106 protein-coding genes and 7 pseudogenes are annotated in these 114696 nt (G+C 53.7%); 42 read left to right on the forward strand and 71 right to left on the reverse strand.

Translation table 11 applies throughout. From position 1 onward, the window contains the following. Positions 1 to 553, reverse strand: a pseudogene (locus tag ACR0J4_RS09465) (hypothetical protein); the annotation flags it as partial. Between the two features lie 130 nt (positions 554 to 683). Here ACR0J4_RS09465 and ACR0J4_RS09470 point away from each other — a divergent pair. Together ACR0J4_RS09470 and ACR0J4_RS09475 are read left to right on the forward strand one after the other, a co-directional pair. Continuing rightward, positions 684 to 1481, forward strand: a complete 798-nt coding sequence (locus tag ACR0J4_RS09470) for a DUF6502 family protein (protein WP_170747323.1) — start codon at positions 684 to 686, stop codon at positions 1479 to 1481. A 43-nt stretch (positions 1482 to 1524) separates the two neighbouring features. Further along, positions 1525 to 2406, forward strand: a complete 882-nt coding sequence (locus ACR0J4_RS09475) for a DUF5666 domain-containing protein (RefSeq protein WP_170642876.1) — start codon at positions 1525 to 1527, stop codon at positions 2404 to 2406. 144 nt (positions 2407 to 2550) lie between these two features. On the opposite strand, the gene ACR0J4_RS09480 is transcribed toward ACR0J4_RS09475, so the two are convergent. After that, positions 2551 to 3258, reverse strand: a complete 708-nt coding sequence (locus tag ACR0J4_RS09480) for an IS6 family transposase (RefSeq protein ID WP_170642877.1) — start codon at positions 3256 to 3258, stop codon at positions 2551 to 2553. A gap of 58 nt (positions 3259 to 3316) precedes the next feature. Here ACR0J4_RS09480 and ACR0J4_RS09485 point away from each other — a divergent pair. Continuing rightward, a pseudogene (locus ACR0J4_RS09485) lies at positions 3317 to 3538 on the forward strand (IS3 family transposase); the annotation flags it as partial. Positions 3539 to 3670: 132 nt separating this feature from the next. On the opposite strand, the gene ACR0J4_RS09490 reads toward ACR0J4_RS09485, so the two are convergent. The 4 genes from ACR0J4_RS09490 to ACR0J4_RS09505 all read right to left on the reverse strand — a co-directional run bounded on the left by ACR0J4_RS09490 (position 3671) and on the right by ACR0J4_RS09505 (position 7807). Further along, positions 3671 to 4648: a 2-dehydropantoate 2-reductase gene (locus tag ACR0J4_RS09490; RefSeq protein WP_170747322.1), complete on the reverse strand. Its 978-nt coding sequence runs from the start codon at positions 4646 to 4648 to the stop codon at positions 3671 to 3673. Between the two features lie 4 nt (positions 4649 to 4652). Continuing rightward, complete coding sequence (locus ACR0J4_RS09495; protein ID WP_170642880.1) at positions 4653 to 6188, reverse strand: acyl--CoA ligase; 1536 nt, start codon at positions 6186 to 6188, stop codon at positions 4653 to 4655. A 60-nt stretch (positions 6189 to 6248) separates the two neighbouring features. After that, positions 6249 to 6932 (reverse strand): fumarylacetoacetate hydrolase family protein, encoded by a 684-nt coding sequence (locus tag ACR0J4_RS09500; RefSeq protein ID WP_170642881.1) that lies wholly within the window; start codon positions 6930 to 6932, stop codon positions 6249 to 6251. Positions 6933 to 7126: 194 nt separating this feature from the next. Beyond that, positions 7127 to 7807 carry a FadR/GntR family transcriptional regulator gene (locus tag ACR0J4_RS09505; RefSeq protein WP_170642882.1) on the reverse strand — a complete coding sequence of 227 codons (681 nt, stop codon included), beginning with the start codon at positions 7805 to 7807 and terminating at the stop codon, positions 7127 to 7129. A gap of 141 nt (positions 7808 to 7948) precedes the next feature. Here ACR0J4_RS09505 and ACR0J4_RS09510 point away from each other — a divergent pair, with 141 nt between their 5' ends. The 5 genes from ACR0J4_RS09510 (at position 7949) to ACR0J4_RS09530 (ending at position 12691) form a co-directional block, all read left to right on the forward strand. Further along, positions 7949 to 8863 carry a fumarylacetoacetate hydrolase family protein gene (locus ACR0J4_RS09510; RefSeq protein WP_170642883.1) on the forward strand — a complete coding sequence of 305 codons (915 nt, stop codon included), beginning with the start codon at positions 7949 to 7951 and terminating at the stop codon, positions 8861 to 8863. 145 nt (positions 8864 to 9008) lie between these two features. Next, positions 9009 to 9950: an ABC transporter substrate-binding protein gene (locus ACR0J4_RS09515; protein WP_480555586.1), complete on the forward strand. Its 942-nt coding sequence runs from the start codon at positions 9009 to 9011 to the stop codon at positions 9948 to 9950. Continuing rightward, a complete protein-coding gene (locus ACR0J4_RS09520; RefSeq protein ID WP_170467807.1) occupies positions 9947 to 10756 on the forward strand; it encodes an ABC transporter ATP-binding protein in 810 nt (269 codons plus the stop codon). The genes ACR0J4_RS09515 and ACR0J4_RS09520 overlap by 4 nt, the downstream gene beginning before the upstream one ends. Continuing rightward, the gene (locus ACR0J4_RS09525) at positions 10753 to 11625 is read left to right on the forward strand and encodes an ABC transporter permease (protein WP_170375895.1); all 873 of its coding nucleotides are present in this window, start codon (positions 10753 to 10755) and stop codon (positions 11623 to 11625) included. Before ACR0J4_RS09520 ends, ACR0J4_RS09525 begins: the two co-directional genes overlap by 4 nt. After that, a complete protein-coding gene (locus ACR0J4_RS09530; protein ID WP_170642884.1) occupies positions 11615 to 12691 on the forward strand; it encodes an Ldh family oxidoreductase in 1077 nt (358 codons plus the stop codon). Before ACR0J4_RS09525 ends, ACR0J4_RS09530 begins: the two co-directional genes overlap by 11 nt. Before the next feature lie 42 nt (positions 12692 to 12733). On the opposite strand, the gene ACR0J4_RS09535 is transcribed toward ACR0J4_RS09530, so the two are convergent. Both ACR0J4_RS09535 and ACR0J4_RS09540 read right to left on the reverse strand, forming a co-directional pair. Next, the gene (locus ACR0J4_RS09535; RefSeq protein WP_170467812.1) at positions 12734 to 13411 is read right to left on the reverse strand and encodes a GntR family transcriptional regulator; all 678 of its coding nucleotides are present in this window, start codon (positions 13409 to 13411) and stop codon (positions 12734 to 12736) included. Positions 13412 to 13420: 9 nt separating this feature from the next. Then, entirely contained in the window at positions 13421 to 16297 is a 2877-nt protein-coding gene (locus ACR0J4_RS09540; RefSeq protein WP_170642885.1) for an FAD-binding and (Fe-S)-binding domain-containing protein, read from the reverse strand. A gap of 134 nt (positions 16298 to 16431) precedes the next feature. On the opposite strand from ACR0J4_RS09540, the gene ACR0J4_RS09545 reads away from it, so the two are divergent. Next, positions 16432 to 17595: an aminotransferase class V-fold PLP-dependent enzyme gene (locus ACR0J4_RS09545; RefSeq protein ID WP_170642886.1), complete on the forward strand. Its 1164-nt coding sequence runs from the start codon at positions 16432 to 16434 to the stop codon at positions 17593 to 17595. 90 nt (positions 17596 to 17685) lie between these two features. Continuing rightward, positions 17686 to 18573 carry a YghX family hydrolase gene (yghX, locus tag ACR0J4_RS09550; RefSeq protein WP_170642887.1) on the forward strand — a complete coding sequence of 296 codons (888 nt, stop codon included), beginning with the start codon at positions 17686 to 17688 and terminating at the stop codon, positions 18571 to 18573. Positions 18574 to 18841: 268 nt separating this feature from the next. Here the strand turns inward: yghX and ACR0J4_RS09555 are convergent, their stop codons facing one another. Further along, positions 18842 to 19753, reverse strand: coding sequence for a LysR family transcriptional regulator (locus ACR0J4_RS09555; protein WP_170375906.1), 912 nt, complete (start codon positions 19751 to 19753; stop codon positions 18842 to 18844). A gap of 131 nt (positions 19754 to 19884) precedes the next feature. On the opposite strand from ACR0J4_RS09555, the gene ACR0J4_RS09560 reads away from it, so the two are divergent. From ACR0J4_RS09560 to ACR0J4_RS09570, 3 genes are all read left to right on the forward strand, one after another. Beyond that, positions 19885 to 20109 (forward strand): DUF1127 domain-containing protein, encoded by a 225-nt coding sequence (locus ACR0J4_RS09560; RefSeq protein ID WP_170375908.1) that lies wholly within the window; start codon positions 19885 to 19887, stop codon positions 20107 to 20109. Next, entirely contained in the window at positions 20099 to 20326 is a 228-nt protein-coding gene (locus tag ACR0J4_RS09565; RefSeq protein WP_170642888.1) for a DUF1127 domain-containing protein, read from the forward strand. The genes ACR0J4_RS09560 and ACR0J4_RS09565 overlap by 11 nt, the downstream gene beginning before the upstream one ends. A gap of 324 nt (positions 20327 to 20650) precedes the next feature. Next, entirely contained in the window at positions 20651 to 21058 is a 408-nt protein-coding gene (locus ACR0J4_RS09570) for a GNAT family N-acetyltransferase (protein ID WP_170642889.1), read from the forward strand. A 159-nt stretch (positions 21059 to 21217) separates the two neighbouring features. On the opposite strand, the gene ACR0J4_RS09575 is transcribed toward ACR0J4_RS09570, so the two are convergent. The 8 genes from ACR0J4_RS09575 to ACR0J4_RS09610 all read right to left on the reverse strand — a co-directional run bounded on the left by ACR0J4_RS09575 (position 21218) and on the right by ACR0J4_RS09610 (position 27549). Further along, entirely contained in the window at positions 21218 to 22129 is a 912-nt protein-coding gene (locus ACR0J4_RS09575) for a sugar kinase (protein ID WP_170642890.1), read from the reverse strand. A 5-nt stretch (positions 22130 to 22134) separates the two neighbouring features. After that, positions 22135 to 22446, reverse strand: coding sequence for a cupin domain-containing protein (locus ACR0J4_RS09580; RefSeq protein ID WP_170642891.1), 312 nt, complete (start codon positions 22444 to 22446; stop codon positions 22135 to 22137). Between the two features lie 17 nt (positions 22447 to 22463). Then, positions 22464 to 23207, reverse strand: a complete 744-nt coding sequence (locus ACR0J4_RS09585; RefSeq protein ID WP_170642892.1) for a glucose 1-dehydrogenase — start codon at positions 23205 to 23207, stop codon at positions 22464 to 22466. A 56-nt stretch (positions 23208 to 23263) separates the two neighbouring features. Then, on the reverse strand, positions 23264 to 24145 hold the full coding sequence (locus ACR0J4_RS09590; protein ID WP_170474675.1) for an NAD(P)-dependent oxidoreductase: 882 nt from the start codon (positions 24143 to 24145) through the stop codon (positions 23264 to 23266). A 9-nt stretch (positions 24146 to 24154) separates the two neighbouring features. After that, positions 24155 to 24589 carry a heme-binding protein gene (locus tag ACR0J4_RS09595; protein ID WP_170474677.1) on the reverse strand — a complete coding sequence of 145 codons (435 nt, stop codon included), beginning with the start codon at positions 24587 to 24589 and terminating at the stop codon, positions 24155 to 24157. An 18-nt stretch (positions 24590 to 24607) separates the two neighbouring features. Continuing rightward, positions 24608 to 25894, reverse strand: a complete 1287-nt coding sequence (locus ACR0J4_RS09600; RefSeq protein ID WP_170375920.1) for a TRAP transporter large permease — start codon at positions 25892 to 25894, stop codon at positions 24608 to 24610. Positions 25895 to 25896: 2 nt separating this feature from the next. Continuing rightward, the gene (locus ACR0J4_RS09605) at positions 25897 to 26391 is read right to left on the reverse strand and encodes a TRAP transporter small permease (protein WP_480668438.1); all 495 of its coding nucleotides are present in this window, start codon (positions 26389 to 26391) and stop codon (positions 25897 to 25899) included. A 120-nt stretch (positions 26392 to 26511) separates the two neighbouring features. Then, positions 26512 to 27549 (reverse strand): TRAP transporter substrate-binding protein, encoded by a 1038-nt coding sequence (locus ACR0J4_RS09610; RefSeq protein ID WP_425083723.1) that lies wholly within the window; start codon positions 27547 to 27549, stop codon positions 26512 to 26514. A 237-nt stretch (positions 27550 to 27786) separates the two neighbouring features. Between ACR0J4_RS09610 and ACR0J4_RS09615 the strand changes: the two genes are divergently transcribed. Next, positions 27787 to 28470: a GntR family transcriptional regulator gene (locus ACR0J4_RS09615; RefSeq protein ID WP_170642894.1), complete on the forward strand. Its 684-nt coding sequence runs from the start codon at positions 27787 to 27789 to the stop codon at positions 28468 to 28470. A gap of 333 nt (positions 28471 to 28803) precedes the next feature. On the opposite strand, the gene ACR0J4_RS09620 is transcribed toward ACR0J4_RS09615, so the two are convergent. After that, positions 28804 to 29511 (reverse strand): IS6 family transposase, encoded by a 708-nt coding sequence (locus tag ACR0J4_RS09620; RefSeq protein WP_170642895.1) that lies wholly within the window; start codon positions 29509 to 29511, stop codon positions 28804 to 28806. A gap of 57 nt (positions 29512 to 29568) precedes the next feature. Then, positions 29569 to 29781, reverse strand: a pseudogene (locus ACR0J4_RS09625) (IS6 family transposase); the annotation flags it as partial. 318 nt (positions 29782 to 30099) lie between these two features. On the opposite strand from ACR0J4_RS09625, the gene ACR0J4_RS09630 reads away from it, so the two are divergent. Beyond that, positions 30100 to 31473 (forward strand): S8 family serine peptidase, encoded by a 1374-nt coding sequence (locus tag ACR0J4_RS09630; protein ID WP_480668441.1) that lies wholly within the window; start codon positions 30100 to 30102, stop codon positions 31471 to 31473. 8 nt (positions 31474 to 31481) lie between these two features. Here the strand turns inward: ACR0J4_RS09630 and ACR0J4_RS09635 are convergent, their stop codons facing one another. Further along, a complete protein-coding gene (locus ACR0J4_RS09635) occupies positions 31482 to 32225 on the reverse strand; it encodes a zf-HC2 domain-containing protein (protein ID WP_170642897.1) in 744 nt (247 codons plus the stop codon). Further along, a complete protein-coding gene (locus ACR0J4_RS09640; RefSeq protein WP_170642898.1) occupies positions 32222 to 32728 on the reverse strand; it encodes an RNA polymerase sigma factor in 507 nt (168 codons plus the stop codon). The genes ACR0J4_RS09635 and ACR0J4_RS09640 overlap by 4 nt, the downstream gene beginning before the upstream one ends. A 210-nt stretch (positions 32729 to 32938) precedes the next feature. On the opposite strand from ACR0J4_RS09640, the gene ACR0J4_RS09645 reads away from it, so the two are divergent. From ACR0J4_RS09645 to ACR0J4_RS09660, 4 genes and pseudogenes are all read left to right on the forward strand, one after another. Further along, the gene (locus tag ACR0J4_RS09645) at positions 32939 to 33754 is read left to right on the forward strand and encodes an alpha/beta fold hydrolase (protein ID WP_170642899.1); all 816 of its coding nucleotides are present in this window, start codon (positions 32939 to 32941) and stop codon (positions 33752 to 33754) included. Positions 33755 to 33779: 25 nt separating this feature from the next. After that, positions 33780 to 34826 (forward strand): P-loop NTPase family protein, encoded by a 1047-nt coding sequence (locus ACR0J4_RS09650; RefSeq protein WP_170642900.1) that lies wholly within the window; start codon positions 33780 to 33782, stop codon positions 34824 to 34826. After that, entirely contained in the window at positions 34823 to 36343 is a 1521-nt protein-coding gene (locus ACR0J4_RS09655) for an ABC transporter ATP-binding protein (RefSeq protein ID WP_170642901.1), read from the forward strand. The genes ACR0J4_RS09650 and ACR0J4_RS09655 overlap by 4 nt, the downstream gene beginning before the upstream one ends. Before the next feature lie 161 nt (positions 36344 to 36504). Beyond that, positions 36505 to 36876, forward strand: a pseudogene (locus ACR0J4_RS09660) (IS6 family transposase); the annotation flags it as partial. Positions 36877 to 37128: 252 nt separating this feature from the next. Here ACR0J4_RS09660 and ACR0J4_RS09665 read toward each other — a convergent pair. From ACR0J4_RS09665 to ACR0J4_RS09695, 7 genes are read right to left on the reverse strand one after another with little or no spacing between them, the layout of a single operon-like run. Next, positions 37129 to 37872 carry an amino acid ABC transporter ATP-binding protein gene (locus ACR0J4_RS09665; protein ID WP_170380804.1) on the reverse strand — a complete coding sequence of 248 codons (744 nt, stop codon included), beginning with the start codon at positions 37870 to 37872 and terminating at the stop codon, positions 37129 to 37131. Positions 37873 to 37885: 13 nt separating this feature from the next. Continuing rightward, entirely contained in the window at positions 37886 to 38230 is a 345-nt protein-coding gene (locus tag ACR0J4_RS09670) for a RidA family protein (protein ID WP_170642902.1), read from the reverse strand. Next, positions 38227 to 40128, reverse strand: coding sequence for a propionyl-CoA synthetase (locus ACR0J4_RS09675; RefSeq protein WP_170642903.1), 1902 nt, complete (start codon positions 40126 to 40128; stop codon positions 38227 to 38229). Before ACR0J4_RS09675 ends, ACR0J4_RS09670 begins: the two co-directional genes overlap by 4 nt. Further along, the gene (locus ACR0J4_RS09680) at positions 40125 to 40871 is read right to left on the reverse strand and encodes an SDR family oxidoreductase (protein WP_170380811.1); all 747 of its coding nucleotides are present in this window, start codon (positions 40869 to 40871) and stop codon (positions 40125 to 40127) included. Before ACR0J4_RS09680 ends, ACR0J4_RS09675 begins: the two co-directional genes overlap by 4 nt. Before the next feature lie 6 nt (positions 40872 to 40877). Next, on the reverse strand, positions 40878 to 42524 hold the full coding sequence (locus ACR0J4_RS09685) for a hydantoinase B/oxoprolinase family protein (RefSeq protein ID WP_170642904.1): 1647 nt from the start codon (positions 42522 to 42524) through the stop codon (positions 40878 to 40880). A gap of 3 nt (positions 42525 to 42527) precedes the next feature. Beyond that, the gene (locus tag ACR0J4_RS09690) at positions 42528 to 44594 is read right to left on the reverse strand and encodes a hydantoinase/oxoprolinase family protein (protein WP_170642905.1); all 2067 of its coding nucleotides are present in this window, start codon (positions 44592 to 44594) and stop codon (positions 42528 to 42530) included. Between the two features lie 6 nt (positions 44595 to 44600). After that, positions 44601 to 45875 (reverse strand): NAD(P)/FAD-dependent oxidoreductase, encoded by a 1275-nt coding sequence (locus tag ACR0J4_RS09695; protein ID WP_170642906.1) that lies wholly within the window; start codon positions 45873 to 45875, stop codon positions 44601 to 44603. Between the two features lie 129 nt (positions 45876 to 46004). Here ACR0J4_RS09695 and ACR0J4_RS09700 point away from each other — a divergent pair, with 129 nt between their 5' ends. Then, entirely contained in the window at positions 46005 to 46400 is a 396-nt protein-coding gene (locus tag ACR0J4_RS09700; protein ID WP_170380819.1) for a rhodanese-like domain-containing protein, read from the forward strand. 20 nt (positions 46401 to 46420) lie between these two features. Here ACR0J4_RS09700 and ACR0J4_RS09705 read toward each other — a convergent pair whose 3' ends face one another. Further along, entirely contained in the window at positions 46421 to 47188 is a 768-nt protein-coding gene (locus ACR0J4_RS09705; protein WP_170380821.1) for an IclR family transcriptional regulator, read from the reverse strand. Continuing rightward, on the reverse strand, positions 47185 to 49518 hold the full coding sequence (locus tag ACR0J4_RS09710) for a molybdopterin-dependent oxidoreductase (protein ID WP_480668447.1): 2334 nt from the start codon (positions 49516 to 49518) through the stop codon (positions 47185 to 47187). The genes ACR0J4_RS09705 and ACR0J4_RS09710 overlap by 4 nt, the downstream gene beginning before the upstream one ends. Positions 49519 to 49646: 128 nt before the next feature. On the opposite strand from ACR0J4_RS09710, the gene metC reads away from it, so the two are divergent. From metC to ACR0J4_RS09725, 3 genes are read left to right on the forward strand one after another with little or no spacing between them, the layout of a single operon-like run. Then, on the forward strand, positions 49647 to 50786 hold the full coding sequence (gene metC, locus ACR0J4_RS09715; RefSeq protein WP_170642908.1) for a cystathionine beta-lyase: 1140 nt from the start codon (positions 49647 to 49649) through the stop codon (positions 50784 to 50786). A 10-nt stretch (positions 50787 to 50796) separates the two neighbouring features. Continuing rightward, positions 50797 to 51432 carry a VOC family protein gene (locus tag ACR0J4_RS09720; RefSeq protein ID WP_170380825.1) on the forward strand — a complete coding sequence of 212 codons (636 nt, stop codon included), beginning with the start codon at positions 50797 to 50799 and terminating at the stop codon, positions 51430 to 51432. A gap of 15 nt (positions 51433 to 51447) precedes the next feature. Beyond that, positions 51448 to 52332, forward strand: a complete 885-nt coding sequence (locus ACR0J4_RS09725) for an MBL fold metallo-hydrolase (protein ID WP_170642909.1) — start codon at positions 51448 to 51450, stop codon at positions 52330 to 52332. A gap of 96 nt (positions 52333 to 52428) precedes the next feature. On the opposite strand, the gene ACR0J4_RS09730 is transcribed toward ACR0J4_RS09725, so the two are convergent. The 3 genes from ACR0J4_RS09730 to ACR0J4_RS09740 form a co-directional block, all read right to left on the reverse strand. Then, positions 52429 to 53496, reverse strand: coding sequence for an amino acid ABC transporter permease (locus ACR0J4_RS09730; RefSeq protein WP_170642910.1), 1068 nt, complete (start codon positions 53494 to 53496; stop codon positions 52429 to 52431). A 1-nt stretch (position 53497) separates the two neighbouring features. Then, positions 53498 to 54631: an ABC transporter permease subunit gene (locus tag ACR0J4_RS09735; protein ID WP_170642911.1), complete on the reverse strand. Its 1134-nt coding sequence runs from the start codon at positions 54629 to 54631 to the stop codon at positions 53498 to 53500. 72 nt (positions 54632 to 54703) lie between these two features. Further along, positions 54704 to 55738, reverse strand: a complete 1035-nt coding sequence (locus ACR0J4_RS09740; protein WP_170642912.1) for an amino acid ABC transporter substrate-binding protein — start codon at positions 55736 to 55738, stop codon at positions 54704 to 54706. A 971-nt stretch (positions 55739 to 56709) separates the two neighbouring features. Here ACR0J4_RS09740 and ACR0J4_RS09745 point away from each other — a divergent pair. Further along, entirely contained in the window at positions 56710 to 57333 is a 624-nt protein-coding gene (locus tag ACR0J4_RS09745) for an alpha/beta hydrolase (RefSeq protein ID WP_170642913.1), read from the forward strand. A gap of 81 nt (positions 57334 to 57414) precedes the next feature. Here ACR0J4_RS09745 and ACR0J4_RS09750 read toward each other — a convergent pair whose 3' ends face one another. Beyond that, positions 57415 to 57930, reverse strand: a complete 516-nt coding sequence (locus ACR0J4_RS09750; protein ID WP_170642914.1) for a MarR family transcriptional regulator — start codon at positions 57928 to 57930, stop codon at positions 57415 to 57417. A gap of 106 nt (positions 57931 to 58036) precedes the next feature. Here ACR0J4_RS09750 and ACR0J4_RS09755 point away from each other — a divergent pair, with 106 nt between their 5' ends. Continuing rightward, positions 58037 to 58996 (forward strand): MBL fold metallo-hydrolase, encoded by a 960-nt coding sequence (locus ACR0J4_RS09755; RefSeq protein ID WP_170642915.1) that lies wholly within the window; start codon positions 58037 to 58039, stop codon positions 58994 to 58996. A gap of 369 nt (positions 58997 to 59365) precedes the next feature. Here the strand turns inward: ACR0J4_RS09755 and ACR0J4_RS09760 are convergent, their stop codons facing one another. Then, positions 59366 to 60259, reverse strand: coding sequence for a LysR family transcriptional regulator (locus ACR0J4_RS09760; RefSeq protein WP_170642916.1), 894 nt, complete (start codon positions 60257 to 60259; stop codon positions 59366 to 59368). Positions 60260 to 60367: 108 nt separating this feature from the next. Here ACR0J4_RS09760 and gstA point away from each other — a divergent pair, with 108 nt between their 5' ends. From gstA to ACR0J4_RS09785, 5 genes are all read left to right on the forward strand, one after another. Then, positions 60368 to 60976, forward strand: coding sequence for a glutathione transferase GstA (gstA, locus tag ACR0J4_RS09765; RefSeq protein WP_170642917.1), 609 nt, complete (start codon positions 60368 to 60370; stop codon positions 60974 to 60976). Then, the gene (locus tag ACR0J4_RS09770) at positions 60976 to 61356 is read left to right on the forward strand and encodes a nuclear transport factor 2 family protein (protein ID WP_170380846.1); all 381 of its coding nucleotides are present in this window, start codon (positions 60976 to 60978) and stop codon (positions 61354 to 61356) included. Before gstA ends, ACR0J4_RS09770 begins: the two co-directional genes overlap by 1 nt. 4 nt (positions 61357 to 61360) lie before the next feature. Beyond that, entirely contained in the window at positions 61361 to 61582 is a 222-nt protein-coding gene (locus ACR0J4_RS09775; RefSeq protein ID WP_170642918.1) for a tautomerase family protein, read from the forward strand. A gap of 185 nt (positions 61583 to 61767) precedes the next feature. Further along, positions 61768 to 62370, forward strand: a complete 603-nt coding sequence (locus tag ACR0J4_RS09780) for a DMT family transporter (RefSeq protein ID WP_170642919.1) — start codon at positions 61768 to 61770, stop codon at positions 62368 to 62370. Positions 62371 to 62386: 16 nt separating this feature from the next. Further along, complete coding sequence (locus ACR0J4_RS09785) at positions 62387 to 62746, forward strand: GMC oxidoreductase (protein WP_480668526.1); 360 nt, start codon at positions 62387 to 62389, stop codon at positions 62744 to 62746. A gap of 33 nt (positions 62747 to 62779) precedes the next feature. Here ACR0J4_RS09785 and ACR0J4_RS09790 read toward each other — a convergent pair whose 3' ends face one another. Together ACR0J4_RS09790 and ACR0J4_RS09795 are read right to left on the reverse strand one after the other, a co-directional pair. Then, the gene (locus ACR0J4_RS09790) at positions 62780 to 62932 is read right to left on the reverse strand and encodes a hypothetical protein (protein ID WP_480668453.1); all 153 of its coding nucleotides are present in this window, start codon (positions 62930 to 62932) and stop codon (positions 62780 to 62782) included. A gap of 104 nt (positions 62933 to 63036) precedes the next feature. Next, positions 63037 to 63960 carry a LysR family transcriptional regulator gene (locus tag ACR0J4_RS09795; RefSeq protein ID WP_170642921.1) on the reverse strand — a complete coding sequence of 308 codons (924 nt, stop codon included), beginning with the start codon at positions 63958 to 63960 and terminating at the stop codon, positions 63037 to 63039. A 115-nt stretch (positions 63961 to 64075) separates the two neighbouring features. Here ACR0J4_RS09795 and ACR0J4_RS09800 point away from each other — a divergent pair, with 115 nt between their 5' ends. Next, positions 64076 to 64327 (forward strand): hypothetical protein, encoded by a 252-nt coding sequence (locus ACR0J4_RS09800; protein WP_170642922.1) that lies wholly within the window; start codon positions 64076 to 64078, stop codon positions 64325 to 64327. A gap of 257 nt (positions 64328 to 64584) precedes the next feature. On the opposite strand, the gene ACR0J4_RS09805 is transcribed toward ACR0J4_RS09800, so the two are convergent. Further along, positions 64585 to 65292 (reverse strand): IS6 family transposase, encoded by a 708-nt coding sequence (locus ACR0J4_RS09805; protein ID WP_170642923.1) that lies wholly within the window; start codon positions 65290 to 65292, stop codon positions 64585 to 64587. Between the two features lie 56 nt (positions 65293 to 65348). Further along, entirely contained in the window at positions 65349 to 66137 is a 789-nt protein-coding gene (locus ACR0J4_RS09810; RefSeq protein WP_170642924.1) for a hypothetical protein, read from the reverse strand. 430 nt (positions 66138 to 66567) lie between these two features. On the opposite strand from ACR0J4_RS09810, the gene ACR0J4_RS09815 reads away from it, so the two are divergent. Beyond that, complete coding sequence (locus ACR0J4_RS09815; RefSeq protein ID WP_170375263.1) at positions 66568 to 67944, forward strand: ammonium transporter family protein; 1377 nt, start codon at positions 66568 to 66570, stop codon at positions 67942 to 67944. A 252-nt stretch (positions 67945 to 68196) separates the two neighbouring features. After that, positions 68197 to 69363: a cytochrome P450 gene (locus ACR0J4_RS09820; protein WP_170642925.1), complete on the forward strand. Its 1167-nt coding sequence runs from the start codon at positions 68197 to 68199 to the stop codon at positions 69361 to 69363. Here the strand turns inward: ACR0J4_RS09820 and ACR0J4_RS09825 are convergent. The 15 genes from ACR0J4_RS09825 to ACR0J4_RS09895 form a co-directional block, all read right to left on the reverse strand. Beyond that, positions 69360 to 70673, reverse strand: coding sequence for an NAD(P)/FAD-dependent oxidoreductase (locus tag ACR0J4_RS09825; RefSeq protein WP_170642926.1), 1314 nt, complete (start codon positions 70671 to 70673; stop codon positions 69360 to 69362). The two genes, ACR0J4_RS09820 and ACR0J4_RS09825, sit on opposite strands and share 4 nt — an antisense overlap. Beyond that, entirely contained in the window at positions 70670 to 73042 is a 2373-nt protein-coding gene (locus tag ACR0J4_RS09830) for a trimethylamine N-oxide demethylase (RefSeq protein ID WP_170642927.1), read from the reverse strand. The genes ACR0J4_RS09825 and ACR0J4_RS09830 overlap by 4 nt, the downstream gene beginning before the upstream one ends. Before the next feature lie 4 nt (positions 73043 to 73046). Further along, on the reverse strand, positions 73047 to 75032 hold the full coding sequence (locus ACR0J4_RS09835; RefSeq protein ID WP_170642928.1) for an ABC transporter permease subunit: 1986 nt from the start codon (positions 75030 to 75032) through the stop codon (positions 73047 to 73049). After that, positions 75032 to 76051, reverse strand: coding sequence for a betaine/proline/choline family ABC transporter ATP-binding protein (locus ACR0J4_RS09840; RefSeq protein WP_170642929.1), 1020 nt, complete (start codon positions 76049 to 76051; stop codon positions 75032 to 75034). Before ACR0J4_RS09840 ends, ACR0J4_RS09835 begins: the two co-directional genes overlap by 1 nt. 75 nt (positions 76052 to 76126) lie before the next feature. Continuing rightward, positions 76127 to 77080, reverse strand: coding sequence for an ABC transporter substrate-binding protein (locus tag ACR0J4_RS09845; protein WP_170642930.1), 954 nt, complete (start codon positions 77078 to 77080; stop codon positions 76127 to 76129). 67 nt (positions 77081 to 77147) lie between these two features. Then, positions 77148 to 78482: a flavin-containing monooxygenase gene (locus ACR0J4_RS09850; protein ID WP_170642931.1), complete on the reverse strand. Its 1335-nt coding sequence runs from the start codon at positions 78480 to 78482 to the stop codon at positions 77148 to 77150. Further along, positions 78479 to 78772: a DUF1330 domain-containing protein gene (locus ACR0J4_RS09855; protein WP_170642932.1), complete on the reverse strand. Its 294-nt coding sequence runs from the start codon at positions 78770 to 78772 to the stop codon at positions 78479 to 78481. Before ACR0J4_RS09855 ends, ACR0J4_RS09850 begins: the two co-directional genes overlap by 4 nt. Before the next feature lies 1 nt (position 78773). Then, positions 78774 to 79364, reverse strand: coding sequence for a hypothetical protein (locus ACR0J4_RS09860; protein WP_170642933.1), 591 nt, complete (start codon positions 79362 to 79364; stop codon positions 78774 to 78776). Next, on the reverse strand, positions 79361 to 80209 hold the full coding sequence (locus ACR0J4_RS09865; protein ID WP_170375244.1) for a carbon-nitrogen hydrolase family protein: 849 nt from the start codon (positions 80207 to 80209) through the stop codon (positions 79361 to 79363). Before ACR0J4_RS09865 ends, ACR0J4_RS09860 begins: the two co-directional genes overlap by 4 nt. A gap of 3 nt (positions 80210 to 80212) precedes the next feature. After that, entirely contained in the window at positions 80213 to 80626 is a 414-nt protein-coding gene (locus ACR0J4_RS09870; protein ID WP_170375242.1) for a hypothetical protein, read from the reverse strand. 13 nt (positions 80627 to 80639) lie between these two features. Next, on the reverse strand, positions 80640 to 82004 hold the full coding sequence (locus tag ACR0J4_RS09875) for an FMN-binding glutamate synthase family protein (RefSeq protein WP_170555555.1): 1365 nt from the start codon (positions 82002 to 82004) through the stop codon (positions 80640 to 80642). 53 nt (positions 82005 to 82057) lie between these two features. Further along, a complete protein-coding gene (locus tag ACR0J4_RS09880; protein ID WP_170642934.1) occupies positions 82058 to 82927 on the reverse strand; it encodes a GltB/FmdC/FwdC-like GXGXG domain-containing protein in 870 nt (289 codons plus the stop codon). Next, positions 82915 to 83847: a class II glutamine amidotransferase domain-containing protein gene (locus tag ACR0J4_RS09885; RefSeq protein WP_170642935.1), complete on the reverse strand. Its 933-nt coding sequence runs from the start codon at positions 83845 to 83847 to the stop codon at positions 82915 to 82917. Before ACR0J4_RS09885 ends, ACR0J4_RS09880 begins: the two co-directional genes overlap by 13 nt. Before the next feature lie 87 nt (positions 83848 to 83934). Continuing rightward, positions 83935 to 85410, reverse strand: coding sequence for a glutamine synthetase family protein (locus ACR0J4_RS09890; protein ID WP_170375234.1), 1476 nt, complete (start codon positions 85408 to 85410; stop codon positions 83935 to 83937). 68 nt (positions 85411 to 85478) lie between these two features. Beyond that, the gene (locus ACR0J4_RS09895; protein WP_170642936.1) at positions 85479 to 86822 is read right to left on the reverse strand and encodes an NAD(P)/FAD-dependent oxidoreductase; all 1344 of its coding nucleotides are present in this window, start codon (positions 86820 to 86822) and stop codon (positions 85479 to 85481) included. Between the two features lie 84 nt (positions 86823 to 86906). On the opposite strand from ACR0J4_RS09895, the gene ACR0J4_RS09900 reads away from it, so the two are divergent. Both ACR0J4_RS09900 and ACR0J4_RS09905 read left to right on the forward strand, forming a co-directional pair. Beyond that, positions 86907 to 87635, forward strand: a complete 729-nt coding sequence (locus ACR0J4_RS09900; RefSeq protein ID WP_480668460.1) for a FadR/GntR family transcriptional regulator — start codon at positions 86907 to 86909, stop codon at positions 87633 to 87635. Positions 87636 to 87742: 107 nt separating this feature from the next. Next, positions 87743 to 88084, forward strand: a complete 342-nt coding sequence (locus tag ACR0J4_RS09905; RefSeq protein WP_170642937.1) for a hypothetical protein — start codon at positions 87743 to 87745, stop codon at positions 88082 to 88084. Here ACR0J4_RS09905 and ACR0J4_RS09910 read toward each other — a convergent pair whose 3' ends face one another. Beyond that, on the reverse strand, positions 88085 to 88807 hold the full coding sequence (locus ACR0J4_RS09910) for a type 1 glutamine amidotransferase (RefSeq protein WP_170642938.1): 723 nt from the start codon (positions 88805 to 88807) through the stop codon (positions 88085 to 88087). A 245-nt stretch (positions 88808 to 89052) separates the two neighbouring features. Here ACR0J4_RS09910 and ACR0J4_RS09915 point away from each other — a divergent pair, with 245 nt between their 5' ends. Next, a complete protein-coding gene (locus tag ACR0J4_RS09915) occupies positions 89053 to 89790 on the forward strand; it encodes a DUF1194 domain-containing protein (RefSeq protein WP_170375226.1) in 738 nt (245 codons plus the stop codon). Between the two features lie 328 nt (positions 89791 to 90118). On the opposite strand, the gene ACR0J4_RS09920 is transcribed toward ACR0J4_RS09915, so the two are convergent. Next, entirely contained in the window at positions 90119 to 90493 is a 375-nt protein-coding gene (locus ACR0J4_RS09920) for a cupin domain-containing protein (RefSeq protein WP_170375224.1), read from the reverse strand. A 211-nt stretch (positions 90494 to 90704) separates the two neighbouring features. On the opposite strand from ACR0J4_RS09920, the gene ACR0J4_RS09925 reads away from it, so the two are divergent. Further along, complete coding sequence (locus tag ACR0J4_RS09925) at positions 90705 to 91889, forward strand: amidohydrolase (protein WP_170642939.1); 1185 nt, start codon at positions 90705 to 90707, stop codon at positions 91887 to 91889. A 273-nt stretch (positions 91890 to 92162) separates the two neighbouring features. Here the strand turns inward: ACR0J4_RS09925 and ACR0J4_RS09930 are convergent, their stop codons facing one another. Then, on the reverse strand, positions 92163 to 92588 hold the full coding sequence (locus ACR0J4_RS09930; protein ID WP_170474643.1) for a GFA family protein: 426 nt from the start codon (positions 92586 to 92588) through the stop codon (positions 92163 to 92165). 473 nt (positions 92589 to 93061) lie between these two features. On the opposite strand from ACR0J4_RS09930, the gene ACR0J4_RS09935 reads away from it, so the two are divergent. Next, a complete protein-coding gene (locus tag ACR0J4_RS09935) occupies positions 93062 to 93745 on the forward strand; it encodes an outer membrane beta-barrel protein (RefSeq protein ID WP_480555611.1) in 684 nt (227 codons plus the stop codon). A gap of 763 nt (positions 93746 to 94508) precedes the next feature. On the opposite strand, the pseudogene ACR0J4_RS09940 reads toward ACR0J4_RS09935, so the two are convergent. The 5 genes and pseudogenes from ACR0J4_RS09940 to ACR0J4_RS09960 all read right to left on the reverse strand — a co-directional run. After that, positions 94509 to 94628 (reverse strand): annotated as a pseudogene (locus ACR0J4_RS09940) (IS6 family transposase); the annotation flags it as partial. A 57-nt stretch (positions 94629 to 94685) separates the two neighbouring features. Next, positions 94686 to 94964, reverse strand: a complete 279-nt coding sequence (locus tag ACR0J4_RS09945) for a hypothetical protein (RefSeq protein ID WP_170642941.1) — start codon at positions 94962 to 94964, stop codon at positions 94686 to 94688. 496 nt (positions 94965 to 95460) lie between these two features. Continuing rightward, positions 95461 to 96573 (reverse strand): cytochrome c peroxidase, encoded by a 1113-nt coding sequence (locus tag ACR0J4_RS09950; protein WP_170642942.1) that lies wholly within the window; start codon positions 96571 to 96573, stop codon positions 95461 to 95463. 8 nt (positions 96574 to 96581) lie between these two features. Further along, the gene (locus tag ACR0J4_RS09955) at positions 96582 to 96959 is read right to left on the reverse strand and encodes a hypothetical protein (RefSeq protein ID WP_170642943.1); all 378 of its coding nucleotides are present in this window, start codon (positions 96957 to 96959) and stop codon (positions 96582 to 96584) included. After that, complete coding sequence (locus tag ACR0J4_RS09960) at positions 96956 to 97762, reverse strand: amidohydrolase family protein (RefSeq protein ID WP_170643052.1); 807 nt, start codon at positions 97760 to 97762, stop codon at positions 96956 to 96958. The genes ACR0J4_RS09955 and ACR0J4_RS09960 overlap by 4 nt, the downstream gene beginning before the upstream one ends. A gap of 488 nt (positions 97763 to 98250) precedes the next feature. Between ACR0J4_RS09960 and ACR0J4_RS09965 the strand changes: the two genes are divergently transcribed. Both ACR0J4_RS09965 and ACR0J4_RS09970 read left to right on the forward strand, forming a co-directional pair. Then, on the forward strand, positions 98251 to 100260 hold the full coding sequence (locus ACR0J4_RS09965; RefSeq protein ID WP_170642944.1) for a peroxidase family protein: 2010 nt from the start codon (positions 98251 to 98253) through the stop codon (positions 100258 to 100260). Between the two features lie 208 nt (positions 100261 to 100468). Continuing rightward, positions 100469 to 100699: pseudogene (locus ACR0J4_RS09970) on the forward strand (alpha/beta fold hydrolase); the annotation flags it as partial. A gap of 102 nt (positions 100700 to 100801) precedes the next feature. Here ACR0J4_RS09970 and ACR0J4_RS09975 read toward each other — a convergent pair. Continuing rightward, a pseudogene (locus tag ACR0J4_RS09975) lies at positions 100802 to 101508 on the reverse strand (IS6 family transposase). 163 nt (positions 101509 to 101671) lie between these two features. On the opposite strand from ACR0J4_RS09975, the gene ACR0J4_RS09980 reads away from it, so the two are divergent. Beyond that, positions 101672 to 103483, forward strand: a complete 1812-nt coding sequence (locus ACR0J4_RS09980; RefSeq protein ID WP_170642945.1) for a BCCT family transporter — start codon at positions 101672 to 101674, stop codon at positions 103481 to 103483. Between the two features lie 21 nt (positions 103484 to 103504). Here the strand turns inward: ACR0J4_RS09980 and ACR0J4_RS09985 are convergent, their stop codons facing one another. Further along, a complete protein-coding gene (locus tag ACR0J4_RS09985; protein WP_170642946.1) occupies positions 103505 to 104113 on the reverse strand; it encodes a TetR/AcrR family transcriptional regulator in 609 nt (202 codons plus the stop codon). 171 nt (positions 104114 to 104284) lie between these two features. On the opposite strand from ACR0J4_RS09985, the gene ACR0J4_RS09990 reads away from it, so the two are divergent. Further along, a complete protein-coding gene (locus tag ACR0J4_RS09990; RefSeq protein WP_170642947.1) occupies positions 104285 to 105679 on the forward strand; it encodes an aminotransferase in 1395 nt (464 codons plus the stop codon). 64 nt (positions 105680 to 105743) lie between these two features. On the opposite strand, the gene ACR0J4_RS09995 is transcribed toward ACR0J4_RS09990, so the two are convergent. The 7 genes from ACR0J4_RS09995 to ACR0J4_RS10025 form a co-directional block, all read right to left on the reverse strand. Next, on the reverse strand, positions 105744 to 107312 hold the full coding sequence (locus ACR0J4_RS09995) for a trimethylamine methyltransferase family protein (protein WP_170642948.1): 1569 nt from the start codon (positions 107310 to 107312) through the stop codon (positions 105744 to 105746). 25 nt (positions 107313 to 107337) lie between these two features. Continuing rightward, positions 107338 to 108537 carry an aromatic ring-hydroxylating oxygenase subunit alpha gene (locus ACR0J4_RS10000; protein WP_170642949.1) on the reverse strand — a complete coding sequence of 400 codons (1200 nt, stop codon included), beginning with the start codon at positions 108535 to 108537 and terminating at the stop codon, positions 107338 to 107340. Positions 108538 to 108545: 8 nt separating this feature from the next. After that, positions 108546 to 110612 (reverse strand): oxidoreductase, encoded by a 2067-nt coding sequence (locus tag ACR0J4_RS10005; RefSeq protein ID WP_170642950.1) that lies wholly within the window; start codon positions 110610 to 110612, stop codon positions 108546 to 108548. A 94-nt stretch (positions 110613 to 110706) separates the two neighbouring features. Then, entirely contained in the window at positions 110707 to 111762 is a 1056-nt protein-coding gene (locus ACR0J4_RS10010; protein ID WP_170565520.1) for an ABC transporter substrate-binding protein, read from the reverse strand. Continuing rightward, the gene (locus ACR0J4_RS10015; protein WP_170642951.1) at positions 111759 to 112874 is read right to left on the reverse strand and encodes an ABC transporter ATP-binding protein; all 1116 of its coding nucleotides are present in this window, start codon (positions 112872 to 112874) and stop codon (positions 111759 to 111761) included. The genes ACR0J4_RS10010 and ACR0J4_RS10015 overlap by 4 nt, the downstream gene beginning before the upstream one ends. Before the next feature lie 20 nt (positions 112875 to 112894). Further along, entirely contained in the window at positions 112895 to 113689 is a 795-nt protein-coding gene (locus tag ACR0J4_RS10020) for an ABC transporter permease (protein ID WP_170642952.1), read from the reverse strand. Then, positions 113686 to 114549: an ABC transporter permease gene (locus ACR0J4_RS10025; RefSeq protein WP_170642953.1), complete on the reverse strand. Its 864-nt coding sequence runs from the start codon at positions 114547 to 114549 to the stop codon at positions 113686 to 113688. Before ACR0J4_RS10025 ends, ACR0J4_RS10020 begins: the two co-directional genes overlap by 4 nt. Positions 114550 to 114696 lie beyond the last annotated feature (147 nt).

Genomic DNA, 114696 nt, shown 5'->3' on the forward strand with positions numbered 1-114696 from the left:
CGGTGATGTCGTCGGCATCCCGCACAAGGCCGTCCAGACCAGCTGTTTGCAGGGCCATCACAAGGATGTTGAAGTCATCCGAACCGGCCGCTATGTCAACGATGTTGGGGGGAATATCGCCTGCTCCAAGATCGTCATACGCCAAACCGGCCCCTTTAACGTTCGACGCGCTCACAACTGTCAAAGATGTGCCCGCAGGAGGAACATTGCCGAGAAAGGTGAAATTGTCAGGTAAAAATCCGGGTTGTTCGACTTCCACCAGCTTGTAGATCTCACCATCGTCGCCCGAAAGCTCCCACACGTTCTCGGCGTAGATCCGGCCGTAGTAGCCGACGGTCTCGTCGCTATCGGCCCTGGTCAGTGTTGCGGTTTGCCCAGACAAGTCATCCCCGAATTCATTGAACCTCGCATCGCCTGAAAGGTTCTCGTCATTGTCCGAGACAGAAACTTCCACCGTCGGGCTGAGTGGCAACGTGAATTCCGCGTTCAGTTCGATGCGTCCTGACCCAAAAAGGTCTGCATTCTCAAAAGCGGTAAATTTGTAAGTCGCCATCACGTGTTCCTCCGGATGTGTCCAAATTGCGTGTGTAATTTTCACACAGTTGACGGACGAAATGTCGCGATGCTGAAAAATGACAAGGGGAGGCGTGGAATTTTTTCACACGAAGCCATAGTGTTTCATCATGAGCGGCAAGCATTCTCTTACCAAGTCGGTTCTGTTCGAACATGCGATCAAGGCGCTATTGCGCCCTTTGACGCGTGCGCTGATTGCGCAGGGGATGACCGCGCCACAGCTCTATCGCTTTGTAAAACAAAGCTATGTAGACACTGCGATAGAAGAACTCGGCCCCGAGGCAACGGACAGTCGGGTCAGCGTCATGACGGGTGTTCATCGTCGCGACGTCAAGGCGATGCGGGCCCATGATACGTCCGACATCAAACCGGTTCAGCGGCGCGTTTCTACACTCGCGACTGTTGTTGGACGCTGGATAACCGATCCGAAACTCACGAATGAATCGGGCCATCCAAGGCCGATGACGCGGGCCGAGTTTGATCAGCTGGCGGCCCAAACCAACCGCGACATTCGCCCCAGAACTATTCTAGACGAACTTCAGCGTCAGGGTCTTGTAACCGATGACGACGCTTTGCTTACGCTTGATCCCAAGGCCGTTTTCGGCCCCGAAGATCTGGATCAGAAGCTCGATTTTTTTGCCCGTAACCTTGGTGACCACATGGAGGCAGCTGTCGACAACCTTTTGGCTGAGACCCCGCCTCATTTTGAAAGGGCCGCATTCTTCAACTGCCTTGCAGAAACATCATTGGACGCGCTTGAGGCTGAGGCCCGCAAGACCGGTGCAGAGGCGCTGCGCAAAGTGGCGCAAGAGGCCGCCTCATATCAACAGGTCGACCACGAAGAAAAGTCGGCCACACACCGTTTTCGATTTGGTATCTATTTTTATCGAGAAGACGAAGAAGAGTGAGTTTACTACGATGACCAGTTGTCGCCCCAATCGCAGAACATTCATGTCTTCCGGGTTGTGTGCAACTCTGTTGCCGGGCGCGGGGTGGACGCAGTCGACAAAACGCGATGTCGAAGGTGGTCTTGGGGGCACTGGGATTGTTGGTGTTCTGGTGGATTTTGGAAGTTTGATCCTAGCCGGTCAGACCGTTCAAACAGACGAACAGACCCGCGTCGAGACGCGATTTGGACCTTTGCCCGTTGATCAGTTACGTGCGGGGGACAGCCTGACAGTCGAGGCCGAGCGTTTCGCCTCGGGCACGGTGATCGCGCGGCGGGTAGAGCTGACTTACCCGCTTGTCGGGGTGGTGACCGCGCTTGACACCAGCGAGGGCACGCTAACGGTCAACGGTGTCGCTGTTTTCTTAGAAACGCGGATCACGGGGTTTAGCATTGGAGACCGAGTGGCTGTTTCTGGTTTGTGGCGCGGGGATACAGTTGTTGCCAGTCGCATTTCTAAGGCTCCGGGCCCATTGGATTTGGTGGCGGGAACGGTAGGTCGTGGCTATGTCTCGGGTGTGCAGCTTTCCAGCGGGGCAACCACACTGGGGCAAAGCGGGCGGTTTGCGACGGTTCTTGGACGCTTTGACACGACGAAGGGCGCGATGGACGTGCAGAAAATTGAATTTGACCGCTTTACCGGCGCTGCGGAGCCGCTCAAATCACTGTCCGTCGAAGGCTGGTTGGAACCAACCAGTGCGGCTCCCGGTTATCGGATCGCCGGATTAGGACACAGTTTTGCAAGAAACCTGAACCTTGCGCCGTTTCAAGACCAGCGGGTTTTGTTTAGTGGTCCCTATACGGGCCGTTTCGCAGCAAATTTGGCGTTATTACTTCCCGATAACCCCGGCGCGCGGAGGCGGCTGCTTTTGGAAACAAACCTGTGAAACAGACAGGGCGACTTACTCTGCCTGCTTCTCTGGTTTCGCCATCGATCAGATGCACCGTGATCTGCAGTTGTTCTCCATCATAATATTGGGTGCTGTCAGGCAAATTCGAACCAGTTTCAGCTAGGCCAGTAGTGCTGCCCTTTAAGCCGCACCGAGTTCGCGCCAATCGGCAAGAGCGGCGGTGCGTTTCAACTTGAAGGTGTACCGGCTGGTGAACGATCTTTCCTGGTTGAAGTGGTTGAAGACAGAGGAGTGGACGGAGGCGAATTTCTGCAAACTTCGCATGCGCCTGAAACGCTGCATCGCGCGTTCGCGTCGTCGAAACGGCAGGTGCGAATTCTCCACGCGGTTGTTGAGCCACCTGCCCGTCTGTTGTTTATCGAGTGCGCCCATTTCTCTGAGCGCTGGCGTGTAGGAAGCGAAGCGATCTGTGACGATCTCTTCGGCGCAACCGTGTCGCTTCATCAATTTCTTGAGGAATTTCAGTGCTGCAGCTTTGTTTCGGCGTTTGGTGACAACGGCTTCTAACACCTCACCTTCGTGATCAACAGCCCGCCAAAGATAATGCCGCTTGCCATTCACCTTCACGAAAACCTCGTCAACGTGCCACTTCCATTTGGAGAAGGCGCGCAGTTGCTGCACACGCTTTCTTCGGATCTCCGCAGCAAACACCGGCCCGAACCTGTTCCACCAATATCGGACAGTTTCGTGGCTCACGTCGATGCCTCGCTCGTGCAACAGATCTTCGACATTCCGAAGCGAGAGCGGGAAACGGATGTACAGCATAACCGCCAAGCGGATGATCTCGGGACTGGTTTTAAAGTATTTGAAAGACGTGGGTCTGGTCATGGGCAAAAGCTACGCAACCACCCTGCCCGCCTCAAGCAAAGTTCTTCTGACAAGACCCCGTGTCCTGCTGGAAAACTACTATCCGCCAGGAGCGCTCGAACATGCCATCGGCAACTTCATCGATCACTACAACCACAACCGATACCACGAGAGCATCAGCAATCTGACACCCGCCGATGTCTATTTCGGTCGAGCCGAAACAATCCTCAGACGAAGAAAGGAAATCAAACACCAGACAATCCAGAAACGCCGCTTGCTGCATCATCAGAACGCGGCGTAGATAGAAACTACAGCGAGCCTGATCCACCAAAACCAATCAAACGCTCGTGTTCCAAATCATTCGATGACGGACACCCCCTGCCCTGCTCAACCAAAGTTCTTCTGACAAGGCCAGATGATCGCTGGCAGAAGCTTAATAAAGACCCTCGACTTTTGCCCGCAGTTTTATCAGTGATGCAACAGTGTCGATTGTAGGTGTTGCGATCCCGATCAGTTGTCCCAATTCCTGCACCGAAGTGACCAGTGCATCAATTTCCATTGGTCGGCTCAACTCCAAGTCCTGCCACATAGAGGTCTTGTGGGCGCCAACTGCCGCCCCGCCGTCAATACGTTTTTCAACATCTACCGGAAACCTGATCCCAAGTTTCTCGGCGATTTCCTGAGCCTCAAGCATCATTCCGCGCGCCACAGACCGTGTACCTGGATCAGTACACAATACATCAAGTGTTGAGTGGGTAAGAGCGGAAATCGGGTTGAACGACAGATTGCCCCATAGCTTTAGCCAAATTTCGTCCCTAATTCTTGGTCTCACGGGCGCACGTAACCCAGCAGCGGATAGTGCCGCCGAAAACTTGGCAGCGCGGTCTGATTTGGAACCATCAGGCTCGCCCAAAGAAAAACGATTGCCTTCGACATGATTGATAGTTCCCGGAGTAGCGACTTCTGCGGCTGGGTAGACGACACATCCTAGAACCCGATCTGGCCCGAAACCATTCCATTGCAAGTTACCCGGGTCCACAGACCGCAACCTCTTCCCTTCGTAGGGACCTTCCAGTTTGTGGAAGTACCACCAAGGCACCCCGTTCACACCACTTACTAGTGTTGTCGCGGATCCAATCAGGGGCTGCATTGTATCTACAACCGCTGGAACAGAGTGCGCTTTTAGCGTGATGAAGACATAATCTTGTGGGCCAAGATCGGCGGCATTGCCGGAGGCGCGTACCCGCACGTTGATCGGGTCCCGCCCACCCTCAAGGAGAGTCAGCCCATTTTCCTGCATTGCAGTCAGATGGGCGCCACGCGCAATGACACTGACGTCGACGTCAGTCTGCGCAAGCTTCGCGGCAACGTAACCTCCGATAGCTCCGGCACCAAAGATGCAAACTTTCATGTGTCTAAGCCCTTGTCAGCCCCAGTTTAGCGGCCAGCCCAATCCGTTGTATCTTACCAGTCGCGCCTTTTGGAATCTCTTCGAGAATGACCACTGATGTCGGCACCTTGAATTTTGCGAGCCGTTCGCCGACAAAATCCCGGACCTCTGTACCCGCGATCGCCGCGCCCTCGGACAGTACCACCGCCGCCGCGATATCCTCGCCCAGTTTTTCGTGTGGGACAGCAAAACAAACTGCCTGAGCAACGTCCGGGTGGCTCAGAAGCACGGCATCGACTTCGAGCGGGCTGATTTTTTCTCCACCGCGATTTATCAGCTCTTTAAGGCGTCCGGTCAGCCGCAGGTAATTCTCTTCGTCGAACGACCCTTGATCACCGGTACGAAACCAAAGCTTTCCATCCGCTTCAAAGAAATTGTCTGCATTTGCCTGCGGGTTGCTTTCGTATCCCGGTGTCACGTTTGGACCGCTGATAACGATTTCTCCGACATCCCGCGAAGCGATCAACACATCTTCCGTTTCGTGTGCAATCCTGACTTCGGGTCCTGCAGCTATTCCAACAGATCCGGGCTTTTGCTTTTGCGGAGGAAGCGGGTTGCAACACATTTGGTGCGCGGCCTCTGTCATGCCGTAGGCTTCGATGACGGGCGCACTAAATGTTGCAACCAACTCTTCCATAACTGGTGCGGGCAACGAAGCAGAGGAAGATCGAAGAAAGCGTAACTGCGATTGATCAATGATTGATTGGTTTCGTGCAGCTCGGGTCAGAATAGCTTGGTGCATCGTCGGAACTGCCGTATACCAAGTCGGATCAACTTCAGCGACCTGCGAAAAAAAGCTTAGAGCGTTGAACCCAGGGGCGCAGCTAATTTGCGATCCGGCGCCTAAAGAAGCCGCGACTGCTGCGATCAGCCCATGGATATGGAACAGCGGCATGATGCTTAGACAACGATCATCGATTGTCAGTTTCAAAGACGAAGCCACATTTCTCGCAGATGCGTAGATATTTGCCTGCGTCAGAGGGACGATCTTTGGGCGCGACGTCGTTCCCGAAGTGTGGAGTATCAGGGCGACATCATCTTCACGCGGCGCAGAGGTATCAGCGACTCCAATTGGGTCGCGGGACAAAATCGAAAACTGGCCGGCCTCTGGGAAGCTATCGGAAGACGCCCGCAATATAGCGATGCCGAGATCGGTTGCCGCTTTTACTGCAGGTCCGTCTTCGTTTTCACTTACAAGAAGTGCCTTAGCCCGCAGGTCCTTGAGGTAAAATACGTACTCTTCATAAGTGTAGGCAGGGTTCAGAGGTGCCGTCGTAGCCACTTGGGCAACGGATATGAAAGCCGTCGCCATCTCTGGACCGTTGGGCAAAACGATCGCAACTCGATCTCTACGACCTACTCCGATCTGATATAGATCCGCTTTGACCTTTGCGCAAAGCTCGCGGAGCCCATGGTAATTCAACCAAGACCGGCCAGGAGCACCGATAGCATTTGCAGTGCCGGAATGGGGAGCAATCAATTCAGCGACTAGGTGGGGCATCCGAGATCCGTTCACAAAAACATTGGCCTAATTCGCGGAGAGGGTTTGTTGTAGTACTTGCTAAGTTACGTTGACCGTTATGCTACCCAGTTTGTCGACGGCCAGAACCATAACATCGCCACGGCTCACAGGGCCAACGCCAGAAGGTGTTCCAGAAAGGATGACGTCTCCGGCAGCGAGCTCAAAGTAGTCGCTCAGGTAGGAGATCATCTCTGGGACCTTCCAGATCATCTGGTTCAAATCACCCTCTTGCCGAACTTCACCATTCACCGTCAAAGTAATTGGACCATGGTCGAGATGCCCAACTTCTGATGCCTTGTGAATAGGTCCGCACGGCGCAGAGCGTTCAAACGCTTTTCCAATTTCCCACGGACGGCCCATTTTTTTCATCTGCCCCTGCAGGTCGCGTCGGGTCATATCAAGCGAGAGACCGTATCCAAAGACATGATCCAAGGCATCGTCCACCGAGATATTCGTACCGCCGGACTTGAGCGCAATGAGCATCTCTGCTTCGTGGTGCACGTCGGAACTGTGCGGTGGGTACGGGAATTCACCTGAGGAATCCAGATTGTTAGGGTTTTTTTGAAAGAAAAACGGAGGTTCCCGGTTAGGGTCATGACCCATTTCAATAGCATGTGCGGCGTAGTTTCGGCCGATGCAATAAACGCGACGCACTGGGAATGTGCCGCCCCCCGCTACGGGTATAGTATGCACCTGCGGCGCGGGAATGACATGACCGGACATCGCTTTCCTCCTCAGCGTAAAATTTCCAATGATCGGATTTCCAAACGGCCAGAGACCTTCCGATCGATGCCACGCCAGATACGATCAGACGCGGCTGCTTATGAAGTCATCGCCAAAATTGGGGTGAGTATGCAAGAGCTCCAACCTCGTTGCAGCCCGACCATTTCTAGAATTGGTTGGGCACTTATTCTACATCAGCCGTCAGATTGCATGCTTTTGGGTAGTACGCGCGAATAAACGGATTTCAGGTGATCCACCATGGCATTGGCGGCAAGTTCAGCGTCGCCCTTCGCAATGGCGGATACGATCGCATCATGCTCCCGAAAACTGGAGTAATTTTCAGCGGGCTTCAGGGTTTCGCGTGGTTGCCCCCAAACAATCGACCTACGAACCGAATTCAATGTTTCGAAAAAGTACAGAAATAGTTGGTTTCGAGTAGAGCGGGCTATGGCGTAGTGCAAATTGTTGTCCCACGCTTCGTAGGTGCGCCAATCTTCCGCCGTGCGACATTTGTCAGCGCAAAGCCTCATTTGCTCACGGTCGGAACGAGTGGAATGGAGTGCCGCCAGCCGGCTAAGCTGCGGTTCGATCGTAAATCGCACCGACACAACCTGTTCAGGTTTAATTTGATTGCCCAAATAAGTTACGTCGGTGAGGTTGAGAACCGGTCTGGAACCAACAAATGTTCCCCGCCCCACATGACGCCAGATCAGTCCCTGGGCCTCGAGCTCTGCCAACGCTCTTCGCAACTGATTGCGAGTTGTCCCAAGTTTTGAACACAGCTCACGTTCAGGTGGGAGCCTGTCGTTATGCCTGTATCCCGCATTGTTAATAAGATCGCGTACACGGTGCGCGAGTTCGGTTGGTGCGCTCATATCTCCACCCAATTTAGTGATTGGTTGATTGATTGAAACGCCAAGTCGGAAAAAACTCAAGGGCAAGAGGAAAGCAAGAAACGAGTCGCAGGACAGGTTCCGTGACCACGGCTTGACATAAGCACGAGGGAGGAGTGCCGAGTGCGGTTAGCAACTGTTTCCGTAGAGGGTCACGCCGTTTGCGTGGCAATACTTGAAGATGGCAGCAAGTTGGACATTTTGCGCGCAGCGCAAATGATTGGCAAGACGCTGAACGCCGGTTCAATGCAGCAATTAATCGCGGGTGGAGAAGATACACTTGAAGTTTTGAGATCCCTCGTTTCATCGGCTGAAGCAGGTAGTCTAAAGGACGCACTGGTTTGGGATGACGCGCCGTTTCTGGCGCCAATTCCCAGTCCGAGCAAGAACGTGTTTTGTGTAGGGCGCAATTACGCTGAACACATTGCCGAGGGCGAACGGGCACAAAATCAAAAAATTGGTGTAACAGAGCATCCGGTTTTCTTCACAAAACCGCCAACCTCGATTGTGGCACCAGAGGCAAACATTCTGATTTTCCCATCGGTCTCACAAGCCATCGATTACGAAGTGGAACTGGCAGTTGTGATTGGAAAACCGGGACGAAACATAGCCAAGGCTGACGCATACGACCACGTATACGGCTATACGATCCTCAACGACATCACCGCACGTGACATCCAACGCCGACATGGTGGGCAGTATTTCAAAGGCAAAGGTTTAGATGGGTCTTGCCCATTGGGTCCCTGGATAGTGACTGCTGATGCGGTAAGCGATCCGCAGTCTTTGTCAATTGGAATAACCGTCAATGGCGAACAGCGCCAAAACGGAACTACGTCGGACATGATTTTCGACATTCCGACACTGATCGCATCCCTATCAGAAGGCCTGACCCTAGAACCCGGGGACGTACTTGCGACCGGCACGCCGTCAGGCGTCGGATACGCAATGGACCCGCCTCAGTTCCTGAAAGATGGGGACACGGTGGTTTGTGAAATTTCAGAAATTGGCACGCTCAGGAATACCGTGCGCGCCGTGTAAGTGGCTCCTGCATCTCTGAAGCTGCTGGAAGCCAACCATGCAAGGGAGGAAGACTAAAATGATGAACAGAAGGACTTTCACAGCGTCCTTGCTTTCGGCAGTTCCGGTAGCGGGAGCAATGGGAACGAAAGGTTTTGCGCAGGACTTGCGTAAGATCACTTTTGTGCAGCCGAGCCCATCGGCGATCAACTCATTTCCTGTTTTTGTCGCCATTGGAGAAGGTTACTTCGCAGACGAAGGTTTGGACGTGACCGTCGAGGCGATCAACGGTTCGGGAGCCGTGCTTCAAGCTTTGTCTGCAGGGCAAGCGCATTTCGGTCGCCCCGGACCTGGTCCCCTAATTGCAGCGCGATCGCGGGATGTGGACGCAGTACATATCTACAACGTTGCGGCACGCAGCAACTTCGGCATCGCCGTGCCAGAAGACTCTGACATCCAAAGTGTTGAAGAGCTTCGAGGTAAAGTTATCGGAACAGGTACGGCTGATGGCGCGGAAGTCGGCTTTGCACGCAATGTGATGACCGGAGCAGGCATGAAAGAGGGTGAAGACTTCACTTTCCTGACTGTCGGCGACGGTGGCCCGGCAACAGCGGCTTTCCTGAACGGTGAAATCGACGCCTATTCCGCATCGACAGCTGACACGGCAATTCTGAACCAGCGCGGAATGGCAGTGCGCGACATTACGCCGGCAGAATTTGGGCGTTTCTTCGGGAACGGCATCGCTACTATGGCCGACACAATCGCCAATGATCGGGAACTGGTCGAGGCTTGGAGCCGCGCATTCGCTCGTGGCCATGCCTTTGCACTTGATGATGCCAACCGCGAAGCCGTGTTGAAGCACCTGGCCGACGGCAATCCGCAAGAAGGCGAAGACAAGGAGTTCCAGTCGGCACTGTTCGATGCCGTGCGTTCAAAAACCATAGCGGCGGATCCAAGCAATGGTCTGGGATGGTATCCCGCCGAAGTCTGGCAAGAATGGCAAGACGCGCTGGTCGCAGGCGGCGAAATTCCGGGACCACTTGATGACCTGAGCGCTGCGTGGACCAATGAGTTTGCTGCCATTGGCAACGAGGCTGTCAGTAAATGAACGCTGAAGTCACCCATGAGTTTTCCGGCGCGCCCTTGGGCACGCCGGTCTACGAGTTGACACACGTAAGCAAGACCTATGCGCGCAATCTGGTGGTCGCTCTCGAAGACATTAATCTGACGCTTCGGAAAGGAAGCTTCACATCTGTCATCGGGTCCAGCGGGTGCGGCAAGTCAACTCTGCTCAAGATCATGGCGGGTCTGATCCCGCCGACTAAAGGACGTGTGATCCTTCAAGGGTTGCCGGTCACTGGGACCCGCCGTGATATTGGTATGATGTTTCAGCAAGCGACACTTTTCCCATGGAAAACAGCTGTGGAAAACATCGTCCTGCCAATCGAGATCCGAGATGGAAAGGCAGCAGCCAAGCAAGCCATGGCAAAGGCTCACGAACTTTTGGATGTCGTAGGCTTGAAAGGTTTTGAAAACGTATATCCGAACGAATTGTCGGGCGGGATGGCACAACGCGCGTCGATCTGTCGAATGCTGATAACCGAACCAGCCGTGCTTTTGTTGGACGAACCGTTCAGCGCTCTCGACGAGTTGTCGCGCGACATGATGAATATGGAGTTGCAGCGGATTTGCCGGGAACAGGAAGCGACCGCGTTTCTTGTGACGCACTCCATTCAAGAGGCTGTGATTTTGTCCGATGAAATCGTCGTGTTGAAGCCACGTCCAGGCAGGATTGCTGAAATTGTTGAAGTCGACCTGCCTCGCCCGCGTACGCTCGATATGATGACGACTCCTAAGTTCGGCGCAATTGTAGACTACATTCGCAGCCTCCTGGATAAGGGAGAAGAAATGTGAGCCAAGTTCAGGACTACTCGCCTTCCGTAAAGGACGCTGACCCCGCAGAAGACACTGTTTGGGAGCAGAAAGTTCACTTTATCGACTCGGTTCCCCGTTGGATTGCGATGACGTTTGTTTTCGTCGTTTTCGTAGGCACTTGGCAGATTGTGACAAGCTTGGGGCTTGTATCGCCGATCATCCTGCCCACCCCGATGGAGACCCTTAGGGACATGATTTTCGTCGGACAAAACCTTTTGACCGGAGGTTACATGCTGGGTGCGCTTTGGATCACTTTCAAGGAGGTCATCTATGGCTTTGCCTTGGCGATCGCGATCGGTTTTTCGCTGGGCGTGCTAGTCGGGGAAACCGCATTTGGCGAAAAAGCAGTGATGCCTTACCTCGTGGCCATCGACACTATGCCAAAAGTCGCGTTCGCCCCGCTGTTTGTGGCGTGGCTGGGGTTCGGCATTGAATCCAAGGTGGCACTTGCTGCATTTATTGCGACATTCCCAATTGTGGTTGGAACAGCCGCTGGGCTTCACGCCGCCGACGAAAACGCGCGCATGTTGTTCAAGACGATGGGCGCGAGCCGGATGCAGACATTGATCAAGATGAAGCTGCCAACTGGCCTGCCGCAGATATTCACCGGTCTCAAGATCGGTGCAGTTGGCGTGATGGCAGGTGCAATTACAGGAGAGTTCCTGGGCGGCGGAAAGGGATTTGGTGAGCTGATACGTGTTGCAGCCTCGCAGCTCAATACACCTCGGGTGTTCTCGTTGATCCTGTATCTCAGCCTCGTCGGCCTGGCCGTTTTTGCAACGGTGGTTTGGACACAGCGTAAACTCGTGTTCTGGCATAAAGAGCAGGTCGGCAGAGATGACTTCTGAACCTGTGAAAATACACTGCCAGGCCCTGCGTGAGTTTGTGGCGAGCGCACTCGAAACGCGAGGTGTGCCAAAAGCGGACGCTGTTCAGGTGGCCTCGACGATGGTGGAGGCCGACATCTATGGTTACGGCACACACGGTGTATTTCGCCTGCGCCAGTACCTTGCCCGGTTGGCGGGCGGCGGTTCTAATCCTACGGCAAAAATCACGGTAGAACATGAGACTGTTGCAACCGCTTTGATCGACGGAGATGACGGACTTGGTCATTTAGCTATGTCGGCGGCTCGGGATCTTGCAATAGAAAAGGCGAGAGAGGTCGGCATCGGATGGGTCGGTGTTCGACGTGGCAACCATGCAGGACCACTCGCACTGTACGTGCGTCCACAAGCCGAGGCCGGGATGCTTGGCATGGCCGCAGCGGTTGGCAGTGCGAACCACGTTCCGCCCTATGGCGGAAGCGACCTGCTTCTTGGCACCAATCCTATCGCTTTCTCTGCGCCTGCCGATGGCCCTGATCCATTCGTTTTTGATATGGCGACGACTGTTGCCGCTATGGGCAAGATCAAGACACTGTTGCAGCAAGGTAAGCCTATGCCTGAGGGTTGGATGGTCGGGCGCGATGGAAACCCATTGACGGACCCTGCCCGCAAGTCAGAAGGATTTCTTTTGCCGATCGGCGGTCCAAAAGGATTCGGTCTTTCTGTAGCTATCGGATTAATGGCCGGGGTCTTGAACGGCGCGGCCTTCGGCTCAGACGTGGTCAACTTTACCTCAGACACGACCTCATCCACAAACACAGGGCAATTCGTAATGGCGCTTAATCCGGCAGCGTTTGGGATGGAAAAAGACTTTGCTTCCAACGCGGCCCGCGTCTTTTCCGAAATGCGCGCATCAGCCCCACTGCCCGGTCATGACCCAGTGCGCTTGCCCGGAGACGGCAAAATGGCCGCAGCTGAAGCCCGTCGTAAAAACGGTGTAAGGCTTAACCCCGCTCTTTGTCGTGATCTCAACAAACTAGCCCTGGACTGTCGGCTGACACCCCCATTTCCAAGTCTCAGCACTGACTAGCGGTCGATCCGTGAAAAGTTTGTAAGCGGTTTGGAACAGAAGTCAGCGAAACGCCTCATCCTCTGCCTCAAGCGCTTTCACAAGAGCAGAAAGCTTGTTCATCATGTGTAGCTTCATAGTTTTGCCAAGCCCATCTGCATCGCGAGCCTTAAGCAACTCCATCATAGCTTCATGTTCGCGAATTGCCTGCGCCCAGCGTTCGTCTGACAGATTGGCCACAAAACGTGCTCGGCGGACCCGCGCCGCCAACAGCTTGTGGTGGGTTTCAAGAATGTCGTTTCGCGCGCCACGTATCAGTGCCTGATGGATGTCCTGATTGGCTTTAAAATAGGCCTGTCGATCACGTGACCTATAGGCTTTCAACATATCGGCGTGGCGACGTTCAATCTGTTTAATTTCCGTGGAGTTCATGCTCTGACACGACAACTCTCCTGCCAGTTGCTCAAGCGTCGCAAGAACTGGAAACGTATTCTCCAATTCTTCTCGCGTGACACTGGCAACGCGCGCACCTCGGTTGGCTTGGAGTACCACAAAGCCTTCTGATGCAAGCACCTTTAGGGCTTCCCGCAATGGTGTCCTTGAGACCCCCAACGAGTCGCAGAGCTGTTTCTCGGGCACTTTCTCTCCCGGCTTCAGAACATCTTCGACAATCAGGTTGCGCAAGCGTTCGACCAGTTCTTCATGTAGTGTTGTGCGCTTGATGCCATCCGTTAGATTCATAACCACGTCCTAATCATCAAGTACCATTTCCAACAAGCGAGCGACATGCATGGGCTGCCGTCGAGTACCCTCAGTGATTTGGTGCCGACATGATGTCCCATCTGCCACAACAATTGCATTTACTGGTGCCGCGTCCAAAGCTGGAAATAGGTCTAGCTTTGCCATGTCGATCGAGACATCGACAGTTTCCGGGGCATATCCAAACGCCCCAGCCATACCACAACAACTGCTTTCGATCATGTTAACCTGCGCCTCAGGAATGCGCTTCAGGAGATTGAGCATAGGCGTGACGACGTCATGTGCCTTCTGATGACAATGTCCATGGACGTAGATCGGTCGATCTATCGGTTTCAAAGGCAAGCTCGGCTGTTCGGCCAGAAATTCCTCAATTGTATGTGTGGCCTTCGCCAACATCTCCGTTTGCGGTCCCGGGCAAAGAGCCAAATACTCGTCCCGGAAAGTGAGGATAGATGAAGGTTCAAGTCCGACGACCGGTATGCCTTTGGCAACCATATCTCGTGTCGCGTCAATCACGCGCTGAGCCTCGTGTCGCGCTTCTTCCACACAACCTACAGCCAACAAGGTACGCCCGCAATCCAAAGCTCTTTTAGTGTGGTTATCCCGTGCTACGGCGACACGCAGCCCTAGCGCACGCAGAACCCGGACCGCGGCGCGCAGATTGTCAGGCTCGAAATAACGGTTGAATACATCTGCAAACAGAAGAACCTGCGGATCACTATCTTGGGCCTCGTCATCTCGGAACGGAACGGAAGACCATTCTGGAAGATCACGTCGCGCGGCAATACCGGTCGGGCTTTCCAAAAGCTTACGCAAGGGTCCAATTTTGTTTCGAATATTCATTAGCCACGCGACTTTTGCAGCTTTTGGTGCATATCTGGGCAGGTAAGCTATCAATTTATTTGCCAGTGTTAGCCCATATTTTTTACGTTTCGCTGACAGTACTTCGATCTTCATTTGCGCCATGTCGACGCCAGTCGGGCACTCCCGAGCGCACGCCTTACAGGATACGCAGTACTTCATCGCGTCCAACATTGCATCGGATTCTAAACCGCCCGGCAACTGCCCGCTGATCACGAAACGCAAAGTGTTTGCACGCCCACGTGTGGAATCACGCTCGTTTCGGGTGGCACGGAAGGAAGGGCACATAACTCCGCCCTTGAGCTTGCGGCACGCACCGTTGTTATTGCACATCTCAACGGCACCCTGAAATCCTCCTCCGGTACCCGGCCAAGCTGACCAATCCAGCGCTGTTTCGAAATCCGGGACTGAATAGTTTTGGCTGTAGCGGAATAGACGGCGATCATCCATTGAGGGCGCATTCACAATCTTTCCAGGATTGAGCATCCCGATTGGGTCAAACCGGTTCTTAACCTCTTCAAAGGCGGAAATAATACGCTGACCAAACATTTTTTCATGAAATTCAGAACGCACGATCCCGTCACCGTGTTCACCTGAGTGAGAACCCTTGTATCGCTTAACCAGATCAAATGTTTCTTCTGCAATCGCCCGCATTGTGCTGACGTCTTTGTCCTGCCGCATATTCAGGACAGGACGAACATGTAGGCACCCTACGGAGGCGTGCGCGTACCATGTTCCCTTGGTGCCATGCCGGTCGAATATTTCGTTTAGGCCCGCGGTGTAATCGGCGAGGTCGGACAACGGAACAGCGCAATCTTCAACGAAGGATATCGGCTTGCCTGCCTCCTTCATCGACATCATGACATTCAAGCCGGATTTCCGGTACTCGGCGATTGAATTCTGCAGCTTGGTGTCTGTAATTGAAACAACTCCACCCCACCGGCTTTTCGTTCCGGTAAAAGACAAGCCGAGATCTCCGATTAGTTGGGAAAGCTTAACCAGTTTTGCGGCATTGTCCTCAGCGTTGCCCTCGGCGAATTCTACTAGTAGCAGGGCTTCGGGTTTGCCTTTGACAAAGGCCTCTATAGTGTCGCGAAACAATGGGATATCGCGCCCCAACGCGATCATTGTCTCGTCGATCAATTCTACCGCCTGAGGGTTGAGCGTCACGATGTGCTGGGTGGCCTCCATTGCAGCACGAAATGTCGAGAAATGGCACACGCCGGTAACTTTTTCACCCGGCAACCGTGCCAAGTTCAATTCCAATTCAGTGAAATAAGCCAGCGTGCCTTCTGACCCCACCAACAAATGGGACATGTTGACGTCGTTACCGACGAGCGCGTCGATATTGTACCCGCCCACACGGCGCTGGACCTTGGGAAAACGGGCGTCAATTTCAGACGCCTCACGACGCCCAAGTGCGCGCATGTCGCCAACAAGATTTGCATAATCGCTAGATGCGGGCGTTTCAGCGCTGAACCGCGCTTCGCTTCCGTCAACCAGAATTGCGTTTATTGCACGGACGTTATCTCGCATGATCCCGTACCGCAGAGACTTTCCGCCTGAAGAATTGTTTGCTGCCATCCCCCCAAGAGTGCAACGAGACGCTGTTGAGGGGTCCACGGGAAACCAAAGGCCATGCTTCTTCAACGCTTCGTTCAATTGATCCAACACAACACCTGGCTGAACGCGCGCAATACGTTTCTCAACGTCTATGTCTAGAATACGATTCAAGTATTTTGTGTTGTCCAGCACAACACCCTGATTGACCGTTTGCCCGCATTGCGACGTGCCGCCACCGCGAGGAAGGACCGAAAATCCTTCGTCCCGCGTGACAGACAACACGGCTTTGACATCTTCTGTGGATCGGGGGATCACAACAGCGTCAGGTATCATCTGATAGATCGAGGCATCGGTCGAGTATCGCGCAAGCGACGCCGGATCTGACGTCACCTCTCCCCGCACGTCAGACAACAGTCGGCGGTACAACGATCCATTCTTTAACATCAGGTTCGCCTTCCCTTCCCAGTAAGCCCAATTAGAGGCTCTAATTGCCCATTGACTGAATAATGAATTCATAATTAACTTTTGCAATGGTTAATAGCACCACTCTTTTGGCACCAGCATAAGGATCATTTCAAATGCGTCAGGCGGGCAGGCACTTTTTGCAGATTCCAGGGCCAAGTGCTGTGCCAGAGCGCATCCTGAAGGCCATCAGCACACAGACCATTGATCACCGGGGGCCCGATTTTGCTGAAGTAGGTAACAAGGCCCTCAGTGGGATAAAAACCATTTTCAAGACAAAGCAGAACGTCTTTATTTACCCCTCATCCGGCACCGGTGCATGGGAAGCAGCACTTGTGAACAGTGTTTCGCCAGGCGAAAAAGTTCTCATGTTCGAAACAGGACATTTCGCCTTCATGTGGTGCAACTTGGCAGGAAAACTGGGATTGCAGCCAGAACTGATTGAAGGAGATTGGCGTGGCGGTGCGGATCCAAATCAGATCGAAGACCGCCTGCGCGAAGATAGTCAGCACGAGATCAAGGCGGTATGCGTCGTCCACAATGAAACTTCTACTGGGTCAGTCTCGTCGATTGAGGAAGTACGCAGAGCAATAGATGCGGCAAAGCACCCTGCGCTCCTAATTGTTGACTCCATTTCTGGCCTAGGGTCGATCGATTTTAGGTTCGACGACTGGGGCGTTGATGTCTGTGTCTCTGGTTCGCAAAAAGGACTGATGCTACCGCCCGGTCTGAGCTTTAACGCGGTAAGCGACCGTGCACTGGAACATTCAAAATCCGTGAGTATGCCACGAAGTTATTGGGATTGGCATGATATGATCGAACCCAACCAGAAAGGGTTCTTCCCTTATACGCCCGGCACCAATCTCCTTTATGGACTAAATGAGGCCATCGATATGTTGCACGAAGAGGGGCTGGAGAACGTGTTCGCACGGCATTCCCGCCATGGTGCCGCGACGCGGGCTGCGGTGCAAGCATGGGGACTTGAGGTATTGTGTGCTCGCCAAGGCCAGGAGTCGGGCGTACTGACCGCTGTTAAAGTACCTGAAGGACATTCTGCTGATGTATTTCGCGCAACTACGCTGGAGCACTATGATATCTCACTTGGAAATGGCCTGTCCAAAGTAGCCGACAAGGTTTTCCGCATAGGTCACTTGGGCGATTTCAACGACCTGATGTTGATGGCCACACTCTCAGGCGTAGAAATGGGTCTCGCCAAGAGCGGCGTGCCGCATACAGCAGGTGGCACGCAGGCTGCGTTGGAGCATCTCAAGGCCGCGTAAATCCAAGCTGAGTCTCCAATAGCGCGACCGAGTCCCATTGACGGGAAATTACCAACCCTCCGGATCACAAAACTCTTTAGGAGCTTCACCATGACCCGTATGACGGCAAAAGACTTCGACCAGGAACTTCTTGATCTGTATGACTTTTATGCGCACGGCAAAATCACAAAACGCCAATTTCTGGACCGCGCCAGCAAATTTGCAGTTGGCGGTTTATCAGCGGTCGCGTTGCTGAACATGCTTAGTCCGAACTATGCCCTAGCACAGCAGGTGTCATTTAACGATCCCGATATCCATGCAGACTACATCACCTATCCCTCACCAAATGGAACCGGTGACGTGCGGGGCTATCTGGTCCGGCCCGCAGGCGTTGAAGAACCCCTGCCCGCGGTACTGGTAATCCACGAAAACCGCGGCCTTAACCCGTACATCGAAGATGTCGCGCGCAGATTGGCGAAAGCCGGGTTTATGGCTCTGGCTCCAGACGGCCTGACATCGGTGGGCGGATACCCCGGCAACGACGCAGATGGGCGCGAACTGCAAAAGACAGTGGACCGGGTCGAGTTGATGAACGATTTCTTCAATGGATTTGAATACCTATTGAACCGAGATGACAGTACCGGAAAGGTCGGCGCAGTGGGTTTCTGCTACGGTGGCGGCGTAGTCAGCGCAATTGCTGTGGCCTACCCGGAATTGGCAGCAGGCGTGCCGTTCTATGGTCGCCAGCCAGCAGCTGAGGATGTGGCTAAAATTCAGGCGCCGCTACTGATTCAAATGGGAGAGCTTGATGAGCGCATCAACGCAGGGTGGCCGGATTTTGAGGCTGCTCTTCAGGCCAACGACAAAGTATACGAGGCATATATATACGAAAACGCCAACCACGGTTTTCATAACGACAGTACGCCACGCTATGATGAGGAAATGGCAAACCTAGCCTGGGACCGCACAATTGATTGGTTCAACACCTATCTGAAGTAATTGGTACAAGCTACCAAGCCAGTCATGCGTTGATATCTTTTCGTTGAAATCCTCGGCCCATCTTGGCCAAGACCTTAGAAGCTAAGGTAACTTAAACTTCGCAGTTAAAGATTCTGCGACAAGGTCTTGGCCCGCTATGCCTACTATTAACTTTTTTAACGTGTCGAAACGATGGAAGGATACTGTCGCAACGGTTTTAGGTGAAGCGATCCATCGTTAAGTGTTCAGCTCATCTGCGGGTCAAAAGTATTATCACTTTTGTGCGTGGTTAGCCGTTCCTTTGGTTCTCTTCGGTATCCCGAAACCGCCGCGCGAGATAATCCACAAACGCGCGCGTTTTTGGTGCCAGATTCCGCCTTTCGGCAAACATTACGACGATATCCGTGCTGGGAGGTGCATACTCCGGCATGACATGGACAAGTTCGCCGGAGAGAAACTTCCTGTTTGCCATATAGCAGGGCAGCCGTGCGATCCCGATACCAGCCAGAGCGGCTCTAAAGACGACATCGGTGCTGTTCCCCTCAAAGCTGCCCGTTGCTTCAAATTTTTCGCCTGCGTTCGGTTCGATGCTGTTCCAAGCGTTCCGTTGGCTTCTCCCAGCAACTCTCAAGCAATTGTGCTCAGCCAATTCGGCAAAATTCGACGGTGTTCCACAACGCGCAAGGTATTCAGGTGAGGCACATAGTACCCTTCGACTCTTCATAACGCGCCTAATGACCATATCTGGATTCTTGCGTTGTTCCGCAAAGCAGATCGCCGCATCGAAGCCTTCACTCCGAAGATCAATTTCTCGGTCGGTCAAATCCAAAGACATTTGAACCTGAGGGTTCTCTTTCATGAACTCTGGCAGAGCAGGAATCAGTTGGGACTTACCGAATGCAACAGTGGATGCGATCCTGAGTTCTCCGCGTGGGACACCGTCAAAGCTGTGGATCATCGCTTTGGCTTCATTGAATTTGTCAGCCATCGCTTTGCATTTTTCATAGAAATCTTGGCCTTCCCGCGTTGGAGAGACACCCGTTCTGGTACGATTCAGAAGGCGGTAGTGCACCTGATCTTCAAGTAACCCGATCTGCTTACTTACTGCTGATGGGGTCTGGCCCATTGATCTTGCAGCCGCAGAAATACTGCCCTGCTCGACAACCGTCGCAAAGATTAGCATTTGCGCAGAAATGTCCATGTCATGACCTTTTGCTATTCCAATATGGCATGGGGCCTTTGCCAAAATGGCGAGTTGTGAGCGCTACCAAATACCCTTATCTCTGCATTGCAGCATAAATACTGCATTGCAGCAATGGACGAGGCAATATCATGGCAATTACACGATCAAACAGCGCGCTGGATGTCGTTTTCGAAGCTGGCCGCACGTTCTTTCATCAAAAGCTGGACACGATACGCAAGGCACAGGCCAAACGCAGGGTTTATCGCGAAACTTACTATGAACTCTCGGTGTTATCTGACCGTGACTTAATAGATTTGGGTATCTCGAGAAGCAGCATCAAAAATCTTGCGTTGGAGGCCGCCTATGGCTGTTAACACCCAAGCCCCTGCTACGTATCGCGATCACGCGATCGCCCAATCAATCGCATTCTTGGTGTGGATCAGATCCACGACTAAAGCTGCTTTGAAAGCACTGAAAATGGCCCGGATGCTCTCTGCGCTTTCGAATATGAGTGACTACCAACTCGCTCAGATCGGAATTTCGCGATCTGAGATCCCGGAATATGCCGAAAAACTAATGGCTGATGAATAGAGAAGTGGGTCCTCAGGTCAGAAGATTACACAAGTTTGCTGGTCCTCGCTCCTCCCAGAGTAAGCCAGCATAAGCGGCGGCGAAAAAGCCAACGGGGAGCGCCATCGCAAAGGGCCAGCATTTTCACCTCCTCCCGAAAATGCTGGCCCATACCAACCTGCCAAACAGGAAACGCGAAAACTGAAAGTCATGAGAGCGCTAAAAGACCCGATCGTTCGTCGTCTCCGTTCCGGCGATCAAAGTAACATCTGTAGGCATTTTCTGTAGTTAGATATCGAAACGCGGCGAGCACGGTTTTGTGGAGCCGTCAACGCCAAATACGTCTTGAGCTACGCACAGAACATCCTTCGGTATGACAGTATCGCTTGTGGGGTGTTTGTCTGGGGACAATTGAGGGGCCTTGTGGAACTGCGCGGCCTCTTTCATTCATGGTCATCAAAGCCAGAGGCTGCATTCTCTGTCGAAGCCGAGTGGCGAGGACTTGGGATTGGCGACGCTTTGTTTCAACAGATGTACGCGATGACGCAGAACAGAGGCGTCCGGACTATCCAAATGATGTGCCTGAAGGAAAACCGCCACATGCGCCATCTTGCGGCGAAACATAACGCGCAGTTTGTAGCTGACGCGGATATTGTTGAAGCAGTCTTGCGCCCCAACTGGCCGACGCCAGCGTCAATTGCCATTGAGATTATCGCTGAAACTAGGGCACACTCACATCTGCTTTTTACCTAGACGACCAATGGCACACTGCGTATTGCGGTCGTTTGATTGGACTTAAGCGAATGACCTTTTCTAGTGCCTTTATTGTTAAAGAGTTAAAGTTGCCTTTCTTCAGATAGTGGCCGTGCGGTGCGCATATTCCACGGTAAACACAAGTCGGGATTTATCGCCTCAGGCTGTAACACGCAGTGCATCGACAGGAACTAGCGCTCCTTTGGCTTGGATCACGCAGCTGGCCAATTGGCAGCCCAACGATATTCCCGCGCGGAAATCACTTTTCTCCAATACGCTGAGCAAAACGCCAGCGTTGAAGCTGTCACCGGCGGCTGTTGTATCAATAGCGGACGTTTCCGGCTTAGTGGGCACCTCCCCTCTAATATTCCCATCTTGATAAACCACAGAATGCTCGCCGTTCTTTACGACGATCCGCTCCACACCAAGTCTTGCATATCGTTCAAGAGTCGCGGTCGGACAGTCGTCATTGAACCACGCGCTTTCATCGTCAAAAGACGGCAACACGATATCCGAGAGCTCACCAGCGCGCATGATTGAACGCTTCATTTCTTCGGTACTCGACCAAAGCTTGGGTCTAATGTTCGTATCGAAAGCCACGGTTTTCCCTACATCGCGCGCCCTTTGGAGAGCACCAAGTAGATTTTCACGCGGTTGAGGACCAAGAATTCCCAGCGTAATTCCTGAGTAATAGATCAAATCCGCTTTTTCGATAGCACGATCAAGCGCATCTGGGTCGTCCGCAAGCCGTTTGGCTGCAGAGTTGTTGCGCCAGTATGAAAAACTGCGTTCGCCGTTGGAAAGGTGAATCATATAGAGACCCACAGTTCCATCCGAAATTTCGCGAATGTGAGAGGTATCGATGCCTGTTCTGTCAATAAAGGCTCGCATTTCGCGAGACAGTTTGTCGTCACCAACTGTCGTGAAATAAGCGACCTCTGTATTCGGTGATATTTTCGCTAAATACCAAGCCGTGTTGAACGTATCACCAGCATACCCGATCTTGAACTCCCCAGGACCGCCCTGGGGAGCAAGTTCCGCCATGCACTCGCCGATTGCTAAGATACGCATGGGTTCTACAAAAAGTCGTCACGCCGCGGAGTGAAGCTATCTACGAGCTTTCCTGGTTCCAGGCAAACACATCCGTGGGTTTGATCTGAAGGAATGATAAAACTGTCTCCTGGCCCGAACTCTTGGTCACTTTCGCCCAAAGTGAACCGGAACCGGCCACTTTCGACATAGGTTGACTGGACATGCGGATGGCTGTGCAACGCGCCTATCGCACCTGCTTTGCTGAACCGAAAGGCAACAACCATGAGATTGGGATGATCAGAGAGAACTTGCCGTGTGACATTCTCTCCTGTCGAGACAACTGGAAATTCAGGCAAGGTGTACCTCCACTACGCTATGAGAAAAGCATTCCACCATTCAGATCGACATTAGCTCCTGTAATGAAAGCACTGTCGTCGCAGGCTAGGAATAGGACAAGGTTTGCGACATCCTCAATGGTGCCCTGACGTTTCATTGGCGCAGCGGCTTCGAAGCCGCGACGTCCTGCGTCCGGTGTGTGGATGTTATGAAAATCGGTATCTATCATCCCAGGGCATAGCCCATTGACCCTGATATCCGGGCCCAGCTCTTTGGCCAAACCCCGCGTCAGCGTCATGATCGCGCCCTTTGAGGTCGCATAGGGAACTGAGCCGGGGCCACCGCCATCGCGAGCAGCTTGGCTTGCCAAGTTGACAATTGCACCGCTTTTCATATGAGCCAAACAGGCGTTCGTCATCATGAAGTTGCTGGTCAGATTCAAGTCCATCACATACTGCCAATGTTCAAGTGAGGACTCTGCGACTGTTTTGCGGGCAACCAAACCGCCCGCATTATTGACCAAAACTTCAATACTGCCGAATTCCCCGAGAGATCGCGCCACCAATGCGTCAACGTCACTTTTCTGCGTTAGGTCTCCTTGAAGCGCGAATGCGGTCCCGTCATTTGCTTTGATCTTGGCCACAACGTCCTCAGCGCCTGCGCTGCTGGCAAAATAGTTTATTGCGACGTTTGCGCCCTCGGAGGCAAGCTTGAGAGCGACTGCTGCACCGATATCGCGGCCGGCTCCAGTTACAATTGCCGATTTTCCAGCGAGTTTCATGGGCATCCCTCATCTTTGCTCAGCTTTGAAAGTTGTCGTGTGCCATTGTGGGTCGCCTAAGCTGCACCGCGTTTGACGAACATGTCGTAGATTTCGGGTACATTGCCTTCGCCCATCCCTGCATCAAGCGCCGTTTGAAGATTTGCGGAAGTGCCTTCAGCGATTTCGGAGCGCGTTCCAATGTCAGTAATCATCTGAACGAAGTAGGCGATGTCCTTGTTGGCATTGCTGATCGAAAACCCAAGATCACTTACGCCATCGACGGCGTAATTCTTGCAAAATTGCATGAATGGAGAATTGGACGGGCCCGCAGACATGATCTCGAAAAGCTGTTGGCCATCGATGCCCGCTTGTTTTGCAACTGCAAATGCCTGGCTCATGGTACACGCTGTTGTCATACCCATGAAATTGTTGATCAGCTTGGTCGTATGTCCCGCGCCGAGCGCACCGAGATGGAACACGTTCTCGCCCTGCACATCGAGCACAGGTTTGACCTTTTCAAACGTTTCGATATCGCCCGCTGCCATGATGTTCAGCAAACCGTCCTTAGCGTGCAAAGGTGAACGCCCCAACGGCGCGTCGAGCATCCCAGCCCCTTTTGTCGCAAGGTCCGCGCCAATTTTCTTTGTTGACGCTGGAATGGACGTGCCGAAATCTATGACCACCGCGCCTTCTTTGATCCCGGCGAGAATACCATTCTCGCCGTAGATCAGGCTTTCGACCACGTCGGATGTTGTCACGCAGAGCATGACGATATCACTGGCCGCGGCGAGTTCCCTAGGGGTGCTCACCTCGACCGCTCCGCGCGCAACGGTTTGGGCAACCGCCGCTTTGTTGCGGCCCATGACCACAAGATCAAAACCATTTTTTTGGAGGCATTCAACCATCTTGCTGCCCATTTGGCCTAGGCCAATGAAACCGATTTTTGGATTCGACATATGCGCCTCCTAAGCGTTTGGGTTTTTCATTTTGGAAAAGACATCGGCCCCAGCTTGGGCGACGTCATGATCTTGCGCAGGCGAGCCTGAGCTAACACCAATGCCGCCGACGACATCAGAACCAGCAAGCACAGGAAGACCGCCGGCAACGGTCACCATACGTCCGCCTAAGGCCGAGGAGATGCCATGCGCTGGCATTCCCGGTTGACTGACTGCACCCAAGGCTTGCGTGCTCTTTTTGATGCCGCATGCGGTATAAGCCTTGTCGATCGCCAGATTGACGCTGGTAATCTTGGCGCCATCCATTCGCTCAAATGCGATGAGTATACCACTCTCATCGGTAACAGCGATGCACATAGGCACCCCGATATCTTCGGCTTTGAGCCTAGCGACCGCGATCAGCCGTCGCGCCTCTTCAATGTCCAATCGTTTGATATTCAGCATAGCGGCATCCTTTGGGCTTTATGGGCCGATTAGGAGAGTGGGAAGTGTGAGCGAGATGGCAGGAACGAAGGTGATCAGCATCAGCGCTGCGAAGATCGCAAGGTAGAAAGGCCAGATCGTTCTAATGGCTTTTTCCATCGGCAACTGGCCAACCGCACAGCCTACAAACAGGCAGGTCCCGACCGGAGGCGTGCAAAGCCCCAGACCAAGGTTCACCAGAAGGATCATGCCAAATTGCAGCGGATCAATCCCCAGCATATTCATCACCGGTAAGAAGATCGGCGTGCAGATGAGGATCAAAGCTGCCATATCCATAATCATGCCAAGCAGCAAAAGAACGGCATTGATCATCAGCAAAATCAGGATCGGGTTCTCGGTTATACCCAAAAGGAACTCGACCGTTTTGGTTGGTACGCGGTTGTAGGTCAGCATGTACGCGAAGGCCCCGGCACAGGCGATCAGGATCATGACCATCGACGTTGTGCGCACTGAGGAAATTACAGCCGTCTTAAAGGCATCCCATGACAGGCTGCGGTAGACGATCAGCGTGACAACAAAGGCATACATAGCCCCGAATGCACCGGACTCTGTTACAGTAAAGATGCCTGATAGGACACCTCCGACGATAATGACGGCAGTCAGCAAGCCGGGGATGGAGCCAATAAACGCGTACGCCAGCGCCGTCCATCCTGGAAACCGTTCAGCCTGATAGCCGCGCTTTACTGCGACCACATATGCGGCAATTGCCAAGCAACAGCACATCAGGATGCCGGGGACCACGCCCGCCAAGAACAGCTTGGATATTGACACCACACCACCCGTTGCAAGAGCAAAGATGATCATATTGTGACTGGGTGGAATGATGATCCCGGCGATAGAAGATGTCACTGTCACATTCACCGCATAGTCAGCATCGTATCCCTTGTCTTTCATAACGGGGATGAGAATTGAGCCCAGCGCGGAGATGTCCGCGATCGCCGAACCTGAAATCCCGCCAAAAAGCATGGAGGAAAACACGTTTACAATGCCAAGCCCGCCGCGCACGGCACCCACAGCAGCTTGCGCGAACCTGACCAATCTAACGGCTATCCCGCCATGAAACATCAGCTCTCCAGCGAAAATGAAAAACGGGATCGCCATAAGCGAAAAAACGTTGATTCCTGCGACTATTCGTTGAAAGCCGACGAACAAGGGCAAGCCTTCATACCAAAACGCAGCCAAGGCAGAAATCCCGAGTGCGTAGGCGACCGGAGTGCCGATGATGACGGAAAGGGCAAAGACCCCGAGAAGAACTGCAAGTCCCATGATTAACCCTGATCTATACTGTCTTGACGCGCATCCTCGCCCAGAAACAGGCGGATCAGATGACCGATGGAAAACAGAAGGACCAATGCTCCGCTAATTGTCATAGGCAGGGATCTCAGGCCCTCGGGCCATTGAATAAGCGGGATCAACGTGCCCCATTTGAATTCGGTCAATTCAAGTCCATACCAGAACATCATCGCGCCAAATCCGGCTAGCAGCATATCTGTGAAGCAGACAAAGACTGTTCGTACTTTCGGCGACACCATGCCCCGAAAAAGAACAACAGAGAGGTGGGTATGGTTGTGCACTCCGGCTGCTGCGCCGAGGAAGGCAATAACCATGACAAGTAAAAGTGATACCTGTTCAACCCAGGTGGGCGTGTCATTGAGGACGTACCGGCCAAAGACCAGCCACGCGAAGATGGCGGTCATAGTCACGATGGCGACGCCGGCCAACACGGTACAAAGGCGGGCGAGCAGGTCGAGGAAGAAATCCATCCTCCGTAGAAACTCTGATGTCTTGCCTGAAACTTGCATGCCGCCCCCTTTTTTTTGGTTTTACGAGTCCGGCTTCTTTGAAGGAAACCGGACGCGCTTAACTGTATTCGCTTTGGCAAATCACTCAGTGGCCTGAGCCATCTCGACCAACGCTTTCATATCTGGGTTGGCAGCTAGGTAGTCGGCATAGACTACGTCCATCGCGGACTGGAAGGGACCCTTGTCTGCGATTTCGTTGACAGTGATGCCAGCCGCTTCAACGTCAGAGCGCGCTTGCTCAGATCCAACAGCCCACAGTTCGCGCTGATACAGAGCCGCTTCTTGTGCCGCACTACGTACAGCTTCTTGTAGTTCGGGGCTAAGCGCGTTGAACTTGGCTGTATTCACACAGATGCACTCGGGGATGATCAAATGCTCAGACAGCGAATAGTGCGACGTCACTTCGTAATGGCCGACGTTTTTGAACGACGGGAAGTTGTTCTCCGCCCCATCAACAACGCCTGTTTTCAGTGCCTGTTGTACTTCCGAAAAAGCCATTGGAGACGGATTTCCACCCATAGCCGAAATCATCGAAGTGTAGAGATCGTTGTTCATAACTCGGATCTTCAGACCTTCCACATCGGCTGGAGAGTTGATTGGTTTCTGGCTGTAGAATGACCGGGCTCCAGCATCAAAATATGCAAGGGGAAGAACTCCTGCCTCACCCATCGCTTCGGCAACGACCGCACCAGCTTCACCTTCCATCACGCGGAACATGTGCGGCACACTTTTGAAGATGAACGGAAGCGATACAAGGTTTGCCTCTTTGACCATCGGACCAATCGGGCCAAGGTTGAAGTTGCCAACCTCGATGGCTCCAATACGCACTTGCTCCAGCGCATCGGGTTGCGAGCCAAGAACGCCGCCGTGGAAAACATCTACCGTGACTTCACCATCTGTGGCTGTGTCAACAAGCTCAGCAAATTTGTCCATCGCCGCCGTATTGGGGTGGCCGTCATTGTGAATGTTCCAAGCGCGCCAGCTTTCAGCCGATGCTGAAGAGGCGATCAGTGCAACGGTTACTGCTGCAAAAAGCGATTTCGTAGAAGTCATGGGTCTCCTCCCGTTTTTTCTGAGCAGCAACAGGCCAAAATGTGTCGTCTGGAGGATGAAAGTCACAAAACTTCCTGCTTCCTCCCAGAGCCGGAATCACTGCTGAACCAATAAGGACACTAGTATCCAAGTTGTGTCAACAACTCGTTTGAAACATGTGACGGCCTTGACTTCAATGGTTACAGGCTCTTTGATATTAACCGAAAAAGCCTTTCCAAATACGTACGAACTATGGCTTTTTAATATATAAAACAGTTCCTTAACCACCTCTCAGACTGTGGCGACAGGATTATGAATCAGAGGATGAAAGAAAAAATCGTGGACGGAATTAGAACCCGAACGACCACTGATGCCGTCTACGAAACACTGCACGATCAGATCGTTTCGCTCGAAATTCTTCCCGGCACAAAATTGTCCGAGACGGAAGTCGCACGTCGATTCGGCGTATCTCGCCAACCTGTTCGCAACGCCTTCACCAGGCTTGGAAATGAGGATTTGCTACTTATCCGACCTCAAAAAGCAACCGAGGTGCGCGGCTTTTCAATGGATCGCCTAGAGCTTGCTCGTTTGGTGCGAAGGGCCGTCGAACTTGAAATAGTTTACATGGCGGTTGAGACTTGGGATTCAGATCGGGATGCGAAGCTAAGCGAAAACTTAGCCCTTCAGGAGAATGCTCTGACGCAAGGGGATCTATCTGCCTTTCACGCGCTCGATTACGATTTTCACAAACTAATCTACGTCCTTGGCGGCAACCCGTTAGCGTTCGAAGTTATGCTGGAATGCAAACAAAAAGTAGATCGTCTCTGTATGCTTGGTCTTGAGAAAGATCGCGAGGCGAATTCCATTTTGGAAGACCACTATGAGATCGCAAATGGGCTTGCCTCGCGGGATCTGTCAAAAGCGCAAAACGCAGTCAGAAAACACTTATCCCGCCTCGACGACACTATCGCGTTTATTCACGAACGCCATCCCGAGTACTTTGAATAAGTTCGGAAACTCGTACCGCTAACTTCATTCAAAAATCGATACCGACAAAGTGCCTATCGTGCCGGCCGGTTGCTCGTTAATCTTAGCGTTTTTCGCTTGTTGGGGATCAGGGAATTTGCAGCATAAACCTCTGAAAAACATACAGTTCTGATAGGAAAAATGACGGAAATCAGTCCCGGTTTTCGAAAATTCCCTGTAAACTTCAGGTTATCAGGGAAATCCAGCACAAAGCGACCCCGCTAAAATGCGACACTGAGACTAGCGCCTGAATTGTCCTCTGGGTGCTGTCAGACGAATTCGAACCAGTCTCAGTTTGCCGCGGCAACCGCGAACCTATCCGGAACAAAGTTGACGCCACTCGCTAAGAGCGGCGGCGCGTGTCAACTTGAAGGTGTCTCGGCTGGCTAGCGATCTTTCCTGGTTGAAGTGGTTGAGGACCGAGGAATGGACGGAGGCGAATTTCTGTAGACTTCGCATGCGCTTGAAACGCTGCATCGCGCGTTCGCGTCGTCGAAACGGCAGGTGCGAATTCTCGACGCGGTTGTTTAGCCACCTGCCCGTCTGTTGTTTTTCGAGAGCACCCAAATCTCTAAGGGCAGCCTTGTAGGAAGCGAAGCGATCTGTGACGATCTCTTCGGCGCAGCCGTGCCGCTTCATCAATTTCTTGAGAAATTTCAGTGCTGCAGCTTTGTTTCGGCGCTTGGTGACAACTGCTTCCAGCACTTCACCTTCGTGATCTACTGCACGCCACAGATAATGTCGCTTGCCATTCACCTTTACGAAAACCTCGTCCACGTGCCACTTCCATTTCGAGAACGCGCGCAGCTGCTGCACACGCTTTCTTCGGATCTCCGCAGCAAACACCGGCCCGAACCGGTTCCACCAATATCGGACAGTTTCGTGGCTCAAGTCGATGCCTCGCTCGTGCAACAGATCTTCGACATTCCGAAGCGAGAGTGGAAATCGGATGTACAGCATCACCGCAAGGCGGATGATCTCTGGGCTGGTTTTGAAGTACTTGAAAGAGGCAGGTTTGGTCATTCCTAAATGCTATGCAACCGCCCTGCCCCGCTCAAGCAAAGTTCTTCTGACAAGACCATCTGCAGTGCGCTCTCGATATCGCGCCGCTTCGGCCATAAGAACGACACATTTACCTACCCGGCGGTTCAGCGTCGCATGATCCAGGTCAACACCACGTTCGGCCGCGATTTCTTCAAGATCACGGTACGACACCCCGTATCGAAGGTAGAAAAAGACTGCATGCAGGATCACGTTCTGTCGAAAATGTGCACCCTTGAATGAAATCGTCATGGTCTGCTCCTGTCTTATCCGAGCGCGCGTTATCAAAACCGCAGTCGGAATGACAGTTGGGAGTAAATTTTGCGACAGAACCTTTGAGCAAACTTGGTACGAATATTGAACTTCATTCTATGGGCCTGCTTGAGACTGACTCTTGATTTTCTGACAGCTACTTCGAAAGATTTTTTTGGAATAAACCCAAGCGCGAAACGTTGTTATTTTGGATCATGTAAGTCTGAACTGGATGTTCATATGAGAAAGATATCAACTCAGCTTCTTAAAACCAGCCTCGTGCTCAGCTTGTTGTTGCCTCTGCTACTTGCCGTTCCGATGAGCTGGCAACTCTCGTTTGTTGCTGTCGCATGGGCAGACGATCATGACGACGACAGGGATGATGGAAATGATGACCGCGATGACGATCGGGACGATGACAGAGGGGATAGGGGCAGCAGAGGCGGAGGTGGTGGTAGCTCAGGAGGTGATCAAAGATCCTCTGGCGAGAACCCTATTGGCAACCTCATCAGACGGCTGACCAACGGACCACCGGCACAGCAACCCGCGCAAGTACCTGCTCAGGCCCCAGCGCCAGCACCTGTCGCGCCGCCAACGCGCGCGCCGTTTGAGATAATTGTCGCCGATGCATCCGCCGAGGATCTGGAGCAACTTATATCCGAAGGCTTTGCGATATCGGCGACAGAAACCCTTCAAGCCTCTGATCAGGTATTGACGCGGCTGACTTCGCCGGGTGGGCTGGATCTGGAAGCCGCGCGGGAACGAGTACGCGCGCTGCCATCGGGCGTCACTGCGGATTTCAATCACTATTACCGCTTTGAACAAAGCGAAACGCGCGTGGCGTCATCGGACCCGTGTTGGCATGAAAACTGCCCTGCTTGGGAGATGATCCAGTGGCCGAGTATTGATTTTGCTCAGGCGACCTGCCCTGTGCGAGTGCCGGTAGGGATGATCGATACCGGGATAAATGCCGAGCACGAAATAATGACCGGTGCTCGATTGGAGTTGATTCAGCTTGCCGACCAGACCCTTGCGCCGTCCAAAGCGATCCATGGCACAGCAGTGGCCTCCCTTTTGATCGGCGATCCGGACAGCCGGGTTCCCGGGCTGATTCACGGCGCAGAGGTCATTGCGGTGGATGCGTTTGCGCGCGAAGGATCGGATGAACGTGCTGACGTGATCTCAGTGTTGCGGGGGTTGGACGTTTTGAAAGCCCGTGGCGTTCGCGTCGTCAACCTGTCACTGACCGGCCCCAACAACAGCCTGCTGGAAAGCATCGTTAACCAGATGGTGCAAGAAGACGGAATCGTTATGGTCGCGGCGGCGGGCAACGAAGGCCCGTCCGGCGAGCTGAGATATCCCGCAGCATTTGACACAGTTTTGGCCGTGACAGCCGTAGACGCGCGGACACGCATTTACCGGAAAGCACAGCGCGGCCCGCATATCGACATCACCGCGCCGGGCGTCAACATGCTGTCCGCCACATCCATTCGCGGTGCGCGCCTGAAGTCGGGAACATCTTTTGCGGTTCCCTTTGTCACTGCGGCGGTCGCAATCATGCTTTCGCAGGATGACACGTTATCACCTGATCAGGTGCGCGAACGTCTGAGAAACACCGCACAAGACCTGGGCGCACCCGGGGCTGACGACGTGTTCGGCCATGGTCTTCTGAATGCAGCTACTCTGTGTTAACCAGAACCTCAGGGCATCCAGCCGTTTGCAATCAGGTCCGCCTCAGCGTCGGGGGCAAGTGAAGCCCCTGCCCCCAACCGATCTAAAAACGGCATCAATCCCTGCATTTCAGTACCGCTTGCCGTCACAAACCCATCTTCTGTGCCGGATGCGGACAAAGGCTCTGACATCGTGACTTCCACCACCCAACTGTCGGAGGTTATGCATGCTATTCCGAGGTCGATGCGTTGCTTAGCACGATTGATGACCTCGAACTCGCGGCAATACCCATCTGAGATCGGCAGCGTGGCGAGGATCATGAACTCCTGATCCGTCCCTGACGACTCAGGCACACCAGACGGCAGACGGCTCAACGCGGTTGACAGGTTCGAACCACTGTCGATCGGCCCCAAGGTCAAGTTTGGCGCAGCGACCGGCGCAAACAGGTCGGGACCTGAAAATACGCCAAGCGCCAACATCGCCGCCACAGCCGTGCTTATCCACACGGCGGGTCGTTTGCGAAAGGGTATGATCTTGGCTGTCTGCGCCTCACCCAGAATGACATTCTTGATCTCACCGGGCACGGGCTCACCCAGCGGTTCGCTGAACGCCTGCAACAGGGCTTCATTTGCGGCCATAAGATTGTCGACATAGGCCTGATCCTCAGGGTGATCCGCCAAATGCATGACAACGGCGGCAGCCTCTTCGGGTGAAAGTTCCCCATCCGCAAAAGCTGCAAGACGGGACGGCTCCATTGTAGGTTTTGCACTCATTGCATCGGCCCTTTCGTCATCCCCAACTGCGGCAGCAGAGCGTCTCTGGCCCGTGACAAACGGCTCATAACCGTGCCAACCGGCACCTCCAGAACATCTGCAGCCTCTTTGTAGCTCAACCCCTCGACCGCAACGAGAGACAGCACAATGCGCTGCTTCTCGGGTAACGCACCCATGGCGTTTCGTGCCATATCGAGCATCATCCGATCTTCGGGCAGACGTGCGGAAAGCCCTTCATCGCTCAGACCCGCCAGTTCGGGTTCTACAGGCGCCCCGCGTGTCTTGGCGCGCCGGCGATCATCAATCCAGAGGGTTTGAATAATCCGGTACATCCAACTGTCCATACGCGTCCCTTCGCGAAACTGAGCCGCGTTTTTTAACGCTTTCACACAGGCAGATTGCACCAAATCATCGGCGTCTGGCTGGTTGCCCGCCAGAGACAAAGCAAACCGGCGCAGTTTCGGCACTAGCGCTGCCAGATCTTTACGGAACCGGTCCGTCATGCCGTCTCTCCCGTTTCGCGTCATGTTCAATGACAACGGATGGTAGTGAGAATTATTCCACAGGATCGAAGAAAAAATGAAGACGCGCATCGTTTTGACCCGACGCAGCGGGTTCTGACCGGCCCAAAACACAATTTTCAAAAAAGTTGGAATAGATCGCAATCACCATCGTTGTCCCCGCAAGAGATCAAACAATCAGGAGCTGAAATGATGTTCGATACCGCGATGGATGTTCCCCCCGTCAACGGGCCAATGACGACCACCCGGTTTTCGGTCCGCGTCGGCGAACGCACACTGTCCGCCGATGTTCACATCCCGAGCATTCCCGCGCCCGATACCCCTCCCTTGTTGGCTTTGCACGGAATTTCGCGGCGGGCATCCGTGATTGGCTCGACCTTTGCAAGCTATTGTAACGCCAAGGGACAGGTTCTGATCACGCCTCGTTTCTCAAAAAGGCACTGGCACCATTTCCAGCGTATTGGCAGCTACCGACCGGATCGATCCCTTCTCGCAATGCTCGCCTTGGTTGAACAGATGGGCGTTGCGAGAACCAACAAGGTAGACCTGTTCGGGTATTCCGGCGGCGCACAGCTCGCACATCGATTTGCGATGCTGTACCCGCAACGTGTGGCCAGCCTGCATATCGCAGCTGCTGGTTGGTATTGTCTGCCGGATTTTACTCAACCCTTTCCGATGGGTTTGGCCCCGGCGGACAAGCCTCGGAAGATGAACGTTCCCGCTCTGGCCCACAACCAGTTGCGAAATTACCTCGAACTCAAGCTTCGGGTCTACGTGGGTGCCGAGGATCATCAACGGGATGATGCCCTTCGAAAAGGGCATGATATCGACGATGTCCAAGGCCGCAACCGGCTGGCCCGCGCACGGCACTATTGCAGGGCTTTTCGCGCCGCTGCCGAGGCGCGGGGGATCGTTCCTGATCTGTCGCTGACGGAAATCCCCAACTGCGCGCACAGCTTCGCCAACTGCGCCGAAGCGGGCTTAACCAAGCTTGTCTGTGAAGTTTAAAATCTTTGAAAACAGGAGATTACCCATGAAAAACTATCACTTCAAAGATGCAAAATGGTGTTTTGCAACCAGACGCATCGATCAGAGGCTGGCGCATGGGTTGCGTCAAGACTTTGCGCAGGCGCAACCCGGAGATCTGATCCTTGGCCTTGTCGCATCAATCGGCAACCACCAACGCATTCAGTTGCCTGCGGGACGGCCCTCAACCCTGTATCCCGGTGATCTTGTTGTGCTGCCCTGCGGCGCGCGATACGCGCCCGATCAGTTCGAAGGGCTGGCTGAGATCGACAGGAAAGGCAGCGACATGCTTGCTGGCGGAGGCTGTCTCGGGCGCATGGTGCAACGAAACGAGCGCATCAAACCCCCGACCCGCATTCAGCCGCTGGGGCGCATCACCTCAAAGGACGGTGTTGTTCTGAACACCAGTGGTTTCGCCCTGCCCGAACGTACCAGGCCGGCGCAGATTCCGGTGATCTGTGTGGTTGGAACCGCAATGAACTCGGGCAAAACAACAGCAACAGCCGCCCTGGCCCATGGTCTGACTAAGGCCGGGTGGCAGGTGGCAGTGCTGAAAGGCACCGGGACCGGCGCGTTTGGAGATTACAACTCCTTTGTCGATGCTGGTGCATCCTTTGTGGCCGATTTTACCGACGCAGGCATGGTTACGACCTATCTGGAACCTATGCCGCGCATCGTTGCGGGCATTGATACGCTTCTGGGCGAGTCAGAATCCCTTGGTTGCGACATCGCGGTGATGGAACTGGCCGACGGCATCTTCCAGCGGGAGACCGCCGCCCTGCTGGCCGACGCCTCCGTCCGTGGCCGGTTTTCGAAGTACTTGTTTGCCTGCGCCGATCCGGTCGCAGCCGCAGGAGGTGTAGCTGAGCTGGGCCGAAATGGGATCCGACCCATTGCACTGACAGGGATGCTGTCATGTTCGCCCATGGCGGTCGAGGAAGCCCAGGCTGCGACAGGTGTTCAGGTTCTGACGCGCCGTCAGCTTCTTGATCCGGCCTATGCGAACACATTGGCCGCACGCGCCGGGATCGAGCGGACCCGGCACGCCGCATGACCCCCCCTGGACTGCTTGAGGGTCAAAGGCGTCGCCTGTTTGTCTGGCTTCTGTTTGCGACCCTCTCGCAGGCCACCGCTTTTGCGGCGGTGGCCATTGCAACGCGCACGGTCTTTGTCGCCTTGCACGCCGGATCGGACCTGCCCGTTCTTCCGATTACAGTCATCGGCGTAGCGGGGCTGTGCGGCGCGCTGATGCAACTGATCTTCAGGACACTCGCGGAGCGGTTGGGTCAGACCTACGCCAAAGACGTCCGCCTGCGGCTGTTCGATCACGCAAGCCGCAGCGATCAACGCGATCTGGACCAAAGACGCATGGGCTATCATGTCCTGCGCTTTACCGGTGACCTGTCGGCATTGCAGGATTGGCCTGGCCTTGGCTTACCAAGGCTTATTCAGGCTGCCGTTTTGTTGCCCGCAGCAACAGCTGTGTTGATCTACCTTGACCAGCGGTTTGTCTGGGTGGCGGTCTGCGCGATCCTGCCCTCAGCGTTTTGGGCGGCGCTGACACAGCGCAAACTTCTGGACGCGCACCGCAAATTGCGAAAACTGCGGGCGCGGCTGGCAGCAGATGTCACCGAGCGCCTGCCGATTGCGCCAAGGCTTTCGGTGCTGGGACGGCGCCACATCGAGATGAGGTCGCTGGACCGCCGGGCAGACCGCGTGGCCGATGCGGCCTGCGCGCGCCGGGGTCTGAGCGAAGTCCGAAAGGCCGTGCCAGAGTTCTCAACCGCAATCGCCGCAAGCCTGATCACGATGATCGGCGGAACTGGCGGCCTATCTGCGGGAACAATCGCGGCCGGTTTGGCGGCTCTGGGTCTGATGATCAGACCTTTACGCAATGCGATGACGGCCAGCGATCATGCCGCAAAATATCGGGCGGCCTATAACAACCTGTCCCGTGCTTTGAACCGCCCGCTGGCGGCATCGCGAAGCGCGAAAGCACACCTGCGCAAAGAACCCGTTTCGGTTGAAATCACCACCACACATGGCCCGGAATTAAAAATATGCCCCGGGGAACAGGCCGTTATTTCCAGCACGTTGATGGACCAGATCGAAATCGCCCTGCTTGGCAACGCATCGCCCGGGGACATGTCTTTAAAACTGGATGGCAGAGACATTTCAGAACTAACGCCTGGAAGCCTGCGCCGATCTGTCGGAATTCTCACTGACCAACCCTTGATCCTGAAAGGCAGCCTGCGTCGGGCTTTGACCCTAGGTCTAAAGGAACGTCCATCGGACGAGCAAATCATAAAAGTCGCCGAGAGTGTTGCCCTGCAAGACGTCGTTCAAGAGATTGGCGGCTTGGACTTCAAATTGACGGAGCGCGGCGCCAATTTAACCACTGATCAGAGAATTTCCCTTTCTTGTCTGAGGCTTATTCTTCAAAAACCCGGCTTAATTCTTGCTGTCGTTGCTCCGTGCATTGCTTTCAGGTCAACTTCGTCATGGCAATTGGCTACAAAACTCACTTCTTTCCGTGAATACCATAGCCAGAAAAGCAATTCATTTCTTTGACTTTCAAGCAATAGTAAGCCGTTTGGGATGTGTCGCGAACCTTTTGACTGGATTGTCGAGCCCGTAGGTTCCAACGTCGATATGTTACAAATTTTGACCATTGACACTCGGGAATGCTGAGAGTGAATAGCCGCTCATGTATTTCAGCCGAAAGTCAGCTCATGGTTTCCTTCAAGGGTGCGCATTTTCCGAAAGACGTGATTTTGCACGCGGTATTCATCCAACTACGCTACGGTGTTTCATACCGGGATCTGGAAGAAATCATGACGGAACGCGGTGTTTCAGTAGACCACAAAACGCTAAACTGACGGGTAGCACAATATTCTGGTGCAATCGCGGAGGCAGCACACCGACGCAAAAACCCGTGTGATCGTTCGTAGAGAATGGACCGAACGTACATCAAATTAAAAGGCGCGTGGTTTTTCCTCTATCGAGCTGTCGACAAGCACGACAAGACTCTTGACTTAATGCTATCGCGACGTCGAGTTAAACCAGCCGCTACAAAGTTATTCACCCCAGCGATTTATTGGAATTTTGATACGCAACCCCAAGTTCCCAAAGCGTTCAGTTTGTAAAGAGAAATGGACCAAAGCCATTTCTATCGAGCAACTCAAATGCAAGCCTAAACTGAATATGAGCCAAAACAAGAGCTTTCATTGGACATATATCCTTCTACCGTACAAAGCGGGATGTTCTGAGGAAGAGACCACACCCAGAGTTGTAGCGAAGTGTGTTCTAGCTGGATGCCCAACTAATTTGACTTTCTAAGAGTGAGTTCTTGCTCCTTAATGAACTAGAACTTGTTCCAAAAAATTCTTCGTCCGCTCGCTCTTGGGATTGGTAAAGAAGCTTTCGGGATCGTCCTCTTCGATGATTTCACCGGCATCCATAAAGATGATCCGATCAGCAACTTTGCGGGCAAATCCCATCTCATGGGTCACGCAGATCATGGTCATGCCTTCTTCGGCCAAACGAACCATGACGTCCAGAACCTCACCGATCATTTCGGGGTCCAATGCCGAGGTCGGCTCGTCAAACAGCAGGATATCCGGCTTCATACACAGCGCGCGCGCGATGGCCACGCGCTGCTGCTGACCGCCTGAAAGCTGGCCGGGATACTTGGGCGCCTGATTGGCGATCTGGACCTTTTCCAGATACATCATCGCGGTCTCTTCGGCCTCGGACTGCGAGATTTTTCGCGCAAGCATCGGGGCCAGCGTGCAGTTCTCAAGGATCGTCATATGCGGGAATAGGTTAAAGTGCTGAAACACCATACCAACATCCTGCCGCAGCTTGTCGATATTGGGATCTTCGGCGCTGATTGCGTGGCCATTGATCTCGATCAGACCGGACTGATGTTCCTCAAGCTGGTTGATCGTGCGGATCATGGTTGATTTACCCGATCCAGACGGCCCGCAGACGACAATTTTTTCGCCCTTGCTCACGGTCAGGTTTACGTTCTTGAGGGCGTGGAAAGACCCGTAGTATTTTTCCACCTTGCTTAGTCTGACGGCCGGTGTTTCGGACATGGCGGTCTCCCCTTTAGGTTTTGATTGCGGCTGTGATGATGATCTCAACTTTCAATACGTCCCGCGCCAGACGGGCCTCGCCACAGGCGCGGGCGGGCGCATGGCCCTTAGGCACCCAGGCATCCCAGACAGCGTTCATTTCAGCAAAGTCCGCCATATCGCGCAGCCAGACGGTGGCCTGCAGGATATGTTCACGGTCCGAGCCCGCCTCGGCAAGCAGGGCATCAACGCGCGACAGGCAGTCTTGCGTCTGTTTTGTGACGCTGTCACCCGCACCAACTTGACCGCACAGATAGGCGACGCCATTGTGCTTGACGATCTTCGACATCCGGGCACCGGTGTGGAGACGTTCTATCATTTCAGCAGCCCCCGGCCCTTCAGCGCGTCGGAAATCTCATCCAGAATGGCCGGATCGTCGATGGCAGCCGGCATCTTGAATTCAACACTGTCGGCAATCTTCTGCATCGTCCCGCGCAAAACCTTGCCAGAGCGTGTTTTCGGCAACCGTTTGACCGGAATGGCGGTTTTAAAGGCTGCGACCGCCCCGATCTGTTCCCGCATCAACGCGACCAGCTCTTTTTCCAGTTCACTAGAGTCCCGATCGGCGCCGTCATTGGTCACATAGAACCCCAGTGGCATCTGGCCTTTCAATGCATCCGCCGCACCGACCACAGCGCATTCAGCGATGTCGGGATGGGCCCCGATCACCTCTTCCATCGCACCGGTCGACAGGCGGTGCCCGGCTACGTTGATGATGTCATCCGTGCGGGCCATGATGAAGACATAGCCGTCCTCATCAATGATCCCGGCATCCGATGTGGCGTAGTAGCCAGGGAATTCGTTCATATACGAAGTCAGGAACCGTTCCGGCGCGTTCCAAAGTGTGGGAAAGCCCGAGGGCGGCAGCGGTAGTTTGCAGACGATGTTGCCCAAGGTACCAGGCGGGACCTCATGGCCTTCGTCATCCAAAACCTGAATTTCGTAGCCAGGCATTGGCTTTCCGGGTGAGCCATACTTGACCGGGAATTGTCCCAGGCCCACCGGGTTACCAGACATGGCCCAACCGGTTTCAGTCTGCCACCAATGGTCGATTACCGGGCGTTGTAGTTTTTCCTCAGCCCATTGAATCGTCGCTGGATCCGAGCGTTCGCCGGCCAGAAACAGCGTGCGGAATTTCGACAGATCATATTGCCGGATCAACTGGCCCTTGGGGTCCTCTTTCTTGATCGCGCGGAAAGCGGTCGGAGCGGTGAACAGCGCGGCAACCTCATGATCCTGAATAACCCGCCAGAACGCTCCGGCATCAGGCGTGCCCACCGGCTTGCCTTCGTAAACCACTGTGGCGCAGCCATGCAGCAGCGGCCCGTAGCAGATATAGGAATGCCCGACGACCCATCCCACGTCTGATGCCGCCCAGAACACCTCACCGGGATTGATCCCATAGTGGTGCTCCATCGTCCATTTCAGCGCCACCATGTGCCCGCCATTGTCGCGCACAACGCCTTTGGGCTGGCCGGTGGTTCCGGAGGTATAGAGGATATAGAGTGGATCGGTCGCCGCAACCGGCACGCATTCCGTGGTTTCCCCCGCCGCCTTTGCTGCGTCGATCAGTTCGGCATAGTCCAGATCGCGGCCCAGGGTTAGCTCCGCCAGTTCCATGTCGCGCTGCAGGATCAGGCAATGCGCGGGCTTGGTGGTGGCTTCCTCAATTGCAGCATCCAGCAATGGTTTGTAATGCACGATCCGACCCGGCTCGATCCCGCAGGAGGCCGAGATAATCATCTTGGGTGCGGCATCGTTGATGCGGGTAGCCAGTTCATGCGGCGCAAAGCCGCCAAAAACGACCGAGTGGATCGCTCCCAAACGAGCGCAGGCCAGCATTGCAAACACTGCCTGTGGCACCATTGGCATATAGATGACGACGCGGTCGCCTTTGCCAACGCCATGCGCCCTCATGACCGATGCCAGAGCGCCAACTTCGGCCTTCAGTTCACCAAAGCTGAAGGTTTGAACCGTGTTCGTTACCGGGCTGTCATAGACAAGCGCGTTGCGTTCGCCATGACCAGCCTCAACATGGCGGTCGACGCAATTCCAGCAGGTGTTGCAAGTTGCACCGGCGAACCAGCGCCCATAAACACCCATATCTGCGTCAAAGACTTTCTCGGCTGGCGAGAACCAATCGACCTGTTCGGCGGCCTTCTCCCAGAACGCCTCGGGGTCTGACTGCCAGCTTGCATATGCGCCTGCGTAGCTCATGACATCACATAGTTCAGGCCGAGGCGACCGCCATCGACGTAGATCGTTTCACCCGTTACGTAGCTGGCCTTTTTCGAGCACAGAAACGCCACTACATCGCCGATCTCACGCGCGGTACCTGCTCGGCCCATTGGCGTGCGAGACATCGCCATCTTGTAGGCTTCTGGGTTTGCATTAACACTCGCCATCATTTCAGTATCAATCGAGCCCGGACCTACCGCGTTAACACGGATGTTTTTCGGAGCCAGCGCCAATGCTGCCGCCTTGGTCAGCTGCATGACACCGCCTTTCGACGCGCAATAGGCGGGGATCGCAGGGATTGCGACCTGCGCATTGATCGACGACATGTTGACAATCGTGCCCTCGATGCCCTGCTCGACCATCGTCTTCGCAGCCCGCTGCATTGCCACAAACACGCCGCGGAGGTTGATATCCATCACTCGGTCAAAGTTGGAAAGGTCATAATCCAGAAAGTTGCCGGGCATTGCGATCCCAGCGTTGTTTACCAACGCCGAGACCGGGCCATGTTCGGCCTCGATCGTATCGAACATGGCGCTGATCGCATTCATGTCGCCCATGTCGCAGACCATTCCGACCCCGCCCAGCTTGGCGGCAGCCTCGTGCACGTTGTCCTGAATATCGACTAGAATGACCTTGTAGCCATCCTCGCTCAGCGCCTCGGCGCAGGCTAGTCCGATGCCCTGAGCGGCGCCGGTTACGACTGCAATATGAGTTTCAGCCATTTGCGATTATCCCTCGAATCCGTAATCTTGCTTTGCTTGGACGGTCGTGATGAATCCGGCGGCCAAGTCATCGGCCACTGCGTTACGATCCCTCTGTTCTGGCGCTCCGTAGCCTCCGCCACCAGGCAGGCTGAGTTTCAGACGCTGACCGTTCTTGACCAATTGCCGACCCTTAGAGCGCAGCTTCGTTCCATCAGACAATTCGACCGCACCTGCACCACCGGCGAGCCCACCGTTGCGCCCGCGCGCGGGGTTTTCGACCCGATCGAACATAGCGTTGAAGTAGAAATCATAGCCCTCGCGCGGTTCGATCTCGATGGTCTGGCCCAAACCGCCGCGCAGAGCCCCTGCCCCGCCGGAACCTTCGCGCAAATCCTTGCGCCAGACGGTGATCGGCCCCACATGCTCGGTCGCCTCAACGCTCATGGTTGATACGCCCGAAGGGAAGGCGGTGGCGCTCAGCCCGTCAAAACCAGGGCGCGCACCGGCACCACCCGAGTTGAACATCAGCACCTCGCGGTTCGGCAGCCCGCTTTCCGGGTCGGATGCGCGGGCGGAAATCTGGATGTTCCATAGCGCGCTTGCGCCCTCAGACGGAACCGTGTCCGGCATCGCCTTGTGCAATGCGCCCAGAACAACATCTGGCACCAGGTGGCCCACGACGTGACGTACTGAAACCGGCGCGGGGCGTTTGGCCGCCAGAATGCAGCCTTCCGGCGCGGTGATGCGGAATGGTTCAAGCGAGCCTGTATTGTTCGGCACCTCGGGCGCAATCGCGCATTTTAGCGCGTAGCAAGCATAGGCGCGCGTATAGACTTCGGGGCAGTTGACGCCGAACCGGCTCATGCCCGATGTGCCTGCGAAATCAGCCAGCAACTGATCGCCATCGACGCTGAGGGTCACCTCCATATGCACCGGTGCGTCATATCCATCGACCTGCATGGTTTCGTGAAAGGTGCCCGAGGGCACTTTGGCGATAGCCTCGAGCGTGGCCTTACGGCTGGTCTCGATGACGAAATCCGACAACGATTGCAGATCGTCGATACCAAACTCATCCATCATCGCCTGTAGACGGCGGTCACCCGCTTCGTTACAGGCGGCCAACGAGTACATGTCGCCAACGGTCTGATCCGGGGTGCGCACATTGGCGCGGATCATCTCGATGAGCAGAGGTTGAACCTGACCACGTTCTGCGAACTTAGTGATGGGGATCAGGAGGCCCTCTTCGAACACCTCATTGCCGTCCGGGCCAAATCCACGCCCGCCGATATCCACCACATGTGCTGTGCAAGCAAAATACCCGATGTGAACACCCTTGCGGAACACTGGGGTAACTACGGTGATGTCATGCAAGTGGCCTGTGCCCATCCAAGGATCGTTGGTGATGAAGACATCGCCGTCGAAAGTGTTCTGCGGTCCGATTAGAGAGGCGAAATGCGTGACGCTTTCCGCCATCGCATTGACGTGGCCCGGAGTTCCAGTCACCGCCTGTGCGATCATCCGTCCCTCTTGGTCGAACAGTCCCGCCGACAGGTCGCCCGCCTCGCGGACCGAGGTTGAAAAGGCCGTGCGGATCAGCGTTGTGGCCTGTTCCTCTACAACCGCAATCAAGCGGTTCCACATGATCTGATGATCGATATCTGACGCACCCATTGCTTAAGTCTCCTTCGCCAGCAAGAGCATACTTCCATCGCCCTGCCCCACCGCGCGATAACCCGAAGTGACTACGGTTGATGTTTCGGATTCGACAATTATCGCGGGGCCTTCGACGGCCTTACCTGCTGTCATACTCGACCGTTCTACCTCACGTGCCGCGACGGATTTGCGTAGGGCGGTGTCGAAAAACTCGCGCGTCCGCGCGACATTCGCGTCAGATCCGTTTTTGTAGCCAACGACAGGTTCGGCATCTGGCAAAACCGTGGACACTGTCAGCAGCCAGTTGGTGATCTCAACTGCCAACCCGTCGATGACCCGGCCAAAGAGTATGCGATAGGCATCTTCGAAAGCGTTGAGGATCAGCGATACGTCGCTGTCTTCGAATTGTTTGTGAGGAAGCGCCACGGGTATTTCCCAGCCCTGACCGGAATAACGCATTTGCGCGGTCAGACGGATTTCAGTTTCTGCACCCTTGGCGCCTTCATCGACAAATGCACGCGCTTCGGCTTCCATCTCGATCAACGCAGCGTTCACCGCCCCAGCGTCGAAATCGTCCAATCGCTGAAACAGCCCGCGTGTCGCCTCAAAACTGAACGGAGCCTTCAGAAACCCAATGGCCGAACCCACGCCCGCACCCGGTGGGATTATCAGCGCCTTGATCCCAAGCTTTTCACATTGACGGCAGGCATGCAGCGGTGCGCCGCCTCCAAAGGCAATCATAGTGAAATGCTCAATGTCGCGCCCGTTCTCGACCGTATGAACCCGCGCGGCGTTGGCCATGTTCTCATCCACCAATTCAGTGATACCAAAGGCGGCATCCCCTGCAGAGAGGTTCAATTTGGCGGCGGCCTTTTCGGATTCCGTCATGTGCAACGGGATAGCACCGCCAGCAAAATTGTCCGGATCCAGACGGCCAAGCAGCAGATTGGCATCGGTCACGGTTGGCTCTGTCCCGCCACGCCCGTAGCAGGCCGGGCCGGGTTCGGACGCCGCTGAGCGCGGCCCAACTTGAAGTCGCCCCATCCTATCCACAGAGGCAATCGAACCGCCCCCGGCTCCGATCTCGACCATCTCCACAACAGGCGTCGACACAGTCATGCCCGAGCCTTTTTTGAACCGATAGGTTCGCGCGACTTCAAACGTATTGGCCGTCTTGGGCGCGCCATCTTCAATCAAGCAGATTTTGGCTGTTGTTCCGCCCATGTCAAAGCTGAGCACCTTGTCCAGACCGTGTGCCCGTGCAAAATCGGCAGCAAAGATTGCCCCGCCCGCAGGGCCGGATTCCAGCAGCCGTACGGGCTGTTCCGCAGCTGTTTCAACCGAAATCAACCCACCGCCGGAATGCAGCATAAACACAGGGGCGTTCACGCCCATTTCGCGCAGGCGGGCCACCAAACGGCCCAGATAGTCGGCGACCTGTGGCTGCACATAGGCGTTTGCGATCACGGTGTTAAACCGAGGCAGTTCCCGCATCTGAGGTGAAATCACCGAGGACAGCGAAATCGACAGGTTTGGCAAGGCCTTGCTCAGCGCCTCGCCCATGGCAACCTCATGCGCGTCATTGGCGTAGGCGTGCATCAGACCGATGGCAACCGCCTCGAACCCACCCGCTTTGATCGTGTCGACCATCGCGTTGACCTCGGACAGATCCAGCGCAAGAAGAACCTTTCCGTCCGGGCCCATGCGCTCCTTCAGGGTGAACCGGTCCTGACGCGGCACCAGCGGTTTGGGCAGGTTTAGGTTCAGATCGTATTGCTCGAACCGGTTTTCCGAACGCATCTCAATCACGTCCCGAAACCCTTCGGTGGTGATGAAGGCGGTCTTTGCGCCGCGCCGTTCTATTAGCGAGTTGGTCACCAGCGTTGTGCCGTGAATGACCTGCCTAATATCGCCCAATGCAATGCTGGCCTGATCCGCCGCTTTGACGATGCCATCCAGAATCGCCTGTTCCGGTTGGCTATAGTTGGTGAGGACTTTGCTGGTAGACAATCCGCCGGGATGCTGCAGTGCGACATCCGTAAAGGTTCCACCAATGTCGACGCCTACGCGAATATCGATCTTGCTCATGGGACTCTAAAGGCTCTTGAGGATTTGGTTGGCCGTGAACGCCGTCTGATACAGACGGGACATAATCGGGGCTGACGGGACGGTCGAAAGCTCGGTCATGGGCAGCGGAAGGTCCGCCGGGTCCATGCCCGAGATCAGATTGGCCATGCACTCACCAAAGATCGTGCCTGTCGTGATGCCACGCCCATTGTAGCCGATTGGGGTCAATAGGTTCGGGGCCAACTGATAGATGCGCGGCAGGTGGTCCGGAGTCATAGCGATCTGACCATGCCAGGCCTCTTCGAATTCAACCGGACCCAGTTCGGGATAAAGGCGGGCGAGGTTCTTTTTGGCCCAGCGATGCGACAGCCCGCGCCCGACTGAGCCCACGACCGTACCCATGGAACCGATCACGAGGCGATCATGTGCATCACGTCGAATACTAAACATGATCTGGCCCGTATCCCAGATGCCCTGACGACCCGGTAGGATATGAGACATGTCTCCTTTCAGTGGTTTCGTAGCCAACTGAAAATAGTGGATCATGGTGAACACGCGGTTCAGGTCAGGCCACAAAGCGTCGCTATATGCGTTTGTGCCCAGCACAACATAGTTAGCGCGGACCGTACCCTTGTCGGTTTCAACAACCCATTTCTCGCCGTCGCGTCGTAGGTTAGTTGCGCAAACGCCGGTGTTGATTTCGGCTCCCGCGCCTTTTGCTGCCCGCGCAAGCCCTCGGCAATAGCCCATCGGGTTGATCGTGCCTGCGCGATGATCCAGTAGGCCACCATAGAATACGCTTGTTCCGGTTTTCTCGACCATTTCATCTGGCGAAAGCAAATCGACCGGCTTTCCCAGACGCGCCCACTCGGCGTGACGCGCTTTTAGGTCCTCGAAACCGGACGGCGCGTGCGCGGCGTGAATGGTCCCTGTCTTGGTCACTTCGCAGCGAATCTGGTGTTTTTCGATAAGATCAAAAACTTGTGCCGGCCCTTCGCCAAACCGCGTGACGAAGCGCGGCCCGTACTTATCGCCCAGCTTCTCCCGAACGGCGGCAGGGGGGTGCCAGACCCCGGCATTGACCAAACCCACATTGCGACCCGAGCCACCGAAGCCGATATGCTTGGCCTCGAGCACATGGGCACTCAGCCCCTTCTCCGCACAGTGAAGCGCTGTTGAAAGACCCGTGAAGCCCCCACCAACGATTGCGACATCCGCTTCCGCGTCGCCAGTCATCGGATTGCGAATATCCGGCTCCTCCGCGGACACATCCCAAAGAGAGATTGGGCTGTCTGTAATCATGCGCGGGCACCCTCTTTTCTAACTACGAATACGCCATACAGTCTGGTGATTCCTGTTATCCTAAGTTGCAATGAAGCCAACTTTGTGTCAATATATGAAAAGCTCGTTTTAAATATCGGAACAATGGACATGGCCCAGCTTAAGAAAACAGCAGCTCAGATGGTGCAGGAATCACGTGATCGAATTGAAGAGATTGAAACAGCAGATCTGATCGCGATGGTCGGCGACCCCAACGTTGTTGTTGTAGACATTCGTGACGTACGAGAACGTCAGCGCACCGGTTTCATCCCAGGCAGTTTCCACGCACCGCGCGGAATGATTGAATTTTGGGTTGACCCCGACAGCCCCTACCACAAAGACGTATTCGCTCAGGAAGGCAAGAAGTACGTCTTTCATTGCGCCTCTGGTTGGCGCTCTGCCATCACCGTCGCCACGCTGCAGGATATGGGATTTGAAGCCGCGCACCTAAAAGAAGGCTTCGGCTCGTGGGAAAAATCCGGCGGTCCAGTCGAAAAGAAGGACTGATAGCCGGCAAAGGCTGCGGGCTAGAGTTGGCGCAGCTTCTGCGTCACGCTTTCTGCGGCGTGATGGACCAATCTGCCTAAACGGTCTTCCCCGCCATCACTTAGGTTGATGTCGGGGAGTGAGATGCCAAGGGCGGCGATCGCCTCTCCATCTGGCAACAGGATGGGTGCGCCAAAACTTAGAATACGATCGCGGAACTCTCCGCGGTCAAAGGCATAACCCTGTTTGCGAGTTTCCTGTACATCTGTCTCTAGTTCATCCAGCGTCGTCAGGGTTCTGTCAGTGTATCGAGCCAGTTGACCATTCAGCTTTTCGCGGAATTGCTCAAAATTGCTCGACAGAATGGCCTTGCCCGTTCCGACACAGTAAATGGGCGCACTTCCACCTACGGGATTCCAAGATCGGATAGGCTTCAGGCTTTCAACCTTATCGATATAGATGACATTCAAACCTTCCGGCACAGCAAGATAGATAGCTTCTCCCGTTTCTTGACTTAGATACGCCATCTCGGGGGCAGCCGCGGCACGCAGATTCAGGTTTTCGACGGAACTGCGCCCAACTTGCCAGGTCTTCAAGGTTGCAGCGTATGTCTTGTCATCAAGGTGTTTGACATAACCAAGCGTGTTTAAGGTCTGCAAAAGACGAAATGTATTAGATTTCGTCAATTCCAGTTCGCGGGAGAGCTCAGTTACGCCCTTACTACCCTGAGACGCAGCGAGGTTTTCCAAAATAGCCAAGCCTTTGGACAGAGTAGAGTCGACCTTAGGTTCTTTGGGTGTTTCGCTCACTGCTTATCCTTTCCTCGCAACTTGTGCTGTATAGCAGAACGAGAAGCGGCTTCAAACGCAGGTTGGTCATGAACAATCAAATCAGGAACCTCTCCGTCATAACGCTGCATATCGACCATTGTTGAATGTGAAGCCGGGCTTTGGGTCAGGCTCGACGTGCGCATGTCATGGGTCAGTACGTTCGGGTTGCCATGCCGGTCACGGTCCTGTGGTGCGTCATAGTCGGGGTCATACCAGGCGCCGGTCCACAGAAAAACACAACCTTTCAAAATATCAGCTGTGACACGCGCGCCCGCCAAACAACGACCGCGTTCGTTGAACAATTCGACGATATCGCCGTTTGCAATACCCCGTTCCGCCGCATCGTCCGGATGGATCAGAACCGGCTCGCGCCCGCGTATTTTTCGGCTCAGGCTATAGTCGCCATTATCTAGCTGAGAGTGCAACCGTGTGCCCGGTTGACCCGACAACAGATAAAAGGGCTGTTTGCCCGCAGCGGCATCCCGTGGCTGAAACCAAGTCGCGTGCCCCTTGCAGTCGTCCAATTGAAACCCTGCAATACGGTCCGAATAGATTTCGATGCGGCCACTTGGTGTATGCAAAGGGTTCGCTTCGGGGTCCTGCCGGAACTCAGCCATAAAGACCTGAGTGGGGGACGGGTCCTTCAGCTCAACAAAATCACCGCTGATGAAAGTTTGCCAATCGGGAATACTCTCTCCGGATGCGCTGGCTGCCTTTTGCGTTTGATCCCAGATACGGCGCAACCAACCGTCGCTGTCTAGCCCTTCGGAGAACTGCTCCGCTGTTCCCAGACGTTCGGCGAGATCAGCATAGACGTCGAATTCCGCCCGCGCTTCCCCCGGAGGTTCTGCACTCGCAGGCATGGGCACCAGAGCATTGTCTGATTTGCCACCGCCAAAATCCGTGCGCTCCTGCGGCGCTGCGACAGGTAAGACAATGTCTGCGTGACGAGCCGTCGAAGTCCAGTTCAACTCGTTCACAATGATGGTTTCCGGTCGCTGAAATGCCCTGTGTAGACGCCGCAAATCCTGATGGTGGTGAAATGGATTCCCTCCAGCCCACCAGACCATGCGAATATCCGGGAAAACACGGGTCTCCCCGTTGTACTTGTACTCCTCGCCCGGATTGAGAAGCATTTCTGCAATCATTGCCACCGGAATGAAATCCGAAATCGGGTTTTTACCCTGAGGGAATGTACCCCAGCGGAAGGGGCGCTCGATGTTTCCTATATTGGCGTTCACACCATATCCAACAGTATAACCTCCGCCGGGCAGTCCGATCTGACCCAGCATCGCAGCCAAGGTAACCGTCATCCATAAAGGCTGTTCACCGAAATCCGCTCGCTGAAGCGCTGCTGCACAGGTGATCATCGTGCGGCCTGCCGCCATCTCGCGTGCGAGGGATGTAATACGTTCCGCTGGAACACCAGATATCGCAGCCGCCCATTCCGCTGATTTTATGACCCCATCGGCCTCGCCGCGTAGATATGCCGCCATCTTTTCAAACCCGACCGTGTATCGATCGAGAAATTCCGAGTCATGAAGCCCTTCGGACAGTAAGGTGTGTGCAAGCCCCATCATAACCGCTGTGTCGGTACCGGGTTTTGGCGGCAACCATTCGGCCCGGATCTCATCCGCAGCATCACTTTTCAGCGGGCTGCAGTTAACGAACTTAACTCCAGCTTCACAACAAGCCTTCAGATTGTCCATCATCCTGTGCTTGGCAACGCCACCGTCACTGACCTGCGTATTCCGCGTGGCCATACCCCCGAACATCACGACAAGATCGGTATGTTTGGCGACGACCTGCCAACGGGTCGCCTGTGCAACATGGGTCCGGAACGGCCCTACGATATGGGGCATCAGTACTAGTGCAGCATTGTAGCTATAGTTTCCCTCGGACCGGACGAACCCGCCCTGCCCGTTTAGGAAACGCTTAAGCTGGCTTTGAGCATGATGAAAACGGCCCGCGCTGGACCACCCATATGACCCGCCATAGATAGCTGTGTTACCAAAAGTTTGACGTATTCGGGTCAGTTCGGCGGCAACAAGCTCCAGCGCGTCATCCCAGCTGACCTCGACAAAACTGTCGCGTCCACGTACGCCCTCACCTTCCAGCCATCCACGACGGACAGCCGGACGCAATACGCGCGCACGACCATTCAGACTAGAGGCTACATTGCGGTTGATCTCTGAAGGATTCGGGTCGTCAGGATGCGGGTGAACCGCGACCAGTTTGCCGTCCTTTGTTTCTGAAATACCAGCACCCCAATGGTTTCCGGTCAGGGTCCGGGTCGTTTCTGCGGTCACGTCTTTGTTCCGGTATAAAATACTGTCTTTCCGAATATTGACACAAAACTGGTAGGCTGTCATCATGCTGAACAGCATTAGAGGGCACAAAAGTGCAAGACACCCCACTTAATCTAGCAGACTGCCTTGTGCAGGATGGACGTCCCGATCGTGTTGAGGGTCGACATGTTAATATGCCGATTGAACTCGGCTCAACAATGGTTTTCGACAGCTTTGCCGAATTTGCTGCTGCACGCGATGCGCGATATGAAAGCGGCACACTTTATTATGGGCGCTATGGCAATGCCGCGACCTTTAAGCTTGAGCAGATGCTGGCAAAACTTGAAGGCGCCGAAGCGATCACGTTGACATCCTCTGGGGTGGCCGCCATCACAACGACGCTGATGGCGCTGACCCACCCCGGCTGCCACGTTCTGGTCGCAGACAACGTTTACGGCAACACCCGCGTCTTCTGCGACGGGCTGCTGACCCAGCAAGGGGTCGAGATCGAGTACTTCGACCCGATGATCGGCAGCGCAATCAGCGATCTGATCCGCGCCGAAACCGCTGCGATTATGTTTGAAAGCCCGGGCTCCGGCACGTTCGAGATGCCAGATATCCGGGCCATCGCAGCAGCGGCACAATCTGCGAATGTACCCACGATCCTCGACAACACATGGGGGACGCCCGTCTTCAGCCAACCGCTGTCATGGGGCGTCGAAATCGTTGTCTACTCGGGCAGCAAATACATCTCGGGCCACTCGGACTGCATGCTGGGGATCACCGCCAGCAACGCCGCTTATGCCAAAGTTATTCGCAAGGCGGTGATGCAGGTCGGGGATAAAACCGGAGGGCAGGAAATCCTGCTCGCCCTGCGCGGGCTCAGAACACTGAAGCTGCGGATGGAGCATTTCGACAAAGCCGGTCGCGAAATGGCAATGTGGTTTGGAGATCAGCCACAGGTGAAAACCGTTCTGCACCCGGCGCTGCCCTCCTGCCCCGGTCACGAAAACTGGGCGCGGGATTTTACCGGCGCGGCCGGGCTGTTTGGCGTCATCTTCCACACTACAAGCGAAAGCGCGGCGCATCGCTTTGTCGACGCGCTGCACCATTTCGGCATCGGCGTAAGCTGGGGCGGCTATGAAAGCCTCGCCCTGCCGGTCACCCCTGTGCGCACAGCGACCAAGTGGTCGGAAACTGGCCAGCTTGTCCGTTTCAATATCGGGTTGGAGAACCTTGAAAGTCTGAAAGCAGACCTCGCCAACGCCCTCCCCCTGCTTGATCAGTAAGGATATGAGAATGCTCAACAAGATCGACCATTTTGCCATCGGCGCAGGCACTCTGGCGCACGGCGTTACGGCCATGAAAGACGCGTTGGGTGTCGAGGTGCCGCAAGGCTCGAAACACGATGCGATGAGCACGCATAACTGCGTCATGCAGGCAGGGAACGAGAGCTTCTTTGAACTGATAGCAATCGACCCCGACGCCCCCGATCCGGGCCGGGTCCGTTGGTTCACTCTGGATGATCCCGCGACGCAAGACCGGCTGAAAGAGCGCCCACGCGCGCTGTGCTGGGTGGTGAACACCGATGATCTGGATGCCGTCATCGCCGCCAGCCCGGTTGATCTGGGTGAAGTTGTCCATTTCCAGCGCGGTGACCGGACCTGGCGTCTGACCGTCCCAAAAGACGGGCATCTGCCTGAAAACGGCCTACTTCCGGCCTTCATCGAATGGTCCCCCGGTCCTCACCCGTCAACCGGCCAGCAGAACCTGGGCGTGACGCTTTCAAAGGTGCGGGTGCAGACGCCGAATGCTGCGCGCCTGACAGACATGTTTGAAAAACTCCAGATCTCGCATCTGGCAGAGATTTCCGAAGGCCCCACCGCGCTTTCCTTTGTTCTGGGAAGCCCAAATGGAACGGTAACGCTCGACTAAAACAATAGGTGCTCTATGACGATCCCATCGGTCAATCTGTCGCAAAAACCGGAGGTTACCGGTTTCTTTGATCCGGGGTCCAACACGATTACCTATGTCGTGCACGACCCAGACTCGACGGCCTGTGCAATTGTCGATCCAGTGATGGAGTTCGAACTTTCAGCAGGCCGCCTGACCTTTGAAAGCGCCGATCAGGTCATCGCCTATATTCGCGAGAACGATCTGACCCTTGAATGGATCATCGAAACGCATGTCCATGCCGACCACCTGTCAGCCGCGCCTTACCTGCAGCAGGAGTTGGGCGGCAAGATCGGCATAGGCGAACATGTGCAAACCGTTCAGGACACGTTTGGCAAGATCTTCAACGAAGGGACAGAGTTTCAGCGCGACGGCTCGCAGTTTGACGCGCTTTTTGCGGATGGCGAGGCGTATCAACTGGGCGGCATGTCCTGCTTTGCGCTACACACACCGGGTCACACACCGGCCTGCATGGTCCATGTGATCGGTGACGCCGTTTTTGTCGGCGACACATTGTTCATGCCGGACGGAGGGTCAGCGCGCGCCGACTTCCCGGGCGGCGATGCCGGGCAGCTTTATGACTCGATCCAGCGGGTTCTTTCGCTGCCCGATGAGATGCGGCTTTTCATCTGCCACGACTACGGCCCCGGAGGGCGCGCGATTGCGTGGGAAACCACCATTGGCGAGCAGAAGGCCAAGAACATCCATGTTGGCGGCGGCATATCGCGGCAAGAATTCATCAAGTTCCGCACGGAGCGCGACGCCCAGTTGGCCGTTCCAAAACTCATCCTGCCATCACTTCAGGTGAACATGCGCGCTGGAGATGTCCCCGAGGATGAAGAGGGGAACATGGTCCTCAAGACCCCCATCAATAAGCTTTAAACACTCAACCACCACTCACAAAAAAACAAACCGCCCATCTGGTCTTAGATGGGCGGCTGCTTTTGCAGTGGCGGATTTCATGGGAAGTTGGGGAGATTACCGCTCTGCAACTTTCATGCGCCGCTTGAGGTATTCGCCGTACTGGCCAAGGCCAAACAGGAACACCCAGTAGATCGCGGCGACAAAAGCCAACACTTCTATGTAGTAAGGTGCCCATTCGCCTGTCCCGAAGGCCGCATTGGCCGAGGCAAGCACATCGAAGAATCCGATGATGATCACGATCGCGGTTTCCTTGAAGGTCACAACAACGTTGTTGACCGTGGCTGGCAGCGCGTGGCGGAACACCTGCGGCAGAACAATGCGCCCCAGAATCTGCCAATAGGTCAGCCCCAGGGCCTTGCCCGCTTCGAACTGTCCTTTGGTGATGGCCTGAAAACCGCCACGCAGCACTTCGGCCTGATAGCAGGCGAAGAACAAGCCAAACGCAATGATTACGCGCCAAATCTTGTCCCCTTCCAACCAGCTTGGCAGCAGGATCGGGATCACCACCGCGGCTGTGAAAAGAGTTGTTAGCAACGGTAGAGAGCGGATCGTGTCGATCACCAGCGAGGCAAACCCGCGCACGACGGGCATCTCGGAGCGGCGCATCAGCGCCAAACCCAGCCCCATTGGCATCCCGATCAGAACAACGCTTGAGAACAGGAACAACGTGAGCGCCAGACCGCCCCACTGGTCGGAAGTGACCTGCGGCAGACCCAACAGGTTGCCTTCCATCAAAAGGAAGTAGGTGGCGAAGCCCACTATCCAGATGGTCGACAGGCGCTTGGCCGTCCAGGTCCAAGGAAAACACGAAATGATGACCGTGCCGATAATCGACAAGCAGGCCAAGGCCGACCGCCAGTGTTCTTCATATGGGTAGAGACCAAACAGGATCAGCCGGTGCCGGGCATCAATAACCGACCAACACGCCCCGCCATGGCCACATTCCGCAACATTGTCCGCGCTCCACACCGCGTGGAACACACCCCAACTCAGCGCCTGCCATACCAGCCATGCAAGGCCCGCGAAGACAACAACCGTGATGATCGAATCCGTTGGCGTGGCGAACGAGCGGCGGCGGAATTTCTCCCAATCGAATTTCTTGTTAAGTACCGCGTCAGCCATATCAATGCGCCTTCAGTTTTAGGCTTTCATTCAGCCAATTGATGAACTGAGCAATCGAGAAATTGACCAGAAGGAACGCGCCCATGAGGATGGCGATCAGTTCCAGCGTCTGCCCGGACTGCGTGATCGAAGTCGAGACGATATAGAACAGGTCAGAGAACCCGATGGCGACACCGATGGTTGTGGCTTTCATGATGAAAATCCACTGGTTGCCAAGCGGCGGAATAATCGTCCGCAGCGCCATGGGCATCTTGATCCGTGCCCAGATCGCACGTTGGGTCAGTCCCAGCGCCTCACCGGCCTCGATCAGTCCCTTGGGCACTTCGGCGAGGCCTCCGCGCACAACCTCGGCGATATAGGCCGAGCCATACAGCGTGATGGCGATTATCATGACCAGCAGTTCTGGTGAGATCGTCAGGCCGCCCTCAAACCGCAGGCCCTTCAGCGCGGGCCAGGAAATTGCGCCCTCACCCGCCGGAACTGTCAGGCCGGTTGCGACCAGTACCATGAAAAAGCCCAGACCGATCAGCGCCAGCGCGATCTTGGCAAAGCTGATCTTCATCCGCGACAGAAAGAATGCTGCAGCGATCAGAACCAAGACCATGACAAGAGCCACAGTCAGAGACACATTCAGCAGCGGGATCATTAACCCGCGATTGGACAGGAAAATCGCTTCGCCAAGGGTCATCGCCTGCCGAGGACCCGGTAAGTGGATCACAACGGCGTACCAGAAGATGCCCTGGAGGATCAGCGGAATGTTCCGGAAGGTCTGGATATAGACCATCGCAGCGGTTTTCAGTGCCGGGTTCCGTGCATCGCGGAATGTCCCGATGAGAAAACCAAAGACCGTGGACAGGACAATCGTCAGAAAGCCCAAGAAAACGGTGTTCAGGAACCCGATAGTCAGGGTTCGGGCGTAACTGTCGTTGATATCTCGGTCGATCAGCGAGAAAGAGTAGGACCAGCCGGTTGACCGTTCAAGGAACCCAAAGCCGCTGGCAAGGCCCAGCGCATTCAGATTGACCTTGGCGCTTTGGATGGCGCTGATAACGACCAGCGCAGAAAATACGATCAGCGCGCTTTGTATAATCAATTTGCGCCTGTTGGCTCGCGCCTTCAGTTCGGATGCGTCCATGGCTCTTAATCTTCTGATTTTAGAGAAGGTGCGGGGCCGCAACACTACTCGGCCCCGAGGCTAAGTCAGTACTTAGTCAAGCTGTGGGGCGTACAGAACGCCACCGTGGCTCCAGAGATTGTTCAGACCGCGTTCTAGCTTGTACGGGCTGTTGTCACCAAGGTTACGGTGGTAAATCTCGCCATAGTTGCCGACGGCCGCGATCATCTCTTTGGCCCATGTGTCACGGATGCCAAGACGCTCACCCATGCCCGGCTCTGCCCCCAGCAGGCGCGCGATTTTCGGGTTCGGCGGATTGGCTGCCATTTCTTCGACATTCTCCGAGGTGATGCCTTCTTCTTCGGCGATCAGCAAAGCGGCCAACATCCAGTTGGTGAAGTCGACAAAGTCTTCATCACCCTGACGCATCGCGGCCGAGATCGGCTCATTCGACAGTTGATCGTTTAGGATCACATGTGCGTCGGGGTTCTCCATTTCGGTCGCACGCAGGACCGCCAGGAATGGACCCCAGGCGACAAAGCTGTCACAGCGGTTGGCCAGATACGCCGCACGCAGTTCCGATGCTTTTTCATAGCTGACCATTGTGTGTTCAACGCCAAGGCTTTGCAGGTAGTTGGCCGCAATACGCTCGATCGTGGTGCCGGCTTCGACACAGATTGTGCCACCTTCCAGATCTTTTGCTTCGGTGATCCCCAGATCGCCATGCGCCATGAACTGGGCGCCACCAAAGAAATAGGGGATTGAGAACTGCAGACCCAGCTCAGTGTCACGGCCCATGGTCCAGCCAGTGGCTTTGATGATGACATCAACATCACCCGATTGCAGCGCGGGGAACCGCTGCGCCCAGCTCAGTGGGACGATCTTTGACTTTTCCGGATCGCCCAGCAGCGCTGTCGTCATCGCGCGACAAAGATCGATATCCAGGCCTTTCCACTCGTTTTTATCATTCACTTCGACAAAACCGAAATAGGAACCGTTGTGGCCCGAGCACAGCAAGGTGCCGCGGTCCTGAATTGCTTTGATGGTAGGGCTTTCTGCCATCGCCAGACTTGGGAAGGTGAGCCCTGCGGCAACGGCCAATCCGGCCGCTAAACCTTTGACTTGCATTTTTCTAACTCCACTGTTGTTCTATATTTCGGCACATACGTGTCGATATAGAGAATGAACAACTTGCCGCAACGAGTCAACAGTTTCGAAACTGGGACACGCAGTTGAACTCAAAAACCGCGAACATTTCGCTCAGATTTTAGGCGCGCAACGGGTGCCTGTGATTAAGTATTCTCCGGTTTATTGGAAGATCAGGGCGCCGCGCTCGAAAGATGAAGTGCGCGGCAAAACTCGGAACCACGCGGAGAATTAGCTTGTTGAGGATCACTCACGAATGGGCACGACTTGATTGCCTAGCGCCCTAGAATTAAATTGGAAATTCAAGAGGAATACACAGATGTCACAAGTTGAGACCAAGTAACAATCCGCACCTTTGATTAACGAGTAACTTTGCTTTGCGCTCTATTCGATGTCGCGCGCTATCACGAAAATACTCCGGCATCCTGGACGAACTGGGCCTTACCCAACTACAATATTTGACTTTGCTTGTTCTCTGGGAAAAGGACGGCAGGAGTGTCCAAGAAATCGTGGATTACCTTGAGCTTGAGGGGGCAACAACTACGCCCTAGCTGAAAAGAAGATGAGCGTAGATTTAAAGTGTTTCTTACGGAAAAAGGCCACGCAACGCGCGCACGTGCACTGGATGCGCCAGAGCGTCTTGGGTGTGCCTTAGGCGTGACGGATAGCCAGGTCGATACGTGGATGAAACACCTTCGCGACCGTCGTAGAACCATGGGATAGCGCGAACACAAGCCAAGCTCGTGATCTTGTTACTTGGCTAGTGCACTAGCTAACTCCAACTACCTAATGCACTAGCTTTAACAATGAGCGCCCACTATGAAACGTCGAAAAGTACTAAAAGCAGTATCCGCCGCAGGATTCGCAATCGCTATTGGCTCTGCCACCTATGCACAGACATTGACCGCAAAATCCGTGGTGCTCGTCCACGGTGCATTCGCGGACGGCTCAGCTTGAAACCGGGTGAACCATTGCTAGAGGGCGCGGGGTTCAACGTTATTGCCGTTCAAATTCCACTTAGTTCGCTGGAAGCGGACATCGAGGCCACAAACCGAGCAATCGAAAGACTGGAAGAACCCGTTGTACTGGTTGGGCATTCCTTGGGCGGCCTGGTCATCACCGAAGCTGGCTTAATAGACAAAGTACAATCGCTAGTCTCTGCGGCGGCATTTGCAACGGACGAAGGGCAATCGCTTGGTAGCTACACCGCAGATTTCCCCCATGCTGAAGGGCTCGATCACCTGGATAAGGACGACGCAGGTTACTATCGCCTGACCGACAAATGCGTGGCCGAACACTTCGCTTTCGACCTGCCCAAAGAAGCGATCGCTGCGATTGCTGCCTCACAATGTCCGATCAACAGTGCTTCTTTGGGTACGCCCGTGAAACATGCGGCCTGGAAAACCAAACCCAACTTCACCGTGGTTTCAACACAGGATCGAATGACGCAGACCGATATTCAATGCGCACAGCTCGACAAACTGAACGCAAAGGCGGTTGAAGCCGACACCAGCCACGTCCCGATTCTGACTTATCCCAATGTCGCTGCGAACATGATTGTCCAAGCTGCCAAGTAATCGGAAATCAAAGGAGAATGACAATTACGGAACTACTCGAACTGAGTTTGGCGGCCACGTTGGCCTGCAACTCCTTGGCATTTACTGTTTAGCCGTGTTTGCTTGAGCGGCCTCTTGCTCCTCTTTCAGATCATCAATCATCAGCTTTGGAGGCTGTGCCAGCTCTAGCGCGCAGCGGACTTTTTCCATATAGGACAAAGGTTCATTCGGATTGGCATCATCCAGGTCCAGGGCTTCATAACCTTCGGCGACCACGCGCCGTGCTCTGGTCAACACCTGGGTGCCGAACTCGGTTATTTCGATCAGTACACGACGCTCGTCCTGCTCCGCGCGGGTCCGGGTTAGGATGCCGAAACCCGCCATCTTCTTGAGCAGTGGCGACAGTGTGTTCGGCTCGACCCCTGCTTTGGAAGATAGCTCAGACACAGTCATCGGACCTGCCTCGTCCAAAGCCATCAAGATCACGAATTTGGGATAGGTCATGCCTGTTTCCGAAAAGGCAGCCTGATAGAATCGACCGAAAGCACGGTTCAACGCGTAAGCACTGAAACACAGGAGCGTGTCGAGACGCGGGTCGTTTGGTGGTTCGTTCTTCATTGCACCTGAACTTATGCATGAGAAAGAGATCTGAAAAGACTTGACTTCAATAAAATCGTACTCGATTATTTCGTGTACGATGTTTTTTCATGCGAAGGAAAATCCTATGACACATCTGTCCCGCCGTAGCTTTGGGGTGGCCGCCTTGTCTGCCCCTGTTCTGATCTCATCCGGAACCGCAGCTTCCGCCCAGAACAAGCAGCCCGCCGCGCGCGCGCCTGCCATGTTTGATGCGCCAGTCGGTCGTTATCGCATAACGGCTATCTTCGACGGCATGGCCCCACTTGGTAAAAGCTTCTTCTTTGGCCCCGAGCAATCCCAGATCGACGGAGCACTGGCTGCTGCTGGGATTTCCGGTGACGTGCTACCTGCGCCTGTTAATGCGTTTTTGCTCCAATCCGATGATCGCACAATTCTGATCGACGGTGGCATGGGTGCGGTCGATATCCTGGGTCCGGGTTTCGGTCGGCTAGCCGATGGGCTGGTCGCAGCAGGCGTCGTGGCTGACGACGTCGACATGGTTATTGTAACGCATGCACATCCGGATCACATCGGCGGTCTAGTTGACGACGAAGGCGCTGCCTTCCCAAAAGCCGAACTGGTGATGACTGATGTTGAGTTTGGGTTCTGGGGAGATGAAACCATGCTGACTCAAGCCCCGGAAGACGCCCGCCCATTGTTCGCACTGGCACAGAGTGTTTTCGGCGCCTACGGAGATCGCGTTCGTGCTGTGGCGCCTGAAACCGAAGTCGCTCCGGGCGTTACGCTGGAACTAGCCCCCGGTCACACGCCCGGACATGCTGTAGTACATATTGATGGTGGGGATCAACAATTGCTCATGATCGCGGATGCTCTTCACAGCACGGATCTGCAGACAGCACTGCCTGAGACAGGCTTTGGTTTCGACGTGGATTCGGAACAAGCAGCTCAAACGCGGATGCGCATCTTTGATCGCGCGGCTGCGGATGGCCTGCTCATTGCCGGGTCGCACGTACATTTTCCAGGACTTGGCCGAATTGTCCGTTCTGACAACGCATATCGCTTTGTCCCGACAAGCTGGCTTTAGAACAACAAAAGTGGGCGCTCGAACAGGCAGCGCCCACTTGCTCTTTCGCAAGTTTCTAAAAATTGACGCGACCGCTCCAAGCGGATGTATGACTACCGGCACTTTAAAGTTGAAAGTCAGACCATGATCTCGTCCTTAGGCGCGCAAAATTCGAAGGACGTGATCCTGTTCGCGATATTCTTCTACGTCCGATACTGTGTGGGTAGTGTCGCAAACCTTTGGAACGACAAAAGCCAGAGATATGCCAGACGCAGTGATCCTGTGATCTCAGCAAACAACCGAAAACCAGGGGTCGTATCACTAGAGAATTGCTCCTTCCGGATCATGTTTGCGACACCACCGGCTCGGTTCTTGGTGAATCGGATCGGTTTACCGAACAACGTTTTGTTGTCGAGCTGCCAAGAGCTTCCAGATTTCCGACATAACCTTGCCCATTGTTTTGTCACGCCGGCGGATCGCAAACACGTCTGTGTGCCGAGGCGGGAAACCATCGACGTTCAACGGAATCAGTTCGCCTGATTCAAGTTCCTCTTGCATCAGGTGCTCTGGGACACCGCCCCAACCCAGGCCGGCCTTGATAATCGACTTCTTGGCCTCAAAGTCCGACACGATCCAGTGTTGGCCGCCAGACAGAACATCTCTGCTTTGGTCGAAATCCTTGCTACCGCTCCCGGCCACGATCACCTGAGTATAGCCCTGCATTTCTCGTTTGGAACGCACGCCTCGCGTTTTGGCCGCTGCAAACTCAGGGCTTGCAACAGGCCGGATGGTGATCGAACCAAACGGGAGCGTTTCCACCTCGTCGATCGGAACGTCTTGAAGCCCCGCTATGATCATATCAGCAGCACCTTCCATCAACCTTGCGAGCGGCCCACCCATCATCTCGGAGGCGACGTTGATGTTTGTTCCGGGATAAGTCTGCCTGACTTTGGCCAAGAGATCGAGGACAGGTTCCAGCGACATAGTTGCTGTAATAGCTATGGAAACCATTGGCTCTTGAGCACTTCGCAGTCCGGCGACAACGGATTTTAACGCACTCACTTGCTCCAACACCCGCGCTGTTTCCCGGAAAAATATCTCACCTTCGGGTGTCAGTTCCGGTCTGTAACTTTCGCGAGAGAAAAGGTCGAACTCCAATTCCGCCTCCAGTTTCCTGATTTGATGACTGACCGCAGATTGAGCCTTATTCAGGCGCTCTGCCGCGGCACGAAAGGTTCCGGTGGCGACAATCGCATCCAGGGCGACGAGTTGATCTAGGGTCATGTCGATCTCGTATGATCTTCTTTTTAGATCATTATACTGAGAAATCGATATTATCAATTGCCCCTCATGGCAGCTACTTCAGGTTCACACCCAAGAAAGGAGCCTGAAATGAAACTCTATTACAAACCCGGCGCCTGCTCGCTTGCCAGCCACATCATGCTGTACGAGGTCGGCGCCGAATTCGAGATCGAAGCGGTTGACACCAATGCCGGATTGACCGCCAGCGGAAGCGACTATCGCGACATCAACCCCAACGGCTATGTGCCTTCGCTGACGATCACTGGCGACGAAACCCTGAGTGAAGGCGTCGCCATTCTTCAGTACATCGCAGACAACAACGCAGAGCGCGCCTTTGCCCCCGAACCTGGTAGTGTTGCGCGCGCAAGAGTGCAACAGCATCTCAACTATGCCGCTGCCGAACTGCACAAATCGTGGGGCCCGCTCTTTGCCGGCAATGCGACCGCAGCAGAGCAGCAAGCCGCCGAAGAAAAAGTTCGTTCGAAATTCGACTATCTTGAAACGGTTTTTTCCGATGGCAGGGCATTCCTTGTGAACGAAACCTTTTCGGTTGCGGATGCCTATACGTTTGTTCTGGTAAACTGGGCGAACTTCAAATCCATTGACCTGTCGGGCTGGCCGCATCTTGCAGCCTATGTCGCGCGGATTGCCGAACGTCCGGCTGTAAAATCGGCGTTTGCCGCGGAAGGGCTAGTATGATGGTACAGTCGAAACATCCCGAAATCCAAGAGCTGATGAAGCGTTACTTTGACGGTCTCTATCACTCTGACAGCAACGTGCTGAGGACCGTTTTCCACAAAGACCTTGCTTATGTGAACGGCACCTCGGGCACCTACGAATTCATGGGGTTGGAGGCCTATATGCACAGGATCGACGGGCGCACCCCGCCCGCCTCGCGCGGCGACCCCCGACAAGAGGTGATCGAACGGGTCGCGCTCAAAGGCGATCGCATCGGTATTGTCGAGGCTCGAATGACCATGATGGGGCGCAACTACCAGGATCTTCTGACACTGATTAATACAGGCGACGGCTGGCGCGTTCTGACTAAGGTCTTCTCGTTTGTCGAGCGAAAGGAGTAATCCGATGCCTTACGTAAACATCAAGGTAACACAGGAAGGCGGCCCCGAAGGTAAAGGCCCGTCTGCAGAAGAAAAGGCGCTGCTTATCTCGGGTGTCACCGATCTGCTTCAGAGGGTTTTGAACAAAAATCCCACAACGACCTTTGTGGTGATTGACGAAGTCCCGCTTGAAAACTGGGGTATGAAAGGCCGTTCGGTCCGCTATATCCGCGCCAAGACGCGCTGAACCCTCTTCGATACCTAAAACCAAAACTGTCGGTGCGCCTGATGGCGCACCGGTTCAGAGGAAACGTCTTAGAGACACCCCAAGCGTTCCTACCTGCGCCAAGGCAGGCTGGCCTATCGACCGGCTGGTGCAGGGCTGACGCCAGAGGGTTTTTCAGCTTTCACACTCAATTGGCGGAACCGGTTATGAACCCGAACCTTACTCAAACTGACATGCTGAAAGGGTACCTCTGGATGGCCCTGGCCGTTGTGATCTGGGCCGGCTGGCTGGTCCTGACCTCATCGGGGCGCACGACAAGCTTGTCTGTCGTTGACCTTGCCGGGCTGCGTGCGTTTTTTCCTGCCATTCTGCTTGCCCCCGTCTTGTGGGCCCGCCGGCATGAGGTCGCCCGGCTTGGAGTCACACGCTGCCTGCTTCTGTCCGCGTATGGTGCCCCGTTCACCCTAAGCGTCGGGCTGGGACTGGGCAAAGCGCCGGTTGCTCATGCTGGCGCATTGGTTCCCGGCCTGATGCCTCTATTGGCCGCTGCAATCTGCGCTGTTTTCTTTGGTGCACCCGTTCAACGGCGTCAGATCATCGGCTATTTGCTGATCTTGATTGCCACATTGTCTGTATTCGTCCTTGCAGGTAGGCCATTCGCGGGCCCGAACATTTTCGCCGGTCACGTACTGTTTTTGATCGGCGCCTGTTGCTGGGCCTGTTTCGCCGCAACATCCAAAACCTTCGACATCCCGCCGTTTCTGGCAACCGCTATTGTCGGTGGCCTCGCCCAACCTTCTGAAGCATGAAGACGACATGCAGGAGATGATCCGGGGGCAGCGGTTCTTTCGCCGGGCATTCACTTCGGGCCCGCTTGCTCAAAGGGTTCGCGAAATCGTCATTCCTACAGCGGACGACGACCAGACGCTACGAGCACATTGCAAGCGATTCATGAAAACCAACTATCACCCGGCGGGCACAGCCAAAATGGGCGGGGACGGCGACGAAAGGGCCGTTCTGGACGCCAGGATGCGCGTACGCGGGATCGAGAGCTTGCGGGTGTGCGACATGTCCGCCGTGCCCGATATAAACGCAGGCAACACAAACGCACCTGCCATGATGCTGGGCGAGAGATGCGCCGACCTGATCCTTGGCATCGGATCCGCCCGCGAGAAATTGTCCTAGAGCCCATTTGTATTTAAAGTCAAACGCTTGAAGCTAAGCTTGTGTTAAAGTCTCTGGCTCAATGAAAAAAGCAGCGCCCGAACGCATTCTAAGAATCAGATCGACCAGATCGCAGCGTTGATCCGAAAGTTCGGGTTCACAAACCCGGTTCTGGTTGATGGCAACGACGGCATTGTTGCCGGGCATGTCCGCTAAGTGGCGGACAGCAGACCCAACTTTGCAAAACGCTAAAGTCCGCCATGCAGGATTAAGCAGCCCTGTGAAAGCTGATGCTCAGTGTCAGCTTTTGACTAACCACCCACCTTGGCTGACGGTGACTGTGGGTCATATAGCACTTCGACCAAATGGTCTATAAAGGCCCTGAGTTTTGCGGGCATGTAATTGCGGTGCACAAAAACCGCAAACACAGGTTGCTCTTCTGTCTTATAGCTTGGCAAAAGCCTTAGGAGTTGACCTTGCGCCAGCATGTCTTGCACGAGATAGTCACCGATCAATCCCATGACGTGCCCTGATTTCACGGCATTTATCGCTGCATTTGGCGAGTTCACCACAAATGTATCCGGCATCCTAAATTCGACAAGCTTGCCGCCGCTGCTCAACCGATTTACCACGCCCCAGTTGCCAGTCATCTGCTTCACGGTGGGACGGTCCGCTATATCCTCCAAATCCTCTGGTGCGCCATACCGTTCGACAAACTCAGGCATCGCGACAAAAATTAACTTTTGTGAGAATAGTAACCGCGACTTCAACTCCGAGATTTTCAGTCCCTCGCTACCTCCGACCCTTATTGCGAGGTCAACATTCTCCTGGATTAGGTCGGTGTGACGGTTTTCGAGACGCAGGTCGATTGTCACATCAGGGTACTTGGCCAGAAATCCCGGAATGGCGGGAGCAATCATTTCCTGTCCGAAGGCGACGACGCTACTAACGACTAGGTGTCCGCGTGGGGCCGAACGACGATCTTTGATTTCAGCGCTGATGGCGTCGAGCTCGTCAACCAGATTACAGGCGCGATTTAAGAATTCATCGCCCTCTTCGGTCAGGCTAATCTGGCGCGTTGAGCGTAGAAACAGTCGCACGCCTAGGTAATCTTCCAGTTCAGAAACAAGACGACTTACACTAGGGGTGGAAATGTTTAAGCGTCGTCCTGCGGCCGCAAAGCCACCTTGCCGTGCCACTTCACGGCTAACCTTGATCGCATCGAGCTTGTTCATTTCACTAACCGTTTTGAATTATGAAACAGTCCATTGCATTTTTAGTGGATTACGAAAATTTTTGAAAGACAGGAGGATGTAAGTAGAACCGATAATTCAAACACAAGAGCACGCTATGGTATTCGATCTGAACACTTATCTTTCTGAGATACGCCAGCAAACTCCCCCCAGAAACCGCTTTGAGGTTGCTCAGGATGCATACCTTGCCAACCGTCGACGCACCCTGGTGCTTGAAGCCAAAACGGCACGCCAGCACAAGCGCAAACAAACAACTATGTTCCTTCGGAGCAGAATTGCACTGATTTTGAATGCTTTCGCAATAAAGCTGCAATGCACCGCCGAACGGTTGCATTCGAAGCACGTTTGAGCCATGTCCCAATCAGCCAACGGCTGCAGCTGATATCCCTTGTCACCGCGACGGCGGACATTGGTGCAATGCGCCGCGTTTGCCGCTTTGGGCTCGATGCGGACATTCTTTGCGGCAAGCATGGTTGGCTGGTCGCAGCCCAAAGCAGACCTTCAATTCCAAGCAAGGTGACTTCCGAGATGCGGACTTTGCAGCCATCCGCATGGTGCTGTCAGACGAATTCGAACCAGTCTCAGTTTCCCGCGGATAGCGTGAACCTATCCGGAACAAAGTTGACGCCACTCGGCGAGAGCGGCGGTGCGTGTCAACTTGAAGGTATCTCTGCTGGCGAGCGATCTTTCCTGGTTGAAGTGGTTGTAGACGGAGGAATGGACGGCGGCGAATTTCTGCAAACTTCGCATGCGCCTAAACCGTTGCATCGCGCGTTCGCGTCGTCGGAAAGGAAGGTGTGAATTCTCAACTCGGTTGTTGAGCCACCTGCCCGTCTGCTGTTTTTTGGCAGTACCAAGCTCTCTGAAAGCGGCCCGATACGATGCGAAGCGATCCGTGACGACGGTTTCCGCTTTGCCGTGTCGCTTCATCAATTTCCTGAGAAATTTCAGTGCTGCAGCTTTGTTTCGGCGTTTGGTGACAACGGCTTCCAGCACCTCGCCTTCGTGATCAACAGCCCGCCAAAGATAATGCCGTTTGCCATTCACCTTCACGAAAACCTCGTCCACATGCCACTTCCATTTGGAGTATGCTCTCAATTGCTGAACCCGCTTCCGCCTCATTTCAGAAGCAAACATCGGGCCAAACCTGTTCCACCAATATCGAACGGTTTCGTGACTCACATCGATGCCTCGCTCGTGCAGCAGATCTTCCACATTTCGAAGCGAGAGAGGGAAACGGATGTACAGCATCACCGCAAGGCGGATGATCTCGGGGCTGGTTTTAAAGTATTTGAAAGAGGCAGGTCTGTTCATGGGCAAAAGCTACGCAACACCCCTGCCCGCCTCAAGCAAAGTTCTTCTGACAAAACCTAATGAACGTCTACGACTCCAAAGCGGTAACGTGTACCATCGAGTTCGAATCCTAGTTCATATCGGGCTGCAACTGTTGAGATATCAACAAGCTCAAAAGCGCCTTCAATGAGCGTGAGAAAGTCTCCCGGCAGTCTTTTTGAACCTATTTCAAGTGAAAACCGATACAAAGCCCCCCCACCAACATTCTCCACGCTGGATACCTCCAGACTTCCGAATTTAAGAATCCCGTTTTCCACAACCACAGAGACTCTCTTTCTCAAAAGCCGCGCGTTTTCGTAGACTACGACCTCAACTTCCTCAATCGCCAAGACAATGGGCAAAATTCTTAGGGCAGGTGGCCGGTTTTGTTCCAGCGCAATCTCGCTTTCCTTCACTTTCTGGTATGCCGAATTTGCCGATAGTTTTTTGTTTTCCTCACATGTGCTGTCGTTTATGAGCGCCATCAAAAGCTCAAGACTTCTTGGTTTCAATTCTCGAAACTCGCTGTCTCCTTTCGCGCTGGAAATCCCTCGAGAATCCAGCAGGATGTCAATGCAATCAGAAACCATTGCAGTTAATTGAACCAATAATTCAGCGACCTGCTCCTCTACATCAGGTATCGTGGGAGCCCCAATATCCGTTGCGTAGTGAATTTTTTCGTTAATTTCTCCGGGCTTCGGTGAGGCACGCACAACTGAGATGTCTAGCTTTTCAAGAGCCAAAGACTTTCGGATGCTCTGAAATATCCGTTCACCTTCCAGCCGCTTTCTTTCTAACGCGCTGATTCTAAGAAGTATTTCTTCCATCGCCGACCCAAAGACACAGTTTTAGTTCGCGCAATCGTTTTATCTGAGTTCTTCCAAATGACAACGTTGCACTCAAAACATGAAGTCAATTTAGCCTGAAGGAACGGCATCGGGTATGTCCAATTTGTGCCGAAAAATTGACTGCTAGCGCGGATTGAAAAATCACAAAATTCGGGAACGTTGTAGCTTGGAGATGAACCCAATCGGGTTAGCAAGACTTGAATTCACAACGCCACAAGGATTCACAATAGACATAGAATTTACAGTCACCTGTTCCCAAGCGTCATTCTGCCCGCTGTTATTTGGTTTAGTTTTGGATCAATTTTTTTACTTCTGGTTTCGAATTGGTTTAGTGTAGCATTTTGTCGCAGACTCTTGAAACTTGTCTGCGGTGAACAAGCACGGTCGGAAACCAAGCAAGGTTGGGAACATGGAAGAGCAACTAGCAGAACTGGCGGCCAAGGTCGCGGAACTGGAAGCATCGACTTCTGTAACGAACACGATGTTTGCAGAAACCTACTATTACCTCACGATACCATTGATGGTCATCATCCATGCAGGGTTTTTGGCATATGAGATGGGCGCATCGCGCCAAAAGAACGTGCTTGCTTCGGGAATAAAAAACATTCTCGCCTTTGCGTTCATGATGCCCACCTTCTACTTCTTCGGGTGGTGGGTCTACTGGGGCTTCCCAACCGGGATCACTTTCTCCGAAGGTGCCATGGGGATCTCAGGCGCCACATACGCGTCGTTCGCTTGGCCATGGTCCGATAGTGCTGGCCCCAACCTAGACGATCAGTCAACCGGTGTGTTCTGGGGCGCATTCGCTTTGTTCGCGGCAACCACAGCATCGATTTTCTCGGGCGCGGTTATCGAACGGATCCAAGTCGTGGGATTTGTAATCCTTGCAGTCGTCCTGGGCTCTTTCGCGTGGGTTGTCGCTGCGGCTTGGGGCTGGCACGCAGACGGTTGGTTGGTCACCCAATGGGGTGTACACGACTTTGGCGCGGCAGGGTTGGTTCACGCAGTGGCAGGTTTCTTTGCTCTTGGTGTGCTCATCAACCTCGGTCCGAGAATTGGCAAATTCAATAAGGATGGAACGGCCAACCATATCGGCGGTCACAACATGCCGTTCACAGTTACTGGCCTGATGCTGATCATCGTTGGCTTCTGGGGATTCTTGATGGCCTGCGTAATCGTTCCAGGCGAGGCCTGGAGTTGGTATGCTGATAAAGCCACTACCATCTATGGCACGCCGATGACACTGAGCTCGCTGGCTTTCAACATTTTGATGGGCATGTCAGGCGGAATCATTGGTGCATGGGCAATCGCTAGGGACCCGTTCTTCATGATGTCAGGCGCCCTCGCAGGCATCATCGCAACCGCCTCAGGCTTAGACGTATATGACCCATCACTGGCGTTTGTGATGGGCTTTGCTGGCGGTGCTCTGCTTAAGCCTTGCTATACATGGCTTGAGAACCGGGGCATCGACGACGCTGTCGGAGCGGTGACCGTTCACGGCACCATTGGCCTGTTCGGTCTCATCATGTTTGGCATCTGGGGTGCAGGACTGCCTGCAATTCAAGGAGACGACGTCGCGACCGTTTCGCTGCTTGGCCAAATAGTCGGCGCCGTGGTCTTTTTCCTCGTGGGTTTCGTGCCCGGGTACGTCATCAGTTGGGTACTCAACAAAATGGGGATGCTGCGCGTCACTGAGGAAGCCGAGATAGCGGGCCTCGACCTAACGAAAGTGCCAATGCAGGCGTACCCCGAAGGTATTACACCTTCGGCCAACCCTGCCGAGTAATGTTTACAATAGGGAGACGAAGTAATGGGATTTAGCCTAGCAAACGTGGATGAAATGAGCGGTCCGATCTTTATGGGTGCTGGAGGTTCCACACCGATGCTCTGGTTCGTACTTGCGGTTCTAATTTGCTTGTTTGCCTTGTGGAGCGGGCAAAAGCACGAACACGATGCTTACAAAAGACTAAAGGAATAAACGCAACCTTGCTAAACGGAGGGCCGCACGAAGTGTGCGGCCCTTTCTGATTGGGAATCAATGGATCGAACTCTTCCCTTTCTTGACGTCAAGAAGCCGGGGTTTTCCACAAGATCTCCGGAAGTACATACCGCGCGTGAAGCATCCTGGTGCGCTGAAACGCCGTTCGGCTATGCAGTTCTTCGGCACCGCGAAGCCGGTATGATTTTGCGAGACCGTAGGTTCCGTCAAGGCAGCCACGCTTGGCCAGAAACGGTTGGGCTTGAAGGCAGTTTTGCAGAGTTCTGGAAACGCAGTATCATCTCGCTGGAGGGTGAAGACCACGCCGCGTTACGGAAAATCGCCCAGAATGCTCTTGCAAAGGAACATATCCTCGCACTGGAGCCCACATTCACCAAAATCGCTGAAACACTATGTGAATCCCTACGGGGATCAGGTCCTTTTGAAATAATTGATCGCTTCACCGAGCCGTTCGCGGGACAGGCTATTACGGCGCTTCTGGGACTACCGATGCATATGTCTGAACGACTTGCGGCAGATGCAACGTGTCTTGGGCTTGCGATGGGCCCTGAAGCAGTCCGCTACCAAACTGAGGTTAACGCATCGGTAGATCGGTTAACGGAACAGGCAATCAGATTAATCGATGCACCCCCGCGCGACAGTTTTGTAGCTCGCCTGATGTCAGAAGAATACGAAGATCGTCAGGCATTAGTTGATCTGACCGTAATTTCCATCTTTGGCGGTGTGGATACTACCCGCGCCCAATTGGCATTCGCAGCGCATCTGTTCTCGCTGTATCCAGAGCAGTGGGCCTGGCTACGGAACAATCCGAAAGCGGTTTCAGACGCAATCGACGAGATAATCAGGATGCGCCCTACAACGACTTGGGCGACCCGCGAAGCCTTGGAGGATGTCACTATTGGTGATGTCTCAATTCGTTCGGGTGAAACCGTTCACATTTTAGTACATGCTTCTGCGACTGACCCGAGAACTGGTCACAATGGCCAATTCGATGTTCGCGTCCGTCGAAAGTCGCATTTTGGTTTTGGAGGGGGCGCGCACCACTGTCTTGGACACTTGGTCGCAAGAACAGACATGATGGCGGCGCTGAACGTCTGGTTGCGTCACTGGGAAACTATTGAACTTGCGGAAGAACCGGTTTTTTTGCCTGACAGCGGCAACACCAGCCCGCTACGGATGTCCGTCTTACCCACCTGGGCGAATTAGCGGTATGCGTTTCTGTCCTCACTTCGATCTACCCAGTGACGGTACCACAGATCAACTGGACGCAAGAAATGAGGCGGACCACCACGATGGAACCAACGCGAAGAAAGACTCGTTTGTGAAAATGCTGTTTCACCGTCTAGCGCGCCCACGGCGCGTAGGGCTGCCTTGCGACCCAGCCATGGGGCCAAAACAGTTCCGCCGCCGGAGTATCCCATAGCATAATGAATACCGTTTCGCTCGCCGACATGTGGTAACTGGCCAAAGGAAAAACCCGTGTTGCCGGTCCAGACATGGGATAATCGAACTCCCCGTAGTTTAGGCCATATCTCAATCATTTTCCTGTGCAGACGGCGCGCGGCCGTAGAAAGGTCGATATCCACCAATGCTGCGCGACCACCAAACAAAAAACGGGATCCGTCAGATGACACCCGGAAGTAGCAGTGGTGTCTTCTTGTTTCTACCATCATGCGGCGACCGGGTGCTAGCGCCTGTATTATCTCAGGCGCCAACGCTTCTGTTGCTATGATAAAACTCGGCACTGGAAAGACACGACGGTTGAACCATTTGAACTGCCAACCTGTATAGCCATTGGTTGCGAGGATAATTTTGTCGACGGAGATGCTCCCTTGCGGTGTTGAAACCCGCCAAGTTGCTCCTGCCTTTTGAATATCTACCGCCGGGCAATTCGAAAGGACAGGAACGCCCCGGCGGGATGCAGCACTCAACAAACCGAGCAGATACTTCGCAGGATGCAACGCGCCGTGTGTTGGGAACAGGATCGCTCCCTTATAGAGCGGCGTCACTATATTGCTCGGCAACTCATCGCGGCTCAGAATCATACACGGCCCACCGCCTTTTTCCGAAACCTGCTTAGCCAACCTTTGTTGCGCCGCGAACTGGCCCGAAGTGTAGGCCAATTGAATGCGCCCGCATTCTTCGTAGTCACAACTAATTTGCTCTTTATTTAACAGGTCTTTGACCCACCTCAGCGCATCTGAAGCCTCCGAGAACAGAGCGTCAGCGACCAGCGGGCCATAGCGTTTTGCCAACGTGTCCCAGCCGACACGCGGGTGGGCTCCTAGCATACCTCCGTTTCGGGTCGAAGCACCCTGTCCTGGCTGACCGCTGTCTATGACCAAAACCCGGGCGCCTGCATCATGCGCCGCAATGGCCGCAGACAATCCAGTGTATCCGGCACCAATTACAAGAACATCCGTTTTCTTTGGTAGCCTGCCTTCAGGAGAGGGCCACGCCACACCATCCCACCAATAAGGACGCCCCGGAACAGCATCCTGTGTGAACAGGTTCAACCGTAGTTACCTTTCACCCGCTCTTTTTCGGGGTCGAAATGAGGGAACGTTACAACACGAGCCTTCAATCGCTTTTGCTGGCCGTCAAGCTGGCCGATTTGGATTTCGGTTCCGATCTCGGAATGTGCAGTTGCAACTCGGCCAAGTGCGATCACCTTTCCAAGTACCGGCGACTTAACGGCAGAGGTGATTTCGCCGACTTGCGCCTTGCCAATCCGAACGCAATCGCCGGGCGAGGGCACCGTCCCTCCTTCGATCTCAAATCCGACAAGTTTTCGGTGCGGATGCGCTTTGCGCTCTTCCAATGCAGCGCGACCAATAAAGTCATCTTCCTTTGACTTCAGTGGCACTGTAAAGCCGATACCGGCTTCAAACGGGTCAGTCGTGTCGTCAAATTCGCTTCCTGCGAAAATGAGTCCTGCTTCGATCCGCATCATGTCCAGCGCAGCCAGGCCCAACGGCGCGAGATCATATTCCCGACCGGCTTCCCAGACAGCGTCGAACACCTCGACCGCATCCTTTGGATGGCAGAAAATTTCGTAGCCCAACTCACCTGAATAACCGGTTCTGGAAATCACAACCGCAGTTCCGGAGTAGTCGCCAATGCGTGCGATTGTCATGCGGAACCAGGGCAGTTCCTCTACGGATGGTTGGGTTGGCGGCGTCCAAAAGACTTTCGTAAGTATGTCCCGGGAATGGCGCCCCTGCACAGCAATGTTGTGAAGCTGATCTGTTGATGGCCGCACCCAGGCGTTCAGACCCCGCTTGGCGGCCTGTTCCTTGAGCCACAACCCACTTGTGTCGTTGCCCCCTATCCAACGGAAATTGTTGTCCCCCAAACGATAGATCGTTCCATCGTCAATCATCCCGCCGTGCTTGTAGCACATGGCGGTGTAACTGACCTGCCCGACACTAATTTTCTTGACGTTCCGCGTAACGCAGGCCTGCATCAGCTCTTCTGCGTCTGGCCCCGTCACTTCGTATTTCCGCAGTGGCGACAGATCCATGACAGCTGCTTTTTCACGCACTGCCCAATACTCTGCAATGCTTCCAAGCTTGGGGATCGTGTTTGCAAGCCAGTAACCATTATATTCTACGAAGTCTGCGGTGTGGCGTGCAAAGCACTCATGGAACGCGGTTTTCTTTGTCTCTTCCACATCCGCCTCCGCAGATTTTCTATAGCCAACGGATCTCTTGAAATCCTCGGTGGCTCTGTATGTGCGGACCTGGATATCCGTCGGGTTCCATCCATTTGCCGGATCGACATCGCATGGGCACGCGGTGCTTACGCAAACCAGATCAGACAATGCTCTGAGCAACACAAAATCGCCGGGCCGCGACCAGGGATCGTCCATCCCTATCGCGTTTGTATCGTCGAGCATCGTGTTGAAGAAGAAATTGATCGCTGGCCAGCCTCCGCGCGGCCGAATGTTGAATCTGGCCAGATCCGCGTTCATGTTGTCCGAGCAATTGATATGCCCTGGGTAGCCGAGATCCTCATAGTAGCGAGCGGTACAAGCGAGACCAAACGTGTCGTGACGTCCGCAGGTGTCCTGTACGATCTCAACCAGCGGCTCCTGATCAACGGACCAGTATTTCGAGAAAATTCCCGGGTTGGGGTAGAGGCTTCCCATTAAGCTACGGGTTGTGGTCGGGTCTATCTCGCGCTCAAGGCCGTTGTCGAGCGCACGCAACGAAAAGGCCTGAAAGTCAGAACATTCCCTGCCCTTCACGTCCAAAATTTGGATGTACTCACCTTTTTTGACTTCGTAGGCCGACGCGTGCCCTGGTTGGATGTTAAGGTCCTGCAAGGGATCGGCCAGCGGATCGGGTGGTCCGACCGTTTCTTTGGCCTGTTTTGGGTCGGCTCGGCGGATGTACAAGACAAGTTCGGTCGTTGCGTTCTGGGCCTCTGGGCTCATCGGCTTGCCCGGAGCTGCGCAGATCAATAAACCATCGCATTCCGCGGTAAAGCTTGTCGTATCCCCGGGCTTTGATCCTTCGGAAAAAACACTTACCGCATCCCCAGTTTCAATGTTGAACCCTGATGCTGCCAGCGCTTTGAGCACATTTGCACCGGAGCGTGAACCATTTGCCAGCGTTTCAATCGTTGAGGTGGGCCGTCCCTTGCCGATGGCCCCAAGCATCGCCGCATCCGAAGTTCGGTCGGGTGCAAAAAACACCAGTTCTCCTTGCTGGAGACCTTCTTTGTCGACGATGCTAATCTCGTCGCCGCGAAAGACCGGAACCGCTCGTGATCCGCCTCCTGGAACAGGATGTCGCTCAACACCATGTGGCAATATCGGGAGACCCGGTGAGACAATCCCACGTCTTTCCCAAGGATGCTCGATAAACTCTGGCTTGTTCATATCATCACCCGAGCCCCAGTACTTTTTTGCGCCTCTCGGCCCACGCCATGACAGCCAGATCAAATGTCAGTGCCATAAACGCAACGTTCATCCCCAGTACGATGTTCTTACCAAGCTCAGTGCCTGCCAGCGTCCGCTGCAATTCCTGACCTAGGTCCTGGGTCCCAATGAAGGCGGCAATGATCACCATGAAGAAGGCGAACATTATTGCCTGATTAAATCCTACTGCCATAGTCGGCAGGGCCATTGGCAACTGAACCGTCCATAGCTTCTGCCGACGTGTCGCGCCGGACATATCAGCCGCTTCGGTTATTTCCCGCGGAACTGTGCGCAACCCTTCAATCGTGTATCGCGTTAGCGGAACAGTAGTGAAGATTACGATCGCAAACACAACCGCAACGTCATTAACGCCGAACAGCATAATAGCTGGGATAAGGTATATGAAACTGGGGAATGTCTGCGCAGTATCACAAGCCAGCAAGATACGGTTTGACCACTTTGCGGACCGCGCAGCAAATATACCCAGGGGGATGCCGATCAACATTGAAATTATGACGGCAGAGATCACCGTATAGAGCGTGATAACGGAACGGTCCCACCAGCCCGAAAGCGCGACAAGTGTAAAGAAAACGAACCCATAAATAGCGGGCCGCTTGCCACCAAGCCAATACGCCAGCGCAGTAATCAGCAAAATGAACGCGGGCGTTGGAATCCAAAGCAGCGAGTTTCGGAATGGTATCAGAACTTTGACATTTAAGAACCAGCGCAACCATTCAGTCACGGCATTCACGGCATCTATTGCCAAAAAACCCTTAATTAAAGCGTCAATCTCTTTTCCTTTAGAGAATGATTGACGTCGGCCGATTTCGGCAAAGACATCAACGAATTGCGCGATAATACAGAACACGGAAAAGACGGCTAGACCGACCAAGAAATAAGCATGTTGCTTCCACCAAGGGGTACCTTTCTCAAAGTGCTCCGGTTGTTTGACAACCCACGCCTTTGACAATCGATCGAGCATTATTGCAAACAAAACGATGGTCACACCGATCTCAAAAGAACGGCCGAGTTTAAAGCTGCCCATCATGGCCAGCAATTTTGCTCCAAGGCCTGGCATTCCAATAAAGGCCGTCAGTACAACCATTGCGAGACACAGCATGATAACTTGGTTCACACCGACCAATATCTCGGTGCGTGCCGCAGGCAAATAAACACGCGTTAACATCTGCCATCGCGTGCAGCCAGACATCTTACCCGCCTCGACAACTTCTGAACTGACTTTTTTCAGGCCCAACGTGGTCATCAATATCATAGGTGGGATAGCATAGATGATGGTGGCAACCGCCCCTGCTGTTGGACCAACTTTAAAGAAGATCACCGCTGGCAACAGATAGGTAAAAAACGGAAGTGTCTGAAGCACGCTCAGGATCGGCTTGATCGCGGTATCCACCCAACCGTACTTCCAAGCAGCAATACCCAACAAAAGCCCAAGCAAAAATGCGATCGGAGCCGCGACGACCAATACAGACATGGTCTGCATTGCAATGTCCCATTGGCCGATGAGCGCAGTCCACACAAACGTCCCCCCCGCCAAAGCGGCAAGCCTCCAGCCGCCGAGGTAGTAGCCAAGTACCGCCGCCGCAGCTGCAATTGCCGTCCATGGGATCGGCCCCAGCATGGGCCAGCGGCGTTTTCCATAAAGCAGGTTTGCAGTTGCATCCAAAAGGAACTCAAGTGGTCCCTCCGCGATGAATCTGGTCACATAGATAAGGCCCAAATCATTCTGAACAAAGGCGAAAACAGCGTCCAGTGCCTCTGCAGTTGGCGGGATCATCGCCTCTGGAATCCGCTGTAACCAAGGTGGCAGCACGCCGAATGCATGCGCCATGATAAAAACCAGTGCAGTACCAATCAATGCCAACAAAACCGGATCTCGACGGCCACCATCGTAGGCGCTTGCGCCGACTTCGGAGGCGTGCGTGACGGCCATCAACCAGCCCCCAACAAAAGATCGAGTGCTTCTGAGCGCTGCATTACGCCAACAACTTTTCCAGAATTGTCCGCCACCGGAATCTCTTCGCGGGTTTCGTTAACCAATTGTCGCGCCAGATCCTGAATTGTGGCCTTCGAATCAACCGGTTCGCCTTCCAGTGCATGACCATTTATCGGTCGCGACAAGCCGCGGGCATGAACAACACGCGCTTTGTCGATATCCTCAGTGAATTTCCGGACATATTCGGTTGCGGGGTTCATAACGATCGCGTCTGGCGTATCACATTGTTCGATCGCGCCGTCTTTCATAATTGCGATCCGGTCCGCCAACCGAAGCGCTTCGTCGAAATCGTGGGTAATGAAAACGATCGTCTTACCCAGCATCTCCTGCAAACGCAGAAACTCGTCCTGCATTTCTCGGCGGATCAGAGGATCGAGTGCCGAGAAAGGTTCATCCAAAAACCAGATGTCCGGCTCAATTGCCAGAGATCTAGCAATACCAACACGCTGTTGCTGCCCACCCGACAGTTCGCGCGGGAAATAATCTTCGCGCCCTTCAAGGCCGACCAAGCGCACGACTTCCAAGGCACGTTCGCGCCGCGTGTGTTTGTCTTGCCCACGCATCTCCAATGGAAACGCAACATTTTCCAGAACCGTTCGATGCGGCAACAGGCCAAAGGACTGAAACACCATTCCCATTTTGGACCGGCGCAATTCAATCAGGTCTTTTTCCGCCAATGACATAATGTCCTGACCTTCGACCTCGATGGTGCCGCCAGTAATGTCGTGCAACCTGGAGAAACAACGAACCAGAGTTGACTTCCCGGACCCGGAAAGCCCCATGATAACAAGCATTTCACCTTGACCGACATCTACAGAAACATCTTTGACCCCAGCAATATATCCGTCGGCTCTAATATCGTCGAAACCATGACTCTCCGGCATTGATCGCAGGTACTTTTCTGGTTGAGCCCCAAAAAGCTTCCAAACATTTCTGGCCGAGATTACCGGTGCCATGCCATTCCCCTGTCGTCCGGTCACCTGCCCCCCATGGTCTCGCGGGACAGGTGTGTTTGTCAAATCAGCTAAATATCAGCCCGAACATTCCTGAACCCACGGATCAACAACGTCACGGTTTGCTACAAGCCATTCGACCGCGGCCTCATCAGGTTCCAACTCATCAGTATCCACCAACTTCGCCATTTCAGCGATCTGAGGGTTGGTGAAAGATATCTTTGTCAGCACGCAATACGCTGTTGGCCACTTGTCTTTCATACCATCCCAAGCCGCCTTTTTAAGATAGCCGGTGGCCGGATTACCGCAGTCATAGAGGGCGTCCGGGTTTGGGCCTACTGCAGGATCGGTGTCACAGCCGTCTTCCCAAGCAGGAAACTCAACGAATTCACCTGGCCAGACAGCCTCGGCAAAGTTTGGTGTCCAATTGAACACAACAACGGGTTTCTTTTCAGCCTCTGCAGCACCGATTTCGGCCCAGAGTGCCGCAGCAGAACCCGCGTTCACAACGACAAAGTCCATACCCAGCGCCTCGACCCGCTCCTGCCCGTGTTTCAACCAATCGACCGGGCCATCAAGGTAACGTCCTTTGTCGCCTGTCTCAGCAGTCGCAAACACTGCAGCGCAGTCGTTCAAAGCTTCCCAATCCGGTAATCCGGGGCAAGCGTCCTTGGTCCACATTGGATACCACCAGTCTTCGCGCGTTACGGCGTCATGGTCACCGGCGTCATGCAGTCCTCCTTTGGAAAGCGCCTCGCGGAAAGAAGCGCCGAATGCACCTTCCCAGACTTCAAGCTCTAACGCGACGTCGCCCAGGCGGACCGACTCGTACACAGCCTGACTGTCGGTAGTGACGTACTCAACGTTCAGGTCCATTTCTTCGAACATCTGACCAACGACATTCGACATCACAATTTGGCTGGACCAATTGTGGATCGGGATTACGATCGGATCTTCGCTGTCGGCTGCATGCGCTGCAGCACCCGATATTGCAACCGCACTTGCAGAGGCCAATAAAGTCAGTCTTTTCATTTTCATTCTCCCAGTTGTTTCGGCGATGCCGCTACGCCCGTTCAGGGCGAGGGTATACTCGCCCTGTTCAAGTCTTCAGGTAGTCCTCAAGACTGTCGTCCAGCGCATCCTTCCAGACCGTATGGTGTGGGGGCGCCTTTGTGCCGGTCATTGGGCTGGTGTAGCCATGATCCCGGAATTCCATAATTCCTTGCTTTTTGTGCTTTTTCCATTCGTAGAAAGCCTGGTTTGCTGCTTCGATGTCGAATGAAGGGTAGTCGGTCTCATTGATGAGCTCGCCAGTGTACGCGCCCTGATACGCGATGCAGGCATAGTCATCTTCAAGAGCGTCTTCGTCGGCCTGTCGTTTCTGCCAATCCGCCTCCATTGTTGCGGCATCCGGCAATGCTATGCGGCCCATTATCACGTCCCGCACCCACCAAGCCTGCGCGTCAAACATGTTGAATGTATACCACTGGTCTTGCATGCCCAAATAAAAGAGATCAGGATTTCCTGTGTACACGACACCTTTATAAAGGTCGTTTGCAGCCAGTCGGTTAGCCGTTTTCAATCGCAAATCATCTGGCAGGAATGGGAAATGATGCTTGTATCCAGTGCACAGAATAATCGCATCTACTTCACGAGAGGTTCCGTCAATGAAGTACGCGGTTTTTCCGTCCACTCTCTCCAGCGCTGGAACTTCCGCCCAATTATCCGGCCAATTGAAACCCATGGGCGCTGTCCGATGTGCCACCGTTACTGATTTGCATCCGTACTTCCAACACTGAGAGCCGATATCTTCAGCAGAATAGGATGTTCCTAGGATTAGGATGTCCTTGTCCTTGAACTCCACCGCGTCCCTAAAGTCATGTGCGTGCAGGATGCGACCTTTATAGGACTCAAAACCGGGATAATGCGGTACATTCGGGAAACTAAAGTGCCCTGATGCTACCACTACCTGATCAAAGATCCTTCGCTCTTCAGTATCACTTAGGGCATCACGAACTGTTACTTCAAACCCGTCTTCAACCGTTCGCACATCTCGCACAACGGTGTTGAATTTAATGTACTTTCGGACATCCGCCTTTTTTACCCGGCCTTCGATATAGTCGAACAGGACAGCACGCGGTGGGTAGGACGCAATGGGTTTTCCAAAGTGTTCTTCGAAGGTGTAATCCGCAAACTCCAACCCTTCCTTGGGTCCATTCGACCAAAGATAACGGTACATTGACCCATGGCAGGGGTTGCTGTGCTCATCCAGTCCGGTGCGCCAAGTATATCGCCAGAGCCCACCCCAATCTGCCTGTTTTTCGTAACAGACAATGTCGGGGATTTCCGCGCCTTTTTCGGCGGCTGACTGAAATGCACGTAGTTGTGCAAGCCCAGACGGACCTGCTCCGATAATACAGATACGTTTGGTCATTCTACCCCCTCGACTATGGTTTGAACGCTACTGGAAGCGGACATTCGAAGTGCTTTGGCCTCGGCGTAATCCGCGGAATGGTACCAGTCCTTTGCAGCCTGATAACTTGGAAATCTAATTACGACGTGCCGATCGCCATGGGGGCTACCCTCATGACTTTCGTTGCGGCCTCCACGCACAAGAAATTCACCGCCGAACTTTTCTACGATCGCCTGAACCATTGCGACATAGGAAGGATACGTCTCAGCGTCTGTCACGCGTATCTGTGCAATGAGGTATCCCGGAACCATATCAGCGCACCTCTGGTTCCGATGAACTGGCGTTCCAGTCCGGCTCAAAGCCCAGAACCTCGGTGTCTTCTGGTAAGGCCGGATTGAACAACCGGTTGTGCGCCATAGTCGCCTGATACAGTGGGTTATTTGATGCCAGTCGCCAGACTTTGCAAGACAGATCAAACACCTGCATGTACGCCTCGAAACGTAGGCGAACCATGTTTGCGTCACGTATGGAGCCTGCCCCTTGTGAACCCGGTGGAAAGGTGGCTGTCAGGATATCTGAGAACTCTGCCGCTTTTTGGTAGTAAGTCGCGGAAAAGAACCGGATCGCCTGATCACGACGCTGAGCCGGATCATTCGTCTTCTTCGCCATGTGCAGCATTTCTGGCGTGACCGAATAACCCGGAGCCTTGTTCAGCAGAGTGATGATGTGCCCAAGCGGTTCGTCTTGTTTTGGCAAATAAAGAGCCGGTGTAATCGCATCATCTGGGCGACCTTGATTGTCGCGCATCGCTATCTGCCTTACTCGGCACTGCCACTTGAGAAACGCAAGGCGCAGCGGCGAAGCAGAATAGCCTTCTCCCAGGACGGTACCCAGTGAACTCATGCGACGTCCTTTTTGATTGGGTCTTCTGTTCGATATGACCTGTCATGAAGTAAGCTGGGAACGCGCGCTGCCGTGGCTTGAACAAGGTCAAGATCCAGTTGGGCGTGGATGACACCGGGAATGTCGCCGCCGTCGGCCAGAACCTCTCCCCACGGACTGATTACAAGTGAATGCCCATAGCTCGCACCGCCACCAGGAACAGGACCGACAGCACATGGGGAAACAACAAATGACGTGTTTTCTATGGCGCGCGCTCGATTAAGAACATGCCAATGCGCTTTTCCGGTAATTTTGGTGAAAGCCGCTGGGCAGCACAGTATTTCCGCGCCTCCCTGCGCAAGATCCCTGAAAAGCCCGGGAAACCGGAGATCATAACAAATCGTGTGACCCACTTTGCACAAAGAGGTCTCGTAAATGCAGGCACGATCCCCCGGCGCTACGGTGTCGCTTTCGCGATAGGTGGCGCCTTCAGCAAGATCTACATCAAACAGGTGTATCTTGTCATAGTACCCCAGAATTTCGCCCAAAGGATCGAGCATATAGCCACGATTGATGATCTTCCCGTCCGGTCCGTCTACAGCGATGGATCCAATGTTCACCCAAACTTTCCGCTCGGCCGCAAATTCTCGCAGTTTGCTCAGTACAAGGTGTTTCGATTCCGGCTGAGATGGTGGGCACAAACGTTTGCCATCTGATGCTAACCCGCCGCAATACTCGGGCAAGAATAGCATTTGAGCACCCGCTCGAACTGCTGCTTCGGCCATCGGCAAGGCCTCGGCCAAAGCACTCTCCATGGTCGGCATGGGCCGGGTTTGGAGGCAGGCGATATTTAGCTGGCGCGGCATGAATTAGAACTTTTTGTAAGCCTTTCTAAGCATGACCAACGGGTGACGGTCGGACATTTGAAACTTCAACAATAGCTCTCGCGCAATCATGTCACGGTCCTGCTGATTGTCGGGAAGTTCGATGCTGTCCGGTATCCGAACCCATCCGTTGATATTTCGGTCAAAGACCGCAGGTTTACCTTCCTCGTAACCCATGTGAATGTCTTCGAGCCAATTCAAGTCGTCCCAGCCCATGAACTCTATGTAGTCCTTGAGGAAAGGCGTGAGCCGGCTGTAATCCGGCACAAGATTCACATCGTATCGGTAGCCAATATGCTGCCCAATTTCTTTCTCACGCTCTGATTCAAGTCCATCCGCATCATTGATGAACTGGTTGACGTCCTTGATTTCAGACCCTCGATACTGTGTTCCGGCCATAGCTCAGGTCTCCTTAAAGGTGATGATAGTCTTCGACGCCGACGGTGTGGCTTGTGCCAGCCAATGGGACTCCGGCCATAGCTGAAGCTTCCATGGTCAGTGCCGCCAAATCTTCAGGCTCAAGCGAATGCAGATGCGTTTTTCCGCAAGCGCGGGCAAACAGCTGCGCCTCAATCGTCAGAGTATGCAGGAAGTTGTAGACACGCTCTGCCGCTTCATCAGGGTCAAGGCGTTGGCGCAGAAGGGGATCTTGTGTTGCTACACCAACCGGGCAACGGCCTGTGTGGCAGTGATAGCAATAACCTGGCTCCGCCCCGATTTCCTCGGGGTAGTTGGCCTCAGGGATGTCCTTGTTACAATTGAGCGCCATCATCGCCGAATGCCCGATCGCGATTGCGTCCGCGCCGAGAGCAATCGCCTTAGCGATATCCGCACCGTTGCGGATGCCGCCAGCGTAGATCAAAGTAATGTCGCCCCGCTTTCCAAGATCATCAATCGCTTTGCGCGCCTGGCGGATTGCGGCCATACCGGGAACCCCGGTATCTTCGGTCGCAAGGTGTGGACCCGCGCCGGTGCCACCTTCCATACCGTCAATGTATATCGAGTCCGGATCGCATTTTACAGCCATTCGCACATCGTCATAGACTCGGGCAGCGCCAAGTTTCAGTTGGATCGGAATTTGCCAGTCTGTCGCTTCGCGTATTTCCTGGATTTTCAGCGCGAGGTCGTCCGGCCCTAACCAATCTGGGTGGCGAGCTGGCGAACGTTGGTCGATACCGGCGGGCAACGAGCGCATTTCGGCAACTTGGTCAGTCACCTTCTGCCCCATAAGGTGGCCACCTAGTCCAACCTTACATCCCTGTCCGATGAAGAACTCGCAACCGTCTGCAAGCACCAGATGGTGAGGATTAAACCCATAGCGCGACTGAATACATTGATAGAACCATTTCGACGAATACCGACGTTCGTCAGGGATCATACCACCCTCGCCCGAACAGGTGGCGGTCCCCGCCATCGTCGCCCCACGCGCCAGTGCAGTTTTCGCCTCATAAGACAAGGCACCAAAACTCATGCCTGTTATGTAGACTGGGATATCCAGTTCCAACGGCCTTTTCGCACGCGGTCCGATGACCGTTTTTGTTTCGCATTTCTCGCGATAGCCCTCAATAACAAAGCGCGTCAGTGTGCCGGGAAGAAAAGTCAGATCGTCCCAATGCGGAATTTTTTTGAACAGCGAGAAACCTCGCATTCTGTAACGGCCAAGTTCGGACTTGATGTGAATGTCGTCCATGACCCGCGGCGGGAAAATGAAGCTGTCTCCGATACGGTTCACATCACGATCGAGAACTTTCTTGGTTGGCGGGTTTCCATCTGCCATGTTTTATACCTTTCAAAGGGTTATCGGGCATCCTTGGCGAGCAAGGCCGTCCCTTAGAGGATGAGCTTTTTCTCGTTCGGTTCGAGGTTGTCGTAGTTCCAGAGCTGTTTGCCCGCGACTACTTTGGTAAAGTGATCGACACCGTTGTCTGGCATCATCCCGTACTGGGTGAGTTTTCTCGTCAACCAAGCCTTGTCGAGGTCGGTCAGTTCAGCCTCAACCGCATCGACGCCTAAGGACTGAATATCGCCCCCGATGTAGATCGTGCCGTCGTACATCGAGTCACCGAGGTTCTTTCCGGCATTGCCGCAAACAACCATCCGGCCGCGCTGCATCATGAAACCAGAAAGCGCACCAGTATCACCGCCTACGATGATCGTCCCGCCCTTCATGTCGATGCCAGTACGTGATCCAACAGAACCTCGGCACACAAGATCACCGCCACGAATAGCTGCTCCAAATGTGGACCCAGCGTTTTTTTCCACAATCACTGTGCCGGACATCATATTCTCGCCGCAGGACCAGCCTACGCGTCCATTGATCCGCACGTTGGGCCCATCGATCAGGCCGACCGCAAAGTACCCTGTCGAACCTTCGACGATCAGGTTGAGCTTATTCAGGATCCCAACACCAAGGCTGTGCATGCCGCGCGGGTTCTTGATCACAATGGAACCGTAACCTTCTTCCATCAGCGACCGGATATTTGCATTGACCTCCGTCGCGGTCATCTCGTCGCAATCAAGCTCAGTCCGTTTGTTGAAATCAACGTCAGGTGCCCAGGGATAGGCAAACCGTTCGGTCGCATCAGGGTCGAATTCGATATACATGGACCGCCCTGTTAGCTGATCAGTTGTCATGCCCAAAGCTTTGACCCGTTCCTCTTGGGTCATTCCCTTCAGGTTTGCATCGCTTACGCTTGCCATACGCGAACCTCCTCGTCGTAGGGATCGGTAGTGTCGATTTCATGAGGCAGGATCGCGCGGATCGCGACCTCTTCGGAGGCCATGGCGATTAGGTCGTCGCTCTCGTAAAGGACCAGCGGTTTGGCAGCCATTGTGTCCTTGGCCATGCCCAATTGATCCTTGGTGCAAACAAGATAGGTGAAAACACCATCGATCTCATCAATCGAACGCCTTAGGCTTTCCTCCAGCGTTACGCCGTTGGCAAGGTTGTGCGCTGTGTAGACTGCCAGCAACTCGCTGTCGCAGTTCGACATAAAACGGTGCCCTTTCCGTTCCATCTCGCGACGCATAATCCAGTAGTTTGTAATTTGCCCGTTATGAACGACCGAGACGTCGTTGTACGGGAAGGCCCAATAGGGATGCGCGGATTTGATATCGACGTCGGACTCTGTTGCCATCCGAGTGTGGCCGATACCATGCGTGCCCCGAAAATCACTCAGGCCATAGGCTTCGGCGACAACGGATGCATCGCCGAGATCCTTGATCAGCTCCAAACCGTTTCCAAGCGAGAGGATCTCAACATCATTGATCTCCTCGATGTGTTCCGCCATCTCCCCTGTATTTCCGTCGTGGGTCAAAACATAGCGCAGCGCATAAGGACGTACGCGTTCCTTGTGCTTTACGTTCGCGCCATGCTCTTCAAGGATCGCGTCGACCTGAGCCAGACGCTCTTCCAGAACGTCATGGATGCCGCGACCGCGATCCATGTCCTCTGCTTCCGCAATCTTGACCCGCATCACATAGTCTTCTGCATCTTCGCGATAGACTGCATAGCCGGTTGAATCCGGTCCACGATGCTTAAGCGACTGAAGCATTGCCGTCATCTCACCGCCGACATTCGACGCTCCTTTGAGATGAATTAGTCCAACAATTCCGCACATTTGACCTGCGCTCCTCCTGCAAATTCTTCAACTAGCTGGTTTGATGGTTGGGCTGGCGTCGTGCGAGACTCGCCCAAAAGCCTCCGGTTAAGGCAGGCACTCCATATACATTTCGTTATCCCATTCGGTGACGGTGGACATGAAGCGTGCAAACTCATCGCGTTTGTACTCTTCGTAAAGGCGGTACATCTCGCCCGGCATGCCACGCTTGACCACCTCGTTTGCATCCAGATGATCCAAAGCCTCGCCAAGGGACATCGGAAGCTTCTTCACTTCTTTACCTTCGGCCATCGCCTCATAGATATTGCGTTCTTCAGGCTCACCAGGATCGAGATTGTTATCCAGCCCGTCATCCATGGCCGCCAATAGAGTTGAACCCATAATGTATGGGTTCACCATCGAGTCGACTGAGCGATACTCAAAACGTCCCGGCGCCGAAACGCGAAGGCCAGTCGTTCGGTTCTGAAAACCCCAGTCTGCAAATACAGGAGCCCAAAAACCTGTATCCCACAAGCGCCGATAGGAGTTCACAGTGGAACACCCAATGGCCGTCAAAGCCTGGAGATGGGTGACAACCCCACCGATGGCCTTCAACCCTTCCTTTCCGGGCATCTGAGGATCATCGGTGTCGGGCATGAACGTGTTCTCACCACCCTTCACGTACATGTAGTTTTCTTTCATCCCTGGCAAATCGTCCGGATCGTTGCCGGTGCGAACGAACTCGTCTTCGCCGCCTCTCCAAAGACTCATGTTGTGATGACAGCCACTGGCTGAAACACCCATGAAAGGTTTCGTCATAAAGCAGGCGAAGATTCCGTTCTCGCGCGCCACCTGCGCACAGATTTGGCGGTATGTTGTCAACCTGTCGGCGTTGCGCAACACGTCGTCGAACATCCAGTTCAGTTCAAGCTGGCCTGGCGCATCCTCATGGTCGCCTTGGATCATATCCAAGCCCATCTGGCGAGCATATCGGATCACCTGCATGGAAACAGGTCTTAGACTCTCGAACTGGTCGATGTGATAGCAGTATGGTTTTGAAAACCCGTCGCGTGGTTTGCCGTCTTCGTCAAACTTCAGCCACATCATTTCGGGCTCAGTGCCGATCCGCAGCTTTGTTCCATGTTTTTTGGTGAATTCTTCATGCAACCGACGCAGGTTTCCGCGGCAATCTGAAGTAAGATAACCACCCGGATTTTCTTTTTCCTCTCGGTTCCGGAACAATGTGCAATAGAAACGCCCGATCGTAGGAGCCCAGGGCAGTTGCATAAACGTTTCCGGTTCAGGAATGCCTACAAGTTCAGCTGCTTCCGGACCATATCCAAGATAGTTGCCAGCACGATCCGTGAAGAGGTTTACCGTCGCCCCGTAGACAAGCTGGAACCCTTTCTTGGCAACGGTTTCCCAGTGATCAGCTGGGATACCTTTCCCCATGATCTTTCCAGTGACCGACACGAATTGAAGGTAGAGATACTCAATGCCTTTGGCATTGATCATTTCCCGTACCTGCTTGATTTTCTCATCGCGTCCCGGCGCGTCTACAAATCTTTCAAGATCGGTGGCCACTTTCTATCTCCTTGCTGGCTTGACGGAGCACTCTTCCGGCGCTCTTCAATGCGAACTTGGTATTTCTGTTAACTCCACGGATAAGGGCTGTTGGACACAGGGTGCAGTTCACCCTTGGCGAACCGATCAAATCGGAACGGCTCCAGAAGTTCCTGTCGTTCCCCAAGCACTTCGTCCGCAATCAGGTGACCAACACCCAGCATTTTCCAACCGTGGTTACTGTCTGCAATCACTGTGACGTTTTCTCGGAAATGATCGAAAACCGGGAAACTGTCCGCCGTGAAACAGCCGATCCCTCCCGATGCTTCCTTGTGGTACTTTGGCATCATACCTTCATAGCGTGCCTGACAATGGGCGAGTGCACTCACCCACATATGAGCAAATTCATGGCTTGAAACAAATTCCGGAGAAGACGGTCCGTAAGGATCGATTTGCACTTCGTCTACGGGGGTTTCAACTTTGTAGGGGCTCGCCCCTCCCTGGATACCTCCAAAATGCCAATCGGGCTTGTAATAGATGCCCCACATCTCTTGTGTGATAATGGAACCATCGACGGTCGATTTCAGGGGCGCATCGGTATCCACATGTATGACTGGCGCAAGGCTACCGTCATCAGCCCGCCCGATGTTCGGATCAATATTCAGCACGCCTTCTTCAAGTTGCCAAAAGCGCCACATATCTACGCCTTCGTGCACCTCACCTTGCAGATCCTTAACAGTAATCTGGCCGGGCAAGTCGAGCATTGACCAGAAGTTGCGGACCCAGGGGCCAGCACCGATGATGACGCGTTCACATGAAATTTTGCCCTTGTCCGTTTCAACGGCCTGAATCGCACCAGACCCGTTCATGGCTTCGAAGCCGACGACCTCGACCCCGGTAATGATACGGACACCAAGCGCTTCGACCTTTTCCGCAAGTGCGTACATTGTCTTGGTTTGATTAGAAAAACCACCACGCTTTTCGTGCAATACGGATGTTATTTTTTGGGCTTGCCAGTCCCCAAAATAGCCACGCATGTACGACGTGCAGGCGTTTTCACCTTCAATGAAGACGCTTTCATAACCGATCGCCTGCTGCTGTGCATAAATCGACCCCACGTCTTCGCGCATGCTTTCGGAAGATATTTGCATGTAACCGACGGGGTGGTACGATAGCCCTTCTGGATCACTTTCCCAGACATCAACCGAATGGGCCATGAGCTTGCGCATTGCAGGCTGGAAATAGTTGTTGCGAACTACTCCGCAGGCAATCCCAGAAGCTCCTGCAGCGATACCGCTTTTATCCAGAACGACAATGCGGCCCTCAATTTCTTCGCCACGTTCTTTCAACCTTTCAGCCAGCTTCCAAGCCGTAGATATGCCATGGATACCTGCACCGATGATCACGTAGTCTGCATGTTGAGGGAATGCCATGAGTTTCCTCGTCATTGGGTCACGCTAGGAAGAAGAGCCGCACCGCAAACCAAAATCAACAACTTTTGAACCAATAATTGCCTTTTGGGGCAAAAACTGCAAAATTGGTTTATTATTGGACTAAAAAATGGATCACAAATGGGAAGACGAAGTTTCTCCGACGTTGCAACAGAGCTGAGACGTGCGATCGAAGAAGGAGAATTTCAGCGATTCGAGCGGTTGCCGCCGTCGAGAGTATTGGCGGAAAAGCTAGGGGTCGCGCGAAACACGCTGCGCGACGCGCTTTACCAACTCGAGAAGGAAGGGTTGTTGGAAACCCGCGCCGGGAGCGGCACGTATGTTACGGCCGCAAAACAGGATGTTGTTCCACCGGCCGTTGAAGAAGCTACTCCATTGGAACTGATCGACGCCCGCTTTGCTTTGGAACCACATATCTGCCGCCTAAGCGTTCTGCACGGTAGGCGAGAAGACTTTGAGGCACTGGAAGCGCTTTGCACACAAATGGAGGCGGCTCAGACCGATCCTGTTTTATTTGCCGAGGCAGACACGGCTTTTCACCGCAGGTTGGCCGCGTCGACGAGAAACAACCTTCTAATTTGGTTGATTAGTCAGATTAATACAGTGCGATCCTTGGACGAGTGGACCCGCATGCGTCATCTCACACTCGAAGAAGAGATTATCCAACAATACAATGCGCAGCACCGCGAAGTTCTCAACGCATTGCGCTCACGTGAACCCGAGCGCGCCGCTGTCAAAATGAAAGAGCATCTAGAAACTGCACGATTGTCGCTTATGCGTGCAGCGGAAGCGTAGTGCGCTTGCCCAGTCCAAACCTAAGGTCTCTCGGCGCAATCTGTGCCGGAGTATTTGGCGTACTACCCGATTCTGCGCTGGCAAGTGAATGCGAGACAGTCGACGCGTTGAACCGCTTTACCGCTTCGGGTACGGCACCCGAAGGCGCAGTTTGCGCAACCTATTTATCGTCTTTTTCGACAACCGGAGTTTCCTGTTACTGGAGCCACGCCTATAGGAGCCCTTCCGCAGAAGATCAGGCTTCGGCAATGTGGACCACGCTGACGAAATGCAGAAATGGCAGTCTTTTGAAGCCAGATGAGCAGGTGAACCACCCCGACAGCTACGACCTAAGGGAATGGGCGCATGAAAAAGGTGTTTATGCTATTTCTATCAAAGACAAGGCTGGCCAAAACAGAACGCTCGTCTTCCTTCGTTTCGAGCCAGGTCGAGCACAACACTTTGACTGATTACTGAGCCTGCGCGGAGGTTTGCATCCAATTTATGTAGAGTCGTTCTGCCATAGCATTGAACTCCGGCATATGCTTAGAAACATCGGCAGCAAGACGCCCGGTGGCGTTTTCGCCCAAAGCGTCATCCAATGCCGACCGGTACTCGGGGATTTCGGCCCAATTGGAAACCGTGTCTTTTTCTACTTCGATGTGGAATTGCGCAGAATAGGCACGCGTCCCCCATTTCATAGCTTGAACGGCGCAGTCTGGCGAAGTTGCAAGGCAAGTTGCCCCCGGAGGCATCTGCGTAACCTCTGCCGAATGCCATTGAAGACATGGAAAGCGATCTGGCAAACCATCCAGTATAACGCCAGAAGCTCCTTCCTCGGTAAGCTGAACGTCCATAACACCGATCTCAGGTGTCTCAGATGGCCCCACGCTTCCGCCCAAGGCTTCGGCCAATAACTGATGCCCCAGACACAAGCCTAGAAAAGGCAGACCTCTGACTTCTACAGCCTCGCGAATGAAAGCCTTTTCGTCTTTCAGCCATGGATGAGCGTCTTCCTGCCAAACGTCCATGGGACCGCCCATCACCCACAGACCTTCGTATCCGTCCAGTGAAGGCAATTGTTGTTTCTGATCCAGTTCGACCACATCATAACTGTGACCGTCCTCTCTAAGGAAATTGCGGAAAACGCCTGGATGTTCGACGGTCGCGTGCTGCAATACTAGAAGCTTCATAGCCCTTCCTTTTTCAGGTCAACTTAATTGTAGAACGATTTTTTCCTGTTGCGAAAGGTCGTGGGTGTTATCCACCAACTCAACAAGTGTCTCCCGGCCACAAACAGACAGCGACAAACACAACCTGCGGTTCGACGTCAAAACGAGTTTACTTTCGTCAAAACCCAGAGGCTTCAAAAAGACCAAAAAAAAAACCGGTCCATGCAAACCACTAGCTATTGAACAAAAACCTGCGAAGATCGGGCATGCGTAGACTAACCATACTGGTACTGTATTCATCGTTGCTGATGCCAGCGCTTGTACGAGCAGAACCGTGCCGACTGGCGCTTGTACTTGCGTTGGATGTATCTGGCTCCGTAGACGAAGTTGAATATGCGCAACAATTGAATGGTCTTTCCTACGCACTGAACAACGCCGAAGTACGGGCAACTATTTTGAAGGAACCTGAAACCCCGGTTCACCTTGCTGTCTTTGAATGGAGTTCCCAAAATCATCAGTTTTTGATTCAACCTTGGACAATACTAGACAGTCAGAACGCGATCGACGCCGCTATTGATCGAATTCGGTCGTATCGCAAGAAGCGTGCAGGCTTAAAGACGGCGCTTAGCACTGCACTATTGTTTGCAGGCGAACTTCTCGAAGAAAAAAAGGAATGCTGGCAAAAGACCGTGGACGTGTCGGGAGATGGCAAAAACAACATAGGCCCACCTCCTAAGCGCGTTTACGAACTCAATATTTTTACGAACGTAACAGTCAATGCTTTGGTTGTGGGGGATCCGAAGCCAGAAAAAAAAGGCAACGTGGGTGAATGGTTAACTCAAAATGAGCTTCAAAGATATTTTGAGCGTGAGGTTATCCATGGGAGTGCAGCATTTGCAATGATTGCGAATGGATACGAAGACTATGCTCAAGCGATGAAAAGAAAACTAATAAGGGAAACCACCCTACCCGTTTTTGGCCACAGCGGATACCCGCCTCGCTAGACCTTACGTTTGAATGGACTGGCTACTTTGGATTTTTCATGCGAGATGCTTGGAAAACGGGTGAAAAAGAATTCAACGAACGGCGCATACACAAGTGGACTATTCGTAAATTGCTTCGGGCAACGGCCAGAAACAGGAAATCCGGTGGCAATTGTGACCCGATATCAAAAAGCCTCTGCAGGAGTAGACATTGGTAGATGTTTTGGTCTCAATACACTATCCTAAAGGAATAACATGGCCGCACAGTGGACCAAGCTGCCGATCGTTGTTGAGTAAAACCCGTTTTTTTTTGGCGGCGATAACTGCTTTCGCCAAAAATTGACTTGGCCTAATTGTCATTGCCCGGCGCTTTTTCCGCAGCTTCTGCATAGACGGCCACCAAACATCCGGTTTCCGTGTAAGACGAGTGCTCCGTCCCGGCTGCGAGCCAGACGACATCGCCTTGCCTGTAGGTGGTTCCGTCGTTGTCAATCAATTCGCCATCAACGATAAGAAATTCTTCCGCTCCCCCGTGTCGATGGGGTGTCGACCGAGCACCGGGTGCCATTCGGTAGATGTAAAAGCCAACATCTCGTTCTGAGTCGGGATTCAATTGAATGAAATGGGTGCCGGTTTCATTCAATCCTGAAGGATCGTAAGGTGAAAAGGCGGCGTCGTCGTAAACATTGGCGACTTTTCTTTGATTTGGCTTAATGACTTTCATTTGTGCCTCCTTCCATCAACAGTGATCAAACTACATGATGTCTAGGTGTTTTACACTGGGCAAACGGTCTAGGCGCTGTTTGGATAATGATGCCTTCCCAAGGCTCGGTGCGAACAATCACCAAAGTCATGCGAACGACCACAATGCGAACAAAGACGGCTTTGGTTAAAAGCTATTGCTGTTTCGCTGAACGTGACGAAAGATAGATCACATGAACGACTACTCAGTTTCCGCTGAACTCGACGAGACAATGCGTCAATGGCGACAACACCTGCATCGAAACCCTGAATTTGGTTTCGAAGAAGAGGACACCGCACGCTTTGTTACCCAAAGACTACGTGAGATTGGCATCGAGGAGATTGAAACGGCTGTAGGCAACACGGGCGTTGTTGCCACGTTGCGCCTTGGAACCGGCGGCCGCACAATCGCGCTTCGCGCTGATATGGACTGCTTGAAGATCCAGGAAACCACTAATCTGTCCTACTCCTCGGCTAAACCAGGGCTCATGCACGCATGCGGCCATGATGGGCACACTACCATTCTGCTGGGTGCGGCGGCGGTCTTGGCCAGTGAAGGCGGTTTTGACGGTGCCGTAAAATTTGTGTTTCAACCCGCTGAAGAATGGGGTCAGGGAATGAACGCGATGATCCGTGACGGCCTCGGGTCGCGTTTCCCGTTCGACGAGATCTACGGCTTACATAACAAACCCGGATTGCCGGTGGGATCGTTTGAAGTGCGATCCGGGCCTTTCATGGGGGCGGAAGATGGGTTCCGGATCGTCGTGCGTGGTAGTGGTGGACATGCTTCTCGTCCACACGATTGTAAAGATGCAATCTTATGCGCTTGTTCGATTGTGAGCGAACTGCAAACTATCGTGGCTCGGGTGATTGACCCAGCTGAACTTGCTGTAGTCTCCGTTACGTCGATAGAGGGTGACAACGTGAAGAACGCGATCGCCAGCGAGGCCACAATAGAGGGCGATTGCCGTCATTTCAGTGACGACGTTAGTTTGCAGATCGAAGAAACCATGCGCCGTATCGCTGAAGGTACAGCCAAAGCTCATGGTTGCTCTGCCGAGATACGCTACGATCGGGTGTTTATCCCCCTAGTTAATGACGATCGTGCAACTCAGCACGCAATAGTAGCTGCAGAAGCAGTATTTGGACCTGGCAAAACCAACTCTAGAGCGCATCGCATGGGAGCTTCTGAGGATTTCGCACAGGCGCTAAGGTTAGCTCCGGGTGCATTTGTCAATATTGGAAACGGAAATAGCGCCCCATTGCATAGCCCCGAATACGACTTTAACGACGATGCAATCGTGCCGGGCGTCGAGTGGTTCGTGGAATTGGTCCGAAATCGCCTGCCGGTCACGACATCCCAAAACGAAAATGGCTAACTTCCAAGTAGGAAGAAAATGAACCGATCCAATTTGGGCTCAAAGTCGTCATCCGACGGCATTAGCGATTAGACCGGTTCGTGGCGCGGACTTTGCCGCCATCCACTCAGCGCACAACAGTGCCCGCACCCGGCAGCAGCAGACATTTAAGTCGAAAAACGAGGTGATATTGTGCGATGTCTGCTTTCACCGAGACCGGGCATTCAGCAAAATAGGCTTTATGTCCGAATTGCGGACAAAGCTGCAAGATGGAAAACTAGTTGGCGTCCCAATCTACTGATATCCGTCCGGGTCGTTAGGGGTGTTTAACAATGTGCCTTCAAACGCGTCGAGATCATCATTCATTTGCAACCAAGGCAACTTGCTTTGGTTGTTAACGTGAAAAGACGGTTTGAAATTTTCCGGGCTTTCGAGCGACGCAGCATAGAGGTGCATACCACCTGGATAGTGATCGGCTTCGAACCCAATTGGTGACCCGCAAGTTCCACAGAAGTGCCTACAAACGCCTTTAGAGCTTTCATAGGTGCGTGGTTTATCACCAGTCCATTCAAAGTTTTCTATCGGCACACCGAACCAAGCAACCACCGGCGCGGCGCAATTTCTACGGCAGTCGTCGCAGTGGCAATAGCATGCCCATGTTTGATCACCGTGGTAAACCCAGCTTGTTTTTTTACACAGACAATAACCGCGAGTCGTCATTCGATTTTCCTCCAAACCACTGAGAAAATAGAGCGTAATCAAATCTTGGGGTGGATTTTTTGGGACGTTTCATCAGCAGAAAACGTCGGAACTCAGGGTCAATTTGGGCGCACACCGGTCATCCGACGTTTTATGCGGGGCTTGCTAACTGGACCAATGGCGGCTCCGCGTACCGAACGGGTTTTCCCTCAAATCAAGAACTGACGGATCGTTTGAGCAGCTATTCTATCCAAGTTCAGTACACCTAAGCTGATGCTAACTCTAAATGATATGCTCTTTCTGCACTGCGTAGAACGCGGATCATATTGATTCAGATCAATGCTATAACTCTAATTCACATCAGAATGCTGGAATGCAAGTTCAGGCCTTCGCTGTCGAATGTTCTTGCAGTCGGTGTTTGTTTGGAGGGTACAATGCAACGGCTTCCCACATGGAGAACCGCGTTCTTAAGCTTAGCGTTTTTGGCGGCACCTATGGCAGCACATTCCAGCGACTGGAGTTTCGAAGCCACTATTTACCTCTTCATGCCAGAGACCGAAACGTCGCTGGACACTCCACGAGGCAACATCGATGCCACGCTCAGTTTTTCGGACGCGCTAAGCAACTTGGACCTTGCGTTTATGGGTACAATTGCTGCCAGCAATGGACGGTGGAGCTTATTGGCTGACTACAACTACACCGACCTTTCTTTCGGAGATGACACACCTGGCACCGCATTTTCCGGGCTGGACACGTCGCTAAAGACGCAGTTTCTGAGCGGCTATGTTGGTTACCGGGTCTATGAAGATTCAACTGTACAGGTCGACGTTGCAGGAGGTTTCAGGTGGTTTAGTACAGAAACTCAGTTCACGCTGTCACCCGGAGCGTTGCCAGGGCGTACAACCACTGTGGACGCAGACTGGACTGACCCCGTTGTCGGAGCCCGTGCTCGGTTTAAGTTCTCAGACAGGTGGACCGGCACGGCGTTTTTAGACTATGGCGGATTCAGCAGCGACAGTGAGACCTGGCAAGTGTTGTTGACCGCGGATTACTCAATAAACGAAAGATGGATGATTAGAGGCGGATATCGCTACATCACGTTCGATCACGAGATCAACGGCAACGACTTTACATTCAGTCAGTCGGGGCCGGTTATCGGTGCGACATACCGCTTTTGATTACCACCTGAAGAACTGTGTGCAATTGTGCGTGCGTGACACGGGTGCGATAGCGCTACACGAAGCAATGGATTTGCAAAGACTGCTGTTTCCGCGAAAGCTTGAGACAGACAGTTCTTGTTTGGGGTAGGAGCAGCTATTCCCTCGACCACGCTGGATGTCCACTTTGTAGACGATACTATCATTTGCTTGGCAGGGCCCATAGTTTGCTATGCAATTGTAAACTCGAGCTCTTCTAAAGACTGCCTTTCAAACAAATGATGGCCTCTTGGCGACGCCACTCACTCCACGTCACCAAGAGGCGAACCAGACAAATCTGGCGAATGCGTGAGCAACAGAGGTAATACAAATTTGCCACGCATTCGAATACTTGAATCCAAGATGCAACAATTCAAGTATTTTTACGCGCGGGAAGAATATTTTTATCGCGCGGACCATGCTTGCGTGAGTATTAGATCTCGCAGTCCTGCTTTTGAAAGTAGGGGCGAACTATGCAGGTAGTTGGTTACCAATTGGGAAAACACTGTCGTGAAGCAGTGGCCACACCAATCTGGTTAACTTTGCTTGCCCAAATACGAGTTCCAGATAGTCTGGGCAGTCCCATGACCAGACTATGGCCCGCGCTGTCTGTCATCCCAGATCCTGACGGCGCGGGTATTTGGATCACCACCACATTTTGCCCTGCCTTTAAAGTATTTGAATGAGGCAGGTCTGGTCATGGGCAAAAGCTACGCAACAACCCTACCCCGCTCAATCAAAGTTCTTCTGACAAGACCTCTTCGACATTCCGAAGCGCAAGCGGGAAACGGATGTACAACATTGCTGCAAGGCGGATGATCTCGGGGCTGGTTTTGAAGTACTTGAATGGCGATTGTTTAATCATGCGCGAAGGCCACGAGAGCACCCTGCCCCGCTCAAGCAAAGTTCTTCTGACAAGACCCTAAATCTCGCTATAGCCGAGCCTCGAAAGGGCACTAGCGACAGCAGGTTCTGTCGGATTCAAACTTCCTTCGCGTGCCCATTTTTTGATGCATATTTCCGTTTCTCTGGGCTTAACAAATTCACTATCTTTAGCCAAAATTACTAAGGCAGCCTCACGAGGTGTAAGTCCCATCGCCTCACAGACTCCCATTGCGTAGAGTTGGTCATCTCTTTCACTTACTACCGAAGATACCTTCATGGCCGAGAGCGCCATATCTACACCGATTTCATAAACCATTGTTACTAAAACACCCTTTTAACCCAGTGATATGAAGTACAATGGACTTGGTGCTCGAAGCTTTGGTAAGGATTACGCGAACATTATTTATTCTTAATCAGTAGGCACTCTGAGATGGAACAACTATTGGATCGTTTCGTCTGCGGTTCTCGAAACAGCGTTTTGCGATGCATTCAATAACTTTCCTTGCCGCATTGGAAACAAACACGTTTGCATTTACACGCTGAAGTCTTACAAGAACACTTCCTTGTAGTACTTCGCGTCCACCCGTTTCCACTCGAGTAAAAGATCGTCGCAATCGGCAAAGTACCAACCCTCTGAATAGTTCTGCGCCATCTTGGTTGCACTGCGCCTAATCCGGGTCGCTTTCTGCCCGGGATAGCGGTCGTTCACGCTAGGTGCAGCGAATGACCGCTCCGAGCCCAAGGCGGAATCCCATCGTTAGGTCTAACTATTCAGAGAAGTGGAAAACCCCAAATTCCTCTCGGGTAAAGGTCTAAGGTTTGCTAGACAGCGTCACCAAGAACGCAACCAAGTCTGCAATCTCCTGCTCGGATAAACTCAATTTCGCGAGTATGGCTTCACCATCAGAGTGCAACCGTTCCATGTCAATTTCGCTGTAGTGTCGGATTACCGCATCCAAGTCGACCAAGTTGCCGTTATGCATGTAGGGCGCTGTTTCGGCTACGCCCCGCAGGCTGGGTGTCCTGAAGGTTCCAAAGTCAGAATGGCTCCTGCGCACACCGCGAACTGCCCAAGCCCCTTGCTTATCCGGATCGTCGCTCCAATCCCCGTCCAGGGTATATTTGCTTGATAGTAATATGTTCAATCCGCCAAACCGCCCTTCGTCTACTTCGGCTCCGTTTAGAAAATATGGTACGCCGGCGTCGTGGAACTCGTTGTTGGAGAATCTTGGACCGTTGTGGCAAAACACACAATTGCCGCGTCCCAAGAACAACTGAAGACCTCGCTGTGCAGCTTCAGGATAGTTCGCCGCCTCGGCAAAATCGCTGCGTTCCAGCGCGTCTCTAAAATCGTCAAATTGTGTCGGTTCTGTAATTAAAGTTTCCAGGTAGGCTGATAAAGCTTTGGCCGTGTTTACCAAAACCAATTCTGGGTCTTGCTTTTGGATCTCACCAAAAATTTTCTCAAAGTCATAAATATACGGACTGTCAGAAATTGCTGCTTTCAGACTCTCTCTATTGTGCGCCATCTCTTCGTCTTCGATGATGGGATGTAAGCTGGCGGCCCAGAGGTTGTCACTCTTGCCGCCCCAACCGTACCATCGAAGACCCGCTAGGTTTCTCAGAGATGGCGTGTTCCGATCTAGCAGAATCCGGCCGAATGCGCGCGCTTCTTTCGTAGTAAATGCCTGCTCAGGATCATGGCAACTTGCGCAGGCAAAGGCACCATCGACGGACAACAACGGATCGTTGAACAAAGCCTCGCCGAGCGCAATCGCGCTGGCATCGTTTGAAACTCTGTTACTTGGATCCGGCTGCAAAGATGGTGGCCACGGTCCGAAGGAAAGCGTTTGTTCAATTTCGTCTTCAGACAACAAAACTTCTGCATTCGCGGCACTTGCCAAGACCACCAACGCGACTGACACCCAAAGCCTCATCTCAGCTCAAGCTCACTTGTATAGGAAACCGATTGCCCATTGTAGTCGACGTCCACTTGCAGTTCCCACAAACCTGGCATGTGAAACAACAGGTCATCGATACGGAATTTTCCTTCGTCCAACGCCGTTACCTTGGGAGTGTAGTTTAAACCGTGTTGGTGAGCCGGCATGATTGCATCGACAAGTATTTCCCTCACGGGAGTTTCATTGCAGACTTCGATTAGAATGGAAAACGGTTGAGCCAGTGGAATGACTCCTGACGAGACATAGACCTCAGGTGCGTTTGCGGCATCTGAAGCTGCGCGTTGCCCCACCGCTTCACACGCAGCGACCGGCCCTGATGAAATCAAAAACCAAAAAGCCCAGAGGTTCATTCTGTTGCCAGCATACGTTCCGCGTTTACGTACGCAATATTGTCTGCAATCTGATTTGGAAGAAGGCTTAACCATTCACGCGAATAGTCGGCATGAGGGCCAACGTAGTACCAACGCTCTGGGGCGAATGTATCCGTGCCAACCATAAAACGATCGGGATGTGCTTCAAACGCGGCCTTCCAACCAGGGTCGACGCGGCCCTGTGAAATCATACCTGAACGAAACGCTAGATCGGCCCAGAGTCTAGGGTGGGTGTCCAGGGCGTCGACCACACTTTCAGGATCGACAAAGCCTGAATGGGCCCACAAAACGCGGGCTTCGGGCCATGTTTCGAAAATCAGGTCAACCGCCTCGCGATCGCCGTGGTGATGCAGAATTAAATTCCGTTCTTTTGCCAAAGCGATCATATGCTGGATGACCGGCGTTTTGATATCATTGCCATAAGCGTGAAACTCGCCGATGGCTTCGTATTCGTTCTTCGCCAGATTTGTTTCCAGATAGTCGACTACAGTTTCGTCGTGCATCCAGGTGTTGATCTCTCCGCGACGACGGTAAGGACGAAGTGCCGGGACAACGATATCTGGCGCTGCGTCCAAGAGCAGTTGAGTACCATTGTCATCAGAGCTGGAAACAAGCGCCTTTCGCACGCCAGCATCCCGCAAAATCCTAGCCACTTGTTCAGGTGGGACCAGCTCCACAGCGTCGTGACTGTAGTGAATATGCGCATCAAAGATTGGTCGGTCATCTGCGGTCGCTGTACCGTTCAAAACGACTAAGGCAAAGAGAAGGAGATATCTTAGCACCGTAAGCTTCCTCATTTGAACTATTGCATTTCTGACAGTGGTGTATCGTAGCAGAACGTCCAGAGCCTACGACGATCGGCCAGTATAAAGCCAATCATTTTGCCAGTTGATTTTGGTCGCGTAGAACGCCTGCTTTGTCCGCAGAGCAATCATTCGTCGCAACTCTTTTCAATGTCTGCTTTGCGGAACAAACGGTCTCAGCGTTTTTCTCGAGTGTTGCGACCAAGCGCTACTCATCCAAGAAACGGGTATTGTTTTTTGGTTTGCGCTTATCCAAGCGGTCGACCGCCTATACTTCTCAGAACTAGCGGCTTGTTGCTCGCATCGAGGCGCGATGAATTCTTAACTCATTATTATTGCGGATTTTTGTAACGCTGGGTCGGGGTGCACCCAATCTGCGGCGGCTTTCACTCGGCTGTCGCTCAAATTGAACATGAACATTCACAATGCGCGCTGATTACCTCGGCGCGTGGCAAGAGAGGTGCGCTATGAAGCAGAGCTCCGCAAGAAGACAACCAAGAGACGATCGACAAGACCGCCGGTCAAACGAGAACTTCGAAGAGCGCGGTGATCGTCAACGTGAAGATCGACATGGCCGAGACGAAAACCCACGTTCCGAAGATGTAAGCGAGATAGTAGCTCGCGCCGTAGATGGAACCGGCAACAACGCGGCGAAAGTTGACTGGGGTTCTGCCGGACAGGACCTACTTAGACTGGCACCAAACAGTTTTGTGGATGGTATCGGAGAGATGGACGTCAGCAGACCAAATCCACGTGCAATCTCCAATGCGGTTGTTGCCCAGGAAGGTGAGATTCCCAGCAGTTTTGGTATCAGCGATATGGTTTGGGCCTGGGGTCAGTTTATTGATCATGACCTTGACCTGACCGAGGGCGGAGACACCGAATTCGCTCCGATCGTCGCCCCTGTGGGTGATACTGTTTTTGAGCCCGGCGGCGTAATTTCCTTCTTCCGGGCTGATCCGGTTGAAGGCAGTGGCGAGGATTTTGAGCGCACATATCACAACGAAATCACGGCGTTTATTGATGGCAGTATGCTTTATGGCTCTGACCAAGCTACAGCCGCCACACTGCGTGATGGAGCCTATCTGATACTGGACGACAATGGGTTGCTAGTTCAAACCGAGGATGGCGGTGTTCTTGCGGGGGACGTACGCGCAGCAGAGAATATCGCGCTGACGTCTCTGCACACACTGTTCGCGCGCGAACACAACCGGTGGGTGGATACACTTGCAGAACGACAGCCTGGTTTGTCCGAAGAAGAGCTTTTTGATGCAGCCCGCATGCGGGTCGAGGCAGAGTTGCAGGCGATTACCTTCAACGACTTCCTACCAATCCTCGTCGGTGAAGAAGCTATCTCTAGTTATTACGGATATGATCCGACGATCAATCCGGGTATCGCAGTCGAATTCTCAGCTGCGGCCTATCGGTTTGGCCATTCTCTTTTGTCGTCAGATCTGTTGCGTCTTAACGAAGATGGCAGCAGCATCGCGGAAGGGTCTATTGCGCTGCAGGATGCCTTCTTAAACCCGCAAGCCATTGAAGACGCAGGGGGAATTGATCCAATCCTACGCGGATTGATGGGAAGCACAGCCCAAGAGCTTGATACTATGGTCGTCGAGGACGTACGTTCCTTCCTGTTTGCTCCCGATGGGTCCTTCGGGCTGGATTTGGCATCGATCAATATTCAGCGCGGTCGAGACCTTGGCGTCGCCAGCTACAACGACCTGCGTGAAGCGTTCGGTCTGGAACGGGCGGAAGACTTCTCGGGCGTGACATCGGATGCCGAAATAGCGGCAACGCTTTCGGACCTTTACGACAGTGTTGACGACCTAGACGCCTGGATCGGCGGGCTGGCCGAAGACCCCGCAGACGGCGGTATTCTAGGTGAAACCTTCTCGGCAGTGATAGTCGATCAGTTCCTGCGTCTGCGGGATGGCGATGCCTATTGGAGTGAAGCCGGGTATCTGAACAAAAGTGACGTAAAGGCCCTCTGGGATACGACTCTGGCGGATGTGATTGCGGCAAACACTGGTATCGAGCATCAGCAAGAGGATGTATTCTTTGCTGCTGGACGTATCGGCGGAACCAATGAAAACGATGTTCTCACTGGGACCGATGACCGCGATCTCTTGATTGGCTTTGAAGGCGATGACGTAATCACCGCAGCAAACGGCGATACCGTGGTTGGCGGTAGCGGAACCGACCGGTTTGTCTTTGAAGAAGGCGGAGCATTCATCGCTGACTTTAGCAAAGCAGATGACGATATGATCCAGATTGATGGCAGTGCCTCGCGTGTTTTAATCAGCTACGAAGTGGAGGACGACGAAATCACAACGCTGCTAACGTTGTCATACGGTCGTCGAAGCGAAGTCGAGGAACAGGAAATCCTGATCGCTGGAGACATCGTGGAGGCGGATGATCTAGAGACACAGATCTCGATCAGCGTTGACCACAGTAGCCTAGACTTGATTGCCTAGATGCTGACGAGAGGCAACACTTTGGCAATTGACTAAGACTTCATACACAGTCAGAAAATTTGCCTCTGGTATTCGCAAACAGGGCCTGCTCTGTTTGCGATTTTATCCACTACCTTTGTCATGTTTGGAAAATAAGTTGGCCAATAAATCCGCATTTAGTTCCGACGGGATAAAGTTCTCGGTACACGGCGAATTCACAGACGATACCATGGTGTTTCAACGCGGTTTGTGCGACACCGCTCAATTTCCAATTGAGGCTTTTCCGAAGGACACAATTACAAGTGTTGCCGCGATGGAATTTCGCGGACATGGCGACTCAGAAACCGGGCCTGTTGATGACTTCTCGATCAGACAATTCACAGACGACACAATTGCGCTCATAGAGGCAAAGGCTTCCCGTCCTGTGGTAATCGGTGGTATTTCCATGGGTTCTGCAGTTGCTCTGCGTGTGGCAGCTAAGCGACCTGAGCTTATCCGAGCATTGGTGGGGTGCTGTCAGACGAATTCGAACCAGTGTCAGTTTGCTGCGAAAACCGCGCACCTATCCGGAACAAAGTTGACGCCACTCGGCGAGAGCGGCGGCGCGGGTCAGCTTGAAGGTGTCCCGGCTGGTCAGCGATCTTTCCTGGTTGAAGTGATTGTAGACGGAGGAATGGACGGAGGCGAATTTCTGTAGACTTCGCATGCGCCTGAAACGCTGCATCGCGCGTTCGCGTCGTCGAAACGGGAGGTGCGAATTCTCGACTCGGTTGTTGAGCCACCTGCCCGTCTGTTGTTTTTCAAGCGCGCCCATTTCTCTGAGCGCAGCCTTGTAGGAAGCGAAGCGATCTGTGACGATCTCTTCGGCACAACCATGCCGCTTCATCAATTTCTTGAGGAATTTCAGTGCTGCAGCTTTGTTTCGACGCTTCGTGACAACGGCTTCCAGCACCTCACCTTCGTGATCAACAGCCCGCCAAGATAATGCCGCTTGCCGTTCACTTTCACGAATACTTCGTCCACGTGCCACTTCCATTTTGAAAAGGCTCGGAGTTGCTGAACCCGTTTTCTTCGGATCTCTGATGCAAACATCGGGCCGAAACGGTTCCACCAATATCGGACGGTTTCGTGGCTCACCTCAATTCCCCGTTCGTGCAATAAGTCTTCCACATTTCGAAGCGAGAGCGGGAAACGGTTGTATAGCATCACCGCAAGGCGGATGATCTCTGGGCTGGTTTTGAAGTATTTGAAAGAGACAGGTCTGGTCATGGGTAAAAGCTACGCAACCGCCCTGCCCCGCTCAAGCAAAGTTCTTCTGACAAGACCAATCCCGCTGCTACACTCCTAATCTGGCTGAAACTAAAATAGTCTGAAACCCAGCGACTGACACCGCGGCGTGCAAAGCAGTCAATTTATGTAAGACCGGGAAAACATGGCGCTTGAAGAACCTTTCACAGAACTCAAAATAAGAACTCAGGGAACTGGCTTTTACAAAGGATATAGCCTGCCGATTGCGCTGGTAAGCAAACTTTCGGTTTCTCTGCTCGTTCTCTGGGCGCTGGTTTGGCCACTATCTGCGAACGATACACTGCGATCCTGGAAGTCAGGAGTGCTGGCCGAGTTCAACACATTCTACAACCTTTCCGTTGGATTATTTGTATTTTTCCTTTTCCTTATCGCGCTCATACCTTCAACCGGCCGAATGAGGCTGGGTTTAGAAGATGAGAAACCGGAATTTTCAAACTTCTCTTGGTTTTCGATGATGTTTGGGGCGGGTCTAGGCGTGGGCCTAATGGTCTATGCAACCGCCGAACCACTCGGCCTTTGGGAAACAAATCCATTGACTATTTCCGGGGAAGTCGCACCCAAAAGCGAGGACGCTATTGATGGAGCCTACCGCTATACCTTTTTGCACACCGGATTTCACGCCTGGGCAATATACGTCGTCACCGGCCTTAGCCTTGCCTATTATGCGTTTACAAGAGGCATGCCGCTAACAATCCGCACCGCACTGACCCCATTGCTTGGAGAATACTCAAACGGTGTTGCAGGCCATGTGGTCGATGTACTCGGCGTCGTTGCGACAATACTCGGCGTGGCGGTAACGATCGGTTATGGCGTTTCTCAATTGGTGGACGGTGCGTTTCTAATTACCGGTGCGAATTGGCTTGTTGAAAAAGAAGTAACCAAAGTGATCCCGTCGACCGCCGGCCTAATTACGGCGTTGATCGTTGTTATGATTATGTCGACACTCTCAGCCGTCTCTGGCGTGGGGCGTGGTGTCAAATACTTGTCAAATATTAATCTTCTCTTTTCACTGGTATTGCTGGCGGTATTCATTGTTTATGGTTCATTCGCTTTTGCGGCGACGACCTACGCCACAGCACTGGTTGACTATATCAAAAACTTTGTCCCGCTGAGTTTCCAAGCTTTTCGACCGATTTCCGAAGGCGAGTTTGGCTCCGCATTGCCAGCTGAGGCTGCGCCCTTTGTCGGCGAACTCTTCGCGGGTGCAACTGATCCCTGGGGAACAAAAGCAACCTATCTTGAGGGTTTGAGCAACGATACAGCCGATCTTTCTGACGCGACCAAGACTGCAGCTTATGACGCGGGCACACGAGGCAGGTTGTTCGGATGGCAGGCCGGATGGACTACATTTTATTGGGCATGGTGGATCGCGTTTTCGCCCTTTGTCGGCCTTTTCCTAGCGCGTATCTCCAGAGGGCGAACCGTACGCGAGTTCATATTTGGCGCGGTCATTGCCCCGTCCCTCGTTTGTTTCGCGTGGATGGCCATTCTGGGTGGAGCGGCCATCGACCTGGAACTAAATGGGAATGCAAGTGGATCAATCCTCGCAGCTTCAACGACGGCAACCCTGTTCGTCACATTGGGGGAAATGATATCGGGCAACTTGCTCGCGGTAGTGAGTGTCATGTGTGTGCTCTTAACCATGACATTCCTTGTCACGTCCGCCGACTCTGGCATCCTTGTGATGAACACGATCATGTCCGGCGGGTCTGAAAACACCGGCCTTCTTCATCGTATCCTTTGGGGTGTTCTTCTGACTCTTGTAATTGGAACTCTGCTGATCGCTGGCGGCGGCGGATTGGAAGCATTGACCAATTCGATGATCATCGGGGCATTGCCGTTCAGCGTCGTTTTGCTACTGATGTGCGTCTCTCTGGCCAAAGCAATGATCAACGACTTGCGCCGATTGAACCACAAGACTCGGACGGGTTCGTGATTGCCCGTGGCTAGTTCCCAGTCACCTACTCCCGCGGATCGACCGAGTGCCAAAGTGTTTAGGAAACATCGATTGCAGCACAAACAGGCAGATCTTCAAAGCCTCGGAGGGGTTGAAGATATCTGAGTGCAAATGGTAGTCGGTCCAAAGCCCTTCCAACAAAGCAACCAACGCGTCTGTTGCAAGTTTGGCGCTTACATCCTCGTATTCGCCTTCACCCTTTATTTGTTCCAACAACTCCAGGATCACCGCGCGGAAACCTTTGTCGCGCGAGTCGATGAAAGGAAATATGTTCGGGTTCGAGAGCGCTTCAGCCCGAAAGGAAAACCAGATCGCGACGTCCCGCGCATTTAGGACCAGTGGGTCGAAATCTGCCTTTATAATAGAGACTAGCTTGTCTGCCGGGTCTAACTCTGGATTGACTGCAATGGCCGTCCACTGCTCCGTGTATCGGACTGACAATTCCTCAGCCACTGCAAGCAGCAGCTTTTCCTTGGAACCAAAGTGTAGGTTGACCATCCCTTGCGATAATCCCGACAATTCTTGGATTCTTGCCGAAGTTGTTCCGCGTATTCCGTATCTATAAATGGCGTCCGCAGCCGATTGGATCAGCAGCTTTCGGTTCTGCAATTTACCCAGGTCTCGGGCATTGGTTGGTGTATCACGCTCGAGATTAATCTTATTTCTCCTTCACTGGGGTAGTCGCCTTTGTCTTCTCGCATTTAGCGTTAAGACAGTTCAAGGATTGACATTGAATGAATGCTTGTTCAATTTGTGATTTATATTACATTAAGGTGCTGCATGACCCTTTTCAACTCCGACTTTCGGTCCATACGAGAATGGGACAACGAACATTTCCTGCACCCTTGGGAAGGGATGTCACACCTTGGCCAAAATGAACGAACCTTTGCCGAAAGCGGCCTTGGCGTTCATGTCGTCACAGAGGACGGAAAGCGCCTGATAGACGGCCCTGCTGGCATGTGGTGCATTCAATTGGGCTATGGAAACAACGAGATTGCCGATGCGATGGCTCAGCAGGCGAAACAGATGGCGTATTTTTCGCCCTTCAACAACGCCAACTCAACTCCGGCCCGTTTGGCACATGAAATCGCCAAGAGAACGCCGGGCGATTTGAACCATGTGTTCTTCACGACCGGTGGTTCAACGGCCGTGGATAGCGCTCTGCGGTTTGTACAATTTCGCAATAACCTGTTGGGAAAACCTCAAAAGAAAATCGTGATCTCGCGCCAGAAAGCATATCACGGATCGACCTATTTGGCGGCCTCGGTATCCGGAAAAGAGCGCGACAAAGGGTGGTTGGACCAAGCCTCGGACCTGACGCGGTTTTTGCCGAACGTGAATCCGTATATACGTCGCCCCGATCAGACGGTCGATGACTTTCTGGACGAAAAAATTGCAGATCTGGAGAACATGATACTGCAAACCGGAGCAGACAAGGTCGCTGCCTTCATCGCTGAACCGATACTGTGCTCTGGTGGCGTCATTGTGCCTCCGCAGGGGTATCATCAGCGCTGTCTTGAAATCTGCCGGAAATACGATGTCCTGTATATTTCAGACGAGGTCGTAACCGGATTTGGGCGGCTTGGACATTGGTTTGCTTCAGAAGACGTCTTTGGGATTAAGCCCGACATCATAACCTGCGCCAAAGGCATGACGTCTGGGTACGTACCCATGGGGGCTTGTATCATCTCTGACCGGCTGATTGCAGATGTAAGCGGAGACAATGCGCAGAACGCTACGTTTTCAAACGGCTTCACTTACTCAGGCCATCCAGTAAGCGCGGCGGCAGGCCTGAAGACGATTGAAATCATGGAGCGCGACGGCGTTCTGGAACATGTCCGCGCAATCACGCCGCTCTTCGAAGAGCGCCTCCAGGCTCTGGCAGATTTGCCGCTCGTCGGTGATGCGCGCGGCATGGGGCTCGTTGGCTGCGTCGAATGTGTTGCAGACGCAAAAGCAGATAATGCACTGGACCTAGATAAATCTGTCGGCGCTTTGATTGATCATCATTGTCAGGAGAACGGGCTGATTCTGCGGCCGATCATCAACATGTGCGTGTTTTCCCCACCTCTGATCATTACCGAAGGCGAGTTGAACCAGATGTTCGACGTCCTTGAAAAAGGTATCCAGCTGGCAACCGAAGACCTAAAGCAGCAGGGTACGTTTAAACCTTAGGAACTGCCTCGGCGCGCCATCGCGATTTTCATGGTTGCTATGCCTTCGCTTAAGTGCGCTGCGTTTAACCTGCCCGCATCACCTCTGGTGGCAATTTGATCGGGAACTTGGACCGAACCTCCGCATCCGCCTTGCTGCCAAAATAGTTTGGATAGTGATTGGATAGAATGTCGTTCACGACTGACCGGCTCCGTTCAAACATATCCTGACGACCGGCTTTTTGCCAAGTATCGGTTAGCTCCCGATCCATCAGGGTTGGATAGACATACTCAGTCTCCATGTATTGCAAGGTCTGCGTGTTGCCGAGGAAATGACCGGGATCAATTGCACATTCGTGGATGACGTCAACCGACAGAGTGTCGTCGCTCACCTCGATACCACGCAGGGTTCGTGAGATCATACCCGCGGCCTCGTCGTCGATGACCATGGACTCAAAGCTGCAACCCATCAGGCTGCCGAGCATACCGCCAAATTCGCAGAGCCTGTTGGCCCCAGCATGAGCCGCTAATGCGAAAGTCAACGCCTTTTCCAGACCATATTGTGCGTCAGGAATCTTGGAATCCGTCATGCCGCAACCAACGCTGGTCGGCAGGTTGTAGAAATTGCCCATTTGGATAGCCGCCGCGGATATCAATGCTTGCTCACCACTGCCACCCGTAAATGAACCAGTTCGCAGGTCAGTAATAAACGGCCAAGCTGCAAAGACGACGGGGGTGCCCGGGTTAATCAGGTTGGCAATTGCGACGCAAGATAGGGTCTCGGCTACGGCTTGCGCCAAAGTCCCGGCCAGAGGCGCAGGCGACGTCGCCCCAGCCTGTGGCGGAACAGCTAAATCGCAGACAAGCCCCATCTTCGCTGTATCAATCAGGATCTCCAAGTTTTCCCGCCCAAACCGGAGCGGGGATACTATGGGACAACCGCCAAAAATGACTGAGGGTTTCTCGAGGAATTTACCCTCCCCGCCTGATGCCAGATCGAACAGATGAATCGCGTCCTGAATATGCTCTCGAGTACGGAACGTCAGGCAAGATGGTTTTTCGCTACCCGCCAGAATGGCGTAGAGCATGCTCATGTCGTGCTCGTAGTCTTGTGGCACATCCGTTGCCAAAACCGTATCACCGGTCATGTGGATATTATCGAGCCGGTCAACCAATCGGGTAAAGTCGTAAATGTCTTTGAGCGTCGACGGCCGGTAACTGCGAGTTTCCGCATCAAACGTTGTCACAGCGGTGCCGGAGTTCGCATAGTACACCTTGTCTTTGGTGCAGTGCATGTCATCCTTGCCGGCCCGCGATCCGCGTGCATGGACATAGAACTCACGGGCCGCCTTAGCCAAAAGATCTTCCATCAACGCGCGAGGAAAGCACAGCCTACCATGCTCGTTCAACGTCGCCCCTTTGGACAGCACGAGATCGAGAACTTCCTGCGTTGGATCACCGACGCCCGTACGCTCCAGAATGCTAAGGGCGGCCTCGTGAATATTTGACATGTCAGCATCTGAAAGGGGCTTGTAGCGCCCACCCGAAATGCCCGGCCAGATCGCTTGCGAAGCGACGTTGCTGGTTCGCACGGCTGCACGTGCTTCGCGCCCACCCCCGCGCCGTCTTGATCTGCGCTTCGTTAATTCTGTCATAGTATTTCTCCGAATTCTGAGCGTGTCAGATCATGCTGAAGTAATTGCGATAGAAACCCGGAATGCTCCATTCCATCTCGGACAGCGGTCCCGGCACGAAGCGGTGGGAGTTCACGCCCTCTTGGTTGTGACGGATGATCCGCTCATCATCGAGCGACGTGACATGCCAGAGCCATGTAATGGCATCCTTGTTATAGTCCCGACCTTCTTCAGCATCGCCGCGCACATACCAGACGATTTGAATATCCGTTTCCTGCAGCGCGCGTGGGACGAACCGGTAGCCAACCATGTGATCTGCATAAACAAGGAAGTAGTTCAGCGTCCCGATCCCCAGATCGGTGGCACCGCCATCGTGACCTTTCAGTTCACCCAAAGGCGGCGCCAGCGAAGCGCCATCCTTACTACCGGTCAAATAGCCGGGAAACAGCGGGTAGCGGCGCCAATAGACATCTGCACCCGGGGCGAGCGCGTTATCTCCGGTCAGGTCCAGCTCCTCAACGGGCACTCCGGCTTCTTTCATCCGCTCATGAAGTGCGCCGCTGAACTCCAGAACCTGAGCGGGGTCTTTCAACGAATGGCTGCGCGAATAGTCCTGATGAGACGGCGCGCAGTGGTAGCATTCCAGGTAATTCTCCAAAGCCAGTTTCCAATTTGCTGGAACTGGGTATGAGGCTTCATGAGCGACCTTCAGGTTTTCAAATTCGAACGGTTTTGACAGTGGGGCCAACTGCACCAACGCAGCATCTAGCGGCGGGGCGTCTTCAGCTGCGCAGACAAAAATCAGACCTTGGAATATCTTCACCTGAACCGGGAGCAATCCGTATTGGCCCGGGTCGAAATTCGACCCCATTGAACGCCCGTTTCGTAGCTTGCCGTTCAGATCAAAAGTCCACGCATGATAGGGGCAGATGAAATTGCGTGCCTTGCCTTTCCGTTCAATGCAAACCCGCGATCCCCGGTGGCGGCAAACGTTCAGATGCGCGCGCACCTCACCTTCGCGATCCCGAACGATGATGATGGACTCGGGCCCATAGTCGAACAGGAAAAAGTCCCCCGGTTCTGCGACCTGACTAACATGGCCGACCCAGATCCAGTTACGGTTCCAGAACGCGCCGATATCGTTCTCGTATACTGCTTGAGACGTATAGAAGTGACGAGGCAGGGCGAACCCTTCCTGTTGCGCGTCCATCAAATCGCGCATTACTTGCAGGTCATCTTTTGGCATTGCGCACCTCATGCAGACTCAAGGGAAATGACTTCCCGGCGGAAGAATTCACGGTCGATGTCGTCCGCGTTACGTTCGAAATTCCGGGCAGCCATGTGACCCGAATATACAGCATCCGCGATCAAGCCGGGGTTTGCGGCATCTCCGATTAATTCCAACGTTTTCAGCGGACTTGCCGTCAAACCGCAAAGCTCGTCGTAAAGAGTGGTTTCTCGCATTCGCTGCGTCACCAGTACCACAGAGCTGCATTCAATGGAGTTCTCTCGCCCCGTGTAGACGCACTGCAATGTCGCCTGGCCGGGCGCGATACCGGCCAAGGTCTGGGACAGGTTCAGACGAACGCCTTTTTCCAACAGACTGCGTTGCACTTTAGTCTGCTCCAACGTCAATTCGGTAAACGGCGAAACTATTGAGGCCGGCGTTACAAAGACAACCTCTCGCCCAACCTGAGCCAAATGATCAGCCAAGACTCCACCGAGATAGGCTTGATCATCATCGTAGACCACAATCGGGCCGTCCTGCGGCATGACTCCGGCCACAATGTCATCCGGAGTGAAAATCTGAGAACCTAAACCGATTGATACACCGTGAAATGCAGATTTCCCGCGCCCGTCTCGCTGCCATTTTGCGCCGGTTGCAACAAAGACGTTCGGTATACCCAACTCGATGACCTCACTTGCTGACAAACGGCTGTCGGTGAACAGTTGAACGTTCCCGCGTTGTTGCAGGTCGTAGATTCTGTGATCTGTCACGCGCTTCCAAGCGGATAGCCCGGTCAGGGCAGCTTCCTGCATCACACGGCCGCCGAACTCTTGCTTTGCTTCCGCCAGAGTTACCTCGTAGCCCCGCCGCGCCAATTGCATGGCGCATTCAAGTCCGGCTGGTCCGCTGCCGACAACAAGCGCAGCTTCCTCGTTTACCCGACGCTCAATGATCTCAGGATGCCAATTCCTCCGCCACTCTTCACCCATAGTCGGGTTTTGAGTGCAGCGTATTGGGACGCCGAGAGAGTCGGATGAAACACAGATATTGCAACCGATACACTCACGTATTTCTTCGATGCGATCTTCCCTAATTTTGTTGGGCAGAAACGGATCGGCGATGGATGGTCGCGCCGCGCCGATAAAATCAAGGATGCCCTTCCTGACCAGTGACGCCATCAAGTCCGGCGACGTAAGGCGCCCGACGCCCACAACAGGCTTAGAAGTCACCTGTTTCACGAACTCGATATATGAGGTCTGAAAGCCGTCGCGGGGCTCGAACCGGGTCGTAGCAGAGTCGTTGCTCCAATCCGCCACATTAACATCCCAAAGGTCTGGAAGCTCGGCCAGCAATTCGACTACTGCACGGCCTTCTTCCTGCGCTTGCATCCCCTCTGACCCGAGCATTTCATCAACCGCGAACCGAAGGGCAATGGCGCAATCATCTCCGACCTCTTCCTTGGTTTCTTCCAGAAGCTCGCGGGTAAGTCGCACCCGGTTCTCCAACGAACCTCCATATTCATCCGTCCGATCATTGAACTGTGGCAGCAGAAAATGATGAGGCAATGTCATGTGATGCCCCGCATAGACATACACAATGTCGAACCCGGCTTCGCGCGAACGACGAGCCGCCGCGCGATGCCACTTGCGAAATTCTCGAATGTCAGCCTTGTCCATTGCCCTTGCCTGTTTCGGGTATGGAGTCTGCAAGACAAGTTCTGATGGGGCCAGCAGAGGCGCGCGGGTCAGGTGGTTTTGGGCATGGTGCCCGTTATGCGCCAATTGGATTGCCGCGAGCGAGCCCTTCTCATGAATTGAGTTGGTTATCAGACGCAGTGCGGGAATATCCTGATCGTCCCAAATTCGGTTTTCAGAATAAGGAGACAAATCCGAAGTCGGATGAATCTCGGCCTCCTGAGTAGACACCACTGCCCAACCGCCCTCGGCTTTCATCGCCCGCATGGCAGCTTCGGCCTGAGGTCGCAAATGACCCAAACCATTGCAGTGGGGCACCTGGTAGAACCGGTTTCGAGCCGTTACTGGCCCGATCTTGACCGGTTCGAAGAGAACAGAATACTCGTCAGCGCCTGACATTGCCGCGCTTCCTCCAAGGAAATTGGAAATTGGTTCGTGGGAATGGAAGGATTTCTACCTCCCCACCATTCCCGGGTGTGTTGTAAGAGTGCCCTTAGAAGCCAGCTTTAATGCGCTCGAATTCCTTCAACATCTTGGCCTCCAGCTCGGGGTTAACAGCGTCAAAGAACAGGCTGCCTTCAAAGAAGCTGTCCACATCCGAAAACCCGTAGGTTTCGATCAGCTCTGGGTCTGCCTGTGCAAAAGCGTCTTCGTTGGCGTGGGCGTAACCCCAGCTTTCAATAATGTATTTACCGCTTGCCGCAGAGCTGAGCGCGTTCAGCATGTCATAGACTTGCTCATCCGACTGCTTGGCAGATTTCAGATGCACATAGCCGCAGACCCAAGTCGCGATACCTTTGTCTACATCACGCATCATGACCGCTGGCGTTTCGTTCCAGATCAGGTTCAGTTCCGATTGGTTCCATCCCCAACCCAGCGTGACCTCACCGCTGGCAATTGCCTGATCCAGTTGGCCGGCGTCAGACCAATAAAAGCGCACGTTCGGATGAATCGCGCGCAGGTAGTCCGCCGCTTTTTGGAATTCCTCGTCACTCATATCGGTATAGCTGGAGGCGCCGGTTGCCAATGCCGCCATTGCAAAGGCACTGGAAGCGGCGTCCGGAATGGCGACTTTGCCCTGATATGCAGGATCGGCAAGCAATTGCAGCGAAACGTCATCTGCCGAAATCATATCTGTTCGATAGATAAGACCAGTATTGCCCCATTCGAACGGAACCATGTAGGTCTGCCCATCAATGGTGATGCCATCGACCTCTTTGATCTTGGGCATCAGCTTGTCCCAGTTTTCCAGCTTGCTGGTGTCAATCGGCTTGATCATGTCTGCCGCTACCCACTTTCTCAGGGCATCCGTGCAGGGATGGGCCAAATCAGCTTCAAAACCGGACTGAAGCTTTGTGAACGCTTCTTCCACGCTGCCAAAATAGGTGTAGCTAGGCGCGCCGCCGTATTTTTCGACATAGTCGCCGTAAAAGCCCTGATCCTCATATCCGGACCAGTCAAAAACGGTCAGATCAGCGGCGTTCGCCAGAGTTTGGCTGGCGGCAAAGGTGGCAACTACTGCTGCCATAAGTGATGCTGTTTTATTCATTTGTCTCCTCCCAAAGATTCACGTTTACCCAAGTCAATCACCGAGGCGCTTTGAACGCCAAGCCAGACGGTATCGCCGCGCGTGTGATCGACCGTGTGAAAGTAGTTTGGTACTGCGACGGCGATACTGTCTTTCAGACCATCGACGCGCACATAATAGTGGACACTCTCTCCATAAAAGGCGACGTCCGAAACCTCGCCCTGAACAAGAGCATCGTACCCATCCGGCTTTTCCGCACTGATTTCCAATTGCTCAGGACGAACGCCGACAAGAAGTTCCTTGTCATGCACCTGGACGTTGGGGTTCACCCCGATTTCCATCTTCCCTAAGCCCTTAACGTTGACTTCAAACGTTTCAGCATTCTCTGCAGTCACTACGGCATCCAGAAAGTTCATTCCACCGATGAAAGAAGCCACTTCCCGGTTACACGGTTGGGAATACAGGACCTCTGGCTTATCCACCTGCTTGAGCTGCCCCCCAAACATGACGCCAATACGGTCGGACATGGTCATCGCCTCGTACTGGTCATGCGTGACCATTACAAAAGTTATTCCAAGCTTCTGCTGAAGGCGGCGCATTTCCAATTGCATCGCTTCGCGCAGATTCTTGTCCAACGCAGATAAAGGCTCATCTAGCAGTAAAACCTTGGGTCGCATGACGAGTGCGCGGGCGAGCGCTACTCGTTGCCGCTGACCTCCCGACAATTCGTTGGCCTTACGGTCCTGCAGGCCGCCCAGTTCAACCATCTCAAGCGCCTCGGCAACGCGTTCTTTAATTTCCTGCCGCGAAAGCTTGGTCTTGCGTAATCCGAAGCCAACATTGTCGCCGACATTCAGGTGAGGAAAGATCGCATAACTTTGGAACACCATATTGGTGGGACGCTTGTTCGCAGGCACCTCTCCCATCGTTCGACCATCGATCCGGATCTCGCCTTCTTCGTGATCTTGAAAACCCGCGATGATGCGCAAAGCCGTCGTCTTGCCGCATCCCGAAGGGCCAAGCAGCGAAAAGAACTCACCCTCTTTCAAGGTCAGGTTCAGATCGGACACAGCCACAAAGGAACCAAAGCGTTTTTCGACGCCCTGAATTTCGATGATGTTCTGTTCGCTCATCTTATTCGTTTCCTTTGGCTTCAATCTGACGATTGGATGGAACGGCGGCGGAAATATTCGGCGATCAACAACAGCAGCACCGAGGACAGCAAAAGCAGCGATCCTAGGGCCAACGTGTTGGGCAATTTTGCCGGGAAGCGGATCTGGCTCCAGATATAGACCGGCAATGTCGGGCTGTTCCCGGATAAGAAAAAGGCCAGGACGAACTCGTCAAACGACACCGTAAACGTGACCAAAAGGCTGGCGACAATACCCGGCGCTACGATTGGGAGGGTAACACGCCGAAACGTTCCCACGACGCTTTCACCAAGATCGAATGCAGCCTCCTCCAAGGACTGGTCGAAATCGTCAAACGCAGATTTCATGATCGACACGGAAAATGGCAACGCCACGAACACATGCCCAAGGATCACGGTGGCCAGCGATGGTTTCAAACCGATGCTGATGAACAGAACCAGCATCGAACTGGCCACGATGATGCCGGGAATGACCAGTGGAAGCATGACCAGTCCCTCAGACAACTCACGCCCCGTGAAACGATACCGAACGTAAGCGCGAGCTGCGAAGAGACCCAGAGATGTTGCCATCAGGGCAGTCACGCTGCCGACGATCAACGAGTTTACCATAGCCTGTAACAGCGTGTCCTGCTGCCCCAACTGTGCGTACCACTTCAACGTGAAACCCTTTAGGGGGAAGGCTACGATAGTTCCGTCGTTGAACGAAAACAGTGGCAATAGCAAAACCGGCAGGTAGAGAAACACCAGATAGGCAATCGCATAAACCAGCAACCATGAGAAACGAAATGCCTTGGTCATCTGATCCTCCGGCCCAATGCGGTGACGACCACCACGAACAGGATTGCAACGCAGCCGACCGAAAGCATGGCAAGAAGAGACAGGGTTGCACCCAACGGCCAGTTATTGGCGGCACCAAACTGCACTTGGATCAAGTTCGCCACCATTTTGCCCTGCGATCCACCGACTAAGGCCGGAGTGACGTAATCGCCCACCGTTGGGATGAAAATGATCAGGCAGGCCGCAATGACCCCCGGCACCGTCAGAGGCAGTGTCACGCGAACGAACCTTTCAAGCTTGTTGCAGCCAAGGTCGGTTGCAGCCTCCAATAGGCTGCGGTCGATCTTTTGAAGCGATACATAGATCGGCAGGATAGCAAACGGTGCCCAGGCGTGGGCGAGCGTAAGGACAACAGCGAATTCGTTGTAGAGCAAGAATGTCAGCGGATCTTGTATCAAACCAAGTGAAATCAGCGCAGAATTCAACACCCCATTGAAGCCAAGGATTAGTTTCCAGCTGAACACGCGCAGAAGGTAGCTGCTCCAAAAGGGAATAGTGATCAGCAACAGCCAGAGGGTCTTCTTCTTTGTTCGAAACGCGATGAAGTATGCAATCGGATAGGCCAGACAAACCGTTGCCAATGTCACCGCGCCTGCAATTGCGACCGAACGGAACATTAGGTGTCGAACCAATGGGTCGGTAAACGCCTCTTGGTAGTTTGCCCAAGTCAAGGTCCGGTCGATCTCGACATAGTTCTGGGTCCAAAAACTGTATGCGACGAGAATGCAAAGCGGCACGGCGACGAGCAGACCGACGTAGAACGTCGCAGGTGCGCTCAGTGCGAGGCCCTTGCCCGTTTCACTTCGTAGTACTCCGGCCATGCTTCCCTGCTGAACTTTGCTTTTTTTGGCGGCGCGACCATGTCGATCACAAAATGGACAATCGTCCATTTAAATCTGGAATTTTTGGACTAGTTGTGTCAACTGATAATTTCGCAACCGGGGATGGCCAATTTCACACTGGCCGCT

The organism is Ruegeria sp. B10 (assembly GCF_056539825.1).

Excerpts from the sequence above, each read along its gene's own strand:
- ACR0J4_RS09895 (WP_170642936.1), bottom strand. The coding sequence starts at position 86,822 with ATGGCATTCCCTCAACATGCAGACTACGTGATCATCGGTGCAGGTATC.
- ACR0J4_RS09560 (WP_170375908.1), top strand. The coding sequence starts at position 19,885 with ATGGCAATTACACGATCAAACAGCGCGCTGGATGTCGTTTTCGAAGCT.
- ACR0J4_RS10005 (WP_170642950.1), bottom strand. The coding sequence starts at position 110,612 with ATGTCAGGCGCTGACGAGTATTCTGTTCTCTTCGAACCGGTCAAGATC.
- ACR0J4_RS09755 (WP_170642915.1), top strand. The coding sequence starts at position 58,037 with ATGACACATCTGTCCCGCCGTAGCTTTGGGGTGGCCGCCTTGTCTGCC.
- ACR0J4_RS09865 (WP_170375244.1), bottom strand. The coding sequence starts at position 80,209 with ATGCCGCGCCAGCTAAATATCGCCTGCCTCCAAACCCGGCCCATGCCG.
- ACR0J4_RS09850 (WP_170642931.1), bottom strand. The coding sequence starts at position 78,482 with ATGACCAAACGTATCTGTATTATCGGAGCAGGTCCGTCTGGGCTTGCA.
- ACR0J4_RS09815 (WP_170375263.1), top strand. The coding sequence starts at position 66,568 with ATGGAAGAGCAACTAGCAGAACTGGCGGCCAAGGTCGCGGAACTGGAA.
- ACR0J4_RS09855 (WP_170642932.1), bottom strand. The coding sequence starts at position 78,772 with ATGGTTCCGGGATACCTCATTGCACAGATACGCGTGACAGACGCTGAG.
- ACR0J4_RS09590 (WP_170474675.1), bottom strand. The coding sequence starts at position 24,145 with ATGTCGAATCCAAAAATCGGTTTCATTGGCCTAGGCCAAATGGGCAGC.
- ACR0J4_RS09925 (WP_170642939.1), top strand. The coding sequence starts at position 90,705 with ATGAACGACTACTCAGTTTCCGCTGAACTCGACGAGACAATGCGTCAA.
- ACR0J4_RS09600 (WP_170375920.1), bottom strand. The coding sequence starts at position 25,894 with ATGGGACTTGCAGTTCTTCTCGGGGTCTTTGCCCTTTCCGTCATCATC.
- ACR0J4_RS09645 (WP_170642899.1), top strand. The coding sequence starts at position 32,939 with ATGTTCGATACCGCGATGGATGTTCCCCCCGTCAACGGGCCAATGACG.
- ACR0J4_RS09690 (WP_170642905.1), bottom strand. The coding sequence starts at position 44,594 with ATGAGCAAGATCGATATTCGCGTAGGCGTCGACATTGGTGGAACCTTT.
- ACR0J4_RS10020 (WP_170642952.1), bottom strand. The coding sequence starts at position 113,689 with ATGACCAAGGCATTTCGTTTCTCATGGTTGCTGGTTTATGCGATTGCC.
- ACR0J4_RS09520 (WP_170467807.1), top strand. The coding sequence starts at position 9,947 with ATGAACGCTGAAGTCACCCATGAGTTTTCCGGCGCGCCCTTGGGCACG.
- ACR0J4_RS09575 (WP_170642890.1), bottom strand. The coding sequence starts at position 22,129 with ATGCGTATCTTAGCAATCGGCGAGTGCATGGCGGAACTTGCTCCCCAG.
- ACR0J4_RS09665 (WP_170380804.1), bottom strand. The coding sequence starts at position 37,872 with ATGTCCGAAACACCGGCCGTCAGACTAAGCAAGGTGGAAAAATACTAC.
- ACR0J4_RS09735 (WP_170642911.1), bottom strand. The coding sequence starts at position 54,631 with ATGGACGCATCCGAACTGAAGGCGCGAGCCAACAGGCGCAAATTGATT.
- ACR0J4_RS09810 (WP_170642924.1), bottom strand. The coding sequence starts at position 66,137 with ATGGAAGAAATACTTCTTAGAATCAGCGCGTTAGAAAGAAAGCGGCTG.
- ACR0J4_RS09630 (WP_480668441.1), top strand. The coding sequence starts at position 30,100 with ATGAGCTGGCAACTCTCGTTTGTTGCTGTCGCATGGGCAGACGATCAT.
- ACR0J4_RS09675 (WP_170642903.1), bottom strand. The coding sequence starts at position 40,128 with ATGAGCTACGCAGGCGCATATGCAAGCTGGCAGTCAGACCCCGAGGCG.
- ACR0J4_RS09530 (WP_170642884.1), top strand. The coding sequence starts at position 11,615 with ATGACTTCTGAACCTGTGAAAATACACTGCCAGGCCCTGCGTGAGTTT.
- ACR0J4_RS09845 (WP_170642930.1), bottom strand. The coding sequence starts at position 77,080 with ATGAAAAGACTGACTTTATTGGCCTCTGCAAGTGCGGTTGCAATATCG.
- ACR0J4_RS09555 (WP_170375906.1), bottom strand. The coding sequence starts at position 19,753 with ATGGACATTTCTGCGCAAATGCTAATCTTTGCGACGGTTGTCGAGCAG.
- ACR0J4_RS09750 (WP_170642914.1), bottom strand. The coding sequence starts at position 57,930 with ATGAAGAACGAACCACCAAACGACCCGCGTCTCGACACGCTCCTGTGT.
- ACR0J4_RS09730 (WP_170642910.1), bottom strand. The coding sequence starts at position 53,496 with ATGGCTGACGCGGTACTTAACAAGAAATTCGATTGGGAGAAATTCCGC.
- yghX (WP_170642887.1), top strand. The coding sequence starts at position 17,686 with ATGACCCGTATGACGGCAAAAGACTTCGACCAGGAACTTCTTGATCTG.
- ACR0J4_RS09790 (WP_480668453.1), bottom strand. The coding sequence starts at position 62,932 with ATGCCCGGCAACAATGCCGTCGTTGCCATCAACCAGAACCGGGTTTGT.
- ACR0J4_RS09995 (WP_170642948.1), bottom strand. The coding sequence starts at position 107,312 with ATGACAGAATTAACGAAGCGCAGATCAAGACGGCGCGGGGGTGGGCGC.
- ACR0J4_RS09655 (WP_170642901.1), top strand. The coding sequence starts at position 34,823 with ATGACCCCCCCTGGACTGCTTGAGGGTCAAAGGCGTCGCCTGTTTGTC.
- ACR0J4_RS09540 (WP_170642885.1), bottom strand. The coding sequence starts at position 16,297 with ATGTTAAAGAATGGATCGTTGTACCGCCGACTGTTGTCTGACGTGCGG.
- ACR0J4_RS09990 (WP_170642947.1), top strand. The coding sequence starts at position 104,285 with ATGACCCTTTTCAACTCCGACTTTCGGTCCATACGAGAATGGGACAAC.
- ACR0J4_RS09680 (WP_170380811.1), bottom strand. The coding sequence starts at position 40,871 with ATGGCTGAAACTCATATTGCAGTCGTAACCGGCGCCGCTCAGGGCATC.
- ACR0J4_RS09770 (WP_170380846.1), top strand. The coding sequence starts at position 60,976 with ATGGTACAGTCGAAACATCCCGAAATCCAAGAGCTGATGAAGCGTTAC.
- ACR0J4_RS09545 (WP_170642886.1), top strand. The coding sequence starts at position 16,432 with ATGCGTCAGGCGGGCAGGCACTTTTTGCAGATTCCAGGGCCAAGTGCT.
- ACR0J4_RS09505 (WP_170642882.1), bottom strand. The coding sequence starts at position 7,807 with ATGAGCGCACCAACCGAACTCGCGCACCGTGTACGCGATCTTATTAAC.
- ACR0J4_RS09565 (WP_170642888.1), top strand. The coding sequence starts at position 20,099 with ATGGCTGTTAACACCCAAGCCCCTGCTACGTATCGCGATCACGCGATC.
- ACR0J4_RS09935 (WP_480555611.1), top strand. The coding sequence starts at position 93,062 with ATGGCAGCACATTCCAGCGACTGGAGTTTCGAAGCCACTATTTACCTC.
- ACR0J4_RS09595 (WP_170474677.1), bottom strand. The coding sequence starts at position 24,589 with ATGCTGAATATCAAACGATTGGACATTGAAGAGGCGCGACGGCTGATC.
- ACR0J4_RS09965 (WP_170642944.1), top strand. The coding sequence starts at position 98,251 with ATGAAGCAGAGCTCCGCAAGAAGACAACCAAGAGACGATCGACAAGAC.
- ACR0J4_RS09470 (WP_170747323.1), top strand. The coding sequence starts at position 684 with ATGAGCGGCAAGCATTCTCTTACCAAGTCGGTTCTGTTCGAACATGCG.
- ACR0J4_RS09840 (WP_170642929.1), bottom strand. The coding sequence starts at position 76,051 with ATGGCACCGGTAATCTCGGCCAGAAATGTTTGGAAGCTTTTTGGGGCT.
- ACR0J4_RS09585 (WP_170642892.1), bottom strand. The coding sequence starts at position 23,207 with ATGAAACTCGCTGGAAAATCGGCAATTGTAACTGGAGCCGGCCGCGAT.
- ACR0J4_RS09635 (WP_170642897.1), bottom strand. The coding sequence starts at position 32,225 with ATGAGTGCAAAACCTACAATGGAGCCGTCCCGTCTTGCAGCTTTTGCG.
- ACR0J4_RS09835 (WP_170642928.1), bottom strand. The coding sequence starts at position 75,032 with ATGGCCGTCACGCACGCCTCCGAAGTCGGCGCAAGCGCCTACGATGGT.
- ACR0J4_RS09760 (WP_170642916.1), bottom strand. The coding sequence starts at position 60,259 with ATGACCCTAGATCAACTCGTCGCCCTGGATGCGATTGTCGCCACCGGA.
- ACR0J4_RS09880 (WP_170642934.1), bottom strand. The coding sequence starts at position 82,927 with ATGGCAAGCGTAAGCGATGCAAACCTGAAGGGAATGACCCAAGAGGAA.
- ACR0J4_RS09785 (WP_480668526.1), top strand. The coding sequence starts at position 62,387 with ATGATCCGGGGGCAGCGGTTCTTTCGCCGGGCATTCACTTCGGGCCCG.
- ACR0J4_RS09920 (WP_170375224.1), bottom strand. The coding sequence starts at position 90,493 with ATGAAAGTCATTAAGCCAAATCAAAGAAAAGTCGCCAATGTTTACGAC.
- ACR0J4_RS09915 (WP_170375226.1), top strand. The coding sequence starts at position 89,053 with ATGCGTAGACTAACCATACTGGTACTGTATTCATCGTTGCTGATGCCA.
- ACR0J4_RS10000 (WP_170642949.1), bottom strand. The coding sequence starts at position 108,537 with ATGCCAAAAGATGACCTGCAAGTAATGCGCGATTTGATGGACGCGCAA.
- ACR0J4_RS09820 (WP_170642925.1), top strand. The coding sequence starts at position 68,197 with ATGGATCGAACTCTTCCCTTTCTTGACGTCAAGAAGCCGGGGTTTTCC.
- ACR0J4_RS09740 (WP_170642912.1), bottom strand. The coding sequence starts at position 55,738 with ATGCAAGTCAAAGGTTTAGCGGCCGGATTGGCCGTTGCCGCAGGGCTC.
- ACR0J4_RS09480 (WP_170642877.1), bottom strand. The coding sequence starts at position 3,258 with ATGACCAGACCCACGTCTTTCAAATACTTTAAAACCAGTCCCGAGATC.
- ACR0J4_RS09955 (WP_170642943.1), bottom strand. The coding sequence starts at position 96,959 with ATGAACCTCTGGGCTTTTTGGTTTTTGATTTCATCAGGGCCGGTCGCT.
- ACR0J4_RS09640 (WP_170642898.1), bottom strand. The coding sequence starts at position 32,728 with ATGACGGACCGGTTCCGTAAAGATCTGGCAGCGCTAGTGCCGAAACTG.
- ACR0J4_RS09535 (WP_170467812.1), bottom strand. The coding sequence starts at position 13,411 with ATGAATCTAACGGATGGCATCAAGCGCACAACACTACATGAAGAACTG.
- ACR0J4_RS10015 (WP_170642951.1), bottom strand. The coding sequence starts at position 112,874 with ATGAGCGAACAGAACATCATCGAAATTCAGGGCGTCGAAAAACGCTTT.
- ACR0J4_RS09945 (WP_170642941.1), bottom strand. The coding sequence starts at position 94,964 with ATGGTTTATGAAATCGGTGTAGATATGGCGCTCTCGGCCATGAAGGTA.
- ACR0J4_RS09475 (WP_170642876.1), top strand. The coding sequence starts at position 1,525 with ATGTCTTCCGGGTTGTGTGCAACTCTGTTGCCGGGCGCGGGGTGGACG.
- ACR0J4_RS09725 (WP_170642909.1), top strand. The coding sequence starts at position 51,448 with ATGACGATCCCATCGGTCAATCTGTCGCAAAAACCGGAGGTTACCGGT.
- ACR0J4_RS09910 (WP_170642938.1), bottom strand. The coding sequence starts at position 88,807 with ATGAAGCTTCTAGTATTGCAGCACGCGACCGTCGAACATCCAGGCGTT.
- ACR0J4_RS10025 (WP_170642953.1), bottom strand. The coding sequence starts at position 114,549 with ATGGCCGGAGTACTACGAAGTGAAACGGGCAAGGGCCTCGCACTGAGC.
- ACR0J4_RS09490 (WP_170747322.1), bottom strand. The coding sequence starts at position 4,648 with ATGAAAGTTTGCATCTTTGGTGCCGGAGCTATCGGAGGTTACGTTGCC.
- ACR0J4_RS09805 (WP_170642923.1), bottom strand. The coding sequence starts at position 65,292 with ATGAACAGACCTGCCTCTTTCAAATACTTTAAAACCAGCCCCGAGATC.
- ACR0J4_RS09980 (WP_170642945.1), top strand. The coding sequence starts at position 101,672 with ATGGCGCTTGAAGAACCTTTCACAGAACTCAAAATAAGAACTCAGGGA.
- ACR0J4_RS10010 (WP_170565520.1), bottom strand. The coding sequence starts at position 111,762 with ATGAATAAAACAGCATCACTTATGGCAGCAGTAGTTGCCACCTTTGCC.
- ACR0J4_RS09685 (WP_170642904.1), bottom strand. The coding sequence starts at position 42,524 with ATGGGTGCGTCAGATATCGATCATCAGATCATGTGGAACCGCTTGATT.
- ACR0J4_RS09695 (WP_170642906.1), bottom strand. The coding sequence starts at position 45,875 with ATGATTACAGACAGCCCAATCTCTCTTTGGGATGTGTCCGCGGAGGAG.
- ACR0J4_RS09930 (WP_170474643.1), bottom strand. The coding sequence starts at position 92,588 with ATGACGACTCGCGGTTATTGTCTGTGTAAAAAAACAAGCTGGGTTTAC.
- ACR0J4_RS09780 (WP_170642919.1), top strand. The coding sequence starts at position 61,768 with ATGAACCCGAACCTTACTCAAACTGACATGCTGAAAGGGTACCTCTGG.
- ACR0J4_RS09495 (WP_170642880.1), bottom strand. The coding sequence starts at position 6,188 with ATGCCCCACCTAGTCGCTGAATTGATTGCTCCCCATTCCGGCACTGCA.
- ACR0J4_RS09860 (WP_170642933.1), bottom strand. The coding sequence starts at position 79,364 with ATGAGTTCACTGGGTACCGTCCTGGGAGAAGGCTATTCTGCTTCGCCG.
- ACR0J4_RS09670 (WP_170642902.1), bottom strand. The coding sequence starts at position 38,230 with ATGATAGAACGTCTCCACACCGGTGCCCGGATGTCGAAGATCGTCAAG.
- ACR0J4_RS09615 (WP_170642894.1), top strand. The coding sequence starts at position 27,787 with ATGAAAGAAAAAATCGTGGACGGAATTAGAACCCGAACGACCACTGAT.
- ACR0J4_RS09795 (WP_170642921.1), bottom strand. The coding sequence starts at position 63,960 with ATGAACAAGCTCGATGCGATCAAGGTTAGCCGTGAAGTGGCACGGCAA.
- ACR0J4_RS09875 (WP_170555555.1), bottom strand. The coding sequence starts at position 82,004 with ATGGCAGATGGAAACCCGCCAACCAAGAAAGTTCTCGATCGTGATGTG.
- ACR0J4_RS09500 (WP_170642881.1), bottom strand. The coding sequence starts at position 6,932 with ATGTCCGGTCATGTCATTCCCGCGCCGCAGGTGCATACTATACCCGTA.
- ACR0J4_RS09800 (WP_170642922.1), top strand. The coding sequence starts at position 64,076 with ATGGTATTCGATCTGAACACTTATCTTTCTGAGATACGCCAGCAAACT.
- ACR0J4_RS09870 (WP_170375242.1), bottom strand. The coding sequence starts at position 80,626 with ATGGCCGGAACACAGTATCGAGGGTCTGAAATCAAGGACGTCAACCAG.
- ACR0J4_RS09620 (WP_170642895.1), bottom strand. The coding sequence starts at position 29,511 with ATGACCAAACCTGCCTCTTTCAAGTACTTCAAAACCAGCCCAGAGATC.
- ACR0J4_RS09775 (WP_170642918.1), top strand. The coding sequence starts at position 61,361 with ATGCCTTACGTAAACATCAAGGTAACACAGGAAGGCGGCCCCGAAGGT.
- ACR0J4_RS09885 (WP_170642935.1), bottom strand. The coding sequence starts at position 83,847 with ATGTGCGGAATTGTTGGACTAATTCATCTCAAAGGAGCGTCGAATGTC.
- ACR0J4_RS09830 (WP_170642927.1), bottom strand. The coding sequence starts at position 73,042 with ATGAACAAGCCAGAGTTTATCGAGCATCCTTGGGAAAGACGTGGGATT.
- gstA (WP_170642917.1), top strand. The coding sequence starts at position 60,368 with ATGAAACTCTATTACAAACCCGGCGCCTGCTCGCTTGCCAGCCACATC.
- ACR0J4_RS09720 (WP_170380825.1), top strand. The coding sequence starts at position 50,797 with ATGCTCAACAAGATCGACCATTTTGCCATCGGCGCAGGCACTCTGGCG.
- ACR0J4_RS09605 (WP_480668438.1), bottom strand. The coding sequence starts at position 26,391 with ATGGATTTCTTCCTCGACCTGCTCGCCCGCCTTTGTACCGTGTTGGCC.
- ACR0J4_RS09700 (WP_170380819.1), top strand. The coding sequence starts at position 46,005 with ATGGCCCAGCTTAAGAAAACAGCAGCTCAGATGGTGCAGGAATCACGT.
- ACR0J4_RS09650 (WP_170642900.1), top strand. The coding sequence starts at position 33,780 with ATGAAAAACTATCACTTCAAAGATGCAAAATGGTGTTTTGCAACCAGA.